General features: G+C 45.0%; 98 protein-coding genes, 1 tRNA gene and 1 pseudogene (1 of these 100 only partly in view). 48 read left to right on the top strand and 52 right to left on the bottom strand.

Going from position 1 to position 115,343, the window contains the following annotated elements; all coding sequences use genetic code 11:
* Nucleotides 1–11 precede the first annotated feature (11 nt).
* On the top strand, nucleotides 12–968 hold the full coding sequence (locus tag L5M11_RS06035; protein ID WP_263185390.1) for an AEC family transporter: 957 nt from the start codon (nucleotides 12–14) through the stop codon (nucleotides 966–968).
* A 157-nt stretch (nucleotides 969–1,125) separates the two neighbouring features.
* Here the strand turns inward: L5M11_RS06035 and L5M11_RS06030 are convergent, their stop codons facing one another.
* Nucleotides 1,126–1,878 carry a Nif3-like dinuclear metal center hexameric protein gene (locus tag L5M11_RS06030; protein WP_263185391.1) on the bottom strand — a complete coding sequence of 251 codons (753 nt, stop codon included), beginning with the start codon at nucleotides 1,876–1,878 and terminating at the stop codon, nucleotides 1,126–1,128.
* Between the two features lie 70 nt (nucleotides 1,879–1,948).
* The gene (locus L5M11_RS06025; protein WP_028759742.1) at nucleotides 1,949–2,419 is read right to left on the bottom strand and encodes a glycine zipper 2TM domain-containing protein; all 471 of its coding nucleotides are present in this window, start codon (nucleotides 2,417–2,419) and stop codon (nucleotides 1,949–1,951) included.
* Between the two features lie 54 nt (nucleotides 2,420–2,473).
* Here L5M11_RS06025 and aat point away from each other — a divergent pair, with 54 nt between their 5' ends.
* From aat to infA, 3 genes are all read left to right on the top strand, one after another.
* The gene (gene aat, locus L5M11_RS06020; protein ID WP_131523329.1) at nucleotides 2,474–3,187 is read left to right on the top strand and encodes a leucyl/phenylalanyl-tRNA--protein transferase; all 714 of its coding nucleotides are present in this window, start codon (nucleotides 2,474–2,476) and stop codon (nucleotides 3,185–3,187) included.
* A complete protein-coding gene (locus tag L5M11_RS06015) occupies nucleotides 3,174–3,884 on the top strand; it encodes an arginyltransferase (RefSeq protein WP_263191632.1) in 711 nt (236 codons plus the stop codon). The genes aat and L5M11_RS06015 overlap by 14 nt, the downstream gene beginning before the upstream one ends.
* An 82-nt stretch (nucleotides 3,885–3,966) precedes the next feature.
* Nucleotides 3,967–4,185, top strand: coding sequence for a translation initiation factor IF-1 (infA, locus tag L5M11_RS06010; protein ID WP_006081934.1), 219 nt, complete (start codon nucleotides 3,967–3,969; stop codon nucleotides 4,183–4,185).
* Nucleotides 4,186–4,301: 116 nt separating this feature from the next.
* Here the strand turns inward: infA and clpA are convergent, their stop codons facing one another.
* Together clpA and clpS are read right to left on the bottom strand one after the other, a co-directional pair.
* On the bottom strand, nucleotides 4,302–6,569 hold the full coding sequence (clpA, locus tag L5M11_RS06005; RefSeq protein ID WP_263148401.1) for an ATP-dependent Clp protease ATP-binding subunit ClpA: 2,268 nt from the start codon (nucleotides 6,567–6,569) through the stop codon (nucleotides 4,302–4,304).
* 43 nt (nucleotides 6,570–6,612) lie between these two features.
* Nucleotides 6,613–6,921, bottom strand: a complete 309-nt coding sequence (gene clpS / locus L5M11_RS06000; RefSeq protein ID WP_006081936.1) for an ATP-dependent Clp protease adapter ClpS — start codon at nucleotides 6,919–6,921, stop codon at nucleotides 6,613–6,615.
* A gap of 194 nt (nucleotides 6,922–7,115) precedes the next feature.
* Between clpS and cspD the strand changes: the two genes are divergently transcribed.
* The gene (cspD, locus tag L5M11_RS05995) at nucleotides 7,116–7,322 is read left to right on the top strand and encodes a cold shock domain-containing protein CspD (RefSeq protein WP_006081937.1); all 207 of its coding nucleotides are present in this window, start codon (nucleotides 7,116–7,118) and stop codon (nucleotides 7,320–7,322) included.
* Between the two features lie 321 nt (nucleotides 7,323–7,643).
* Here the strand turns inward: cspD and L5M11_RS05990 are convergent, their stop codons facing one another.
* A complete protein-coding gene (locus L5M11_RS05990) occupies nucleotides 7,644–9,869 on the bottom strand; it encodes an NADP-dependent isocitrate dehydrogenase (RefSeq protein WP_263191630.1) in 2,226 nt (741 codons plus the stop codon).
* A gap of 343 nt (nucleotides 9,870–10,212) precedes the next feature.
* Between L5M11_RS05990 and rluE the strand changes: the two genes are divergently transcribed.
* The 6 genes from rluE (at nucleotide 10,213) to L5M11_RS05960 (ending at nucleotide 16,293) form a co-directional block, all read left to right on the top strand.
* Entirely contained in the window at nucleotides 10,213–10,998 is a 786-nt protein-coding gene (gene rluE / locus L5M11_RS05985; protein ID WP_263191628.1) for a 23S rRNA pseudouridine(2457) synthase RluE, read from the top strand.
* A 45-nt stretch (nucleotides 10,999–11,043) separates the two neighbouring features.
* Nucleotides 11,044–11,538, top strand: a complete 495-nt coding sequence (locus L5M11_RS05980) for an NUDIX hydrolase (protein WP_212600198.1) — start codon at nucleotides 11,044–11,046, stop codon at nucleotides 11,536–11,538.
* A 324-nt stretch (nucleotides 11,539–11,862) separates the two neighbouring features.
* Entirely contained in the window at nucleotides 11,863–12,981 is a 1,119-nt protein-coding gene (gene mnmA, locus L5M11_RS05975; protein WP_263191626.1) for a tRNA 2-thiouridine(34) synthase MnmA, read from the top strand.
* Between the two features lie 3 nt (nucleotides 12,982–12,984).
* Nucleotides 12,985–13,602, top strand: a complete 618-nt coding sequence (gene hflD, locus L5M11_RS05970; RefSeq protein WP_263185394.1) for a high frequency lysogenization protein HflD — start codon at nucleotides 12,985–12,987, stop codon at nucleotides 13,600–13,602.
* Between the two features lie 29 nt (nucleotides 13,603–13,631).
* On the top strand, nucleotides 13,632–15,002 hold the full coding sequence (gene purB / locus L5M11_RS05965; RefSeq protein ID WP_263185395.1) for an adenylosuccinate lyase: 1,371 nt from the start codon (nucleotides 13,632–13,634) through the stop codon (nucleotides 15,000–15,002).
* 151 nt (nucleotides 15,003–15,153) lie between these two features.
* Nucleotides 15,154–16,293, top strand: a complete 1,140-nt coding sequence (locus tag L5M11_RS05960) for a cupin domain-containing protein (protein WP_263191625.1) — start codon at nucleotides 15,154–15,156, stop codon at nucleotides 16,291–16,293.
* 152 nt (nucleotides 16,294–16,445) lie between these two features.
* Here the strand turns inward: L5M11_RS05960 and L5M11_RS05955 are convergent, their stop codons facing one another.
* Nucleotides 16,446–16,895, bottom strand: a complete 450-nt coding sequence (locus tag L5M11_RS05955) for a DUF4826 family protein (protein ID WP_263191622.1) — start codon at nucleotides 16,893–16,895, stop codon at nucleotides 16,446–16,448.
* A 279-nt stretch (nucleotides 16,896–17,174) separates the two neighbouring features.
* Between L5M11_RS05955 and L5M11_RS05950 the strand changes: the two genes are divergently transcribed.
* Together L5M11_RS05950 and L5M11_RS05945 are read left to right on the top strand one after the other, a co-directional pair.
* A complete protein-coding gene (locus L5M11_RS05950; RefSeq protein WP_248991197.1) occupies nucleotides 17,175–18,209 on the top strand; it encodes a Glu/Leu/Phe/Val dehydrogenase dimerization domain-containing protein in 1,035 nt (344 codons plus the stop codon).
* Between the two features lie 212 nt (nucleotides 18,210–18,421).
* Nucleotides 18,422–18,766, top strand: coding sequence for a hypothetical protein (locus L5M11_RS05945; RefSeq protein WP_011789104.1), 345 nt, complete (start codon nucleotides 18,422–18,424; stop codon nucleotides 18,764–18,766).
* 136 nt (nucleotides 18,767–18,902) lie between these two features.
* On the opposite strand, the gene L5M11_RS05940 is transcribed toward L5M11_RS05945, so the two are convergent.
* The 4 genes from L5M11_RS05940 to ppsA all read right to left on the bottom strand — a co-directional run bounded on the left by L5M11_RS05940 (nucleotide 18,903) and on the right by ppsA (nucleotide 25,573).
* Complete coding sequence (locus L5M11_RS05940) at nucleotides 18,903–19,319, bottom strand: MarR family winged helix-turn-helix transcriptional regulator (RefSeq protein ID WP_219235232.1); 417 nt, start codon at nucleotides 19,317–19,319, stop codon at nucleotides 18,903–18,905.
* Nucleotides 19,320–19,463: 144 nt separating this feature from the next.
* A complete protein-coding gene (locus L5M11_RS05935; protein WP_263191610.1) occupies nucleotides 19,464–19,937 on the bottom strand; it encodes a DUF1285 domain-containing protein in 474 nt (157 codons plus the stop codon).
* Between the two features lie 126 nt (nucleotides 19,938–20,063).
* Nucleotides 20,064–23,105 carry an FAD-binding and (Fe-S)-binding domain-containing protein gene (locus tag L5M11_RS05930; protein WP_263191609.1) on the bottom strand — a complete coding sequence of 1,014 codons (3,042 nt, stop codon included), beginning with the start codon at nucleotides 23,103–23,105 and terminating at the stop codon, nucleotides 20,064–20,066.
* Nucleotides 23,106–23,203: 98 nt separating this feature from the next.
* The gene (gene ppsA / locus L5M11_RS05925; protein ID WP_028759726.1) at nucleotides 23,204–25,573 is read right to left on the bottom strand and encodes a phosphoenolpyruvate synthase; all 2,370 of its coding nucleotides are present in this window, start codon (nucleotides 25,571–25,573) and stop codon (nucleotides 23,204–23,206) included.
* 124 nt (nucleotides 25,574–25,697) lie between these two features.
* Here ppsA and L5M11_RS05920 point away from each other — a divergent pair, with 124 nt between their 5' ends.
* From L5M11_RS05920 to L5M11_RS05905, 4 genes and pseudogenes are all read left to right on the top strand, one after another.
* A complete protein-coding gene (locus L5M11_RS05920; protein WP_028759725.1) occupies nucleotides 25,698–26,510 on the top strand; it encodes a pyruvate, water dikinase regulatory protein in 813 nt (270 codons plus the stop codon).
* A 182-nt stretch (nucleotides 26,511–26,692) separates the two neighbouring features.
* The gene (locus L5M11_RS05915; RefSeq protein ID WP_028759724.1) at nucleotides 26,693–27,757 is read left to right on the top strand and encodes a 3-deoxy-7-phosphoheptulonate synthase; all 1,065 of its coding nucleotides are present in this window, start codon (nucleotides 26,693–26,695) and stop codon (nucleotides 27,755–27,757) included.
* A 180-nt stretch (nucleotides 27,758–27,937) separates the two neighbouring features.
* A pseudogene (locus tag L5M11_RS05910) lies at nucleotides 27,938–28,401 on the top strand (acyl-CoA thioesterase).
* Nucleotides 28,402–28,621: 220 nt separating this feature from the next.
* Nucleotides 28,622–29,284 carry a response regulator transcription factor gene (locus L5M11_RS05905; RefSeq protein WP_028759722.1) on the top strand — a complete coding sequence of 221 codons (663 nt, stop codon included), beginning with the start codon at nucleotides 28,622–28,624 and terminating at the stop codon, nucleotides 29,282–29,284.
* 63 nt (nucleotides 29,285–29,347) lie between these two features.
* Here L5M11_RS05905 and cysB read toward each other — a convergent pair whose 3' ends face one another.
* Nucleotides 29,348–30,331 (bottom strand): HTH-type transcriptional regulator CysB, encoded by a 984-nt coding sequence (gene cysB / locus L5M11_RS05900; protein ID WP_028759721.1) that lies wholly within the window; start codon nucleotides 30,329–30,331, stop codon nucleotides 29,348–29,350.
* Between the two features lie 228 nt (nucleotides 30,332–30,559).
* Here cysB and zomB point away from each other — a divergent pair, with 228 nt between their 5' ends.
* Complete coding sequence (gene zomB / locus L5M11_RS05895; RefSeq protein ID WP_028759720.1) at nucleotides 30,560–31,339, top strand: flagellar motor control protein ZomB; 780 nt, start codon at nucleotides 30,560–30,562, stop codon at nucleotides 31,337–31,339.
* Between the two features lie 224 nt (nucleotides 31,340–31,563).
* On the opposite strand, the gene topA is transcribed toward zomB, so the two are convergent.
* Entirely contained in the window at nucleotides 31,564–34,206 is a 2,643-nt protein-coding gene (gene topA, locus L5M11_RS05890; protein ID WP_105252683.1) for a type I DNA topoisomerase, read from the bottom strand.
* A 330-nt stretch (nucleotides 34,207–34,536) separates the two neighbouring features.
* Here topA and astB point away from each other — a divergent pair, with 330 nt between their 5' ends.
* Nucleotides 34,537–35,871, top strand: coding sequence for an N-succinylarginine dihydrolase (astB, locus tag L5M11_RS05885; RefSeq protein ID WP_131523320.1), 1,335 nt, complete (start codon nucleotides 34,537–34,539; stop codon nucleotides 35,869–35,871).
* Nucleotides 35,872–35,975: 104 nt separating this feature from the next.
* Here the strand turns inward: astB and L5M11_RS05880 are convergent, their stop codons facing one another.
* Nucleotides 35,976–38,417, bottom strand: a complete 2,442-nt coding sequence (locus L5M11_RS05880; protein ID WP_263191607.1) for a hypothetical protein — start codon at nucleotides 38,415–38,417, stop codon at nucleotides 35,976–35,978.
* Between the two features lie 222 nt (nucleotides 38,418–38,639).
* Between L5M11_RS05880 and L5M11_RS05875 the strand changes: the two genes are divergently transcribed.
* From L5M11_RS05875 to L5M11_RS05860, 4 genes are all read left to right on the top strand, one after another.
* Complete coding sequence (locus L5M11_RS05875; protein ID WP_173496825.1) at nucleotides 38,640–39,962, top strand: dicarboxylate/amino acid:cation symporter; 1,323 nt, start codon at nucleotides 38,640–38,642, stop codon at nucleotides 39,960–39,962.
* Nucleotides 39,963–40,133: 171 nt separating this feature from the next.
* A complete protein-coding gene (locus L5M11_RS05870; protein ID WP_028759715.1) occupies nucleotides 40,134–40,493 on the top strand; it encodes a hypothetical protein in 360 nt (119 codons plus the stop codon).
* 182 nt (nucleotides 40,494–40,675) lie between these two features.
* Nucleotides 40,676–41,350: a response regulator gene (locus tag L5M11_RS05865; protein WP_219252121.1), complete on the top strand. Its 675-nt coding sequence runs from the start codon at nucleotides 40,676–40,678 to the stop codon at nucleotides 41,348–41,350.
* Complete coding sequence (locus tag L5M11_RS05860; protein WP_028759713.1) at nucleotides 41,341–42,690, top strand: sensor histidine kinase; 1,350 nt, start codon at nucleotides 41,341–41,343, stop codon at nucleotides 42,688–42,690. Before L5M11_RS05865 ends, L5M11_RS05860 begins: the two co-directional genes overlap by 10 nt.
* Nucleotides 42,691–42,705: 15 nt before the next feature.
* On the opposite strand, the gene L5M11_RS05855 is transcribed toward L5M11_RS05860, so the two are convergent.
* Nucleotides 42,706–43,401, bottom strand: coding sequence for a 2OG-Fe(II) oxygenase (locus L5M11_RS05855; RefSeq protein ID WP_173244477.1), 696 nt, complete (start codon nucleotides 43,399–43,401; stop codon nucleotides 42,706–42,708).
* A 118-nt stretch (nucleotides 43,402–43,519) separates the two neighbouring features.
* Between L5M11_RS05855 and L5M11_RS05850 the strand changes: the two genes are divergently transcribed.
* Nucleotides 43,520–44,782 (top strand): HD-GYP domain-containing protein, encoded by a 1,263-nt coding sequence (locus tag L5M11_RS05850; protein WP_168825389.1) that lies wholly within the window; start codon nucleotides 43,520–43,522, stop codon nucleotides 44,780–44,782.
* A 189-nt stretch (nucleotides 44,783–44,971) separates the two neighbouring features.
* Here the strand turns inward: L5M11_RS05850 and corA are convergent, their stop codons facing one another.
* The 4 genes from corA to cobB form a co-directional block, all read right to left on the bottom strand.
* Nucleotides 44,972–45,919, bottom strand: a complete 948-nt coding sequence (corA, locus tag L5M11_RS05845) for a magnesium/cobalt transporter CorA (RefSeq protein ID WP_105252689.1) — start codon at nucleotides 45,917–45,919, stop codon at nucleotides 44,972–44,974.
* 127 nt (nucleotides 45,920–46,046) lie between these two features.
* On the bottom strand, nucleotides 46,047–46,418 hold the full coding sequence (locus tag L5M11_RS05840) for a hypothetical protein (RefSeq protein ID WP_028759709.1): 372 nt from the start codon (nucleotides 46,416–46,418) through the stop codon (nucleotides 46,047–46,049).
* A gap of 320 nt (nucleotides 46,419–46,738) precedes the next feature.
* Nucleotides 46,739–47,188, bottom strand: a complete 450-nt coding sequence (locus L5M11_RS05835; RefSeq protein WP_173496823.1) for an ATP-binding protein — start codon at nucleotides 47,186–47,188, stop codon at nucleotides 46,739–46,741.
* Complete coding sequence (gene cobB / locus L5M11_RS05830) at nucleotides 47,185–47,916, bottom strand: Sir2 family NAD+-dependent deacetylase (protein WP_028759707.1); 732 nt, start codon at nucleotides 47,914–47,916, stop codon at nucleotides 47,185–47,187. The genes L5M11_RS05835 and cobB overlap by 4 nt, the downstream gene beginning before the upstream one ends.
* 257 nt (nucleotides 47,917–48,173) lie before the next feature.
* Here cobB and fur point away from each other — a divergent pair, with 257 nt between their 5' ends.
* The gene (fur, locus tag L5M11_RS05825) at nucleotides 48,174–48,605 is read left to right on the top strand and encodes a ferric iron uptake transcriptional regulator (protein ID WP_028759706.1); all 432 of its coding nucleotides are present in this window, start codon (nucleotides 48,174–48,176) and stop codon (nucleotides 48,603–48,605) included.
* Nucleotides 48,606–48,688: 83 nt separating this feature from the next.
* Here the strand turns inward: fur and L5M11_RS05820 are convergent, their stop codons facing one another.
* The 10 genes from L5M11_RS05820 to sdhC form a co-directional block, all read right to left on the bottom strand.
* A complete protein-coding gene (locus L5M11_RS05820) occupies nucleotides 48,689–49,186 on the bottom strand; it encodes a GNAT family N-acetyltransferase (RefSeq protein WP_173244472.1) in 498 nt (165 codons plus the stop codon).
* A 95-nt stretch (nucleotides 49,187–49,281) separates the two neighbouring features.
* Nucleotides 49,282–49,689, bottom strand: coding sequence for a nucleoside diphosphate kinase regulator (gene rnk / locus L5M11_RS05815; protein WP_028759704.1), 408 nt, complete (start codon nucleotides 49,687–49,689; stop codon nucleotides 49,282–49,284).
* A gap of 401 nt (nucleotides 49,690–50,090) precedes the next feature.
* Nucleotides 50,091–50,963: a succinate--CoA ligase subunit alpha gene (sucD, locus tag L5M11_RS05810; protein ID WP_028759703.1), complete on the bottom strand. Its 873-nt coding sequence runs from the start codon at nucleotides 50,961–50,963 to the stop codon at nucleotides 50,091–50,093.
* Nucleotides 50,963–52,129 (bottom strand): ADP-forming succinate--CoA ligase subunit beta, encoded by a 1,167-nt coding sequence (sucC, locus tag L5M11_RS05805; protein WP_006081976.1) that lies wholly within the window; start codon nucleotides 52,127–52,129, stop codon nucleotides 50,963–50,965. Before sucC ends, sucD begins: the two co-directional genes overlap by 1 nt.
* 105 nt (nucleotides 52,130–52,234) lie before the next feature.
* Nucleotides 52,235–53,425, bottom strand: coding sequence for a 2-oxoglutarate dehydrogenase complex dihydrolipoyllysine-residue succinyltransferase (odhB, locus tag L5M11_RS05800; protein WP_006081977.1), 1,191 nt, complete (start codon nucleotides 53,423–53,425; stop codon nucleotides 52,235–52,237).
* Between the two features lie 31 nt (nucleotides 53,426–53,456).
* Complete coding sequence (gene sucA / locus L5M11_RS05795) at nucleotides 53,457–56,288, bottom strand: 2-oxoglutarate dehydrogenase E1 component (protein ID WP_263171970.1); 2,832 nt, start codon at nucleotides 56,286–56,288, stop codon at nucleotides 53,457–53,459.
* Nucleotides 56,289–56,502: 214 nt separating this feature from the next.
* Entirely contained in the window at nucleotides 56,503–57,210 is a 708-nt protein-coding gene (locus tag L5M11_RS05790; protein WP_028759701.1) for a succinate dehydrogenase iron-sulfur subunit, read from the bottom strand.
* Nucleotides 57,211–57,221: 11 nt separating this feature from the next.
* Nucleotides 57,222–58,988 (bottom strand): succinate dehydrogenase flavoprotein subunit, encoded by a 1,767-nt coding sequence (gene sdhA, locus L5M11_RS05785; RefSeq protein ID WP_011847025.1) that lies wholly within the window; start codon nucleotides 58,986–58,988, stop codon nucleotides 57,222–57,224.
* On the bottom strand, nucleotides 58,989–59,336 hold the full coding sequence (sdhD, locus tag L5M11_RS05780) for a succinate dehydrogenase, hydrophobic membrane anchor protein (RefSeq protein ID WP_028759700.1): 348 nt from the start codon (nucleotides 59,334–59,336) through the stop codon (nucleotides 58,989–58,991).
* Nucleotides 59,330–59,725 carry a succinate dehydrogenase, cytochrome b556 subunit gene (gene sdhC / locus L5M11_RS05775; RefSeq protein ID WP_263191605.1) on the bottom strand — a complete coding sequence of 132 codons (396 nt, stop codon included), beginning with the start codon at nucleotides 59,723–59,725 and terminating at the stop codon, nucleotides 59,330–59,332. The genes sdhD and sdhC overlap by 7 nt, the downstream gene beginning before the upstream one ends.
* A gap of 414 nt (nucleotides 59,726–60,139) precedes the next feature.
* Between sdhC and L5M11_RS05770 the strand changes: the two genes are divergently transcribed.
* From L5M11_RS05770 to L5M11_RS05755, 4 genes are all read left to right on the top strand, one after another.
* On the top strand, nucleotides 60,140–61,426 hold the full coding sequence (locus tag L5M11_RS05770) for a citrate synthase (RefSeq protein ID WP_105252697.1): 1,287 nt from the start codon (nucleotides 60,140–60,142) through the stop codon (nucleotides 61,424–61,426).
* 298 nt (nucleotides 61,427–61,724) lie between these two features.
* A complete protein-coding gene (locus L5M11_RS05765; protein WP_263191604.1) occupies nucleotides 61,725–62,789 on the top strand; it encodes an efflux RND transporter periplasmic adaptor subunit in 1,065 nt (354 codons plus the stop codon).
* A gap of 12 nt (nucleotides 62,790–62,801) precedes the next feature.
* Entirely contained in the window at nucleotides 62,802–66,053 is a 3,252-nt protein-coding gene (locus L5M11_RS05760; protein ID WP_263191603.1) for an efflux RND transporter permease subunit, read from the top strand.
* Nucleotides 66,050–69,097 carry an efflux RND transporter permease subunit gene (locus L5M11_RS05755; RefSeq protein ID WP_131523310.1) on the top strand — a complete coding sequence of 1,016 codons (3,048 nt, stop codon included), beginning with the start codon at nucleotides 66,050–66,052 and terminating at the stop codon, nucleotides 69,095–69,097. The genes L5M11_RS05760 and L5M11_RS05755 overlap by 4 nt, the downstream gene beginning before the upstream one ends.
* A gap of 124 nt (nucleotides 69,098–69,221) precedes the next feature.
* Here the strand turns inward: L5M11_RS05755 and yqfB are convergent, their stop codons facing one another.
* Nucleotides 69,222–69,539, bottom strand: coding sequence for a N(4)-acetylcytidine aminohydrolase (yqfB, locus tag L5M11_RS05750; RefSeq protein WP_113940516.1), 318 nt, complete (start codon nucleotides 69,537–69,539; stop codon nucleotides 69,222–69,224).
* Between the two features lie 338 nt (nucleotides 69,540–69,877).
* On the opposite strand from yqfB, the gene L5M11_RS05745 reads away from it, so the two are divergent.
* A complete protein-coding gene (locus L5M11_RS05745) occupies nucleotides 69,878–70,075 on the top strand; it encodes a DUF2986 domain-containing protein (RefSeq protein ID WP_131523309.1) in 198 nt (65 codons plus the stop codon).
* A 243-nt stretch (nucleotides 70,076–70,318) separates the two neighbouring features.
* On the opposite strand, the gene L5M11_RS05740 is transcribed toward L5M11_RS05745, so the two are convergent.
* Nucleotides 70,319–71,860, bottom strand: a complete 1,542-nt coding sequence (locus L5M11_RS05740) for an MATE family efflux transporter (RefSeq protein ID WP_263191601.1) — start codon at nucleotides 71,858–71,860, stop codon at nucleotides 70,319–70,321.
* Nucleotides 71,861–71,905: 45 nt separating this feature from the next.
* Nucleotides 71,906–72,763, bottom strand: coding sequence for an ion transporter (locus tag L5M11_RS05735; protein ID WP_028759691.1), 858 nt, complete (start codon nucleotides 72,761–72,763; stop codon nucleotides 71,906–71,908).
* Between the two features lie 172 nt (nucleotides 72,764–72,935).
* Here L5M11_RS05735 and L5M11_RS05730 point away from each other — a divergent pair, with 172 nt between their 5' ends.
* From L5M11_RS05730 to L5M11_RS05720, 3 genes are all read left to right on the top strand, one after another.
* Nucleotides 72,936–73,448 carry a murein L,D-transpeptidase family protein gene (locus L5M11_RS05730; protein ID WP_028759690.1) on the top strand — a complete coding sequence of 171 codons (513 nt, stop codon included), beginning with the start codon at nucleotides 72,936–72,938 and terminating at the stop codon, nucleotides 73,446–73,448.
* Between the two features lie 174 nt (nucleotides 73,449–73,622).
* Nucleotides 73,623–74,306, top strand: coding sequence for a VOC family protein (locus tag L5M11_RS05725; RefSeq protein ID WP_263185408.1), 684 nt, complete (start codon nucleotides 73,623–73,625; stop codon nucleotides 74,304–74,306).
* Between the two features lie 292 nt (nucleotides 74,307–74,598).
* Nucleotides 74,599–74,859 carry a DUF5062 family protein gene (locus L5M11_RS05720; RefSeq protein WP_006081993.1) on the top strand — a complete coding sequence of 87 codons (261 nt, stop codon included), beginning with the start codon at nucleotides 74,599–74,601 and terminating at the stop codon, nucleotides 74,857–74,859.
* Nucleotides 74,860–75,013: 154 nt separating this feature from the next.
* On the opposite strand, the gene L5M11_RS05715 is transcribed toward L5M11_RS05720, so the two are convergent.
* Complete coding sequence (locus tag L5M11_RS05715) at nucleotides 75,014–75,952, bottom strand: M23 family metallopeptidase (protein WP_411569151.1); 939 nt, start codon at nucleotides 75,950–75,952, stop codon at nucleotides 75,014–75,016.
* A gap of 299 nt (nucleotides 75,953–76,251) precedes the next feature.
* Entirely contained in the window at nucleotides 76,252–77,124 is an 873-nt protein-coding gene (locus tag L5M11_RS05710; RefSeq protein ID WP_028759687.1) for a 6-carboxytetrahydropterin synthase, read from the bottom strand.
* Between the two features lie 469 nt (nucleotides 77,125–77,593).
* Between L5M11_RS05710 and L5M11_RS05705 the strand changes: the two genes are divergently transcribed.
* Complete coding sequence (locus L5M11_RS05705) at nucleotides 77,594–78,592, top strand: cytochrome-c peroxidase (RefSeq protein WP_263185409.1); 999 nt, start codon at nucleotides 77,594–77,596, stop codon at nucleotides 78,590–78,592.
* A 156-nt stretch (nucleotides 78,593–78,748) separates the two neighbouring features.
* On the opposite strand, the gene yejK is transcribed toward L5M11_RS05705, so the two are convergent.
* Nucleotides 78,749–79,777, bottom strand: a complete 1,029-nt coding sequence (yejK, locus tag L5M11_RS05700) for a nucleoid-associated protein YejK (protein WP_263138485.1) — start codon at nucleotides 79,775–79,777, stop codon at nucleotides 78,749–78,751.
* Between the two features lie 77 nt (nucleotides 79,778–79,854).
* On the opposite strand from yejK, the gene L5M11_RS05695 reads away from it, so the two are divergent.
* Together L5M11_RS05695 and L5M11_RS05690 are read left to right on the top strand one after the other, a co-directional pair.
* Nucleotides 79,855–80,073, top strand: a complete 219-nt coding sequence (locus L5M11_RS05695) for a YejL family protein (RefSeq protein WP_011847036.1) — start codon at nucleotides 79,855–79,857, stop codon at nucleotides 80,071–80,073.
* Nucleotides 80,074–80,139: 66 nt separating this feature from the next.
* Entirely contained in the window at nucleotides 80,140–81,927 is a 1,788-nt protein-coding gene (locus L5M11_RS05690) for a DUF3413 domain-containing protein (RefSeq protein WP_263191600.1), read from the top strand.
* A gap of 255 nt (nucleotides 81,928–82,182) precedes the next feature.
* Here the strand turns inward: L5M11_RS05690 and L5M11_RS05685 are convergent, their stop codons facing one another.
* The gene (locus L5M11_RS05685) at nucleotides 82,183–83,289 is read right to left on the bottom strand and encodes an NADH:flavin oxidoreductase/NADH oxidase (RefSeq protein ID WP_263191599.1); all 1,107 of its coding nucleotides are present in this window, start codon (nucleotides 83,287–83,289) and stop codon (nucleotides 82,183–82,185) included.
* A 117-nt stretch (nucleotides 83,290–83,406) separates the two neighbouring features.
* Here L5M11_RS05685 and L5M11_RS05680 point away from each other — a divergent pair, with 117 nt between their 5' ends.
* A complete protein-coding gene (locus L5M11_RS05680) occupies nucleotides 83,407–84,273 on the top strand; it encodes a LysR family transcriptional regulator (protein ID WP_263185412.1) in 867 nt (288 codons plus the stop codon).
* Between the two features lie 84 nt (nucleotides 84,274–84,357).
* On the opposite strand, the gene trmY is transcribed toward L5M11_RS05680, so the two are convergent.
* On the bottom strand, nucleotides 84,358–84,954 hold the full coding sequence (trmY, locus tag L5M11_RS05675; RefSeq protein ID WP_028759682.1) for a tRNA (pseudouridine(54)-N(1))-methyltransferase TrmY: 597 nt from the start codon (nucleotides 84,952–84,954) through the stop codon (nucleotides 84,358–84,360).
* Nucleotides 84,955–85,609: 655 nt separating this feature from the next.
* A complete protein-coding gene (locus L5M11_RS05670) occupies nucleotides 85,610–85,870 on the bottom strand; it encodes a sensor histidine kinase (protein ID WP_263185413.1) in 261 nt (86 codons plus the stop codon).
* A gap of 116 nt (nucleotides 85,871–85,986) precedes the next feature.
* On the opposite strand from L5M11_RS05670, the gene L5M11_RS05665 reads away from it, so the two are divergent.
* Nucleotides 85,987–86,412, top strand: a complete 426-nt coding sequence (locus L5M11_RS05665) for an efflux RND transporter permease subunit (RefSeq protein ID WP_411569227.1) — start codon at nucleotides 85,987–85,989, stop codon at nucleotides 86,410–86,412.
* A gap of 466 nt (nucleotides 86,413–86,878) precedes the next feature.
* Here L5M11_RS05665 and L5M11_RS05660 read toward each other — a convergent pair whose 3' ends face one another.
* Nucleotides 86,879–88,648 (bottom strand): flavocytochrome c, encoded by a 1,770-nt coding sequence (locus L5M11_RS05660; RefSeq protein WP_263191598.1) that lies wholly within the window; start codon nucleotides 88,646–88,648, stop codon nucleotides 86,879–86,881.
* Between the two features lie 226 nt (nucleotides 88,649–88,874).
* On the opposite strand from L5M11_RS05660, the gene L5M11_RS05655 reads away from it, so the two are divergent.
* The 4 genes from L5M11_RS05655 to L5M11_RS05640 all read left to right on the top strand — a co-directional run bounded on the left by L5M11_RS05655 (nucleotide 88,875) and on the right by L5M11_RS05640 (nucleotide 92,162).
* A complete protein-coding gene (locus L5M11_RS05655) occupies nucleotides 88,875–89,444 on the top strand; it encodes a porin (protein ID WP_263191596.1) in 570 nt (189 codons plus the stop codon).
* Nucleotides 89,435–89,902, top strand: a complete 468-nt coding sequence (locus L5M11_RS05650) for a porin (protein WP_263191594.1) — start codon at nucleotides 89,435–89,437, stop codon at nucleotides 89,900–89,902. Before L5M11_RS05655 ends, L5M11_RS05650 begins: the two co-directional genes overlap by 10 nt.
* A 123-nt stretch (nucleotides 89,903–90,025) precedes the next feature.
* Nucleotides 90,026–90,907 carry a LysR family transcriptional regulator gene (locus L5M11_RS05645; RefSeq protein WP_263191593.1) on the top strand — a complete coding sequence of 294 codons (882 nt, stop codon included), beginning with the start codon at nucleotides 90,026–90,028 and terminating at the stop codon, nucleotides 90,905–90,907.
* 43 nt (nucleotides 90,908–90,950) lie between these two features.
* Nucleotides 90,951–92,162: a DUF819 domain-containing protein gene (locus L5M11_RS05640; RefSeq protein ID WP_263191592.1), complete on the top strand. Its 1,212-nt coding sequence runs from the start codon at nucleotides 90,951–90,953 to the stop codon at nucleotides 92,160–92,162.
* 365 nt (nucleotides 92,163–92,527) lie between these two features.
* Here the strand turns inward: L5M11_RS05640 and L5M11_RS05635 are convergent.
* A tRNA-Pro gene (locus L5M11_RS05635) sits at nucleotides 92,528–92,604 on the bottom strand.
* 311 nt (nucleotides 92,605–92,915) lie between these two features.
* Nucleotides 92,916–94,445 carry an alpha/beta hydrolase gene (locus L5M11_RS05630; RefSeq protein WP_263191591.1) on the bottom strand — a complete coding sequence of 510 codons (1,530 nt, stop codon included), beginning with the start codon at nucleotides 94,443–94,445 and terminating at the stop codon, nucleotides 92,916–92,918.
* 253 nt (nucleotides 94,446–94,698) lie between these two features.
* Here L5M11_RS05630 and L5M11_RS05625 point away from each other — a divergent pair, with 253 nt between their 5' ends.
* Nucleotides 94,699–95,199 (top strand): DUF6942 family protein, encoded by a 501-nt coding sequence (locus tag L5M11_RS05625; RefSeq protein ID WP_263191590.1) that lies wholly within the window; start codon nucleotides 94,699–94,701, stop codon nucleotides 95,197–95,199.
* A 117-nt stretch (nucleotides 95,200–95,316) separates the two neighbouring features.
* Here the strand turns inward: L5M11_RS05625 and nadE are convergent, their stop codons facing one another.
* The 10 genes from nadE to dapA all read right to left on the bottom strand — a co-directional run bounded on the left by nadE (nucleotide 95,317) and on the right by dapA (nucleotide 109,390).
* A complete protein-coding gene (nadE, locus tag L5M11_RS05620) occupies nucleotides 95,317–96,147 on the bottom strand; it encodes an ammonia-dependent NAD(+) synthetase (RefSeq protein ID WP_263191589.1) in 831 nt (276 codons plus the stop codon).
* Nucleotides 96,148–96,348: 201 nt separating this feature from the next.
* Nucleotides 96,349–97,653, bottom strand: a complete 1,305-nt coding sequence (locus L5M11_RS05615; RefSeq protein WP_028759658.1) for an inosine/guanosine kinase — start codon at nucleotides 97,651–97,653, stop codon at nucleotides 96,349–96,351.
* Nucleotides 97,654–97,816: 163 nt separating this feature from the next.
* Nucleotides 97,817–98,821, bottom strand: coding sequence for a ferrochelatase (hemH, locus tag L5M11_RS05610; RefSeq protein ID WP_263191587.1), 1,005 nt, complete (start codon nucleotides 98,819–98,821; stop codon nucleotides 97,817–97,819).
* A 112-nt stretch (nucleotides 98,822–98,933) separates the two neighbouring features.
* Complete coding sequence (gene adk / locus L5M11_RS05605; RefSeq protein ID WP_028759655.1) at nucleotides 98,934–99,578, bottom strand: adenylate kinase; 645 nt, start codon at nucleotides 99,576–99,578, stop codon at nucleotides 98,934–98,936.
* A 140-nt stretch (nucleotides 99,579–99,718) separates the two neighbouring features.
* Nucleotides 99,719–100,582, bottom strand: coding sequence for a co-chaperone YbbN (locus L5M11_RS05600; RefSeq protein WP_173244305.1), 864 nt, complete (start codon nucleotides 100,580–100,582; stop codon nucleotides 99,719–99,721).
* A 184-nt stretch (nucleotides 100,583–100,766) separates the two neighbouring features.
* On the bottom strand, nucleotides 100,767–102,680 hold the full coding sequence (gene htpG / locus L5M11_RS05595; RefSeq protein WP_263186703.1) for a molecular chaperone HtpG: 1,914 nt from the start codon (nucleotides 102,678–102,680) through the stop codon (nucleotides 100,767–100,769).
* 181 nt (nucleotides 102,681–102,861) lie between these two features.
* Entirely contained in the window at nucleotides 102,862–105,957 is a 3,096-nt protein-coding gene (locus L5M11_RS05590; protein WP_263191585.1) for an efflux RND transporter permease subunit, read from the bottom strand.
* On the bottom strand, nucleotides 105,954–107,036 hold the full coding sequence (locus L5M11_RS05585; RefSeq protein WP_263186705.1) for an efflux RND transporter periplasmic adaptor subunit: 1,083 nt from the start codon (nucleotides 107,034–107,036) through the stop codon (nucleotides 105,954–105,956). The genes L5M11_RS05590 and L5M11_RS05585 overlap by 4 nt, the downstream gene beginning before the upstream one ends.
* Before the next feature lie 368 nt (nucleotides 107,037–107,404).
* On the bottom strand, nucleotides 107,405–108,502 hold the full coding sequence (bamC, locus tag L5M11_RS05580) for an outer membrane protein assembly factor BamC (RefSeq protein ID WP_198572357.1): 1,098 nt from the start codon (nucleotides 108,500–108,502) through the stop codon (nucleotides 107,405–107,407).
* A 3-nt stretch (nucleotides 108,503–108,505) separates the two neighbouring features.
* Nucleotides 108,506–109,390: a 4-hydroxy-tetrahydrodipicolinate synthase gene (dapA, locus tag L5M11_RS05575; protein ID WP_028759649.1), complete on the bottom strand. Its 885-nt coding sequence runs from the start codon at nucleotides 109,388–109,390 to the stop codon at nucleotides 108,506–108,508.
* Nucleotides 109,391–109,562: 172 nt separating this feature from the next.
* Here dapA and L5M11_RS05570 point away from each other — a divergent pair, with 172 nt between their 5' ends.
* Nucleotides 109,563–110,114 carry a glycine cleavage system protein R gene (locus L5M11_RS05570; protein WP_028759648.1) on the top strand — a complete coding sequence of 184 codons (552 nt, stop codon included), beginning with the start codon at nucleotides 109,563–109,565 and terminating at the stop codon, nucleotides 110,112–110,114.
* 3 nt (nucleotides 110,115–110,117) lie between these two features.
* On the top strand, nucleotides 110,118–110,585 hold the full coding sequence (gene bcp / locus L5M11_RS05565) for a thioredoxin-dependent thiol peroxidase (protein WP_113940881.1): 468 nt from the start codon (nucleotides 110,118–110,120) through the stop codon (nucleotides 110,583–110,585).
* 244 nt (nucleotides 110,586–110,829) lie between these two features.
* Here bcp and L5M11_RS05560 read toward each other — a convergent pair whose 3' ends face one another.
* Nucleotides 110,830–111,447, bottom strand: a complete 618-nt coding sequence (locus L5M11_RS05560; RefSeq protein ID WP_028759646.1) for a LysE/ArgO family amino acid transporter — start codon at nucleotides 111,445–111,447, stop codon at nucleotides 110,830–110,832.
* 125 nt (nucleotides 111,448–111,572) lie between these two features.
* On the opposite strand from L5M11_RS05560, the gene L5M11_RS05555 reads away from it, so the two are divergent.
* Nucleotides 111,573–112,508, top strand: coding sequence for a LysR family transcriptional regulator ArgP (locus L5M11_RS05555; RefSeq protein ID WP_107947972.1), 936 nt, complete (start codon nucleotides 111,573–111,575; stop codon nucleotides 112,506–112,508).
* Between the two features lie 116 nt (nucleotides 112,509–112,624).
* Here the strand turns inward: L5M11_RS05555 and htpX are convergent, their stop codons facing one another.
* Complete coding sequence (gene htpX, locus L5M11_RS05550; protein ID WP_006082065.1) at nucleotides 112,625–113,488, bottom strand: protease HtpX; 864 nt, start codon at nucleotides 113,486–113,488, stop codon at nucleotides 112,625–112,627.
* Between the two features lie 435 nt (nucleotides 113,489–113,923).
* Here htpX and pepE point away from each other — a divergent pair, with 435 nt between their 5' ends.
* Both pepE and L5M11_RS05540 read left to right on the top strand, forming a co-directional pair.
* A complete protein-coding gene (gene pepE, locus L5M11_RS05545; RefSeq protein WP_263191582.1) occupies nucleotides 113,924–114,637 on the top strand; it encodes a dipeptidase PepE in 714 nt (237 codons plus the stop codon).
* A 452-nt stretch (nucleotides 114,638–115,089) separates the two neighbouring features.
* A protein-coding gene (locus tag L5M11_RS05540; RefSeq protein ID WP_242068355.1) for a glucan biosynthesis protein G crosses the window boundary here: on the top strand, nucleotides 115,090–115,343 show its 5' portion. The gene runs 1,330 nt beyond the window's last position; 254 of the gene's 1,584 nt are visible here — the first part of the coding sequence; it begins with the start codon at nucleotides 115,090–115,092; its stop codon lies off the right edge, out of view.

Raw genomic sequence — 115,343 nt, 5'->3', positions numbered from 1 at the left:
GAGGAGTCGTTATGGGAAATATCGTTGAGCAGTTGCTGTTTTCTGCCTCGATTACGGGTCCAATCTGTTTGATGTTAGCACTCGGTGTGATCCTAAAACGCACCCAAATCATCAATGAAAACTTTATTGATGTTGCATCAAAATTAGTCTTTAACGTGACGCTGCCAGCCTTGCTGTTCCTTAGCATTATTAGCTCCAATCACGATCTCGCCTCCAGTGCGCCCTTGATTGGCTATGGTTTAGTGGCCAATTTCCTGTTTTTTATACTCTCCACCTATGCAACTGGGCGGCTATTTCCCAAGCACAAAGACCAAGGTGTGATCATTCAAGGGGGATTTAGAGCCAATACCGCCATTATCGGCTTAGCTTACGTTTCCAACGCCTATGGGAGTTCTGGTGTTGCCTTAGCCGCGGTCTATGTTGCCTCAATGACGCTGCTGTATAACATTCAAGCGGTTATTTGCCTAAGCCCTAAAGGTGAAGAATCCAGCCAACGTGCATTTGGCGTGATCATCAAGACCATCACCAAAAACCCGTTGATCATTGCCATTATGGCAGGCATGTTGTTCTATTTGCTTGCTATTCCAATACCGAAAATGGTGCTCGATGCGGGCCAATACTTTGCCAATATGACCCTCCCACTAGCGCTACTGTGCACTGGCGGTTCGCTCGATATTGGTTCACTCAAACATGAAAAGCATTCAACTTGGTTCTCGACCGCATTGAAACTGATCTTTGCCCCGCTTTTTATCTCGATTGGGGCCTTGCTGTTGGGTTATCGAGGGATTGAGTTAGCAATGGTCTTTTTAATGAGTTCTGCGCCCACCGCAGCCGCAAGCTATGTGATGGCGCGCGCCATGGGTGGCAATGCGCCCCTTGCGGCCAATATTATTGCGCTAACCACAGTCTGCTCGCTGATCACGTGCACCTTAGGCATCTTTATACTGTCCACTTTGGGGCTGATCTAGCAGCTAAAGGCTAAGAGCTGATTGGCACAAACGCTAGAGAAACGGATTTGAGTGACTATAAGTAATAATAAACCACAATAAAAAAGGCGAGCCATGCTCGCCTTTCGTTTAGGAATAAAACAGTTAGATGGTCATCATAAGCCGCTTTATGAATGGATTAGACCGGATTAGTGATATCCACAAAATGGTGCACGAGATCAAACTCGCGGGCGAGGTGACGGCCTAAGGCTTGAATACCAAAACGTTCTGTCGCATGGTGCCCCGCCGCAAAATAATGTATGCCCTGCTCTACCGCACTGTGGAACGTTCGCTCGGACACTTCACCACTGATAAACGCATCCACACCTAAACTCGCCGCAACATCGATATAATCCTGCGCGCCACCAGTACACCAAGCTACATGTTGGATCTTAGCATCGCTATCACCAATGTGCAGTGGGGCTCTGCCTAACGCATTCTCAAGGGTGTGAGAAAATTCGCTAGCACTGACTGCAAGATCAAGTTTTCCACGCCACAGTAGCCCCTGAGCCACATCTTCGATGGCTTCTGCGTCAATGATCCCAAGCTGTCTCCCCAAAGTCGCGTTATTACCGAGCATTGGGTGGGCATCTAAGGGTAAATGATATCCAAACAAGCTAATATCATGCTTGAGCAGCGCCTTAATTCGGCGTTGTTTCATGCCTGTGATCACTTCAGGCTCATTCTTCCAAAAAAAGCCGTGATGAACCAATATCGCATCGGCGTTTAATCGAATCGCTTCATCGATCAAGGCCTGACACGCTGTCACGCCCGTGACTAAGGTGCGGATCTCATCCTTGCCTTCTACCTGCAGCCCATTGGGTGCGTAATCCTTAAAGGCCGACACATGTAAAAAATCGGCTAAATATTGGCTTAGTTCTGTCCGTGTCATTGCATTACCGTCCGTTACTCAAGATGACCATTTACTGAAGATGAGAATTTATCCAATATGAGACAATCGCTTACATCGCGATATCAACACGCACGCCACCTTGCAGGTATACCACTCGAACTCTGTCACCCGCGTTAAACGTCATGCCAGCATCGTAATCTTGGATCACCATGACCTGAGTACCATCTTCTTGATTGATCATCAGTTCCACCAGCTTAAACGATTGCACGCTAGTACCACTGCCATAACGGTTACCGATACCCCCACCAATCAAAGCACCTAAAATCGTCGCCACATCTCGACCCGAACCGCCACCAAACTGATTACCAATCACCCCACCCGCTAAGGCGCCGCCGAAGGTTTTCCAACCTTGATTACGGTCTTCAATTAACTGGGTTTCGGTGATATTACGTACCGAAGTGATATCGCCATAGAGTACTTTCTCAACTGGCACGGCTTGATTGCGATCATAGCCAGCATTAGCGGGACTGATGATAAAAGCAAAAATAAACATAAAGCTTGCTAGAGTAGGTTTCCACATATCTGAATTTCCGCTAACTTAATAATAAGGTCTATAACTAAATCATACTCAATTGTGAAGTCACTGTCTTTCCTGAATCACGAATTTGACGCTTTTCCTTCGCCCGAGCTCGCCTTAACCGATCCTAATGGTTTATTGGCTATCGGCGGCGACTTACGTCCTGAACGTTTACTCTCTGCTTACTACAACGGTATTTTTCCTTGGTTTAATTCTGACGATCCCATCCTGTGGTGGTCGCCGGATCCCCGCGCCGTGTTTATTCCAGGTGAAATTCACATCAGCACCAGCCTGCGTAAGTACTTAAAAAAGCAACCTTGGCGGATCACTATCAATCACGCTTTCACCGATGTGATGGCAGGATGCGCGCAGCCAAGAGAAAAACAGAGCGGCACTTGGATCACCCAAGAAATTCAAATGGCCTATCGCGAATTGCATCACACAGGTCATGCTCACTCCATTGAAGTGTGGGAAGGTGAACGTTTAATCGGTGGGCTTTACGGCTTAGCGATCGGCCAAGTATTTTGCGGCGAATCCATGTTTCACCGTAAAACCAATGCGTCCAAGGCCGCCGTTGCCGCACTGCAACAACATTTACTCAAGATGGGATTCAAACTCATCGACGCACAAGTGATGAATCCCCACCTAGAAAGTTTGGGAGCTAAAGCTATTAAACGCATTGATTTTATAACGTTACTGAGCGAACTGAGAAACAATCCCGTGGACCCAAATACTTGGGCCACTAAAGAGGTCATCCTTGAACTCGAGTAAAGCATCGATCGCTATCGGTATCAGTCAAATATTTCCCTGCAGCTACCTTGATGGCCAGCAGGAGCAGCTACTCGTCATCCAAGAAGATACGCTCGATCCCATTTTATTTGAGCGTTTGCTCGCGGTAGGTTTTCGCCGCAGTGGTAGCTCTATCTACAAACCACGCTGCCCTAGATGCAGTGCATGCCAACCAATCCGTGTGCCAACGCATGAATTTGTCCCATCGAAACGCCAAAAACGCACTTTAGCAAAAAACCAAGATCTGACTTGGCGAATTACATCGGAGCAAACCGCCGAGCAATATACGCTATATGAACATTACATTCGTGGGCGACATTTTGACGGCCCCATGTTTCCCCCGAGTGAAGATCAATATAATCACTTTCTTTTTTGCTATTGGTTACCGCCAACGTTTATCGAAGTCTATGATGGAAATAAATTATTGGCAGTTGCGGTCACTGATAGCTTGCCCAATAGTCTTTCGGCAATTTACAGCTATTTTGACCCCGACGAAGAACATCGCTCCCTCGGCGCACTGTTGATTTTAATTCAGTGTCGACTGGCGAAACTCATGAATAAAGAATTTGTTTATCTCGGATATCAAATAGATGAAAACCGTAAAATGTCTTACAAGCGTTTGTATCGCCCTTATCAAATTCTGACACCGACGGGCTGGGAGTATTCCCAAGTTTGCTAAGTACTTCCCCTTTACAGCGGGGGGAATTTGGGGCATGATACGCCCGTTTTTTATATTCGAAGGCTAATGGGATAATTAATTAATGGCGAAAGAAGACAACATTGAAATGCAAGGCACTATCCTTGAAACCTTGCCAAACACAATGTTTCGTGTAGAGCTTGAAAATGGTCATGTGGTGATAGCCCACATTTCAGGCAAAATGCGTAAAAACTACATCCGGATCCTCACTGGCGATAAAGTTACCGTCCAGCTGACTCCTTATGATCTGACCAAAGGTCGCATTGTCTTCCGCGCACGCTGATATAGCCTCTTAGATTTAAAAACCCGGCAAGGCCGGGTTTTTTTGTTTGCGAAAGATGAAAAAAATGGCTGCAATTGCAGCCATTTTTATGTCTAAAACTAACGGATAATCAAGCATTAAGCTTTTGTTGTAGCTTTTTCGTGACGTTCGGTACGAATGACAATCTCGCCCTCCTTCACATCCACATACGCAACACCGCCTGACTCTAAGACACCAAATAAGATCTCGTCTGCCAATGGACGTTTGATCAATTCGGTCACGACCCGAGCCATTGGACGTGCGCCCATGTTCTTATCGTAGCCTTTCTCGGCCAACAAGGTTCTGGCTTCGTCGCTGACTTCCAAAGTAACGTGTTTTGCATCCAACTGAGCCTGCAATTCCACCAAGAATTTATCGACCACTTTGGCGATAATCGTCATATCCAAATGATTGAACCAAATGATGGAATCGAGACGATTTCGAAATTCTGGCGAAAATACTCGATTAATTTCAGATAATGCATCTTGGGTGTGATCTTGCTGGGTAAAGCCAATCGACTTACGAATAGTCTCCTGTACACCCGCGTTAGTGGTCATCACCAAAGTCACATGTCTGAAGTCCGCCTTACGACCATTGTTATCGGTCAAAGTACCGTGATCCATCACCTGCAACAGCAGGTTATAGACATCACGGTGGGCCTTCTCAATTTCATCCAATAGCACGACACAGTGCGGATTTTTAATCACAGCATCCGTGAGCAAGCCACCTTGGTCATAACCCACATAACCAGGAGGCGCACCAATCAGGCGTGACACTGTATGGCTTTCCATGTACTCAGACATGTCAAAGCGCACCAGTTTCATCCCCAAGCAGTTGGCCAGTTGGTTAGTGACTTCGGTTTTACCCACACCGGTGGGACCGGCGAATAAGAAGCTCCCCACAGGTTTTCGGTCAGCACCTAAGCCACTGCGCGATAAGCGAATGGCCGAACTCAGACTCTCAATGGCCTTATCTTGGCCAAAGACCACCATCTTAAGGTTACGCTCAAGGTTACGCAGTAAGTCCTTATCAGTAGCGGATACCGACTTCTCAGGGATACGTGCCATTTTCGCCACAATCGACTCAATCTCGGCCTGGCCTATGGTCTTTTTACGTTTGCTCATAGGCAACATCACCATACGCGCACCCGCTTCATCAATCACATCGATGGCTTTATCGGGTAAATGCCTGTCGTTGATGTGCTTGGCCGACAATACTGCAGCGCTGCTGATCGCGGCCTGAGTATAACGAACACCATGATATTCTTCGTATTTAGACTTAAGCCCCATCAAAATCTTAGTGGTTTCTTCCACTGAAGGCTCATTGATATCCACCTTTTGGAAACGACGTGCAAGTGCGCGGTCTTTCTCAAAAATACTTTGATATTCTTGGAAAGTTGTCGAGCCCATGCAGCGCAAGTTACCGCTAGATAGTAAAGGTTTCAGCAGATTAGAGGCATCCATTACGCCGCCAGAGGCCGCGCCCGCACCGATAATGGTATGGATCTCATCGATGAATAGGATGGCATGCTTATCAGCCGCCAGTTCTTTTAACAGGTTCTTAAAGCGCTTTTCAAAGTCGCCGCGATACTTAGTTCCCGCCAGCAGTGAACCTAAATCCAAGGAATACACTGTGGCTTCAAGCATCACATCGGGCACTTGTTTATTGACGATACGATACGCCAACCCTTCGGCAATCGCCGTTTTACCTACACCCGCCTCACCCACTAACAGTGGATTATTTTTACGGCGACGGCACAGGGTTTGAATCGCGCGCTCAATTTCTTGGTCGCGACCAATCAGTGGGTCGATGATCCCTTGCTTTGCAAGTTGATTTAAGTTGGACGCAAATTGCGACAACATACTGCGCTCTTCGCTGCCTTCGCCCTGATCTTCAACACGTTCTTGATCTTGATGTGACTCAGCATCATCATTTTTGGCGAAACCATGGGAAATAAAATTCACTACATCGAGGCGACTAATGTCGCAGCGGCGCAGTAAATACACGGCTTGGGATTCTTGCTCACTGAAAATGGCGACTAACACGTTAGCGCCGTTCACTTCATTGCGACCCGATGACTGCACATGGAATACTGCCCGTTGCAGCACTCGCTGGAACCCAAGCGTCGGCTGAGTTTCTTTGTCATCATCAATATCGGCAATGATTGGGGTTGTTTGTTGGATAAAGCTTGCCACTTCATCTCTGAGTTTATCTAGATTCGCTCCACAGGCGATTAACGCTTCTTGAGCCGCAGGATTGTCGATCAGAGCTAATAACAGATGTTCCACTGTCATATACTCGTGACGCGCGTCTCTGGCTTGCTGAAACGCCAGATTTAAGGTGACTTCCAGATCTTTGTTCAGCATAAGCACCCCCAAAATTAACAACAGACTACAGAGTAAAGCGGTTTTATGCTTTCTCTAACGAACACAGTAACGGATGTTGGTTTTGTCTTGCAAATTGATTTACTTGTATCACCTTAGTTTCTGCAATCCCAAACGGGAAAATACCGCAAATTCCTTTTCCTTGGTGATGGATCGTCAACATGATATCGGTCGCTTCCTGCTCGTTCTTGCGAAAGAAAACCTGCAAAACTTCAATCACAAAATCCATTGGGGTGTAATCATCATTATTGAGTACCACCTTATACATCGAAGGCGGCATTAACTCTGATTCGACACGTTCTTCAACGTGTTCAATATTTCCTATCTTTGCCATTTTTTAATACTAGCCTCTCGTGTTGGCCTCTTCCAATTGATCCGTTCAAATTAATCAGTTGTTACCTCTTTGTTAATTTTAGCTTGACTTCCGCATTTACTCCTTACATTCTGTTGTGCAGACGGTGAACGAATACCCGTCTATACAGGTTTTACTATCTTACTGGTAAGTAGACAACAGAAGGAAGTGGAAGTATGGCAAGCGGAACTGTTAAATGGTTCAACAACGCCAAAGGATTCGGGTTTATTTGCCCTGATCAAGGTGGTGAGGACGTTTTTGCACACTATTCTACCATTGAAATGGAAGGCTATCGAACTCTAAAAGCAGGCCAACCCGTTCAATTTGAAGTAGAAGCCGGTCCAAAAGGGATGCACGCTTCAGCCATTTCACCAACAAAATAACGTTTGGTGAGGCCAATGATCTAAAAGGCAGGGACTTGTCCCTGCCTTTTTATTGCTGCGTGTTTCATCAATTCCCACCACTTAATGCTGCATCGCTCATCATCATTTCGCATGAATTTAATTCAAGTTCAATCGCCGCACATCATCCATTGCATCCCAGAAAAAAGTTTTTATCATCGGTCTCGACAGCAAATTTAGGGTATAAAAAAGGATCTGCAATGCAGACCCTTTTTTAAAATCAGTCTAATGACTTACAACTTTACATCAACTTAGATGGCCAACACTGACGCGCACGCCATCTAAAAGTGATAATGAGCGGGATTAAGCAATCAACAGCTTGTTCAACGTCTCGCTTGGGCGCATGGCTTTTTCAGCCTTAGCCGCATCTAAACGGTAGTAACCACCTAAATCGACTGGTGCACCTTGTGCCGTCGCTAATTCAGCCACAATCACTTGCTCATTCGCCGCGAGCGCATGCGCTAACGGAATAAAGTGTGCTTGTAACTGCTCATCGCTGGTTTGCGCTGCTAAGGCTTGTGCCCAGTACATGGCTAAGTAGAAATGGCTACCACGGTTATCCAGCTCACCGACTCTTCTTGATGGCGATTTATTGCTATCTAAGAATTGGCCAATGGCTTGATCTAAAGTATCGGCTAATACTTGGGCTTTTGGATTGCCTACGGTTTGGCTTAAATGCTCAAGAGACGCCGCCAGAGCCAAGAATTCACCGAGCGAATCCCAACGTAAGTGACCTTCTTTCTCAAGCTGTTGCACATGCTTAGGCGCACTACCACCCGCACCTGTTTCAAATAGACCGCCGCCGTTCATTAATGGAACGATTGACAGCATTTTAGCACTGGTGCCTAGCTCGAGGATAGGGAACAAGTCAGTCAGGTAGTCACGTAGAACGTTACCCGTAACTGAAATGGTATCTTTGCCTTCTTTGATGCGAGCCAAAGACAAACGCGTCGCGTCTTCTGGAGACATAATGCTGATATCTAAGCCATCAGTGTCATGTTCTGGCAGGTACTGCTGCACTTTTGCAATGATTTGCGCATCGTGGGCACGTTTACTATCTAACCAGAATACCGCAGGGGTATTGCTTAAACGGGCACGGCGCACGGCCAGTTTTACCCAATCACGGATAGGTGCGTCTTTAACTTGGCACATTCTCCAGATATCGCCCGCTTCCACGTTATGGCTCATCAATATCTTACCGCTGGCATCGACAACGTTAACCACACCGTCAGCAGGAATTTCAAAGGTCTTATCGTGGCTGCCGTACTCTTCGGCTTTTTGCGCCATCAAGCCCACGTTTGGCACGCTACCCATGGTTTTAGGATCAAAAGCGCCGTGCTCTTTACAGAAAGCAATCGTTTCTTGGTAGATACCGGCATAGCAACGATCTGGGATCATGGCTTTAGTGTCATGCAGTTGACCATCTGGTCCCCACATTTGGCCAGATGAACGAATCGCAGCAGGCATAGATGCATCGATAATGATGTCGCTTGGCACGTGTAAATTGGTGATACCTTTGTCAGAATCAACCATAGCCAATGCAGGACGTGCAGCGTAAACAGCGGCGATATCGGCTTCGACTTCGACGCGGCTATCGGCAGGTAATGTCGCAATTTTGGCATAAACATCACCAAAACCGTTGTTAACATCTACGCCTAATTCAGCGAAAAGCGCCGCATGTTTGTCAAACACTGGCTTGAAGAATACCTTCACAGCGTGACCAAACATAATAGGATCAGACACTTTCATCATAGTGGCTTTCAGATGCAGCGATAACAGCACATCTTCTGCTTTGGCGTTTTCGATTTCACGCTCATAGAAGCTCACTAAGGCTTTTTTACTCAACACCGCAGCATCGATAATTTCGCCAGCCAGCAGCTTAAGACTGGACTTGAGTACTACTTCTTGACCATCTTTTTGGGTCAGCACGATATTCACACTGCCCGCATCAGATAAAGTAACAGACTGTTCGCTGCCGTAGAAATCACCGTCAGTCATGTGGGCAACGTGTGACTTGGAATCTTTGGCCCATTTCCCCATGGAATGCGGGTTTTTCTTGGCGAAGTTTTTCACCGATAATGGGGCACGGCGATCTGAGTTACCTTCACGCAGTACTGGGTTTACCGCACTGCCTTTAATCTTGTCGTAACGTGTTTTAATTGACTTTTCAGCGTCGGTTTTTGGCTCATCCGGATAATTAGGGATGTCGTAACCTTTTTGCTGCAGTTCAAGGATACAGGCTTTTAATTGTGGGATCGAAGCACTGATATTTGGTAACTTGATGATGTTCGCTTCTGGCTGATTCGCTAACTCGCCAAGCTCTGTCAGATGGTCGCCAATCTTTTGTGCTTCAGTCAGTTGCTCAGGGAAACTGGCAATAATACGGCCCGATAACGAGATATCACGGGTTTCAACCGCAACGCCCGCGGCGTCGGTAAACGTTCTGATAATAGGTAAGAGTGAGAGGGTGGCCAGTGCTGGCGCTTCGTCTGTTTCAGTGTAAATAATTGTTGATGAGTTATCTTTCATGTTACATCCTACATTATTGTAAAATTTAATATTTTTTATAATAATTTTATAGCATGGCGAACAAATCTGAGCACAGGAAAAATATCAATCAAGGCAATCGACCACGCCCTCATCTTTCAAATTCTCAATGCCCTTCTGTCTTTGCGCGCAAGCTAAAATTTGTTACAACGACTCATTAAAACCTAATAAACATTTAGGCACAGATCACATTTTCTGGCCGACATCATAGAGCATTCGCAATAATATTCAAATTCCACTAACGGCGAATGCCAAGTACACTATGACCACATTAACGACTCAATCAAGTCAGGTAAGCGTGTCTCAACCTCCTGTTAGCAAAAGTATGAACAAAAACAAGTTTCAACCTAAAGGTGCCAATGCCAGCGCAAGTTCCCCAGCCAAGAGCCCGATTAAACCCGCTAAGCCCGCCAGCAGAGGCCCTGCCAACCGCGCTACCGCCGTAGATAGCAAAGTGGCGCCAGTACGAAATGCCAATGGCAGTTTAAAGAAAGAACCCTTTAAAAATCCTAATCGACGCGCAATTGCGGCGGCAAAACTGGTGCAGAGCCAAACCCTCGCACCGATTATTGTGCTGTTTAATAAGCCTTTTGATGTACTTTGCCAGTTTACCGATGAACAAGGTCGCAAGACCCTAAAAGACTATATCCCCATTCCTGACGTGTATGCCGCAGGCCGCTTAGACAGAGACAGTGAAGGCTTATTGCTGCTGACCAATGACGGTCAATTACAGGCAAGACTGACAGAGCCAAAAAAGAAAACCTTTAAAACCTATTGGGTACAAGTAGAAGGCGTTCCGACGGAAGATGCACTCACTAAACTGCGCCAAGGTGTTGAATTAAATGATGGTATGACGCTGCCTGCTAAAGTCAAAATCATGGATTCACCCGACATTTGGCCACGTAATCCACCGGTGAGAGAGCGCAAAAATATCCCAACAACTTGGCTAGAAATCCAAATTCATGAAGGCCGCAACCGCCAAGTCAGACGCATGACAGCGCATATCGGTTTTCCGACCTTAAGATTAATCCGTTATAAAATAGGCCAATGGAGTCTAGATAATTTGCCATCGGGTGAGCACAAATGTATCCGTCTCGGTGATGAAGTCTAAATTTCAGCCTACTTTCTTCATTCAAATCCACTCAAAGGAGGCTCCATGAGTCAAAGATATAAACCCAATGTGACCGTCGCTTGTATTGTTCATGCAACTTCACAGGACAAATATCTGATGGTAGAAGAGTGGATTGAAGGCGAGCAACGCTTTAATCAACCAGCGGGTCACTTAGAAGCGAATGAAAGCTTGATCCAAGCCTGTGAGCGCGAAGTGTTTGAAGAAACGGGATTATCACTCAAAGCCCAAGGACTCGTCGGCATTTATCAACTCAGCGCCAGTGAAGACTTAGCCTTTGTGCGCTTTACTTTTTTCGTGCAGTTAGATGATATGCCCTCACCTGCGCCGCAGGATAAAGCGATCCATAGTGCGCATTGGTTAAGTCTTGCGCAGATAGAAGCCATGCCATCTTTACTGCGCAGCCCCTTAGTACTCGATTGCTTAAAAGACTATCTCAATCAGGCACAAAATGGCCAAACTTATCCCCTTAGCTTACTCAATAGTGACCGCCTCACGATAGCCCAAGCGAGCAAGGCGTGATAGAATACCGCCCCGCATAAACGGCTGGTTAAGCTTAATGCGTGTGCTACTGCAGAGGCCTTGTACAGCAAATAAATAGTTGGCCGTAAATGCGAGGTTTACTGACAGTTTGCGGACTCATTTTATTTGATAGCGCTGGAAAAGTTTGATTTAGCAATCAGCAGCACAGCACCTAGATGTAAAGTTAGCTTGGATTTAAAGTGAGCTTGGATTTTTAGTTAGCCCATATTTTTAGTTAGGTTAGGTATTTTTGTTACGCGCTCAATGTCGCGGCTTAAATTCATCCACCTAGCCAACACACATACTCAATGGTTTTTAGGATTTATGACATCAATCGAACCCACTCATACAGGAAAAAAAGTCATTGTCGGCATGTCCGGCGGTGTAGATTCATCTGTTTCAGCCTTTTTACTTATGCAGCAAGGCTATCAGGTTGAAGGCCTTTTCATGAAGAACTGGGAAGAAGATGACAATAACGAGTACTGCGCGGCCGCAGAAGATTTAAAAGACGCCCAAGCCGTGTGCGACAAGCTTGGGATCAAGCTACATACAGTCAACTTTGCTGCCGAATATTGGGACAATGTATTTGAGTATTTCCTCGCCGAATACAAAGCCGGCCGCACGCCAAATCCCGATATCATGTGCAACAAAGAAATCAAATTTAAGGCATTTTTAGAATTTGCCGACGAAATCCTCGACGCCGATTACATCGCAATGGGCCACTATGTTCGCCGTCGCGATAACAGCGACGGCAGTACGCAAATGCTCCGTGGCGTTGATGGCAATAAAGATCAAAGTTATTTCCTCTACACCCTTAGCCATGAACAAGTAGCCCGAAGCCTGTTCCCTGTCGGTGAGCTCGAAAAACATCAAGTTCGTGAAATTGCGAAAGAAATGGGCTTAATCACCCATGACAAAAAAGACAGTACTGGCATCTGCTTTATCGGTGAGCGCAAGTTCACTGAATTTCTAGGGACTTATTTACCGGCGCAGCCTGGCAATATTGAAACCCCAGAAGGTGAAGTCATAGGCACGCACCAAGGACTCATGTACCACACCTTAGGCCAACGTAAAGGCTTAGGCATTGGCGGCATGAAAAACAGCAATGACGATCCTTGGTATGTGGTCGATAAAGATCTTGAGCGTAACGTATTGATCGTGGGTCAAGGCGGACATCATCCCCGTTTGATGTCGACCGGCATGACAGTTAACCAACTGCATTGGGTAGATAGAACTGGGCCTGTCGATGGTTGTCATATCGCAGTGAAAACCCGTTATCGCCAACAAGACGTGCCTTGCACTCTGACCTACACAGATGAGCACACCTTGCGGGTTATCTTCGATGAGCCAGTTGCGGCGGTGACGCCAGGGCAGTCTGCGGTATTTTATGAGGGTGAAGTCTGCCTAGGTGGCGGCATTATCGATCAACTGATCCGAGGGTAAAGCGTGAACGAGCAACTAGTTAATCGGACGATGGCGTTTGCAGGCATACTGCAAGCCATTGCCCAAGTTCAACATTTAGCCCGCCATGGCGAATTAGATAATACCGAGCTCGCGGCGAGCTTAAACACCATTCTTGTCACGGAACCTGACAATACCGCTGATGTCTACCCAGACAAAGTCGTATTGCAAAAAGGCTATATGCTGATCCTTAATCAGCTCGGTGACAGCAGTCAAAAAGATGTCGAAGTTACCCGTTATTTAGTTGGCGTGTTGACCTTAGAGCGAAAACTCGTACGGTCAAATAGCGGGTTAGGCATGCTAGCCGAGCGTATTAATCAAGTGAATCGCCAGCTACATCATTTTGCGATCACCGACGAGCAAGTCGTTGCCAACCTTGCCAGCATTTACAGTGACATCATCAGTAACCTTGGGCCAAAAATCCAAATATCGGGTAATCCCGTGTGTTTGCAGCGCCCTATCGTGCAACATAAAATTCGTGCTCTATTGCTTGCCGCTATACGTAGCGCAGTACTTTGGCGTCAATTGGGCGGTAAACGTCGACACTTAGTCTTCGCCCGCAAAGCCATAGTCGATACAGCCAAGAAAAGTCTTACCCTATAATAAAATTAGCGTTCATCAAGGAGCTTCACATGGATCTTTCCGCACTAACGGCTATTTCTCCGGTAGACGGTCGTTATGGTAGTAAAACCGCGCCATTGAGAGGGATTTTCAGCGAGTTCGGTCTTACCAAGTACCGTGTTCAGGTTGAAATCAATTGGCTAAAACTGTTAGCAGACTGCCCCGACATCGCCGAAGTGCCACCATTGAGCGAAGCTGCTATCGCAGTGCTTGATGGAATTAAAGATAATTTCAACGAACAAGATGCGCTGCGTGTTAAGGCTATCGAAAGCACCACTAACCACGATGTGAAAGCGGTTGAATACTTCATTAAAGAAAAAATCGCGGGCAATAGCGAATTAGCGGCTGTTGGTGAGTTTGTTCACTTTGCCTGTACTTCCGAAGATATCAACAACTTAAGCCACGGTTTAATGTTGACTGAAGCCCGTGAGCAAGTATTACTGCCGTACTGCAACGAGTTGCTGACAGCGATTAAAAAGCTGGCGATTGAATATCGCTCTGTGCCATTAATGTCACGTACCCATGGCCAACCCGCTTCACCATCAACACTTGGTAAAGAGATGGCGAACGTGGCTATGCGCCTTGAGCGCCAAATCAAACAAATCGCCAATGTTGAAATCATGGGTAAACTGAACGGCGCCGTCGGTAACTACAATGCTCACCTGTCTGCCTATCCAGAAGTCAACTGGCATGAACTGTCTGAGCGTTTTGTGACAAGCCTAGGCCTACACTGGAATGCCTACACGACGCAAATCGAGCCACACGATTACATTGCCGAATTGTTTGATGCGGTTGCCCGTTTCAACACTGTGCTGATTGACTTTGACCGTGATATTTGGGGTTACATCGCCCTAGGACACTTCAAACAACGCACTATCGCCGGTGAAATCGGTTCATCGACTATGCCGCACAAAGTTAATCCCATCGATTTTGAAAACTCTGAGGGTAACTTAGGTATCGCTAACGCACTAATGCAACATTTAGCGTCTAAGCTGCCGTTATCAAGATGGCAACGTGACTTAACCGACTCGACTGTGCTGCGTAACTTAGGTGTGGGTATTGCCCATGCGTTAATCGCGTATCAAGCGACCTTAAAAGGCATCAGCAAGTTAGAAGTCAACGAAGCGCACCTGCGTGATGAGTTAGATCACAACTGGGAAGTGTTAGCAGAACCCGTACAAACGGTAATGCGTCGTTATGGCATTGAAAAGCCATACGAAAAATTAAAAGAACTGACGCGCGGTAAACGTATCGACGCACAGCAACTGTCAGTGTTTATTGACGGACTTGAATTACCAGACTCAGTGAAAGCTGAACTGAAGAAAATGACGCCAGCCAATTACATTGGTCGCGCTGAAACGTTTGTCGACGAACTGAACTAAGTTATTAATTAAAAACGGTTATTAATTAAAATTGGTTATTAACTGACATTAGTTATTAACTGAAGTTGGCGACGGATAATACTCTTTCTTAAACAGAAATAAGGATTAAGGCGACCCACATCACCGCGATGTGGTCGCCTTTTTTAACACTATGTATACACTTAATCTCGATATCGCCCAGTTTCTTAGTGAATACTGGCAAAAGAAACCCCTGCTGATCAAAAAAGCGTTTCCGCAGTTTGAAGATCCAATCAGCGCCGATGAATTAGCAGGCCTTGCCTGCGAAGAAGAAATCTCTTCACGCATCGTCGTCACCAAAGACAATGATTGGGAAGTAGTGCAAGGTCCGTTTGAAGATTACGACAGCTATGGCGAAACCCATTGGCAATTGCTAGTGCAAGCGGTCAACCATTGGTATCCCGATTCGCAGCCGTTAGTTGAAGCGCTGCGCTTTTTACCTGACTGGCGCTTCGATGACTTGATGGCATCATTTGCAACCCCAAGTGGCGGTGTCGGCCCGCACGTCGATAACTACGATGTGTTTATCATTCAAGGCGAAGGTGAGCGTCGCTGGACTGTGGGTGACAATACCCCGCAACAACGCCGCGGTGGAAATCCAAACTCGCCGCTGGTGGAAGACTTCACCCCAATTATCGATGTGGTGCTAGAAAAAGGCGACATGCTTTATATCCCACCTGGTTTCCCACATTGCGGCGAAACCCTAACAGTGGCAATGAGTTACTCTATCGGTTTCCGTGCACCTAGCCAGCAAGAACTGGTGAGTGAAATCGCCGATTATCTGCTCGACAATAACTTAGGTCAGCAGCGTTTCACGTCGCAAACGGAACCGAGTTCAGCGGGTATTGTCAGCCAAGATCACCAAGTGGGCATAATGTCACTCTTGAGTCAGCTGAGCCAAGATCCCAATAGCTACCAAATCGTGTTAGGTAAGCTGCTCAGTCAGAACCGTTTCGAACTTGATTTGTGTGAAGGTGAAGAAGCTTACAGCATTGAAGATTTGCAAGATGCCTTCGCCCAAGGTGCTGGCGTTAGCCGTATCGGTGGTTTGAAAGTATTGCGCCTCGAAAATGACTCCACGCCGCGATTATTCATCAATGGTGATGTGCATGAACTGCCCAATACACCGGCAGACGTAATCGCACAGTTAAGCGATAAAGTCAGCTTAAGCGCCGATGAAGCAACTGAAATATGTCAGCATGAAGAAGTCCAAGCCTTACTGTTGACACTCATCAATCAAGGTTTCTACTACTTGAGCGACAGCGAAGAATAAGCCCTATCGACTTTGTTCGATAACCTTATAATTAACATAAGAAATCAACATAGAAAGTCAGTATAAAAAAGGCACTCAACGGAGTGCCTTCTTGTTATTTATGCCGTTATTTTGATAAATCAACACAAGTGACCGTATCAGCTCATTTGAGTTTAAGCATTCCACAGTTTATCGTCGTTGTGCATACGATATAAACTCTCGGCGCGCGATACCAGTAGTTGAGCAAATTTAGCCTGAGTGGCATCACGGGTAGCCCCCGAACGCACTAAGTTTTCCGCCTGCATTTGCCACATCATAGAGAAATGACGCACGGCATCACGGGCCGTTGCCGCCACTTTCACCTCGACGAAATCCGACGGTAAATCACCTGACATCACCCAATAGGTTTTGTTGCTTGGACGCTTTGATTCCATCTTCCAAATCGCCATATAAGGCGCAAGATAACGGCTTTCATCGGCCAATACTTTGCTTGGAATAACACCCTTTTCAGCGAGAAAACGATTGGCTTTTTGAAATTGAGTTCTGACCCACTCTTGACGCAGCTTTTCTATTTCTTCAGCTGATAAATTTTGTTGAGTCTGGTCGACAGCTTGTTCAGTCATACTTCCGTCCTATCTTATTGTTATAACGCGAGCCTAATTCTTGGGATCAGTGCGCGATTCATTCTATTCGTTACATTAAATTCAGTACAATCCATTTTCAACCGCAAAGCTTACGTTTACGTAAAGTGGAAAGCTAAATTGCCACAAATAATGTATTTATTCGGTTATTATGCATGGTTGAGAGTATCGCTAAATGCTATGGTTCTGCAATAAATATAACAAGCAGTCGATGGGACTCACCTCGTCGGCTTTTTCATTGTGTATAGCGGAGAAATTCACGTGGCTGTATTTAATCATGTATCCTTTGACGAACATGAACAGGTCGTATTCTGTCATGATAAAGAAAGTGGCTTAAAGGCCATTGTCGCCATCCATAACACTAACCTAGGCCCTGCCGTGGGTGGATGCCGGATGTGGAATTACCAATCGGATGATGAAGCCCTGACTGACGTATTACGCCTCTCTCGTGGCATGACTTACAAAAACGCCCTCGCAGGTTTAACCATGGGCGGTGGCAAATCAGTGATCATTGCCGATCCGAAAAGACAAGATCGCGAAGCCCTATTCCGCGCCTTTGGCCGTTTTATTAATAGCCTCGGTGGACGCTACTATTCAGCGGAAGATGTTGGCACTACCACGGCTGACATCATGATAGCCCATGAAGAAACCCCCTATATGGCAGGTCTTGAAGGTAAGAGTGGTGATCCATCGCCCTTCACCGCCCTTGGTACTTATTTAGGCATCAAGGCAGCAGTAAAACATAAATTAGGTTTAGACAGCCTAAGAGGCCTTAAAATCGCCGTTCAAGGCGTAGGTCACGTAGGCTACTATCTATGTAAACATTTACATGGCGAAGGCGCAGAGCTGATTGTTACTGACATTCATCAAGCCTCGTTAGACAGAGTTGCCACCGACTTTGGCGCAATTGTCGTCGCACCTCAAGACATCTATTCGCAGGATGTGGATGTGTACGCCCCCTGCGCCCTTGGTGCGACCTTAAACGATGCGACCTTACCGCAACTGAAAGCAAAAATTGTCGCAGGTTGTGCCAACAACCAATTAGCCGAAGTTCGTCACGGTGAACACTTGAAAGAAATGGGCATACTGTATGCACCAGACTATGTGATCAACGCAGGCGGCATCATTAACGTGTCGTTCGAAAAACATTATGACGCGGCTAAATCGACCGCCAAAGTAGAAGAAATTTACAACACGCTGCTGAAGATCTTCAGCCAAGCCGATGCACAGAACCGTACAACCGGCGCTGTTGCTGATGAAATGGCTAAAGCCATAATTGAAGCCGCTAAGCAGTAATTTTTCTACGCGTTTATTATTTTTTATGCCCGTCAAATATTGAAAAAAGCGACCTCTGGTCGCTTTTTTGTTATCTAAAATTTAATCTATCACTAAGCTCATGGTTTAACCGCGCTTTTAATTTCGACACAGAATATTCATTTAATCACGCTGGAAAACGTCATATTTGTCTGCTTGAATTAGTCTATCAGGTCCCAGCACAGGATAGCGCTATGATCCGTTTCAAATATGATCTCAACCAAGATGTCGTAGAACTGCAAGCCAGCAATTGGAGTGGTTTAGAGCGGGTCTTCGTTAATGGCCAGATGGTGTCGCACAAGCTTAACTTTAAGCCTCAAAGCGAGCATACCATTCAGCTTAAAGACGGCGCGCCTTGCAAGTTTGAACTGCTTATCGATCCCCAAACCGATGAACTCATGTGCCGAATTTATAAGCAACATAGACTCGTCGCTAGCCTAAAACAAGGCAAAGAAAATTTATTAGCCAGCCGCCGTTATTTGCAGCACTCAGTGATAGCCGTCAGTCTGCTTTGCGTCTTTGCACTTTACTTGAATTGATTGGACCAGTTTAATCCCGCAGAGTGAGGCATAGTGGGTGGGATTAAACTGGGAACATGATTTAGATAACCACATACAGATAGAAGTAAAAACGGCTAAACCACAGTTTTCCGCCATACCCATTAGATTCAAAATTTCAAGCCAAACGGTTGATTTTATTTAATAGTAAAATGAATGTCTGTTGTTCATCTTCACTTAGATTTGACAGGAATTTTTCATTGACCCGCTCAGCTTCGCAAATAAGATCTTGCTCTAATGCTTTGGCTTCATCGGTCAAAAAGATTTGGAAGGCACGCCGATTATCGACTTCTTGATGGCGAGTAATAAGACCTTGCACCTGTAACTGATCCAGTAGCCGCGTCATAGTGTAATTTGCCACATCGCAACGCTTAGAAAGTTCAGTTTGGCTTATGCCCTCTTCTTGCCACAAAGCAAACAGCACAGGCCACAGTTTTATATCGAGTTGATATCGCTTAAGTTGCAGATCAAGCTCATTTTGCAGCTCGATATTTAAGTGGGATACAAGATAGCCTAAGCTTTCATGACGATTCAAACAGCACCTCCTACAGCAAAGGTTTAACGCGTTTTCACTTACTCTGCACGCCATCATAGGAACCCAGAGTTAGTTTTAATACTACCACTTAACCCATAATAAACTAGCTTAGACCACAGCAAATTATGCGATTAACCTACGAGCTCATTCCTCATCTAGATCAGATAAATTGAATTCATTCACAAAATTATAGTAACAGGCCCGACCTAATTTGCCCCATAAACCGCGCTCAAGCGGCAAATAAACACTGTCATCGGTGAGCTTCATCTGTTTTATATCAACTTTATGGTGCTGTGTTTCAATGCTGGTTCTTACATTGAGCAGCGAATGGGGTTGCGCTCGCTCGAAATCGACAATCAGTAAGGGGGCATCTTCAACCCGCACTCGCACCTTCTCCACTGGGGTAATTAAGAAATACTCATCATCGATGCAATGCAAAATACTGGCGAACAACTTAGCAAACTTTGCTGGCAGCGATGTTCCTAGATATGTCCAATCACCCAAGGCGTTAATGTCAAACAATGGGACTTCACTACACAATGGCGCAACCGAGGTTAGCTTACTATCGGCGGCGAATTGTTTGAGCGTGTGTTGAATACTGTCAGTCATCTTTTCCATCTTCGGCCTCCACCATTCATAAAAAAACCAGCCTTGCGGCTGGCTTGAGTGTGACATTCAACACTGGGATATACCAGTGAGGATAATAACGATCTGACTAACGCAATCAAAACGACATAAACACCACTAGATATTTACTAACTCGAGTAAGGCCTCAAGTGGATGCTTTGGCTTGTAACCCGCAAAACGTTTTACCTGGCTACGGCACGAATAGCCAGACACTAACACTTGCGGCTGCTCAATTTTCGCTAGCGTTTGCTGCCAAGACATATCAAACAAGGCCTTAGAGCGCTCGAGGTTTTCCGCCTCATGACCATAAGTTCCCGCCATACCACAACAACCTAAATTGACTGCGGTTAACTTAGCGCCAAAATGGGCAAAGATTTTAGTCCACTCATTGGCAGTATTTGGCTTGGCCGTCGATTCGGTACAATGACTAAACCAAGTATATTGCTTACCTTGCGCAGCTTTTGCAGGTAAATCTTTGATGACATTCAGTAGCCATTCGTTGGCTAACTTAACCTCAAAATTACCGCGATTAGCCCCTAAAACTTCACGGTATTCATCGCGATAACATAGGACTAAAGCAGGATCGATGCCGACCATGGGCATGCCCAGTTTATGGACTTGGTTCAAAAAGTCTGCACTCGACTGCGCCGTTTTAGCAAACTTACCTAAAAATCCCTTGATATGTGTTGGCTTACCATTGGGTTTGTAGGGCAATAACACCGGCTTTAAGCCGAGTTTTTCTATCAATTGGATAAAGCGCAGCACAAGACCTGAGTCATAGAAACTGTTAAAAGGATCTTGTACCACCAACACAAACTGCGAGCGCTTCTCTTCAGGAATCGCTTGCAACGCAGCTAAGTCGTAACCACGGCTTGCATGACCATCGAGTCTTTGCTTCAAAGTCGGCACAGATAACGCAGGCGCATCCACATAACCAATCGCCTGTTTAATCACCCATTGGCTCAATGGATTTTGTGCAACAAAGTTAGTGAGACGCGGTGCCGCAGCCATCAATGGCAAGCTATCTTCAATCCCGGCAACGAGATAGTCTTTCGCGGGTCTTAAATAGCGTTGATAGTAAATATTGAAGAACTGCGCCCTAAACTTAGGCACATCCACTTTAACCGGACATTGTCCAGAGCAGGCTTTACAGGCTAAACAGCCCTTAAGCGATTCCATCACTTCGTGGGAGTAATCATAATCACGTTTGGCATTGATGGTATTTTGTATGCGCTGCAATATACCAAAAGGTTTCGCTTTTGCGAGGGCATTAACATCAACCCCTTCAGCCTCAAGCAGTCTTAGCCACTCTCTCATGAGCCCTGCACGCCCCTTAGGTGACTGCACTCTGTCACCCGTCACCTTAAACGATGGGCACATGGGCGAATAGCTACTGTAATTAAAACACAGGCCATTACCGTTACAATTCATCACATCGGGGAACGCATCACGCACATCAACGGGGATTTGTCGATCAAACTGACCGCGCTTAGCACTGTCAACATCGTAATAGAGGGCGCCAGTATGCTTAGGCGCCACCAGCTTGCCGGGGTTTAGTCGGTTATCAGGGTCGAACAAACCTTTGATATCTTGCAATACACCGAAAAGTTCATCACCAAAGACAGCTGGACCGTATTCACCGCGCACACCTTTACCGTGTTCGCCCCACATTAGGCCGCCGTATTTAAGCGTCAGTGCCGCGACTTGATCAGAAATGACTCGCAGTAATTTTTCATCTTCAACATCGCACATATCGAGCGCTGGACGAACATGCAACACGCCCGCATCCACATGGCCGAACATACCGTATTGCAGATTATGCCCGTCGAGTAACGCGCGAAACTCCATAATGTAATCGGCGAGTTTTTCGGGCGGTACCGCAGTATCTTCTGCAAAGGCGATGGGCTTACGGCGACCTTTAGTGGCGCCGAGTAAACCAACGGCTTTTTTGCGCATGCCGTAGATTTTTTCGATACTCGGCTTATCTTGCGTCACTTGGTAACCCAATACACCGCACTCGCCTTTACTGATCTGCTCAGTTAACACAGCTTCCAAACTCGCGAGCTTTTGCTCAACCTCGACCGTGTCACCTGCAAATTCGACCATATTGAGGCCATCAATAACTTTACCAGGCACTTCTTGGATAAGATCAGCCACTGAATGCCAGACAATATCTTCACGGGCTAAGTTAAGCACTTTTGAATCGACGGTTTCAACCACAGTCGCCCGCGCGGCAACTAAGGATGGCGCATGACGCAATGCCGATTGGAACGAATCGTACTTAATGTTCACCATAGCGCGCTCAGTTGGCAGCGGGGTGAGATTAAGTTTGGCTTCGGTTATCACCGCAAGCGTGCCCTCTGAGCCCGTCAGAATTCGTGATAAATCGAATTGCGTCAGGTTGTCGTTCCACACATGTTTTAAGTCATAGCCAGTGAGGAAACGATTGAGCTTAGGAAATTGGTTTTCTATCTGAGTTCGCTTTTCGCGGCATACCGCCGCCACAGCAGAAATCAGTTTCTGCCCCAGCGGATTATCACTGACATTATCTGGGTTACACAGTAGTCCCGCATCTAGGGGATGCGTATCCAGCACACTGCCATCGATCAACACGCTACGCAGCGCCAGCACGTGATCTGACGTCTTACCATAGACCAGTGAGCCCGCACCCGAGGCATCGGTATTGATCATACCACCAATAGTGGCGCGGTTTGAAGTGGATAAATCGGGACTAAAAAAGAATCCATGGGGACGCAATGCATCGTTAAGCGCATCTTTAATCACGCCAGCTTCGACTCGAACCCAACCTTGCTCAGCATTCACTTCGAGCACACGGTTCATGTAACGCGACACATCCAAAATCAAACCATGGGTCAGAGATTGTCCGTTGGTGCCCGTACCACCGCCCCGCGCACTGAAGGTCACGCTGCGAAATGCGTCTGTAGCAGCCAGCGTCAATGCAATTTGAATATCCTGCTGATTTTTAGGATAAAGCACGGCTTGAGGCAAAAATTGATATACAGAGTTGTCGGTGGCTTGCACTAAACGGGCGCTGTAACGTTTGTCTATATCACCGGAATACTCACTTTGCTCCAGTGCATCAAGGTATGCCAAATACACTGGCTCTAATGTTTGTTGATGTGATAGCAGGGGTAGCATAGATGGCTTCTGTCAATTATCGTTATGGCGCCATTATAAACAAAAAAAAGCCGCTAAAAAGCGGCTTTTTTAACAAGTTTATAAAATTACTATCTAGATCAACCGTGCGCTTCGGCTAAATACAACCAAGTATCAATCACAGTATCAGGGTTTAATGACACTGTATCTATGCCTTGTTCTACCAACCAAGCGGCAAAATCAGCGTGATCTGAAGGACCTTGACCACAAATACCTATGTAAGCGCCCTTCGCTTTAGCCGCTTTAATGGCTAATGAGAGTAGCATTTTAACGGCTTCATCACGCTCATCGAATAAATGGCTAATGATACCTGAGTCACGGTCAAGGCCGAGTGTCAGCTGAGTTAAATCGTTTGAGCCGATAGAGAAGCCATCGAAATGCTCAAGGAATTGGTCTGCTAACAGGGCGTTTGAAGGCACTTCACACATCATGATGACACGTAAACCGTCTTTACCACGTTCTAAACCTTGCTCTTTGAGCAAGCCGACCACTTGCTCAGCTTCTTTCACTGTGCGAACGAATGGGATCATGACTTCAACGTTTTTCAGACCCATGTCATTACGAACGCGTTTGATCGCTTCACACTCAAGGGCAAAACAGTCACGGAAAGATTCAGAGATATAACGGCTCGCACCGCGGAAGCCCAGCATTGGGTTCTCTTCTTCTGGCTCGTATCGGTCACCACCAACCAAGTTTGCGTATTCGTTAGACTTAAAGTCTGACATACGTACGATCACTTTCTTCGGATAGAAAGCTGAACCGATAGTCGCAATACCTTCAACCAGACGGGCAATGTAGAACTCAACAGGTGATTCGTAACCAGCAATCATTTCGTTGATTTCAGTTTGCAGCGCTGCATCCTGTTGATTGAATTCGAGCAGTGCTTTCGGATGAATACCAATCATACGGTTGATGATGAATTCTAAACGCGCTAGACCCACACCTTCGTTTGGCAAACGGGCAAAATCAAATGCACGATCAGGGTTACCCACGTTCATCATGATTTTCATTGGCAATGCAGGCAGAGAGTCAACACGGTTTGAAATCACTTCAAACTCTTGTTTACCTTCGTAGATAAAGCCAGTGTCACCTTCGGCGCAAGAAACAGTCACGATTTGACCATTCTTGATACGGTCAGTCACGTCACCACAACCCACCACCGCTGGCACACCTAATTCGCGGGCGATAATTGCCGCATGACAGGTACGACCGCCACGGTTTGTGACGATAGCACTTGCGCGCTTCATGATAGGTTCCCAATCAGGATCTGTCATGTCTGTCACTAACACATCACCAGGTTGGATTTGATCCATATCGGCGATTGAGGTTAATACTTTGGCTACACCAGTACCCACTTTATGACCGATAGCGCGACCTTCACAGATCACAGCGCCACGGCTCTTTAAGTGATAACGTTCAATCAATTGCACATCTTCACGGCTACGAACCGTTTCTGGACGCGCTTGAACGATATACAATTTGCCATCATTGCCGTCTTTTGCCCATTCGATGTCCATTGGACGACCGTAATGCTTTTCGATCACCATGGCTTGTTTGGCTAATTCTTCAACTTCAGCGTCATTGATAGAGAATTGACGACGTTTGTCAGCAGTCACGTCTTCAATTTTGACTTGTTTGCCGTGAGCAGCATCATCTGAATACACCATTTGGATGAGCTTGCTACCGATATTACGGCGCACAACAGCCTTGTGACCTAAGGCTAAAATAGGTTTATGAACATAAAATTCATCTGGGTTTACCGCGCCTTGAACAACCATTTCACCCAGACCAAAAGATGAAGTGATAAACACCACATCGTTATTGCCAGATTCAGTGTCCATAGTGAACATCACACCTGAAGCCGCTTTATCTGAACGAACCATGCGTTGTACGCCAGCAGACAAGGCAACACCGTGGTGCTCATAACCTTGATGCACACGGTAGGAAATAGCGCGATCATTAAAGAGTGAAGCGTACACATGCTTGATCGCTGTCAGTACGGATTCAAATCCTTTTACGTTTAAGAAGGTTTCTTGCTGACCCGCAAAAGAGGCATCTGGCATATCTTCAGCTGTTGCAGAAGAACGTACCGCGAATGACGCTTCGCTAGTTTCAGCGGCAAGTTTATCGTAAGCTTCACGAATCGCTTGCTCTAATGCTGGTTGAAATGGAGTGTCGATAACCCACTGTCTGATCTGTGCACCTACTTTAGCCAGCGCATTGACATCATCTACATCCAGTGTGGCTAGAATGTCATAAATCTTCTGGTTAACTCCGCTTTGTTCAAGGAACTCGTTGAACGCATGGGAAGTTGTCGCAAATCCGCCAGGTACTTGAACACCGGCATTGGCCAGATTGCTGATCATCTCGCCTAGAGAAGCATTTTTACCGCCAACCAAGTTGACGTCACCCATGCCTAATTCTTGATACCAGAGTACGTATTGCTGCACAGTTCTATCTCCGCAAGTTTATTTCAGTGGCCCCTTCACACGAGGGCAGCGGCATTTTACACTCCTGTCGAACACGCGTAAATCTATAATTTTATTTGTAATTTTATTACTACAAGAGGTCAGTATGGCACCAAAAGTATTCTATATCTCCGACGGGACAGCGATCACAGCTGAAGTTTTTGGTCATGCGGTTCTCTCGCAATTTCCATTAGAATTTGAGTCACTTACGATTCCATTTGTCGAAACATTGACGAAAGCGGAGCAAGTTAAGCGACAAATTAATGATTGTTTTATTACAACAGGTGAGCGGCCGTTAGTATTCCATTCCATCGTAAAAGCCGAGATCCGCGACATCATCTACTCGAGTGAAGGGGTTGATTATGATTTTTTGAATACTTTTGTGGCCCCACTCGAACAACATTTAGGTGTTTCTGCCTCTCCAGTTGTACATAGAACCCATGGAAAAGCGAATCACGGCTATGAAGCGCGTATTGATGCCATTAATTTCGCCATGGATAACGATGATGGCCAGACCATGAAACATATGGATCAAGCCGATCTGGTTTTACTTGGGGTCTCTCGCTGTGGCAAAACGCCATCGAGCCTGTATTTATCAATGCAGTTCGGCATAAAAGCGGCAAACTACCCTTTCACCGAAGATGATATGGATAACCTTAAGTTACCTGAAGCGCTGAAACGCAATAAGAAAAAACTGTTTGGTTTAACGATTGATCCCGTGCGTTTACATGAAATCCGTCAGAGTCGAATGGAGAATAGCCGCTACTCATCGCTCAAACAGTGCCGCTTAGAAGTCAAAGAAGTTGAAATGCTGTTTAAACGAGAACGCATTCCTTACATAGACACCACTAATCATTCCGTGGAAGAAATTGCCACTAAAATATTAGATGTCACGGGCCTAGAACGGCATATGTTCTAAGCCTAATAAGCCAAAATCAGCAAAAGAAACCGAGTGAATTTAGTCTAAAAGAAACTAACTTAAATCAAATTCATTGCACAGTTGCCGACAATTAACGCAATTGGCACTGTGCAACTCGGTTCGATTCGTTATAATCCGAGGCAATCTGGCGAAAAGCGCCGCACGCAAGCTCGGTATTTTGAATGACCATAAAAACAGACGAACTACGCACTTCCTTATTAGCAAAAGTCATCTCACCTGCGCAACTGGCATCTGAGTTCCCATTAACTCAAGATGCAGCCGATTATCTGGTTCAGCAACGTCGTGAAGTCGAAGCCATCATTATGGGTGAAGACCAACGTCTATTGGTGATCATAGGCCCATGTTCAATCCACGATACTAAAGCGGCATTAGATTATGCTCAACGCTTGGCCGCGTTACACCAAGAATTGAAAGATGACTTGTGTATCTTAATGCGCGTCTATTTTGAAAAACCCCGCACAATTGTCGGTTGGAAAGGATTAATTTCAGATCCCGATCTCGATGGCAGTTTCGAACCAAACAAAGGTTTACGCATTGCCCGCGAATTGCTGCAACAAATCACTGAATTAAAATTGCCTATCGCCACCGAATTTTTGGATATGGTGAACGGTCAGTACATAGCGGATCTCATCACTTGGGGTGCGATTGGTGCCCGCACCACGGAAAGCCAAGTCCACCGTGAAATGGCTTCAGCACTGTCTTGCCCGGTTGGCTTTAAAAATGGTACTGATGGGAACATCAATATTGCCGTTGATGCAGTGCGTGCCGCACAAGTGCCACATGTTTTCTATTCACCGGATAAAGATGGCGCTATGGCGGTCTATCGCACCCACGGCAACCCGTTTGGCCATATCATCCTACGTGGTGGCAAAAAACCTAATTATCACGCACAAGATATTGAAGAAGCACGTCAACAGCTTGCATCTGTTGGGGTAACTCAACGTATGGTTATCGATTTCAGCCACGGAAACAGTGAGAAGAACCATCTCAAACAGCTGATGGTCGCCGATGAAATTATGACTCAAATGCGTGCTGGCAGCACTGCCATCGCAGGTATTATGGCTGAAAGCTTCTTACAAGAAGGTAATCAAAAAGTCGTTGAAGGCCAGCCACTCTGTTATGGCCAAAGTATCACCGACGCCTGCTTACATTGGGACGACTCTGAAATTCTGCTACGTAAGCTCGCAGCGGCTTCCCGCGAAAGAAAAGCACTGTTAACCAAATAAATCTGAAGTAAAATAAATCGTCCAATAAAAAACCGATCTCATTTCGGTTTTTTTATTGGAAGCATGACATTATCCTCAGTCATATGCCTACTGCAGGTTAAAGCCTGTAGTTTTCTATCTTTAACCACCATAAATCTTTATAATTCGAGCTTATTTTGCTGCATTACCTTAGGTTGCTGTATGTCGCTTACCCCCATGTCCACAAACACCGAAAATACCTCACGAATCGAAGCCGCTGAAACACCTTTTCCTGACGCGATTCAAACTCGAATTGAATCCTCAGAAGCGCGTGTGATTAAAGCAGTATTTCCCTCAATCACCAACCATCACAATACGTTATTTGGTGGTGAAGCTTTAGCGTGGATGGATGAAACAGCCTTTATTGCGGCAACTCGTTTCTGCCGTAAAACCTTAGTCACAGTGATTCCGATAGAATTGATTTTAAAAAGCCTATCCCAGCTGGCACACTAGCAGAACTCATCGCTCGTGTGATCCATGTAGGTAATACGTCATTAAAAGTTGAAGTCAACATCTATGTCGAAGACATGTATCAAGACCATCGAGAGCATGCCATACGTGGTGTGTTCACCTTTGTTGCGGTTGACGAACAACGAAATCCTACAAAAGTATGGACATATGGGTAGTTTTTAGACGATTTTAAAGTATAGGTTAGCCCGTACTTTCGGGCTTTTAATTGAAACGATACTGTCCATCTTTTTCCCTGTAAAACACCGACCAAAGTCTAACAACCAGAAACATATCAAAATTTTGTCCTTATTCCTGAATAAAGCAATAGGATCCTTGATTACTTTTCTGTTACATTGAGTTCAATCTTCACGCGCACCGAACATAATCATAAAAGCCATGAAGCTAGAAAACTTAAATATTATTATCGCAGACGATCATCCATTGTTCAGAAATGCACTACGTCAAGCGCTGACCAGCGCTTTCGAACATGCACAGTGGTTTGAAGCAGACAGTGCTGACGCACTGCAATCTGTATTGGATGTTCGAAGCGTCGATTACGATCTTGTACTGTTAGATCTGCAGATGCCCGGGTCCCACGGCTATTCCACGCTTATCCACCTACGCTCACATTATCCTGAGTTACCCGTTGTGGTGATTTCAGCCCACGAGGATATCAATACCATTAGCCGTGCGATTCATTATGGCAGCAGTGGTTTTATCCCTAAATCAGCTTCAATGGAAACCCTAAAAGAGGCGCTAAGTGCGGTGTTATTCGGTGATATTTGGTTGCCTAAAGGTACTGAGATTATTGCTATCAATGACGATGCCATTGATAAAATGGCCAGCAAGTTATCCGATCTCACGCCGCAACAATATAAAGTGTTGCAGATGTTTGCCGAAGGGTTATTAAATAAACAAATAGCCTACGATCTTGGCGTGTCTGAGGCGACCATCAAGGCGCACGCGACTGCCATATTTAGAAAACTTGGCGTTCGCAACCGCACTCAAGCAGTTATTGCCCTTGCGCAACTCGAGATGGATAAAGTCGATTTATCTTAATCGCTAAACCCATAAAAATGCCGCTTTTATTAGCGGCATTTTTATGTTTGTAAATCATCCAAGTTAACGCATTGGCAGATTTTTATCGGCAAACATTTCATCTATGAGCTGTTGATCCCGTAATGCTACGGCTTTCTCCACCACATCACGGGTTAAATGCGGCGCAAAGTGCTGAATAAAATCATACATATAACTGCGCAAGAAACTGCCCTTCCTAAAACCAATTTTAGTCGTACTGTGGGCAAACAAATGACCAGCATCAATAGCGACTAAATCTTTATCAACATTTGGATCAATGGCCATAGACGCGATGACCCCCACGCCTAATCCTAAACGAACATAGGTTTTAAGCACGTCGGCACTGGTCGCACTAAAGACAACACGCGGCTCTAAATTGGCCCGATTGAACGCTTTCTCAATTTCAGAAGCACGGTCAAAACCAAAGACATAGGTCACTAAGGGGAAACGGGCTAAATCTTCGATACTAATCAAGCTGCCTTGATTGCGGGTCGCAAGAGGATGGTCTTTGGGTACAACGATAGAGCGGTTCCAGTGGTAACAAGGCAACATGATCAGATCTGAATATAAATGCATTGCTTCGGTCGCAATGGCAAAATCTGCATCACCGCGAGCAGCCTGTTCGCTGATCTGAGACGGTGTCCCTTGGTGCATATGCAAGTTCACTTTAGGATAGCGATCAATAAACTGACGAATTATCGTCGGTAATGCATAGCGTGCCTGAGTATCTGTTGTGGAAATATTTAACTCACCTTGATCTGGCTTAGTATATTCTTCAGACACTTTTTTGATACTTTCAACTTTACCTAAAATATCATTGGCAATGCTGATCACTTGCAAACCCGCAGGTGTGACATGGGTTAAATGCTTACCGCTACGACCAAATATTTGGATCCCCAACTCATCTTCAAGCATACGAACTTGTTTACTGATCCCAGGTTGAGAGGTATACAAGTTTTCAGCTGTCGCCGATACATTGAGGTTATGTTTTACGACCTCAGCAATATACCTGAGTTGTTGCAGTTTCATCTTATTTCCTTGTCTCAAACACGCAAAATGCCATTAACAACTGAGCCCTCAAAGCACTCTCAGCTATAATCAATCGTTATAGTATATAGTAAAAATTAAAGCAAATAGGAATATAGAGCACAAGTCTACAGATTCATACGACAGAAATGATAACCTAGGCTAAGATAACTATGCTAGTTTATTGATTTATTGTAGCATTAGCTCAATTGGATAAATAATGGAACATCTATGTCATTCACCTTGGTTCTGATCCTCATCGGTGCGCTTTTACTGCTTGTTATCGGAATTAACGTATTACAGCAACAAAAAGAACGTGTAGAGGCTGAGCGTCGCATTGAATTTGCCCGTCAAAGAGCAATTATCGATGAAACTGAAACTGTGTTATCAAACACAGGAATGATGCCTTGTAGCACGAATATAGTGTTGGTTTTGTATCGGCGTGTACAAGATGCCTTGCAATCTGCAACAGCGATCAGTAATGGCCAACAACAGTCAGACTACCAACGCCGCTTAGCCGATATTAATAATCAAATAACAAGCTTACAGTCTGGCCAACCTCAAACTCCTCCAATTGAGAATTTCAGACTACCCGATAATGACAAGCAAATTTTAGCGCTTGTTCAAACCTTAAAAAAATTAAAGGCGATACTCAGAGCCGAGCATAATAAAGGTAAAGTCGATCCGAGCATTTTTGCTCAAGAAGAAAGCCGCATCGACAGTTTACAACTCAGAATTAATGTCGATTCTATGCTTTCTCGTGCCCGCGCGGCCAGCTTTATGAAGCAATATGGCTCATCAAAACAAATGGTAACCAAAGCCCTATCAACATTACACGCCATTAAGGCACAAACGCCTAATGATCCCTTCATTGGGCGTAAAGTCGATGAGGCTAAACAATTACTTGATGAAATTATGGGTGCACAGAAACAATCTGAGCCCAGTGCGCCTAGACCTAAAAATGAAGAAGATGATATCGATATGCTGTTTCAACCTAAAAAGAAATGGTGATCAGTCTCTATTTGCTTACCGTTAAGTTGAATTAGCGACACATTTGCCACCATTCTATCGCGTCATTGTGAGTCAGTTTGTATCTGTACGTGTAAAGTACTCAACATGTTTGAATTATTATCTATAGCAACAAATTAATATCGAAAAAATGCAAACAAAAAGCCAAGTCATATTTGACTTGGCTTTTTGTTGTTCTCTTAGCGTTAAGCTAGCTTAACCCGCCTCTATGCGCCTTTCTTGGCCTTCTTGGTAGATTCACTCACCCACTTACCATTGACGTAATGCGCAGACCAACCCGTAGCTTTACCATCGACTTCAGTCGCAACGTATTGCTCTTTCGTCTTACGGCTAAACTTCACCGCAGCCTTATTGCCTTCATCATCAGTGACTGGCGCATCCGCTAAATACTGATACTTAGGCCATAGCAGCTCACGGTATTGAACCAGTTCCTCAACCAGAGGCGCACGGGTTTCACGTGATTTAGGGAAAGTACTGGCCGCTAAGAAGATACCCGCCGCACCATCACGTAATACGAAATGGGCATCCGATTTACTGCATTTCAGTTCGGGTAAATAAATAGGATCTTCTTTTGGCGGCGCCGCCTCACCATTTTTCAACAGTTTACGAGTATTTTTACATTCCTCGTTAGTACAACCGAAATACTTACCAAAACGACCATTTTTCAGTTCCATATCGTGACCACAGCGATCACACTCAATCAGTGGACCTTCATAGCCTTTGATCTTGAATTGGCCTTCTTCGACTTCATAGCCTTCACAGATTGGATTGTTACCGCAGACGTGTAACTTACGCTTCTCATCGATCAGGTAACTGTCCATTGCCGTGCCACAAATACTACAACGGTGCTTCGCACGCAGTGCATCTGTTTCGGCATCTTCACTGTTTTCGCTAATCGCCTCAACGCCAGGCGTGAGGTTCATCGTCGTCTTACAGCGTTCTTTAGGAGGCAATTCATAACCAGAGCAACCAAGGAAAACCCCAGTCGTTCCAGTGCGGATCCCCATAGGACGACCACAAGTTGGGCACTTGATATCCGTCATCACCATTTGGTTAAGACGCATGCCACCTTCTTCAGGATCCAGCTCCGCTTTTTCTAATTGCTTAGTAAAGTCAGCATAGAAACCATCGAGTACTTTTTTCCAGTCTAACTCGCCCCGAGCCACATCATCTAATGTTTGCTCCATGCTGGCGGTAAAGTCATAGCTCATCAAATCAGCAAAACTGCTCACCAATCGTTCGCTGACAATTTCACCCATTTTTTCGGCATAGAAACGACGATTTTCGACTTTTACATAACCACGATCTTGAATCGTTGAAATGATGGTTGCGTAGGTTGATGGGCGGCCAATACCGCGTTTTTCTAATTCTTTTACTAAAGAAGCTTCGCTGTATCGTGCTGGAGGCTTAGTAAAATGTTGTTTAGGCTGCAATTCTTTTAATGCTAATACATCGCCTTGTGCCACAAATGGCAACGTATTGTCTTCTTCGTTTTTCTTCTTGAGTGCTGTTTGCACGCGAGTCCAACCATCAAAACGTAAAGTACGTCCAGTAGCCTTGAGCTCATAGTCACCCGCTTTCACGGTCAACTTAGTGGCATCATATTGTGCAGGTGTCATTTGACATGAGACAAACTGGCGCCAAATAAGCTCATATAAGCGCTGAGCGTCACGTTCCATGTCAGATAAGGTCGCTGCTTGCACTTGAACGTTCGATGGACGAATCGCTTCGTGAGCCTCTTGTGCGCCTTCCTTAGAACCATAACGAATGGGTTCAGCGGGTAGATATTTATCACCAAACTCTTTAGCAATCATATCACGCAGGTTTTCAACGGCTTCTTGACTCAAATTGGTCGAGTCGGTACGCATATAAGTGATATGACCGGCTTCGTAAAGTCGCTGCGCCATCATCATGGTCTTCTTCACACCGAAACCTAAGCGTGTACTCGCGGCCTGTTGCAGTGTCGACGTAATAAAAGGAGCCGATGGTTTACTTTGAGTCGCTTTATCTTCGCGAGCCAGCACAGTAAAACTTGCCGCAGATAACGCTTGAACCGCAGCCATCGCTTGCTGTTCATTGATAGGATTGAAGGCAGCATCTAGATGCTTAACCACTTCCATCCGCAAAGCTTCCTGAGCGGGCGTATTGAGCTCTGCGTGTACATCCCAAAATTCTTCAGGCACAAAGGCTTTGATTTCGCTTTCGCGTTCAACCACTAAACGCACGGCAACCGACTGCACTCGCCCAGCGGATAAACCGCGAGCAACTTTTTTCCACAGCAGCGGCGACACCATAAAACCGACAACTCTATCTAAGAAGCGGCGGGCTTGTTGGGCATTAACCATGTTAGTGTCGAGTGTCGACGGTTTACTAAAAGCATCTTGAATCGCAGACTTAGTAATTTCGTTGAAAACAACACGTTGATACCGTGAAGGATCACCACCAATCACCTCTTGCAAATGCCAGGCGATAGCTTCTCCCTCACGGTCTAAGTCGGTTGCGAGATAGATTTGGTCAGCAGAATCGGCAAGTGCCTGTAACTCTTTAACGACTTTTTCTTTACCCGGCAAAATTTGGTACTTAGCCGCCCAGCCCTTTTCAGGGTTTACGCCCATACGAGACACTAGCGCTTGCTGATCTTTCACCTTTTTATATTGAGCTTTTTCTTCTGGCGACATCTTCTTTACTTCGGCAGCGGATTTAACCTTTTCATTGCCTTCTGAAGTCGATGATGTCGGCAGATCACGGATGTGACCTACGCTCGATTTAACGATGAATTCTTTGCCAAGATATTTATTAATAGTCTTAGCTTTGGCCGGTGATTCGACAATAACTAGCGATTTACCCATAGTTTAATTTGCGCCAAAAAATCTCAAGAAGGTGGAAATTGGCACCATATATAGAGGGTTGTACTGATAGTTTCAAGTTAATCCCTCTTTTATATGCACCAGCGAGTCACTTTTTAATCAAAGTTGAAAAAATGTAAAAATATAATATGCGTAATTAAAAACTAATATTTCATTATTTGCCAGCAAGCAAGAAATAGTTATGCATTTATCGTGAAAAAGTCGCTTTGAGCACAAAACCGTCCGCTTGTGCACTCGAAAAGCTTCAGTATACTGGGTTCCCTCAGGGACCATATGAACAAATAATAACTTTCCCTATCACAAGGATAAGCAATGAAGCACTTTGAAGCGAATTTTGATGGACTCGTTGGACCAACACACAATTACGCAGGGTTGTCTTTTGGCAATGTCGCCTCACTTAGCAATGCCGCCTTAGTTTCCAACCCCAAAGCTGCTGCAAAACAAGGACTCCAAAAAGCCAAAGCACTAGCCGATATGGGCATGGTTCAAGGAATATTAGCTCCTCAAGAGCGCCCAGACCTCTATACATTGCGCCGAATTGGATTTTCCGGCTCTGATGCTAATGTATTAAAACAAGCGGCAAAAGAAGCGCCCATATTACTTAATGCCTGTTGCAGTGCTTCCAGTATGTGGACAGCCAATGCCGCTACCGTCTCACCTAGTGCAGATACACGTGACGGCAAACTGCATTTTACCCCAGCAAATTTAGTCGATAAACTGCATCGCAGCATCGAGCCTTTGACAACGGGGCGCATATTAACAGCAACTTTCAGTGATCCCCACTATTTTCATCACCATAGTCACTTACCTGAGCATAATAGCTTCGGTGATGAAGGTGCCGCAAACCACACTCGTCTCTGCAATGAATACGGCCATGCTGGTGTTGAGCTGTTTGTTTATGGACAAGAAGCCACTAATCCCAATGCCCCTAAACCGCAAAAATATCCAGCAAGACAAACCTTAGAAGCGTCGATGGCCGTCGCACGCTTACATCAGCTGGAAGACGATAATTGCGTCTTCATCCAACAGAATCCTGATGTAATTGATCAAGGTGTATTCCATAACGATGTTATCGCAGTAGGTAATCAAAATGTCCTGTTCTACCACGAACAAGCCTTCTTAAATACCCAGAATAAGATCGATGAAATTAAACGTAAACTCGACACTGAGCTGTATTTCATTGAAGTGCCCACCGCGAAAGTAGCTATTAACGACGCAGTCAAAAGCTATTTATTCAATACTCAAATTATTACGTTACCATCCGGTGAAATGGCGATTATTGCCCCAACAGATTGCCAAGAAAATCCCGCGGTATTTGCCTATTTGAACGAATTACTCACATTAAACACGCCGATTAAGCAAGTGCTTTATTTCGACGTAAAACAAAGCATGCAAAACGGTGGCGGCCCTGCCTGTCTTCGTTTACGTGTCGCCATGAATGAAGTGGAGGTCGCAGCGGTAAATCAACACACTCTGATGAATGATGCTTTATTTACTCGTTTAAACCTTTGGGTAGACAAACATTACCGTGACAGATTAACCACCCAAGATCTTGCAGACCCTCAGCTAATCATCGAATCTCGAACAGCTCTAGATGAACTGACACAGATCATGAAACTAGGTAGCGTGTATCAGTTCCAGCGTTAGGAATTATTCCTAACGCTGGAACTACATCATTATAAAATTCGACAGACCTACAATAGAAAAAGAGCACCTTAGATGCTCTTTTTATTTGAATAAGGTCCTTAAAACTAGCTGATTCTAATCGGAATAGATAGAACCTGAGTCACTGACCCATTAGGGGTTTCAACCTCAACAATAAGAGTACCTGCATTAGGTTGCTCTTCACCTTTCAGTGTCACACTAAACTCACGTCCCGCGTTATAGTTACTACTTGGCCAAATATATTGAGCACTACTAGCAACAGAACCTGCGCTTGCTTTAAATCTAACAATACTACCAGCAGGCATTTGTTGGTTATGTAAGTCAGATATAGTGAAATAAACAGTAGCGGCATCTTTACCTATTAAGTCAATACGTTGGTCTTTGCTGATGCTGTAACTATCGTCGATAAGCACATCAGCAATCGGAGTCGCATAAGCAGTACTTCCTGACATGACAATCACTAAACTGCCTCTCACATATAGTGATTTTGAATCTGTAATACCATCAGCACAAGCAGCATGTGCAGGCTCAGAGCAGAGTACACCGTTATATTTACTATCTTTTATATCAAAAACACCATTAGAATTAAAATCAATTAACTCTTCTAATTCCCCACCAATTTGTCCACCCGCTTGCTGAGGATTAAAAATGCCATCTTCATTATAATCATTGAAAGCATCATCCAAATCAAATGGCTTACCACTTACATCCTTTTGAGTTAAAAATGCTGTTGCTTCAGAAGAATCAAAGCGGCCATTGCCGTTAATATCTGGGAAGGATTCTTCGCCAATCGCAGTTGCAGTAATAGTTGCTCGACCACCATATTTCTGGCCATAATAATTACCTAAATTAGGCGCAAGTATCGCAATAGGATTGCGAATTAATGCGCCTGTTGCGTCAATAAGAGACTGCCCTTCAGGCCTAGTTAACTGACTCGTCCAAACAACACTACATGTACCTTTAACAGTCTGACAAGCATCTTCAATAGAGCCACCTTCAGTGGTAAAAGATACTGTTGTGCCATCTGGAACAGGGTTATTGAATGCATCGGCTAGGCGTGCAGTAACGGTCACTTTGGTGCCATCAACGTTCCAACCTTCAGCATTGAGTACTGTTGCAGAAAGTGAAAAACTGTCTTGATCGGGTATCCCTGTCGAGATGATGAGCTGACTTGATTGACTTGAAATAACTGGCGAAGAGCCAGCAATAGTGCCTGTTACTCTTACCGAAGTAGCAACAGTCCCTGTTCTTACAACTGTCTGAACAATGCCTTGATTGTTAGTCGTTGCACTTGATGGGTCAAGCACTATGCCTCCCGTCGTAGTGTTCAAACTAAAGTTAACTAACTGGTTACTTACCGGATTACTATTTGTGTCAAGTACCTTAAATTTAACTTCAGAAGATTCTGAGCCACCTGTACCTAAAATGGCGATATTTTGCGGTGTCGCAGACATAAATATAATGCTTCCCACGTTAGCAGGAAGTACTTTAATAGTGCCCGTAGCTGAAAGATTTAATCCACCTGCGTTAGCAGTAACATTAATAGGATCATCTCCAACGCAGCCCTTTGCAAGGTAAGTCGTTGTAGCTACGCCATTCACAGAGGGTACGGGTGAACTTATTATGGCTTCTGGTGATGATTTAGTTGAACAGGCCGATGAAAACTTAACATCCACAGGTTGGGTAAAAGGCTTACCTTGATCGTCCTGGATAACGACAGAAATAGTCGCGGTGCCACCTGCAGTTAAATCACTTGAACTAACACTTGCTTTACCAGCAACAAAAGGACTTCCACTACCCATGACTACATTTGTAGCACCAACCACCACTACTGTATTACCTTTTTCACCACTAGCTAAAGAGGCAACGATAGTTCCTGCACCTAACGTATTACCAGCATAAATATCAACACTAGCCTTTCCCTGACTATTTGTTACAGCAGTTTTGATAGGAAGGTCCCCAATATCATTGTCAAAGGTCACTATCGTGGGTTTATTAATGCCGGTGATAGTAGCAGTTAACTTACCTGGATTTAAGGATGTAATAGTTTGAATAGGTAAGCCTGCAATATCAGTTAAGGCTAAATTAACTTGTGCACCTCCACCCGCTTCACCGCCATCACCTTTCATCACAAAACCAATTTTCCCAGACTCCCCAGTATCAACTTTGCCAGTGACAGTACCTGCACCCGCAATAGTTGCTGTATTTAAAATAATAGTAGCAACACCTTCGGTATTCGTTAATGCCGTTGCCGTACTAGGATCAAAAGACCCAATATTAGAATTACTCAGAGTAAAAGTAACTAATTCACCAGCCAAGGAACCGAGTTTCGAATCAACAACTTTAGCTGATACTGTGGCAGGTGCTAAAGCAGAAATATCCGTATTAGTAATACTCAGAGTGACAGTGACGACACTTGGCGTCGGCGGAGTACCGGAACCATCATCAGAGATACTGCCTCCACCACCACATGCTGATAATAAAAGCGAACACAATCCTGCGAGAAAAACCTTATACGCTGACTTCATTGTCAGGCTCCCTGTTACTCTGATGATGATACTTAAGCGAGATGCTTATTACTTATAGGCTAACACTACACAATTTTCACCAATTTTGCTCACTAGAACCTTATTTTATTTCACAAATAACACAAATATTTTAACGCTATTTGCCATTTCATCTTCGCGCTTTTCTTGCTAGTCTTGTGAGCGCCAAAAAATAGAATGTATAAAAAACACACAGGACTCTCTATGGCAATTTCTATAAAAAATAAACTCGGCCTTACAAGTAAAATTCTGATCGGTATGGGAACAGGTATTGCTTTAGGCCTCTTTCTCCGCAATGCCTTTCCAGAAAGCGATATAGTAAAAGATTATATTACCGAAGGTTTCTTGCATGTTATCGGTACTATCTTCATCTCCAGCTTAAAAATGTTAGTCGTTCCTTTAGTCTTTATTTCATTAGTTTGCGGAACTTGCTCACTGAGTGAACCTTCAAAATTAGGCCGCTTAGGGGGGAAAACCCTCGCCTTCTATTTATTCACAACCGCCATTGCCTTAGTGATTGCGATTGTCAGCGCAGTCCTTATACATCCTGGAAACGCCTCACTGGCGTCAGAAAAAATGGAGTACGTCGCAAAAGAAGCCCCAAGTCTTGCTGATGTGCTGATAAACATAGTGCCCACCAATCCAATGCAGGCATTGAGCGAAGGTAATATGCTGCAAATTATTATTTTTGCAGTGATTTTTGGCTTTGCTATTGCCCATATTGGTGAGCGCGGCAAACGTATTGCGGCGTTGTTTGAAGATTTAAATGAAGTCATCATGCGTGTCGTGACACTGATCATGCAACTCGCGCCCTATGGTGTATTTGCGCTGATGGCAAAACTTGCATTAACACTCGGTTTAGAGACCTTTGGTAGTGTGGTTAAATATTTCTTCGTGGTCTTAGGTGTATTACTGATCCATGCGTTTGTTGTTTACCCTACACTTCTAAAACTTTTCTCAGGCCTCAATCCCTTAATATTTATTCGTAAAATGCGCGATGTGCAGTTGTTTGCTTTTTCAACCGCCAGTTCAAATGCCACTTTACCCATTACCATAGAAGCGTCTGAACATAGATTAGGTGTCGATAATAAAATCGCCGCTTTTACGCTACCGTTAGGCGCTACCATTAATATGGATGGCACAGCAATCATGCAAGGCGTTGCCACTGTGTTTATTGCGCAGGTTTTTGGCATTGAGCTCTCACTAACCGATTATGCCGTTGTTGTTGTGACAGCCACGTTAGCATCAATTGGTACCGCGGGTGTTCCAGGTGTCGGACTTATCATGCTGGCCATGGTGTTAAATCAAGTTGGCTTACCAGTGGAAGGGATTGCCCTGATTATCGGTGTCGATCGCTTACTCGACATGGTACGTACTGCTGTAAATGTCACTGGTGATTGCGTAGCAACTGTAATTATTGCTAAATCAGAGGGCGAATTTAACGAGCAAGTGTTTAACAATACTCAAGCGGGTAAAGTTGCTAGAAGTTTTGATGAGCAAGTTCATCATTTAGATAAATCGAACTAAACCTCACAAAGACCAAAATGACGCCCAGCTTCAGTGTTGGGCGTTTTTGTTTGAACGCAATACAGTTAACATGTCTATTGTTAGCAAAATGTGAACGCACCAATAGTACGGAAGTTTGTTTTTAGATACATTATGTTTACTATTTTAATACGTTTAATGGGAGGGGTATAAATGTGGTGGAGAAGTCTTTGGATCCTGATTGCATGCTGGCTATTGAGTGCCCACTTCGTACGTTACGAACAAATTAACTTTGCCATTCCTTTTGCACTTGCGCCTTTGGTCTTATTTTTTAACTCAGTTTACTTACTTCGTTTATTACAAATTTTATTATTTATAAGTGTCTTTGCCGTCTGGGGCGTCACAACCATTGAAGCGGTACATCTGCGATTAGCGCAAGAAATGCCTTGGTTGAGATTGTCTTTTATCATGATGGCGGTGATGTTATTTACCTTAGGCGCGATTATGTGTGGCAACGGCATTTTGCGGATCAGAAAACAAAAATCGCCTTGGGGAAATTCCCCGATACGCTAACACTTTAACAGCAAAACCGTCTTATTCAACAATAAATTAGTACTTATTTTGACCACAAGTTCAACTCGGTCAGCAAAGGTTAAGTTCAACTAAGATATGCTGATCCTCTATTTGGTTATCAGTGTAATTTTACGTAGACTAGTTTGCTAAAGCTTAGCTCATACACTTTAAGGCATTATATTATGAGAATTTTGGTTGTTGAAGACGATCCTATTTTATCCCACCACTTAAAAGTGCAATTAAGCGATCTCGGCAATCAAGTTCAAGTGGCACTGACTGCCAAAGAAGGTTTTTATCAAGCCACTAATTATCCCATCGATGTCGCCATTGTCGATTTAGGGCTACCCGATCAAGATGGTATTAGCTTAATTCAACAACTCCGTGAAGCGGGTCTTAAAGCACCGATATTAATTCTCACGGCACGAGTTAATTGGCAGGATAAAGTTGAAGGCCTAAACGCCGGAGCCGATGACTATTTAGTGAAACCCTTTCAAAAAGAAGAGCTTGTTGCAAGGCTTGATGCCTTAGTGCGCCGTAGCGCAGGTTTTGTTAAACCTGTGATTTGCAGTGGAGAATTGAAACTCGATCTCGCCGCCAAACAAGTCACTCTGGGTGACGAAGTCATGGAGGTCACTGCCTTTGAATATTTAATCCTCGAATATTTGATGCGCCATTGTCATGAGGTTGTCGCCAAGCAACGTTTACTCGATGTGATTTATGGTGATAAGGAAGGCGATCCCAATACGATTGAAGTTATGGTCAGCCGCTTGCGTAAAAAACTGACCCGCGATGGTATCGATACCCCCATAGTGACCATCCGCGGCCAAGGATATAAATTTAACCTGCCATGCAATTAAGATTAAAATTCAAGAAACGTCTGCTGACACGGATGTTTCTCACCTCACTATCAATTATTACCTTAGTGGGTTTTGGTCTCGCATGGATGGTTAATATTCTGCATGCGCAAAATAGTTATAACGAAGAAACTGCCCAACTCATTGCCGAAATCCCCCAAGTCGCCGCCGAATTACGGGAGCACGATCTTATCCCCGATACCAGTGCTTGGTTAGAAGAAAATAATAAACAAGAGCGCTATGTAATAGCGAGTTGCGATGACAAATTTAAGCAGGTTTGGACCTCATCCCTCGCAGTAGATCGTGGCTTATTTGATACCTGTGAGCGTTTTAACGAAATCCGTAACGACTCCCCGCCCTACTACCTCACCATGGCTGACGACAGAGGTTATTTCGTCTATTTGCTCGCGGTCGAAATTGCCAGTGTGCATTACAACCTCCTCGTCATGAAAGATGCCGCCAAACTGGAGCAAGAATACAGTAAGTTCAGTAAACGTACTTATATTCGTTTAGCCATGGTATTGGCCTTAGCCTTAATTCTATTGGTCAGCGCCGCCTATTGGGGCATGCGTCCCTTGGTACGGATGCAAAATGAACTGCAATCAATTAACCAAGGGAAGAGTAAATCACTTTCTGAGGGCTATCCTGTTGAACTTGAAGGCGTAACGCAAGCACTCAACCAGATGTTGCAACAATCGAGTGCCCAACAACAGCGCTATCAAAATGCGATGAATGACTTGGCACACAGTCTTAAAACCCGCTTAGCCGCCGTGCATGCCATTACAGATGACGCCAGTTTGAGTAAACAATCGGCGAGCGAAAAGATCATGGAACAAGTCAGCCAGATGGATCAGCTGGTCAAATACCAATTAAAACGGGCTATGTTGGGTCGCCAAGGCCTGAAGCAAGAACAAACTGTTATTGCGCCCTTAGTCGATCAATTAGCACAAATGTTGTTTAAAATTTATCGAGAAAAACAAGTACAGTTCTCGGCCAACATCTCCCCTTCCTTGATGTTCCCCGGCAACAAGGGTGACTTAATGGAGCTGTGTGGCAACCTTATGGAAAATGCTTTCCGACTGTGTATCAGCCAAGTGCATGTATCGGCTAAAATTAACTCACAAGGTGAGTTTGAACTCATTGTTGAAGATGATGGCCCTGGTGTTGAAGAAAGCTTAAGACAGAAGATTATCCAACGTGGCGTGCGTGCCGATACTCAGTCTCCTGGGCAAGGGATCGGATTAGCTGTCTGTGATGAAATCGTTCACAGCTACGGTGGCAGCTTAAAAATTGAAGAAAGTCGCTTAGAAGGGGCACTCTTTAGGATCCGTATCCCAGTGTAATAAACTGGGATACTATCAGGCAATCACCGCATATAACTGTTCGGCTCGATTAAACATGATCCAAGAAGTGGCAATATATTTGTCACCACTCACAGGTTTATTTCCCCGATGTGAATGAGTAAATCCCGCAGGCGCTATCACCATAGTGCCTTTTTTAGGGGAGATTTTACGCTGTTGATAATAGAATTCGGTTTCGCCGCCCTCTTCCACATCATTTAAATAAAACATATAGAGCACGACGCGATGCAGAGCTTCATTGTGGCCATTCTGCGGGAATTGCTCCGAATGCCAATGGGGATAACCGCCTTTATTTTGCTGATACTTTTGAATATTAATACTGCCACTGCGATACAAATACTTCACTAAGCCATCGGCCCTAGGCGCACCCAGCGTCGCAAAATTAGTCGGAGTTAGCGTTACAGGTTGGCCCTGCTCATCACTCACTGACACAGCAACCGCACCCATTAATGCCATTGAATACTTTGTGAAATAATCTACTGCGCCCTTTAAGGTATAACCTAAGAGTTCGTTTCTGATAGGCTGCAGGTCGACGAAACTATCTAAGGTCAAATCGCGGCTGATCTTCTTCTCCAAATCGACGCCATTGCCCGTTTGTCCATCAACAACGCCAGCATGTTGCTCAAATGCCAGAATGAGACGGTCACACAAATCATTCGGCAACGCATTAGGGTATACTTCAATAAAGTCCATACTTCCTCAATGGAGTGGCTACTTTCTAGGCTTACTATGCTGACATGTTAGTTAAGTAATTGTAAAGCAGCATCATTGAGATAAAATAACCCACATTACGCTTCACGATAACAAGAATATGAAAAAAAGCTGTAAAGTTTCAGTCCATCAACTTCAAGTCGGCAACTTTGTGCGTTTGCCCGTGGCTTGGAAAGATCATCCCTTTTTATTCAGTAGCTTTCATATTAAACAAGCTGCGCAAATCGAGTTGATTAAAAATCTGGGCATCGAACATGTCATCGTCGATTTAGAACGCAGCGACGTCGCCCCGATACATGCTGATGCGGTCAACCCTATCAAATTGCCGCCAAGTGCTGAAATCAATGTGCTTAAAAACGACATGGATCAATACAAAGCTGAGCAAATCGAAGTACAAAAAAAATTACGCCGTGACATTAATAAAACTGAGCAAAATTTTACCCGCTCAGTAGCCATGATGCGCAGCCTCATCTCTAAGCTACGTAATCGCCCCTTAAATGCGGTCGATGACGCCAAAGATTTGGTCCACACCATAGTCGAACAGTTGCTCAACTCAGATAACTTAGTGCTGCATTTGATGAGTGATGCTAAGCAGGATGAAAGCATTTACTACCACTCCTTGAATGTTGCGATCCTCTCTATGCTGATCGCCAAAGAAATGGAATGGGATAGAAGTGAAATCGAAACGGTCGGTCTCAGTGCCCTGTTCCACGACGTGGGTAAATTAAAAATCCCACCACAAATTCTAAAAAAATCGGCACCTTGGTCAGCACCAGAGCTTAATTTTATCAAACAGCATCCATTACTTGGGATTGAACTGCTCAAATTAGCCGATAATTTTCCCCAAGCAGCCTTACCTGCAATCACCAATCACCACGAGTTTCTCGATGGCAGTGGTTATCCCAAAGGCCTAAAGGAAGAGGCTCTCGACAAGGTATCGCAGCTGATTGCGGTAGTGAACGAATATGACTCCTTGTGTTACCCAAGCCAACAGGGCAAAGCCAGAATGCCCTACGCCGCACTGGGGCATTTGTATAAGCAATACAAAACTAAGCTAAATCAAGAGTATATTGGCAAGATGATCAAGATGCTGGGCATTTATCCCCCAGGCAGTGTGGTGGAATTATCCAGCGGTCAATATGCCATGGTGATGTCGGTTAACTTAACTAAACTGCTATGCCCTAAGATATTGGTTTACGATGCGTTAGTTCCTAAAGACCAAGCACCTATCGTTGATTTAGAGATTGAAGGGATCAGCATAGTGCGCTGCTTACCACCTGCGGCGCTTCCTGAAAAAGTCCACGAGTATCTAAATCCGCGCGAGCGAGTGAGTTACTACTTTGGCGGCGATAGTCGTAAGTAGTTGATTAAGAAACTGGCTTAACGATTATGTCTAACGAGCTTCACTCATTTAAGCAAAGTCATCGAGTCTCACTCATTGAATAAAAGTCATTGAATGAACATGATTAAATAAAAGTGATAAAAATAAGGGTCGAATATTGCATTCGACCCTTATTTTTAATTCGAGAAATCAACACAGCTAGCGCCAGACTTATAACCAATGCTTACGTTTAAAGAAGAAGTAAGTACCTGCGGCACTGGCTAACATCATCACAATCGCCATAGGGTAACCGTATTGCCACTCAAGCTCAGGCATGCTGGCAAAGTTCATCCCATAACTACTGGCAATCAAGGTCGGTGGTAGAAACACCACTGCGGCAACCGAGAAGATTTTAATGATTTTGTTCTGCTGCAGACCACTGAACCCCATGGCCGCATCGAGCAGAAAGTTTAACTTATCGAAAATAAACTGACTGTGGGGCATCAGCGACTCGATATCCGACAACATTTCCCGCAAGTCCTTTAAATGTTCATCGGATAACTGGCCACGATAATAACGCTGCATATAACGCAGTGAGCGCTGAGTATCGAGCAAACTTAATCGGATTTTACCATTAGAGTCTTCTTGCAGAGTGATGAGTTTAAATACATCGTCAAGTTCGTCGTTATCAAATACTTGCTCACCGACATTTTCAAGTACAGTGTAAACGTCTTCAATTAAGTCAGATAGATAATCCACTTTCAGATTAAATAACTCGAGAAACAATTCCTGCGGTGTCGATACTTCTAACCGCCCTAAACGCAAATAGTTACGCAGCAAACGGATAAGACCTACGTCTTCTTCACGAATTGTCAGTAAAAAATTGCTACGAAGGTTGAAGGAAACGTTAACGCCGCGCACATCTTGGCCGACACGCTGTGGGAATAACGAATTAATATGCAAGCCGTCACTGTTTTGATAAAAACGTGCTGAGGCCTCAATTTCATTGATATCTTCTTCGTCAGGCACTTCTTCAACAGAAAAATGACTTAACCACTCTCGCTCCTCATCATCGGGTTTATACAGATCTAACCAAATGGTCGACGCGGGAATACTGTCCAGTATGCCGAGCTCTGTCACAGTAAGGTGACGATTATCATAGACATAAGCAGTAATCATTTGTCCTCCTGAAAAAAAACTTAAGTTAACGATTCCACTTAAGTGCAGGCTAAAAAATTGTCGCTAGTTTACCGCATAAGTTGGCAATGAAAAGGCGTGCAAGGTAATTTAGTAAAATAAATATGCCTTAATCGGTTTCGATAATTGCCAACCGTTCTTGGGTCGAAAAGCGAATATGGATGCCATCGATAGTGACCATTTTCGAGTCTGAGATATCCCCTTTTCGCACACGATACTCGCCGTTATTGTCGGCATTCGGTGACACAATTCTCACAGTGACAATTCTATGCTGATCGCGCCAATACCAAACACTGTAACTCAGCAGGCTAAATCCAATCACCACAAACACACCCGTCAACAGGTATCGGCGCCACAGCGGTTCACTAAAACGCTTTGAACTGAGATTAACAGCCTGAGGTTCAATCTGACGCTTGCGTTTCACCAGCAAAAACCAAGCGCCAGCAATAACTAAGACTGTTAGTAAAATTTTAATGAGCATGGCTCTTTCCTCTGATAAACGTCCGCTTGTGCTCAATGGTATCGATCAAGCCAGCAGCAATCTTGCATTGGCCCTTCAATGCCACACAAGTTAGCGCATTATACGCAGACTTATATGGATAAACTGTCTTTGGGATCAAGCTTAAAGTGCACAGTCAAATAGATAAGGCGAATGTATGAGCCACACACATGCACATAGACAAAGCAGAACGTTGAAACAGAGTACAACAGACTTATGACAGGGCGAAAACACTGCGGGACCCATGCTTAAAATTGATTGCTACAGATCACAATACTCAACAATTAAGTAAGTACCTGACATTAAAAATCTTCAAATCCCTTCGCCATCCGCTGAATTTGTGCCAAAGGAACGCCATGGCGATTACGTTTCGCGCATTCCTGCTGATGAGCCAGACTGCTTGGTTCACCCACAAGCACAATTCTAACTTGATAACCTAAGGCTTTTGCCGCCGCTTCATAGGCCATGTATTCCCAGTGGCACAGATTGGTATTATCACAAATCACCACAGGCTCGCTTGAAGAAAGTGCCTGAATAAACCCCGTCAAATTACATTGATGAAACTCAGGTAATTTCTTGGCATCGAAACGGTATTCATCTTCATGGTAGAAAAAACTATCGGTCGAAAATACGCCACGTTGCCGCACGCCAATGGCTTTTTCTAAAGGAAGGGAAAGAATGTAAGTTTCAACCCAGTGTGACTTACCACTGCCCGGTAAGCCACGCATTATAATCGCAACTTTTTCGCTCATGTGTTCGACTCACTGCCAATCACTCGACCCGCTAAAATGGTATCAACCAACTGAGGCACTAACTCCCCCGCTTTTCCTGTGAGGTGATATTGAAACTGACTGTGTCTATCGGGTGCCATCATATTCACTTCGACTGTTTGAGCCCCATGATGGTTAGCAGTATCCACAAAGCCCGCGGCAGGATACACAGTGCCAGAGGTGCCAATGGCAATAAACAAGTCACAGTTATCGAGCGCATCGTGAATTCGATCCATCCCTAAGGGCATTTCACCAAACCACACCACATGGGGGCGTAATCGCTGAGCCGGAATACAACAAGTACAGCAATTATCGGCACCAAAGGGCTCACGTAAAATAAAGGTCTGACGTGAGCGCGGACAACGGCCTTTGGATAATTCACCGTGCATATGCAATAGACGGCGCGAGCCCGCACGCTCATGCAGATCATCAATATTTTGTGTGATGATAAGTAATTGACCTTTAAAGTCCGCTTCCAACTTTGCCAAGGCCACATGCGCTGCATTGGGTTCAACCGTGCCACTGTGCAGTTGCAACCAACGACTATTGTAAAATCGCTCTACCAATTCAGCATCACGCTCATAACCTTCTGGTGTAGCAACGTCTTCAATATGATGCTCTTCCCACAGACCATCTTGATCGCGAAAGGTGCGTAAACCCGACTCAGCAGAGATCCCTGCGCCGGTTAACACCACAATTTGCTGGTACATGCCGATTCCTTATTATTTTATTTATTTGAATTATTCTCACTGACTTTGGCAGCCGTGAATATTATTCCTTGGTATAACCATACAAAAACTATGCTTGAATTGCCGCAAAATATTGTGATTTAACGCCTATTGACACAATTTATCTGCATATCGCCCTAGAAAGCCAGAACAAAGGTTTAAGTTTTCAACCTGAGCACCTATAATGGCAAACACTATCCACGGATGAACCTATTGGTTCTGCAATCAAGAGATTAGCAATGACAGATGGAAATCAAGCGCTAAAAAAAGCGGGTTTGAAAATTACCCTGCCACGAGTCAAGATCCTAGAACTGATGCAAGGACCTGAAAACCAACATATCAGTGCAGAAGATTTGTACAAGAAGCTGCTCGATATCGGTGAAGAAATTGGTCTAGCCACCGTCTACCGTGTGTTAAACCAATTTGATGATGCAGGTATTGTCAGTCGCCATCATTTTGAGAGCGGTAAAGCCGTTTTCGAACTATCGACTCAGCATCATCATGATCACTTAGTTTGCCTATCGTGTGGCAAAGTGATTGAGTTTTCAGATGAAGTCATCGAACGTCGTCAAGATGAAATTGCCATGAAACACAATATTAAGCTGACTAATCACAGCTTATATTTGTACGGCACTTGCACCAACGATACCTGTGAGCATAACGACGCCTAAGTCGGCCATTGTGTTTATAAAGAATTAAGCAAAAAACCAGCCTAAGGCTGGTTTTTTATTGGATGATGTTTACGGGTAAACCGCTATAACACCTTGGCGTAGATATTCACTTTATGGCCCATAAACTCATTTTGCTCACGCCAATGCATGCCCACACGCTTAGCCACACCTTCAGAACCGAGATTCCCTGCTAAGATAAGTGCAATCGTCTGGTCAATGCCAAAACGTTTAAATTCGGCTAATGCAGCAAATGCGGCCTCAGTACCAATTCCAGTTCCCCAATACTCAGGGAAATAACGATAACCCAGTTCGACTTCGCTGAATTCTGGAATAAATTTCGGACCACAAAAACCAATCACCCGCTTATCAGCTTTATGCTCTACCGCCCAACGACCAAAACCATGTTGCAGATAATCAACTTGGATCACCTTGTGAAACAACTCAACCGCCTGCTCGCGAGCTGTAAATGCCGCGGTGGGAATGTACTTTAGCATCTCGGGATTACTGTTCATCAAATAAAGCGCTTCACAATCTTGCTCAGTAAATGGTCGAATAATTAACCGTTCAGTTTGGGTTATCATCTTTGCTCCTTCAAAAATGGCACTTAAAAATCAACCAATGGTTCGCTTAAAGTGCACTGGCGTAACGTCAACGACACTACGCCAATACCTCAAGCTTAACGGTGGAAATCACCACTGCGTTCAGGCTGATACAGGATTTCCTCAATACGCACTTTTACCATAGAACCACCCGGACCTGGCCATTCAATTTCATCACCTTGAGAGAGCCCTAATAATGCGCTGCCCACCGGCGCCAAAATAGAAATCGTGCCCGCGCCGTTCACGTCTTTTGGATACACTAAACGTAAACAGAAAGTCTCATTACTGGATGAAACGCTAAACTTCACTTCTGAATTCATGGTCACCACATTCGCGGGCACCTGTGATGCAGGCACAATATCGGCTCTGTCTAATTCAGCCTCCAATGCCGCTTTGCCCGGAAACGCATTTGCCGGCAGTGACTCCAATAATCGCTCTAGTCTTTCTAAGTCAATTTCCGAAATAATGATTTTAGGTGTTTTCACAGTTTTTCCCTCGTAAAAAAATGTGATGTTTAAGCCGTTACTGTGGCTAACATCGACTCTGTTGCTTACCCTCCCCCAATGCGATAAGCCCCATAAAACAAATACGCTCGCAACGATAGACTGCAACCGTGTTAAATAAATTTGAGTTCAAGATTTTTTTGCAGAACAGCACTGAAGCCATAAGCACTTAGCTCATGGTTAATGGCTCTACTCACATTATCCTCGCCAATGACACAGACGAGCGCGTAGTAGAGAAGCATCAATCTAACCCGTAGAAGCAAAAATATCTAGTCTTCATGGTGTTAGCTCAATCCCATTCCTATGATTTACTGCGCTTAGCTGCCGAAATTACAGCCAATAAAAAAGGCGCCTTAGGCGCCTTTTTTATTCGAAAGGTTAGCTTACCAACCTGTACGAATACGCAGCGCTTTGCCGATATCAGCAAGCGAGCGGACAGTTGTCACGCCCGCTGCTTCTAATGCAGCAAATTTGTCTTCTGCAGTACCTTTACCGCCAGCGATAATCGCGCCAGCATGGCCCATACGCTTACCTGCAGGTGCAGTGACACCCGCAATATAAGACACAACAGGCTTAGTCACGTGTGCTTTAATGAAAGCCGCCGCATCTTCCTCAGCGTTACCACCGATTTCACCGATCATAACGATCGCTTCAGTCTGTGGATCGTTTTGGAACATTTCCAGTACATCAATGAAGCTAGTACCTGGAATTGGGTCACCACCAATACCTACACAAGTAGATTGGCCGAAACCTTCATCCGTCGTTTGCTTAACCGCTTCATAAGTCAGAGTACCTGAACGAGAAACGATACCCACTTTGCCTTTTAAGTGGATGTGACCAGGCATAATGCCGATCTTACATTCACCTGGGGTGATAACACCTGGGCAGTTAGGGCCGATCATGCGAACGCCAGTTTCTTCAAGCTTCACTTTAACTTGCAGCATGTCCAGTGTAGGAATGCCTTCAGTGATACAAACGATAAGCTCGATGCCACCGTCGATAGCTTCAAGAATGGCATCCTTACAGAACGGAGCCGGAACATAGATCACAGAAGCAGTCGCACCAGTCGCAGCCACAGCGTCTTTCACAGTGTTGAACACTGGCAGACCTAAGTGAGTTTGACCACCTTTACCAGGAGACACACCGCCCACCATTTGCGTACCGTAATCGATAGCTTGTTGTGAGTGGAATGTACCTTGACCGCCAGTGAAACCTTGGCAAATTACCTTGGTATCTTTATTGATTAAGACAGACATTATTTGCCCTCCGCAGCTTTAACTACTTGCTCAGCCGCGTCAGTTAGACTGGTAGCTGCAATGATATCTAGACCTGATTTAGCTAATACTTCACGGCCAAGTTCAGCGTTAGTACCTTCTAAACGAACCACAACAGGTACTTTAACGCCCACTTCTTTAACTGCGCCGATAATACCTTCTGCGATCATGTCACAACGTACGATACCGCCGAAAATGTTAACCAGAACCGCTTTCACATTGCTGTCAGACAGAATGATTTTGAATGCTTCTGCTACACGTTCTTTCGTCGCGCCGCCGCCTACGTCTAAGAAGTTCGCTGGCTTGCCACCGTGCAAGTTAACGATATCCATAGTACCCATCGCCAGACCTGCACCGTTCACCATACAGCCAACGTTACCGTCTAATGCAACGTAGTTCAGCTCGAACTTAGCAGCGTGAGCTTCGCGGGCATCATCCTGTGATGGATCGTGCATGCCTTTGATTTTTGGTTGACGGTAAAGTGCGTTACCGTCGATACCGATTTTACCGTCTAGGCAGTGTAGGTTGCCTTCAGTGGTAATAACCAGTGGGTTGATTTCAAGCAATGCGAAATCATGATCAACGAACATAGTCGCCAGACCCATGAAAATCTTAGTGAACTGCTTCATTTGAGTTGGGTTTAAACCTAACTTGAAGCCAAGATCACGTGCTTGATAACCTTGTGGGCCAGTCAAAGGATCTATGATTGCAGTGTGGATGAGTTCTGGCGTTTCTTCTGCCACTTTCTCAATTTCAACACCACCTTCAGTCGACGCCATGAACACAACGCGACGAGTCGCGCGGTCAACAACAGCACCTAAGTACAGTTCGTTAGCGATGTCGGTACAGCTTTCTACTAAAATTTTAGCAACCGGCTGGCCTTTCTCATCAGTTTGATAAGTCACCAGATTTTTGCCTAACCAGTGTTCGGCAAAGGCTCTGATTTCTTCTTTATCGCCAGTGACTTTAACGCCACCTGCTTTACCGCGGCCGCCTGCGTGTACTTGACACTTAACAACCCATAAATTTCCGCCAATATGGCCTGCCGCTTCTACAGCTTCTTGGGCTGTATCACATGCAAAACCTTCTGACACTGGTAAACCATATTCGGCAAATAAGGATTTTGCCTGATACTCATGCAAATTCATGATGATCTATCCGTATACTTCTAATCAAATCCAACTGGCCCGTTTGGGCCAGTCACGAGGGTATGTCTGGCTATTTCTTTAAGCGCAATCTCTTATCGAGTTGTGTTACAGATCAAGCAGCAGACGAGTTGGGTCTTCTAGGAAGTCTTTAATCGCAACCAAGAAACCAACAGACTCACGGCCATCAACAATACGATGGTCATATGAGAGTGCTAGGTACATCATGGGCAGGATTTCAACCTGACCATTGACTGCCATTGGGCGATCTTTAATGGCATGCATGCCTAAAATCGCACTTTGTGGCAGGTTAAGGATCGGTGTAGACATCAGTGAACCGAAAACACCACCGTTAGTCACAGTGAAGTTACCGCCAGTCATGTCAGCCACAGTCAGCTTACCGTCACGGCCTTTAAGGGCTAAGTCACGAACTGCTTTTTCGATTTCAGCTAAGTTCATGGTATCTGTGTCACGTAACACTGGTGTTACCAGACCACGTGGTGTTGATACTGCGATGCTGATGTCGAAGTAGTTGTGATAGACGATATCGTCGCCATCAATAGACGCGTTGACTTCTGGGAAACGTTTCAGCGCTTCAGTCACGGCTTTGATGTAGAAAGACATAAAGCCTAAACGGATACCGTGGCGCTTTTCAAAGATATCTTGGTATTGCTTACGGATATCCATGATGGGCTTCATGTTCACTTCGTTAAACGTCGTGAGCATAGCGGTAGAGTTTTTCGCTTCTAACAAACGGTTTGCGATTGTCTTACGCAGACGTGTCATTGGCACGCGCTTCTCGCTACGGCCAGCCGCTAACGGAGCTACAGCAGGTGCTGCTGGCGCCGCAGCTTTAGGGGCAGACTTAACGAAGGCTTCTACGTCTTCTTTCGTAATACGACCACCCACACCAGTGCCTTTTACTTTGCTGGCATCAACATTGTGCTCAGCCAGTAAACGGCGTACAGATGGGCTTAACGCATCACTGCTTTCATCGCTGGTTTCAGCTGCTGGTGTTGCCGCTTCAGCTTGCGCTTTGGTGACTTCTTTGCCAGATACAGCACCGGCGATGAATTTAGCGATCACTTGTTCACCCAGAACAGTGGCGCCTTCTTCAAACAAAAACTCGCCAATGTGGCCATCTTCTGGCGCAACCACTTCAAGAACCACTTTATCGGTTTCAATATCAACCAGGTTTTGATCACGAGAAACTTGCTCGCCCACTTTCACATGCCAAGTGGCAATCGTGGCATCGGCAACAGATTCTGGTAGTACGGGTACCTTGATTTCGATACTCATGAAAAACTATCCTTTTATAAAATGTCTATTACTACAGTGTGATTGTAAGTTTCAGGGCACTGTTCACTAAAGATTCTTGCTGATGTGTGTGCAACTCAGGGTAACCACACGCTGGTGCAGCTGACGCTTCACGACCAGCATAAGTTAACTGTGCACCTGCAGGAACCGCGGCCCAGAAATGGTGTTGACTAGAGTACCAAGCACCTTGGTTCTGTGGCTCTTCCTGACACCAAACAAAATCTTTCACATGTTGGTAATCAGCCAAAGCAACGATCATTTCATCATGTGGGAACGGATATAACTGTTCGACACGGATTAACGCTACGTTAGTGATATTTTCTTTACGACGTTTTTCCAGCAGTTCGAAGTAAACCTTACCACTGCAGAAGACAACTCGGTCAACCTTGCTTGCTTCCAACGTATCGATTTCACCGATCACATTTTGGAAACTGCCATTGGCTAATTCTTCCAAGCTTGAAACCGCTAATGGATGACGTAGTAATGACTTAGGCGACATAACGATAAGTGGTCGACGCATAGGACGCACCACTTGGCGGCGCAACATATGGTAGACCTGTGCAGGTGTTGAAGGCACACACACTTGCATATTGTGGTTAGCACACATCTGCAAGAAACGCTCTAAACGGGCGCTTGAATGCTCAGGGCCTTGACCTTCATAGCCATGGGGTAACAACATAGTCAGACCACATAAACGGCCCCACTTCTGCTCACCCGATGACAAGAACTGATCGATTACCACTTGGGCACAGTTAGCAAAGTCACCAAACTGCGCTTCCCAAATAGTCAATCCACCGGGTTCTGCTGTGGCATAACCATACTCAAACGCCAGTACTGAGGCTTCAGATAATACTGAGTCAGTAATATCAATTGGGCCTTGTTCATCAGCAATATTGCGCAGTGGCATGTAAGTCGTGCCATCGTTTTGATTGTGCAATACAGCATGACGATGGAAGAAAGTACCGCGGCCAGAATCCTGACCCGTAATACGTACACGCTTGTTGTCTTCCAGAATCGAGGCATAAGCCAGCGTTTCTGCAAAACCCCAATCGAGTGGCTTCTCGCCTTTTGCCATCGCTAAACGGTCGCTATAAATCTTAGCAACCCGTGATTGCAATGGATGACTTTCAGGTACATAGCTCAGTTTGTCAGCCAGACTTTGTAAACGCTCAGCCGACATAGAGGCTTGATACGCTTCGTCCCACTCACGACCGATATACGGTGTCCAATCAACAGAATGCAGCGTCATTGGGCGCCATTCTTTAACTACACAATCACCTTGATCTAATGCATCACGGTAATTATTGATAAGACCAGTCACATCATCAGCAGCAATCACGTTTTCAGCGATTAACTTGTCTGCATAAATCTTACGTGGCGTTGGGTGTTTCTTGATCTTGGCATACATCAGCGGCTGAGTTGCACTTGGCTCATCGGCTTCGTTATGGCCATGACGGCGATAACACACTAATTCAACCACCACATCACGTTTGAACTCGTTACGATAATCAACGGCTAACTGCGACACAAAAGCAACGGCTTCGGGATCATCAGAGTTAACGTGGAAAATCGGAGCCTGAACCATCTTAGCGATGTCAGTACAGTATTCAGTCGAACGAGTGTCCGCATGGTTAGACGTCGTGAAACCCACTTGGTTGTTCACTACGATGCGAATACTGCCGCCGACTTTAAAGCCACGGGTTTGAGACATGTTGAATGTCTCTTGTACTATCCCTTGACCTGCAATTGCAGAGTCACCGTGAATAGTAATAGGCATGACTTGTAAGCCATCCTTACAACCGCGACGGTCTTGACGGGCACGTACAGAGCCAATCACCACAGGGTTAACGATTTCAAGGTGCGATGGGTTAAAGGCCAGTGCTAAATGCACATTGCCGCCCGGCGTTTCAAAATCAGAGGAGAAACCTTGGTGGTACTTAACGTCACCAGAACCGTGGGTATCAGCATGCTTACCCGCGAACTCGTCAAACAGTTCAGCTGGACGCTTACCTAATACGTTCACTAATACGTTCAGACGACCACGGTGAGCCATACCGACGACGATTTCTTTAGTACCGGCTTCACCTGCACGATAAATAATTTCGCGCATCATAGGCACTAACGCATCACCGCCTTCTAACGAGAAACGTTTCGCACCAGGGAATTTAGCACCTAAGTATTTTTCAATACCTTCTGCGGCGTTAAGGCCTTCAAGAATGCGTGTCTTAACACTTTTATCGTAGTTAGCTTTACCTAAGGAAGGTTCGAGACGTTGTTGGATCCAGCGTTTCTCATCGGTATCGGTAATGTGCATATATTCAGCACCGATAGAACCACAGTAGGTGGCTTTCAGCGCTTTTACCAAATCCGCGAGCTTCATGGTTTCGCCACCATGAGCAAAAGAACCTGTATTAAACTCACGTTCCATGTCTTCTTTAGTCAAGCCGTGGAAGGCAGGATCTAAATCAGCTACAGGTTCACGTTTCCACAGTTCGAGGGGATCAAGATTAGCACCTTGGTGACCACGGAAACGATGGGCGTTAATTAATTGCAGGACTTTAACTTGCTTAGCATCCATTTCAGGATCCGTCACACGAGCTGAGCTCTTATGGCGACCTTCTAACGCTAAACTGCGAAAATAATCACGTACTTTTGAGTGAGCAGCTTCAGGCGCATCAACAGAGGCACCGTTCACAGGAGGGAGATTATCAAATACCGCACGCCAATCATCAGCGACTGACTGTGGGTCTTCTTGATAGGCTTCATACATCTCTTCTACGTAGGTCGAATTTGCACCACTTAAGTGAGATGATTCGAGCCAGGCTTTCATGATGCCTTGGTGCATTTCTATTCCTTTCAAACTTTATACACGTGCTTAGCCATAGTATTAAATATGCAGTCTGTAGAGATTACCTTCGACGCATAATTTCTGCCGCCCCTAGATGTCCAGATATACGGCGCGTTGTCTTCCATTACATACGCAAAAGAGTCACCTTCTGCTACCAGAAAGTGACTCTTCAAGAGCTATATTATTATTGGTTTCAGCTCGGGTTCTCGCATTACACTGCTCGCTTCAACAGCATGGACTTAATATGACCAATTGCTTTAGTCGGATTAAGACCTTTTGGACAAACGTCAACGCAGTTCATGATGCCATGGCAACGGAACACGCTATAGGCGTCGTCCAGCTCAGATAAACGTTCTTCTGTAGCTGTATCGCGACTGTCGATCAAGAAACGATATGCATGAAGCAGACCGCTTGGACCGATAAACTTATCAGGATTCCACCAGAATGATGGGCAAGCCGTAGAACAACAGGCACACATGATACATTCGTACAAACCATCTAAATGAGCACGCTCTTCAGGGGATTGTAAGTGTTCACGAGCAGGTTGTTTCTCATCATTGATGAGGTAAGGCTTGATCTTCTCATACTGCTTATAGAACTGAGTTAAATCAACAACTAAGTCACGAACAACTGGCATACCTGGTAATGGACGTATTTCTAATTTCTTACCTTTAAAGGTTGAAATTGGGGTAATACACGCCAGACCATTCTTACCATTCATGTTCACGCCGTCTGAACCACACACGCCTTCACGGCATGAGCGACGGAATGACAAAGTCGGATCTTGCTCTTTCAACTTGATCAGTGCATCGAGCACCATCATGTCAGAGCCTTCAGCCACTTCTAAGCTGTAATCCTGCATATACGGTTTAGTATCTACGTCAGGATTGTAGCGATAAACTGCAAATGTCAATTTCATCTTTGCAACTCCTAGTAGGTACGTTTCTTCGGCGGGAATGCTTCACGTAACTTAGGTGCCATGTTCACTGCACGACGATCCATCGTTTCAGTGATTGGGTCAAATAAGCTGTGGCATAACCAGTTCTCATCATCACGCTCTAAATAATCTTCACGTGAGTGAGCACCGCGACTTTCGGTACGGAAGTTAGCCGCATAAGCCGTGGCGATTGCCGTTGCCATCAAGTTATCTAACTCTAAACATTCAATACGTTGAGTATTGAATTCACGAGAGTTATCAGACAATTTAGCATTTGCAAGACGTTCACGAATCACTTTCAACTGCTCTAACCCTTCAGCCATAGCATCGCCACGGCGGAATACAGAGAAGTTTAATTGCATACACAGTTGCAGATCCTTACGGATTTGCGCTGGGTCTTCGCCATCTTTGTTGCTTTCCCAACGATTCAGACGCGCCAGAGAGGCTTGAATATCCGCATCGCTAGCGTCTTTTGGATCGTCAGTCTCATCCAAAGCTTTACCTAAATGCTGACCCGCTGCGCGGCCAAAAACCACTAAGTCAAGCAGTGAGTTACCACCTAAACGGTTTGCACCATGTACAGATACACAGGCAATCTCACCCACAGCGAACAGACCAATAACATCTTGTTCAGTGCCGTCTTCATTCTTACGAATAACTTGACCACTGACCTTAGTTGGTAGACCGCCCATCATATAGTGACACGTTGGTAGTACTGGAATTGGACCATCGGCTGGATCGATATGGGCAAAAGTACGAGACAATTCACACACGCCTGGTAAACGTGCTTCTAATGTTTCTTTACCTAAGTGATCAAGCTTCAGTAAACAGTGTGGGCCTAATGGACCGTCTAAACCACGACCTTCGCGGATTTCAGTCATCATTGAACGTGCTACCACGTCACGTGATGCCAAATCTTTCGCGTTAGGGGCATAACGCTCCATGAAACGCTCGCCGTCTTTGTTCAGCAGATAACCGCCTTCACCACGACAACCTTCAGTCACAAGTACACCCGCGCCGGCGATGCCAGTTGGGTGGAATTGCCACATTTCCATGTCTTGCATTTGCACGCCAGCACGCATTGCCATACCTACGCCGTCACCGGTGTTGATATGCGCGTTAGTCGTCGAAGCGTAAATACGCCCTGCACCACCCGTCGCAAGAATCGTTGCTTTAGCTTTGAAATAAACGATATCGCCCGTTTCAATTTCAATCGCAGTACAACCCACAACGGCGCCATCATCGTTTTTAACGAGATCTAATGCATACCATTCTGAGAAGACTTGCGTCTTATGCTTAACGTTTTGTTGATATAAACAGTGAAGCAAAGCATGACCAGTACGGTCGGCAGCTGCCGCAGTACGCGCAGCCTGCTCGCCACCAAAGTTCTTAGATTGACCACCAAATGGACGTTGGTAAATCGTACCATTTTCGAAACGAGAGAAAGGCAAACCCATTTGCTCAAGTTCAATCACGGCTTCAGGACCGGTTTTACACATGAACTCGATCGCTTCTTGGTCACCGATAAAATCGGAACCTTTCACGGTATCGTACATGTGTTGTTCCCAATGATCTTCATGGGCGTTACCTAACGCAACAGTGATACCACCCTGCGCAGATACGGTATGAGAACGGGTTGGGAATACTTTTGATAAAAGCGCGCAGCTTTTACCTTCTTTGGAAATCTGCAGCGCTGCACGCATACCAGCGCCACCGGCACCGATCACTACAGCATCAAATTCGCGTACTGGAATACTCACTTAGACACCCCACACAATAACAATGCCGGCCGCTAAATAACAAAATACGGTAACGACAAAGGTGAACTGTAAAACACCACGTAACGACGTGCACTTAACGTAATCTGTCAGCACTTGCCATACACCAATCCAAGCATGTACTAATAAGGCTACCAGCGTCAGAAGTGTAAACACTTTCATTGGCAGAGCACTAAATAGGCCATGCCAGACGTCGTAGGTGAGAGGGGAACTACATGCAATAAAGCCAACCAAGAAAATGGTGTAACAGGCGAGGATCACTGCACTAGCGCGTAGTAGAATATAGTCATGAACACCACTGCGTCCAAAACTTGCTGCATTGGTTACCATACCCAGATCCCCGCTATGATTGAAAAGGCTACCGTTAAGGCAAATACAGCTTTCGCTGATGCGGCACCCGATGACAATTCTTCCCAACGACCGGTATCCATTACTAAGTGGCGCAGGCCACCAAACAAGTGATACACCAGTGCAGTCATAATGCCCCATAGGATAAACTTCATCACGAAGTTATCGAATAGAGACTGTACGCCAGCGAAACTTTCAGCTGATGCTAAAGATGAATTTAGCAACCAAATGAGAATGCCAACTGCGAACAGCATGATGACACCGGAAACACGGTGAAGAATTGACACAATCGCTGTTGCAGGAAAGCGAATGGTCTGCAGATCTAAATGGACAGGTCTTTGCTTTTTCACGTTCTGCTCACTCAGCTCCATTGAGCATTTTTTTTGTTATGTGAACCGCTTTTGTACAAACTTTAAACAGGAGGTTGATCACTGCAAAAGTAAACACAAAAGCAAAGTTTAAACAAACAGTTAACTATCTGAGCACGCACTCATTTAACATGTAAACAAAGGGTGCTTTATAATCGTTGTTTGCGGCCCATATTGGGCGAGGCAAGTATACTCGCGGCAAATGTCAAATACAAACATCACAGAATGCAAATTATGTTTTTTTGACTATTTTTTACTGTAAGTGCCAGTTACAAATAGAAAAGTAAAGGCTTTTATACCATGGTCTAACAAATTTAAACGCTTATTTAAATTGAAATGTGATCTAGAATGGCTGTAAAGTAATGGCGGTTTGACATGCCGCACTCACAGATAAGAACTAAGTAAGGAGAACGGGGTATGGCTGATTTAAAAGCCAAATTAGAATTACCAGGGAACGACTCGATAGAATTGCCAGTAAAGCAGGGAACCGCTGGTTTTGACGTAATCGATATCAGTAAACTTGGCAGCAAAGGTTACTTTACTTTTGATCCAGGTTTTCTTGCGACTGCCTCCTGTGAATCTGCAATTACCTATATTGATGGTGATCTAGGTATATTGTTACACCGTGGCTATCCAATCGATCAACTTGCCGTTGACTCCGATTACCTAGACCTGTGTTATTTGCTGCTTTACGGTGAACTGCCGACCAAAGCGCAATATACTGAGTTTGTACATACAGTTAAAACCCACACTATGGTTCACGAGCAGCTAGCCTTCTTCTTTAGAGGTTTCCGTCGTGATGCACATCCTATGGCCATGTTATGTGGTGTGACGGGTGCATTATCTGCATTTTACCAAGACTCTCTGGATGTTAACGATCCACGTCACCGCGAAATCGCCGCTTATCGCTTAGTCTCAAAAATGCCTACGATAGCAGCCATGTGCTACAAGTATTCTTCAGGCCAGCCATTCGTGTACCCACGTAATGACTTAAGCTATGCAGGTAACTTCTTAAGCATGATGTTTGCTGTACCGTGCGAAGAATACGTCGTGAACCCTATTGTTGAACGTGCAATGGACAGGATCTTCATTTTACATGCAGATCATGAACAAAATGCATCGACTTCAACAGTACGTTTAGCCGGTTCTTCAGGTGCAAACCCATTTGCGTGTATCGCAGCGGGTATCGCATCTCTTTGGGGCCCTGCACACGGCGGCGCTAACGAAGCCTGTTTGCAAATGTTAGAAGAAATCGGTTCAGTAGACCGTATTCCTGAATTCATTGAACGCGCTAAAGATAAAAATGATCCTTTCCGTCTGATGGGCTTTGGACACCGTGTTTACAAAAACTTTGACCCACGAGCCAAAGTGATGCGTGAAACCTGTCATGAAGTGCTGAAAGAACTGAAAGTACAAGATCCACTCTTGGATGTGGCAATGGAGCTTGAGCGCATTGCACTTGAAGACGAATACTTCATTTCTAAAAAGCTGTATCCAAACGTCGACTTCTACTCTGGCATCATTATGAAAGCCATTGGTATTCCAACCAGTATGTTCACTGTGCTGTTCGCACTGGCACGTACTGTAGGCTGGATTGCTCACTGGAAAGAAATGTTAGATCAACCAGGCCACAAAATCAGCCGTCCACGTCAGTTATATACTGGTGAAACTGCGCGTGATTTCGTCGCACAAGACAAACGCTAAGTCCCACGACTTACGCATTAAAAAGCGCCTAAGGGCGCTTTTTTCATTTCAAATAATCCTCTTTTAAACTTCCTTCTCCTGACAAAATACATTGTTGCAATTGCGCACTTGTGTAATCTTAATTAACCGCGTTTAGTTATTCTCATCACTTTTTAAACCTTTTGGCTACATTTAGTAAGAATCACAAATCACACTTAGCCAAAAATACGACTAATAGACTGAAATTAAACAACTTTAAATATTGGCATGGTTTCTGCTAACAACTGACATCACAATAAAGACAACAGGTAACATTCTTATGGAAAAGTCAAAAATTGCTCAATTCACCCTGCCACTGCTAATGATTTCGATGCTAGCAGCCTGTGGTGAGGAAGAAGTGGTCAAAAAAGAAGAAAAATATGCCATTCCCGTCGAAACCACTACAGTGATGCAAGGAAACGTTTCTTCTTTTTACAGTACAACTGCCACCTTAGAAGCGCCACAGGAAGCCAATGTAGTGAGTCGTATATCAGGACTCATTGAATCTCTCGCTGTTGAAGAAGGTGACCGCGTTCAAAAGGGCCAAGTGCTCGCTGTTATTGATGCCAAGAGGCAGCAATATGATTTAGACCGCTCAGAAGCCGAAGTCAAAATCATCGAACAAGAATTAAATCGCCTGAAGAAAATGAGCAACAGAGAATTTATCAGCGCGGATTCAATGGCCAAACTTGAATATAACTTGCAAGCCGCTATCGCTAAAAAAGATCTCGCCGAACTGCAAGTAAAAGAAAGCCGCGTACTGTCCCCTATCAGCGGTGTAGTTGCTAAACGCTATGTGAAAGCTGGCAATATGGCGAAGGAATTTGGCGATTTGTTTTATATAGTCAACCAAGATGAACTTCACGGTATAGTTCATTTGCCAGAGCAACAGCTTGCGAGCTTAAAACTCGGCCAAGAAGCACAAGTGTTTAGTAATCAACATAGCAAGAATGCTATCCACGCCAAAGTGTTGCGCATAAGCCCGATTGTGGACCCACAAAGTGGCACCTTTAAGGTGACACTTGCTGTGCCGAATCAAGAGGCGCGCCTTAAAGCTGGCATGTTTACCCGGGTTGAGCTCAAATACGATACCCACGAGAACGTGATTACCGTTCCCTATAGCGCCCTGATTAACCAAGATAACAGGCAAGCTCTGTATGTTATCGATGGCACTAATGCTAACCGCCGTGAAGTCGAAATTGGCTACCGTGAAGGTGATTCGGTAGAAGTGATTACAGGTATTAACCCCGGTGAACAAGTCGTGACCCGTGGCCAGCAAAACTTGAAAGACCAATCCTTAGTCGAAGTGATCACCCCACTCGATCTTGCTTCCGCTAAGAACTGATAGGAGCCTTTCATGTCAATTATCAGCACTTCCGTTAAACGGCCAGTCACGGTATGGATGTTCATGCTGGCAGTGATTTTATTCGGTATGGTGGGATTTTCCCGCCTAGCGGTGAAGTTACTGCCAGACTTAAGCTATCCCACGTTAACCATTCGCACTATGTATGACGGTGCGGCGCCAGTAGAAGTTGAACAGCTCGTCTCTAAACCGATTGAAGAAGCCGTTGGCGTGGTCAAAGGCTTACGTAAAATCAGTTCTATTTCGCGCTCAGGCATGTCGGATGTGGTGCTTGAGTTTGAATGGGGCACAACAATGGATATGGCGAGTTTAGATGTACGTGAAAAACTCGACACTATCGCTCTGCCGCTCGATGTAAAAAAGCCCTTATTACTGCGTTTTAACCCCAACCTTGACCCTATTATGCGTCTCGCGCTGTCTGTGCCCAATGCCTCTGAAGCCGATCTCAAACAAATGCGCACCTATGCAGAGGAAGAACTTAAGCGTCGTTTAGAGGCGCTATCTGGGGTCGCCGCCGTGCGTTTATCTGGCGGCCTAGAGCAAGAAGTGCATATTCAGCTCAATCAAGAAAAACTGTCGCAGCTCAATCTCAATGCCGATGATATTAAACGTCGTATTAATGAGGAAAACATCAACCTCTCTGCGGGTAAAGTGATCCAAGGTGATCGCGAATACTTAGTACGAACGCTAAACCAATTCAACTCATTAGATGAACTCGGCCAAGTGATCGTCTATCGCGACGAGCAAGCTTTAGTCCGTTTATTCGAAGTTGCTACCATCACAGATGCTTACAAAGAGCGTAGTGATATCACCCGCATCGGCAGTCAAGAATCGATTGAACTGGCCATTTATAAAGAAGGTGATGCAAATACTGTCGCTGTCGCCAAAAAACTGCGCGATGAACTCGTCAAAATCAATCAAGACCCTAAGCAAAATAAGCTCGAAGTGATTTACGATCAGTCTGAGTTTATCGAAAGTGCGGTCAGCGAAGTCACCTCTTCTGCGCTGATGGGCAGCTTGTTATCTATGCTAGTGATTTACCTGTTCTTGCGTAATATCATCCCGACACTAATTATTTCTATCTCGATTCCCTTCTCAGTGATCGCCACCTTTAACATGATGTATTTTGCCGATATCAGCTTAAACATCATGTCATTAGGTGGTATTGCCCTTGCCATAGGTCTCTTGGTCGATAACGCCATTGTGGTATTAGAGAACATTGACCGCTGCCGTAGCGAAGGCATGAGTAAATTAGAAGCCGCAGTGACGGGAACTAAAGAAGTGGCAGGCGCGATTTTTGCCTCAACACTCACCACTCTTGCGGTGTTTGTGCCGCTAGTATTTGTGGATGGGATTGCTGGCGCCCTCTTCTCAGACCAAGCGCTAACGGTCACTTTTGCGCTGTTAGCATCGCTATTAGTCGCATTAACGTCCATTCCAATGCTGGCATCACGTGAAGGCTTTAAAACCTTACCCGCGCTGATAAAAACGACACCTAAGGATAAACCCACCACTAAAATGGGCAAGCTTAAACACTATAGTGCGACTGTGTTTTCTTTTCCTATTCTATTAATTGTTAGTTACTTACCTAGTGCACTACTGAGCTTAGTGTTGATTTTAGGCCGCTTTTTCTCATGGCTTATTGGTCTAGTGATGCGCCCGTTAAGCTCAGCATTTAACTTTGTCTACCACAGTATTGAGAAGGTTTATTACAAGCTTCTGGCCTCGGCGCTGCGCCAACAGAAAGCAACGCTGTTACTCACGATTGCAATAACAGGCGCTTGTATTAGTTTGTTACCGCGACTTGGTACGGAGCTTATTCCGCCAATGAATCAGGGCGAGTTTTACGTGGAGATCTTACTGCCGCCGGGTACGGCTGTGAGCGAAACCGACAAGATATTACAGCAACTTGCACTGTCAATTAAAGACAGAGCCGAAGTTAAACATGCTTATAGTCAAGCCGGTAGTGGCGGTTTGATGACTTCGGATACTGCCCGCGGGGGTGAAAACTGGGGCCGCTTGCAAGTGGTGCTTAACGACCACAGTGCCTATAACGCAGTCACTCAAGTATTACGTGATACTGCGCGCCGTATTCCTGAACTTGAAGCGAAAATTGAGCAACCTGAGTTATTCAGCTTTAAAACGCCACTGGAGATTGAGCTCACAGGTTACGATTTAAACTTACTCAAACGCAGCGCAGATAGTCTCGTCAAAGCATTATCCGCATCGGAGCGTTTTGCCGACGTGAACACCAGTCTACGTGATGGTCAACCTGAGCTAAGTATCCGTTTCGATCATGCAAGGTTAGCGGCTCTAGGAATGGATGCGCCAACGGTTGCAAACCGTATTGCCCAACGTGTTGGTGGTACTGTTGCCAGTCAATACACAGTGCGTGACCGTAAGATTGATATTCTGGTGCGCAGTGAACTCGCGGAACGGGATCAAATCAGTGATATCGATGCCTTAATCATCAATCCGAATAGCAGTCAGCCTATTGCATTAAGCGCAGTTGCAGAAGTTTCATTACAATTAGGCCCATCTGCGATTAACCGCATCAGCCAACAACGTGTAGCTCTCGTATCAGCTAACCTCGCCTATGGTGATTTAAGCGATGCGGTTGCACAGGCGCAGCAGATACTATCGCAACAAGTGTTACCCGCATCGGTTCAGGCCCGTTTTGGTGGTCAAAATGAGGAAATGGAGCACTCATTCCAATCACTCAAAATTGCCCTTATCTTAGCGATTTTCTTAGTGTATTTAGTCATGGCGAGTCAGTTTGAATCACTACTGCACCCCTTGCTTATCCTCTTTGCCGTACCTATGGCATTAGGTGGCAGTGTACTTGGGCTTTATATCACCCAAACTAACTTGAGTGTGGTGGTATTTATTGGCCTTATCATGTTGGCGGGGATCGTCGTGAACAACGCGATTGTGCTTGTGGATCGGATCAATCAACTGCGTAGCGAAGGTGCTCAAAAACTTGATGCCATTCGCGATGCTGCTAAATCGCGCCTACGCCCCATTATGATGACAACCCTCACCACGACCTTAGGCTTATTGCCGATGGCGCTAGGTCTAGGTGATGGCTCAGAGGTGCGCGCACCGATGGCGATTACGGTGATCTTTGGTCTGAGTTTATCAACACTACTGACCTTAATTGTGCTCCCAGTGCTCTATGCCCTGTTCGACCGTAAAGAATACGCAGTAACTGGCTCACATATAAACGTAGAGGAGGCTCGCCCATGAACCTCACCCGTTTAGCCATTAAGCGCCCCGTAACCACCAGCATGTTCTTCTTTGCTATCTTGCTGTTTGGTCTCGCCTCGAGTCGCCTATTACCGCTGGAAATGTTCCCTGGTATTGATATCCCACAGATAGTGGTGGAAGTGCCTTACAAAGGCTCGACCCCTGCTGAAGTGGAGCGCGATATTACCAAAGTGCTGGAGGAATCCCTCGCGACTATGGGGGGGATTGATGAGCTTGAATCAGAATCCTCCCAAGAAGGCGCCGAAATCGAAATCAACATGAAGTGGGGGGAAAACGTTGCCACTAAGAGCTTAGAAGCGCGGGAAAAAATCGATGCTGTGCGGCATTTACTGCCCAAGGATGTGGAGCGGGTCTTTATCCGACAATTCTCCACCGCCGACATGCCTGTGCTCACCATACGCATCTCAAGTGATCGTGAGCTTTCAGGTGCATTCGATCTACTCGATAAACAGCTCAAGCGTCCGCTTGAACGTGTTGAAGGTGTCTCTAAGGTCAGCCTGTACGGCGTTGAGCAAAAGCAAATTGAGGTACGCATCAATGCCGACCGCCTTGCCGCCAGTGGATTTTCAGCCACAGATTTGCAACAACGTCTCGGCAGAGAGAACTTTGTGTTGAGCGCAGGTACACTCAGGGCCAGTAATATCGTTTATCAAGTTTCACCTAAGGGTGAGTTTAGAAACCTTGAAGATATCAAAGCACTAGTACTGATCCCCGGATTGACCTTAGGCGATATCGCCGATGTGCAATTTGCCCTACCTGAACGTATCGAAGGTCGACATTTAGATAAGCACTATGCCGTGGGTTTGGATGTGTTTAAGGAATCTGGCGCTAACTTAGTCGAAGTGTCAGACCGTGTCATGAAGGTGATTGAACTTGCTAAGCAGGACCAACAGTTCCAAGGTATTCGCCTATTTATCATGGAAGATCAAGCCTCTGGAGTAAAATCTTCACTAATGGATTTGCTGCTTTCAGGGTTAATCGGTGCACTGCTGTCCTTTGTCGTGCTGTACTTATTCCTGCGTAATTTGAAAATGACTTTAGTGGTTGTGTCATCCGTGCCTATTTCAATTGGTATGACGCTCGCCGCTATGTATCTACTCGGTTACAGCTTGAATATTCTGTCTATGATGGGGCTCCTGCTCGCCGTCGGTATGTTGATTGATAACGCTGTGGTTGTCACTGAGAGCGTACTGCAGGAAAAACAAGGTAAACACCCTAAAGACAATGAAGAGTCAGTCATGACGGGGGTCGATAAAGTGTCTCTGGCGGTATTGGCAGGCACAATGACAACCGCCATTGTATTTTTACCTAATATTTTTGGCGTAAAAGTCGAGATCACCATTTTTCTAGAGCATGTTGCTATTGCGATTTGTATCTCACTCGCCGCGTCGCTATTGGTCGCAAAAACCTTAATCCCTTTGATGTTGACTAAGTTCCACTTCGACATCGCCCCCGAAAAGGATGCGGGTAAATTACAACGTTTTTACAATAATACCCTAGATTGGGTATTGCTCAGACCTTGGCGTTCAGGCGTGATTGCTGTAGCGATACTCGCATCCACCGCCCTGCCGCTATCTATGGTTAAACAGGATCAAGAAGACAGCGAGAGCAATGAACGAATCTACATTAACTACCAAGTAGAAGGTCGACATAATCTCAATGTCACTGAGGCGATGATCAACCAAATGGAAGAGTATCTTTATAACAATAAAGAGGAATTCCATATTGATTCGGTCTACAGCTATTATGCCTCTGACGATGGCTCATCAGTGATCCTCCTAAAGAAAGATTTGCCTATGTCAGTGGATGAGTTAAAAAAGAAAATCCGTAGCGGCTTTCCTAAGTATTCCATCGCCAAACCACAATTTGGCTGGGGCAATGACAACTCTGGCGTGCGAGTCACACTGACAGGGCGCTCAACCTCTGAGCTGATTAACTTGAGCGAGCAAGTTATTCCTTTGTTGCAAAATATCAAAGGATTGCAAGATGTTCGCTCCGAGCTTAATGGCGCTCAGCAAGAAGTGATTATCCGCATTGATAGACAAATGGCGGCGCGGTTAGATTTAAAACTCAATGAAATTGCCTCAAGTATCTCCATGGCACTGCGCGGTTCACCGCTGCGATCCTTCCGCCACGATCCTAATGGCGAGCTGCGCATCGAAATGGCCTACGAGAAAGAGTGGCAAAAGTCACTTGAGAAACTCAAGCAGTTACCCATAGTACGCCTCGACCAAAGAGTGTACACCTTAGATAATCTGGCGAAGATTGAGATCCAACCCCGCTTCGATACTATCAAACACTTCAATCGCCAAACCTCGCTGTCGATTGGGGCTAACTTAGAAAACCTCACCACAGAAGAGGCGCAAACTAAGATTAAGCAAGTGATGGAAAATATCCGTTTCCCCGATGGTTACGACTATTCACTCCGTGGTGGCTTCGAGCGCCAAGATGAAGATCAGAACGTGATGGTGACTAATATGCTCTTGGCTGTCGCGATGATTTATATTGTTATGGCGGCGTTGTTTGAATCTCTACTATTACCAACGGCGATTATTACCTCGATCCTATTTTCCATCACAGGTGTATTCTGGGCGCTGTTTATCACAGGCACCCCTATTTCTGTGATGGCAATGATAGGTATCTTGATTTTAATGGGGATTGTGGTAAACAACGGTATCGTTCTGGTGGATCAAATCAATCAGATGACACCGGATCTCGACAAATTGTCTGACACCATTCGGGAGGTGTGTATCACCCGTTTGCGGCCAGTGTTAATGACAGTAGGTACAACAGTACTGGGATTAGTCCCACTGGCGATGGGTGATACCCAAATCGGTGGCGGCGGCCCGCCATATTACCCCATGGCAATCGCCATTATCGGTGGCTTATCGTTCTCGACAGTGACTAGTTTGTACTTAGTCCCCCTGTGCTATCAAGCATTTTATCGGATGCGTCACCGCGCAGCGATTCGCTTAGGCCAAGCCGATCACTTTGCCAAAAAACTGTTACCTTGGACGGTTTAGTTGTCTTGGATAGCTGATGTTCTTGAACAGTTCAGCAATCTTCGACAACTTAATATGCCATTGAATTTGTAATAAAAAGGCTGCTGTGCGGCCTTTTTTCTTTTACGAATTACGCTCTATACTTTTACTGCGGTAAAACCCTAAACTGGATCATAAACAATTGCTCAAGACCGGGATAAATTTCTGCAATCACATCACGTAGCTGCGGCAACGTCATATTCTCTTGCTTAGCATGAATGTCTGAGAGCTCAGTTAAGGTCACTGGCACGACATCAATAATATGGATATCACAAAACCAGCGGTCGGTTTCGAAGGTTGAAACGGGAAGTGTTTGACCTGCAATCACATGGGATTCCGTTTCATCACGCAATGTAATGGTTTTAGTGCCACTTAATATATCGTGCTCAAAGCGCTCAAAAAAAGTGATTTTAGTTAATAACACACATCTTCCTCGGCTCAGGATATGAGCAATAAAATAACAGTAGAGTCAATTTTTCAAACTCATAATGCTAGGCAATATAATGGCTTTTGATCCACACTGACAGTCTACACCGCAGAATTTGCAGCATTTGTCGTGTGAAATACTAACAGCGCCGTTTAAGTCAAATAGTTATGCTAACGCCATTTAGCAAAACTAGTTCCCAAAGAGTAGCCGTTGTTTTCGACAAAATTCAGCAAAACATGGTCAGTTCGCTCAGATTGAGTTAGAATCCCGCCTCAATTGAGCCATTGGCCTCATATTCCTGCGCGTAGCGGGTGCGAAACGAAATTAGAGACGTCATGAACAAGAAACAAAAGATCATCAAGAAAATAGCTAAACGCGCTAAGGCCAGACTGAATAAAGTCGACCCAGTGACTATCGGCTCACCTGCAAAATCAGGTTACATCTCTAAGGCTGATCGCGCAAAAATGGCGGCATCAGAAGCCGCGACTAAACAAGTCGAAGGCCAACAAGACACGCCAAGTATTGAAGAATAAACAGTAACGAAGAATAAGAAGCTCAGCAGAATAGTCTTTTAGCGGCGTATTTTGGCATTGTTAGCTTAACTAAATGAAGTGCAAACGCCGTTTCAAACAAAATGCCACAAGCAATCTTGTGGCATTTTGTTTTTCAGCATTCACATCATTAGCAGCTTTCTGACTGCTCCTCGTTATTAAGAGCTCATTTTTATCTGCATTCTTGCCCACAGCTTCTACATGGCGCAGCTAAGCCACATAACGTCAATTAGGCTTTTTCCCCTCGTCTAAATAGGGTAATACGGGCTCATTCTCTTGCTCCTCCGTTAATTGCGCCATCTGCACGCAAGAGGATGAAAGTGGATTGGTCGCACTCGGTAAGTTCTGTGCAACACAATTAGCGATTTCCTCTTCCTCACTCAGTACGACATTGCAGGGGATAGCATTCGCAGCATCAAGATTAGGCGCAGCTGAAAACTGTGCCTGCGCCGCCACTTTATCCACTAAACGATAGGCAACCCACACACCTAATGTACCAAACAAAATAGACCCTAAAATTTGCCCAATCAATACACCGTAAACACCACCCCAAAGTGCACCAAAATACACAAAGGGCACTGTGCCTAAAGTGGCTTTACCTACGTTAAATAGCGTGGAATATTTGGCCTTGCCAAGGTTATTAAAGGACGCATTCGCCACAAATAAAATCCCCGAAAAGATAAAGAATACCGCAATATAACTGCAGAAAAAGTGAATAAGATCAGCACTATCGCCCTTCATATCAAACACACTGACCAAATGTGACTTAAGCATAAACAGCAGCAAAGACATTACCAGCACATACACAGTACAAAACTGAATCGCCCGCGTTAAACTCTCACGTACTCGGTCAAACTGACCTGCACCAAAGTTTTGCCCAACAATAGGTCCAATCGCGCCGGACAGTGCAAAGATCATCCCAAAAGCCACAGGGATTAAACGCCCCAATACTGCCCAGCCTGCCACATAAGCATCACCGAAATCGGCGATCGCTCGGGTCACAAAGGCATTTCCGATGGGAGTTGCCACATTGGTTAACATCGTAGGGCCTGCAATGGCAAAGATGGGCTTAAGATCGGCGACAAAATGTGCCTTATCAAAATGGCCTAACAACTTATGCTTAACCACCACACCGCGAGCGGCAATCACAAATACCGCCACCCGCGCTAAAACGGATGCCAATGCAGCGCCTTCAATCCCCATGGCGAACATGAAGATAAAAATCGGATCGAGTACCGCATTAACGCCGCCCCCCGCTAAGGTCGACATCATAGATAACTTTGCATCACCCACAGCGCGCAAAGCTCCGCCGAGCGCCATTGCAAGACAGATAAAAGGCAAGGAAGGCACGAGAATATACAAATAGCTCGCAGCAAGCTCTGCCGTATGACCATTCGCGCCCACTAAGGCAACTAGCTCAGGAATGAAGATGGTGACCACAACCGCCACCAGCACACTGATCAGTGTCGTCACAACCGCGCTATTGAGTAATAAGCGCTTTGCCAACACCACCTCTTTTGCGCCAATCGAGCGAGACACTAAAGCCCCTAATGCAATCGATAAACCAATTCCAATCGATGTGGTAAAAAACGAAATACTCCCCGCATAGCCCACAGCCGCCGCGAGTTCATGCTCTCCCAATAGGCTCAGGAAAAAGATATCCAGTAAATCCACGACAAATAAGGCAGAAATCCCTACCGCGGCGGTCGAACTCATCACTAAGATATGGCGTAATATGGGGCCTTCAACAAACTTGGCTTGCGTCATACGTGTCTTTTACCTACAAAAAATAAAAAGTGTTCGCCGAAGTCATCATGAAACGCCTTTATCAACGGGCACATCCAAGCTATCTAACTCACATCCGCAACGACTACAATACATGGCATCAATATCATGACCTGTCTTATGACATTGATTACACGAGCGTAAATCTCGATGACGCCCTACTTCTTGGGATATCTCGGCGGTTAAAATCCCCGTTGGGATTGCGATAATCGAGTAACCAATCAGCATAGTAAAAGCCGCAATCGCCTGACCTAATCCGGTTTTCGGGGTAATGTCGCCATAACCGACTGTAGTAATAGTCACAATTGTCCAGTACACAGATTTAGGGATTGAACTGAAACCATTATCAGGCCCTTCAACCACATACATTACTGAACTCAGTACCATAACGATCAAACTGACCGAGAAGAAAAACAAAAAAACCTTACGACTCGACTGCATCATCGCCCTAAGTAGAACATTTCCTTCACTCAAATAACGCAGTAATTTGAGTACGCGGAAAATCCTAAACAGCCTAAGTATCCGGATGACTAAGGTAAAGTTAGCACCAGGGATCAGCAACGCCAGATAACTTGGCAATACCGATAACAAATCCACTAAACCATAAAAGCTGCGAGCATATAAAACAGGATGAGTCGCGCAGTACAAACGTAGGCCATATTCAATCGTAAAAATAATGGTAAATACCCATTCCAACACAGAAATAAGCTGGCCGTATTCGCGATGGAATATCTCTACTGTGTCGAGGAACACTAAGCCGACACTCAACACAATACACACCATGAGGGCGATATCAAAATAGCGGCCAGCGGGAGTATCAGTGCCAAAAATAATGGTACGTAATTGACGTTTTAACGGACTTTCGGATTCGATATTCTCAGACATACAAACTTTTACTTCCTTGCAACAAACTGACTAACACAGGGATTACAGCATAAATATGCCACGAGTCTGCCATGCAATTGCACCTAGCTCAAAATTATCTACTCACAGTAGGATAAAATTGCGGTATGATGCCGAAAAAAGCCAACAACCTGTGTTTATTTTCGAGGACTTCATGCGCGCCACCCTACTTTCCACATTGACATCTCTCACTGTGACTATCGCGGCTCTCGTTTCACCCGAATTACATGCCTCTGGCATGGGTAAAGTGGATCTGGTGGTGATCACTAAATCCGAATCCAGTATGGCTTTATTGCGCGATGGCAAAGTGCTCAAACAATATCGCATCGCCATGGGTGACCTACCCGCTGGACACAAATTAAAGGAAGGCGATCAACGCACACCACAGGGGCGTTATACCCTAGATTATAAAAAGCCAGATAGTGCTTATTATAAATCGATCCATATTTCCTATCCTAATGAAGAGGATAAACTCAGAGCCAAAGCCTTAGGCATTAGACCCGGAGGCATGATCATGATCCACGGCCAAAACCCTAAGTCGTCACTGCCGCCAGAACAAGCCCAGCAATACAACTGGACTGACGGCTGTATCGCGATTACCAACGCCGAAATGGATGAAGTGTGGAAAGTGGTCGATGAAGGAACACCAATTGAGATTTGGCCTTAATCTTAGCCAATATCCAGATGGCAAAATGCTAAATAGATCATTGAACGATATCAAACACGCCCAGCTTAATGGGCGTTTTTATTTAACCTTTTAAAGCATGATGTTAGTTGTAATAGTCTCAGTCATTTACTTAAGGGATAAAACTAACGCCAATAGAAATGCCTTGGAGTATTTATGCCTAAATTCAACAAGCCTGTTGCGCCGCACAGTGCAAACCTCAGCTATGAGCAATTAATCCAAGGCTGGCCAGCCTTCGAAGCACAGATTTTAGCCTTGCTTGAAACCTTAGACTTAGCAGATAAAGCACTGGTTTGCGACCATGTCGCGCTGCGCGTCAATTCCATCGCCAGTGCCGATGCCATGCGCGACGCCTTTAGCCGCATAGGTAAAATCATTTCAGACAACATCATCAATGGCCGTACGATTCTGATCATCGAGCTAGACACGCCACTCACACTCGGTCAATTTAGCATTGCCTGCGTCGAGCTTCCCTATCCTAGTGATAAAGTTTATCCACAGGAAGGCTGGGAGCACATAGAATTAGTTATTGATTCTAAAGCCAAAGATTGCGATACCTTGAGCCAAGATTTACTGGTCTTATGTCCAACACTCCGCCCTTTACTCAACCTAGGACTGAGTCCATTGCCGCAATCTGAGCAGACAGCTGAATCAGAGCAGTCAAGATTACCAGACTTGCCATCCCTTGCTGAGATTAAGGTCAAGATGAGCTCGCCCAAAGGCGATAAAGAACGTTTAGCCAATCCAACTATCGCCTTTAAACGCGGCAATATATGCATTAAAGTGCATCCCCATGGCATAAAAGCGGTCATCGCGAGTGAACAAGTATCTGAATGTTAAGTCAGACTTAAACTCAGGCAGATAAAACTGAGCTTAGATTTTCGTCTGCACTTGCCTTAGCTAAAGCCTACGACAGTAACTAAATTAACATCTGAGTTGATGACAATTTAATCAGATTCAATATTCTCGTTATTTTTAGGTCAGTTTTTTGGTAGTTTTGTCAAAAATCGCCAAAATTAAATCTAAAAAACAGCATATTTAGCGTAACTTAGGACGTATAACTCGCAGATGCCATCAGGCACAAATTATCGTGTCCAGTAGATGGATGCTATGTGCAAACAGAGGATCGCCAATGAAGCCACACAAGAACGAAGCACAAATATTGAAGTTCGCCATGGAAATCGGCGTGGGCTATGCCAAAAAGCGCGGATATGCGGACTTTGACAAAGGCATCTCACCCAAAGACAAAGTGGAATGTATTTACCGTTTATTGGTCACTGACAACTTGATTCAGCCACTGGCCAAAGATAAAGAAGATGGGCCAAACATGAAACACAAACTGATTTTATGGATCACCCGCCAACTGCCTGCTGATCATCCACTGTTGAAGTAATCTTTTTAGGCGACTCGGTTAAAAATGATTATTGGCAAGCGGACATTTGAAGCTAGCCTAGAAAGAAGCCAACTCGCTAAGTGTTCACGATAAGGATCACCATTAAATGGCGCATCATTGCGCCATTTAAGTGAGCCAGAGCTGGATATCGAACCTAGCCCTTTTTGGCCGCTTTGTTGGCTTTCTCATTCGTCAGCACTGTTGCCATTGGCGGCACTATGGTCGTAGGGTCGAGACGCATTTGATACCAGTTCACTCGCCAATCTAAGTGTGGGCCATTCGCTCGACCTGTTGCGCCCACCTCTGCCACGGCTTGACCTTGCTTAACCACTTCACCCGCGTTGACGTAAAGCTTACTCAAGTGCAAAAAACTCGAACTCACGCCATAACCATGGTCGATCACCATAGTTCCGCCCGAATAAAACATGTCAGGCACAGAAAGACTAATAACACCATCGGCGGGGGCTACCACTACAGTGCCGGTTTTCGCCGCCACATCCACACCAAAGTGTGGATTACCGGGTACATCATTATAAATACGCTGGCTACCGTAAACGCCTGAAATACGCCCCGTCAGAGGCCAAATAAACGCCTGTAAAAATGCAGTTTGCTCGCTAAATGTTGCCCGCGCCGCTTTCACCTGCGCCGTGTCTTTCGCCGCTCTTTCCTGCGCGACAGGATCGGGCTTCATAATCTTCGAGCTAATGCCCTTTACACTTTGAATGTCGTACTCTCGCTTGGTTAAGGTTAAAGGCTTAACCTCAGTCAAACCATCGGGATAAACCAAGGTTAGCTGCTGGCTCAGTTCACCGTCGCGATCAAAACCAAAGGCAAAATGGCCGTCAGGCGTGACCTTGATGGCTTCACCATTTAAGCTAATCTGAGTGCCCGCTGGCGCTTGACCCCGCATTAATGCGCCTTGCTCTAACTTACCCTGTAAACGCACCTCAGCTTGTACCTGAGGTGCAATGAGCACTAGGCCCAAAGTGAATAATGCCGATAAGCAGCGCACTGGATTTGAACTTAGGGGGGCTCCACCGTGAGATAAAAATTGCGATACTTTATTTCCCAACATCTTATTATTTTCCAGCATCTTAGTTTCCAATATCCTAGTTTCCAATATCTTCAAAAAATCCTTATCGAGGGGCAATAGGGATCAAGACCCACTAAATACATTCATCGCGACACAAAACGCAGCCAAATTCAATCAATGCCACGTTAACCTAACGCACCATAAAAATCGATTCTGCAAACCCACATCCCTGTCGTAATCTCAGTTCAGCCTATGCTAAAAACACACAAAAAAGCCCCGATAATCTACCGAGGCCTATTAAATCCGTGATTAAAAGGGTGAATAGTTTAAGTCCATTCACTTATATCAGCTCGTAGTGCCTATCCCTTAACGACGATCGCGCCCTTGCCAACACCTTCAAACGCCACCACTTTAAACTGACTTCCTGGCACTTTAGCGACTAATGTCGTGGCAATATAATCGGCTAACAACTCAACCGTCGTGTCGTGGGGAATTAAATCACAGCATTCCTTTGGCATTGCCAATTGGAAATCCCCTTGGGGGGCTTGGTAATGAAAGCCATAGTGGCTGTCATCGGTTATCCGCGTTTGCGGCGAAAGATTAAGGGTCTTAACTGAAACCAAGTCCTCTTCACTGCCTAAATAAATATCGTGCCAACGTTTGGCCCAATACTCATCCCACTTAGGTGCTGGACTGCCATTTTCATAAACGTGAATAGGACTACGATGCCCATGGGCGATACGCTGACAATTACCATCGTGTTTACGTAAACCATGGCTGTAATGGTAATAAGGCGTATCGAGAATTTCGTGTCTCAAGGTGAGCGTGATCCCTTCGACATTCTTAGGTAAAGCTTCGCGCAATGCTTTCTGTAAAAAGGCATTCACGCTGGGAATATCAATCTCTTCGGTCGGCACTAAGGCAAAGGCTTGGGAAGGACAGGCCAAATGAATTTCACCTAACTGACTATCAAAATCCATCCATACTCTATCGCCCTGCTGTTGCCATCGCACACTGCTGCAGGCCGTAGGCACTAATAAACGATGATCGGCCACCGCATCTATGGTCTGCTTAATCGTACGTTTGACTTTAGCAAAATCGAGTACCATGTTTTGCTCGTCTAATCCGCCCTCTAGCAGAACATCAACAATCCAACTCTCCCCCACCATGCCGCGCTTTGGGCACAAATAGGAAAAATCGATCACAGTTAAATCTTTGACAAACAATTGCATTAACGCTCCTCGGCAGAAAAACAGTCCGCCTATGTAATTTTATAGCACCGCTTGGCGATGGCCGAGCATGCTAACTTGAGGCACTCAACACGAGTTAACTCAACATGAACAGAGATTCTAATCAATTCCGTCTGTTGTCGCGACAAATGAATCCACTCGGCCCAATATTTTGTATCAGATGTGTGTATCAGGTTTTTGAAAATCCAGCAATGCGACTCATTGCAACCATCAGGTACCGATAGGCAGAAAGCAACAATGCATCGACCTTGCCGATTAACAGATGCAATCTTAACAGAAATACCACTCAACCTAGCAAAATAACAACGTAAAAACAGCGAATTAGATCGCAAAAGCTTAATCCGCAACAGCGATAGACCCAATCGAAACAAAGCATTATCACTCAGCATTATTAACCGCTAGCATCCCTGTTAAACCATACAAAAACCAAGGTTATACAGGGAGAAATAAGATGACCAAACTTACATCTATCGCCATTTTCATCGCAGGTATGTTAGCCAGTACCCATGCTATCAGTGCAGAACCCATCGAAGTCATTACAGCAGCCAAGATCACTGAGCCTGAAAAAGTTGAATTAGGTAAAATGCTGTTCTTCGAACCCAGACTGTCTAAATCTGGTTTTATCTCTTGTAACTCTTGCCATAATTTATCCACTGGTGGTGTCGATGCACTGCCAACGTCCATTGGTCATCATTGGCAGGAAGGCCCAATTAACTCGCCCACAGTGCTTAATGCCGACTTTATGCTGGCTCAATTTTGGGATGGTCGCGCCAGTGATTTGAAAGAACAAGCCGCGGGCCCTATCGCCAACCCGAAAGAGATGGGCTTTACCCATGAACTCGCAACTGAAACTATCGCCTCTATGCCCACCTACCGAGCGCACTTCGCCAAGGTCTATGGCGATGAAAAAGTCACAATTGACCGTTTAACCGATGCGATTGCCACCTTTGAAAAAACCTTAGTCACCCCTAATAGCCCCTTCGATCAATATCTTCTGGGCAAGCAAGATGCCATCAGCGCGAATGCCAAAGCGGGTTACCAACTCTTCAAGGATAAAGGTTGCGTGAGTTGCCATAACGGCCCCGCTGTCGGTGGAACCATGTATATGAAAATGGGACTCATCAAACCGTTCCACACCAATAACCCAGCAGAAGGTCGTAAGGGCGTCACAGGTAAAGAAGCTGATAAACATGTATTTAAAGTACCGACACTACGCAATATTGAGCTCACCTATCCCTACTTCCATGACGGCAGCGTCTGGACCTTGGAAGAAGCGGTGAATACCATGGCAGACATTCAATTAGGGCAAAAACTCTCTGACCAAGAAGTGAAAGAAATGGTTGCCTTCCTTGAGTCCTTAACGGGCGATCAGCCGCAAATCACGCTACCTATTTTGCCACCATCGAATAAAGATACGCCACGTCCAGTGCCATTTAGTTCCAATAACTAACATAGGCAACGAGTCACTGACTAAGAAGTACTCACTTAGCTGTACTCACTTAGCATAGACACTAAGTCAGCGCGACTTAGTTAGCAAAAAGGCCGAGAGTAAAAACTCTTGGCCTTTGGTTATTCTTTCGCTTAAAAACGATGGATTAATTAAGTACTATTCGCCTTTAAGACGACGATCAAGCTGATCTTTTAAGTTTGCTGGCACACCTTTGATTAAAATCGTGTCCGAGATGGGATCGTAAATCACCCGTTGACCTAAGTGGCCGCCATCAAAACTTAACGTTACGCCGCCACCTGTACCAGAAAACTTCTTCAATTGGCGCAGGGTCGATTTATCGGCCGGAAACTCTTCATCGAGATCATAACTGCCGCCACGGGCAAAATCATAGAAGGAGTCCATGCCTTGATCGGCTAACTCATCGGCCAAGTCTTTGATCTCAATGTCAGCGCCTTCATCGAAACGCTCACTACAGTATTCAAACACTTTATTGCGGCACTGCTGACGCTCGTCTTTCGTCAACTCACTGCTGGCAACAAAATCTTCAACCGCATTCATTAAGGTTTTGTTTTGCGCCTTAGTGTTGACGCCTTCTACGCAGCCCATAAAGTCGAGGAAAAAGTCAGCGACTTTACGTCCCGCACGGCCACGGATAAAGGAGATGTACTTGCGAGAATCCTTATCGGCTTGCCACTCAGTTAAATCAATACGCGCCGCGAGTTGGATGTTATTTAAATCCAAATGGTTATTTTGCGACAGTTCCATATCATCTAATACTGTCATTGACGACTTAGCACTTAATAAAGCCACAAACAAATAATCGCTGGTGATGCTGGTATAGCAAGACATCAACAGGAAACCGCCTTGACTGAAGTCGTATTTCGACAATTCTTCTTGCAGTAATTTACTGGCTTGACCGGAAAATTCCACAAACCCTAGCTCGCCGCCACGGTATTGAGTTAGCGCATTGGCAAAGGCGGGATTCGCCTCACCGTCGTCACCATGGATACCAAAATAGCCAAAACCTTTACCGGCCTTTCCCGTATATGTCTGATGCAACTCGTCGAGCATCACCTCGACCGCCTGACCGTTCAGCAGAGGTTGAGGACGCAAACGGCAGCGTAATTGCCCCTGACTGTCCTGAGAAATCTCGTGAATAATTGCGTGTTCGATGTTAATACTCATAAGCCCTGATAGTGATACTGGGATAAATCCGCTATTATATGCCGCTAATCCATTCCAAAGTGAAACATTTTTTGATTATGGCAATCCAATCGAAATACTCAAACACCCAAGTTGAATCATTAATCGCCGAAATATTGGCTGTGTTAGAAAAGCATAAAGCACCGACTGACCTGAGCCTGATGGCATTGGGTAACTGCGTGACTAACCTGCTAGAACGTAAAGTGCCCAGCGAATCGCGCCAAGCCGTGGCCGAACAATTTGCAAAAGCACTCGCACAATCGGTTAAATCCCAGTAAGTTAACTGGGTAATAATCATCAAAAGAATATAAGATACAAGGCCTTTTAGGAATAAGCGGATCACTATGGTCGAGCGAAAAAAGCAAATGAGCCGCGATCGGGTTTCCCGGCTCATCAACTGGGGGCATTGGTTCGCCTTCTTCAATGGCTTATTAGCCATGATAGTCGGAAGCCGATACCTTGGCAGCGTGGGTTATCCAGAAACTTGGTATGGCTGGTTTTATCTGAGCGTCAGCACTATTGGTCAGTTTAGCTTCCTCGCCTTTATCGCCTATTTGATCTGCCTATTTCCACTAACCTTGATATTGCCCTATTCAAAGATATTAAGAGGTGTCGCGGCGGTGATCGCGACCCTAAGTCTTTGTATCTTATTGTACGATACCATTGTTTACGCCGATTACGGCATGCACTTGAGCCCCTTCGCCTTCGATCTAGCTTGGGCGGATCTCAATGCCCTGCTCCGTGGTACTTCTTATATCGTCACCCCGTTGGCCATCATCGCCATTGAACTGACCATGGCCAATTTTTTGTGGAAACGCATAGAGAAAATCCAAAACCTCAATTTAGGCAATAAAGTTATCACCTTAGTGTGTGTATGTTTTATCAGCAGCCACTTGATCCACATTTGGGCCGATGCTGCCGATATCACCGAAATTACCCGTTTCGACGATACTTATCCTTTATCTTATCCCGCGACTGCTCGCTCCTTTATGGAAAGTCACGGTATCGATGGTTCATACCAAGGCGATGACGTCAATCACAACACCAGTGTACTCAGTTATCCAGAGCAGCCACTCACCTGCCAGGCCGACAAGAAAATCAACGTGTTAATGATTACCATCGACAGTTTGCGGGCGGATATGGTCGATGGCAAAAGCATGCCATTCCTACACCAATACACTGAAAATAATCAATCTTTTACCCAGCATTTCAGCGGCGGCAACCAATTTAGAACAGGCATGTTTTCGCTACTCTATGGCCTGCAAGGCAGTTATGGCGATGCGCGAATTTTTAATAGCACCAGTCCTTTACTGACCAGAAGTTTTCAACAAGCAGGCTATGAATTGGGGCTTTTCCTCCCTGAAACCAATCTCAATTTGCGTTCATCACAGGCGATGTTTAATGACTTTAATCCTGTCATAGCCAAAGAAACCAATGGCAGCGCCGATGCCGATTTGCACACAGTGGCCAGTTTTAACGAGTGGCACAGCATCCAAAATAAACCTTGGTTTGCGCTCGTTAACTTAAAAGCGCCAGAAAATTTTGATACTCCCGTGGGTTTTCTGGGTATCGAAACAGTGAAAGCCAATACCGACCTTATGCCAGCGCAAAAAGTACTGTTTAATCAATATCGCCAATCTCTGTATTTTGTCGATCAACAACTCAAGGCAATGCTGGCCAATGTGTCCAATGACACCTTAGTGATTATTACTGGGGTCAATGGCAAAATGTTCACCAGCAATAGTGATGAAGCTAATCGCAACCTGTCACCACAGAGTGTCAAAGTGCCATTAGTGATCCACTGGCCGAATACGGGTGCTTCTAAGGTCAAATACCGCACCAGCCATTACGGCATTGCGCCGACTTTAATGACCCACGTGCTAGGTTGCACCAATAACACGACAGATTACAGCGCTGGTCGCAGCCTATTACAACCTGACAAAGAAACGTGGATCTATATAGGTGATAGCCGTATTTTTGCTATCTATCAAGAAGCAGAAGTGACAGTGATTGACCGCCACGGGAAATATCGTATTTACGATGAAAACTATGAACATAGGCTCAATAAGAAAATGAGCGCGCCTGAATTGATTGAAGTGATGCGTGAAGGTCGACGTTTCTATAACCACTGAGCTTCATCATCTTAGTTAAAAAAGCCCCATTCCCGCAGGATTGGGGCTTTTTTTATTCTCTGGCGACTGGGTGAATACGAAATGCACGAAGCTTGGATTTAACTGCGTGGGGGCTGCGTGGCCATTATCTTGAAGCTAGTCTCTTGTAGCTAGTCTCTTATGATGGACCTTACCTGCCACTAAAGCCAAAAGCCGCTATCTTTAGATAACGGCTTTTTAAGGCTTAGGCTTGAATCAACTCAAGTCACTCTACAATCAATCGGCTTTAACCGTAGAGTAGCGTGCTAACCAATGGGCGTAGGAAGCGGGTAATACCCAAGATGGGCGCGCAATTTTCAAGGTTTGCGCCGCTTGATATGGCCAATGTGGATTCGCTAAAAACGCTTTACCTATCATCACTAAATCCATTTGTTCATCTTCAATGGCCGCATTGGCTTGATGTGGATCATCCATACCCCAAGAAGTCGCAACGGGGAACCCCACTTCTTGACGAACCCGCGCTGCAATAGGCGCCAAAAATGCAGGACTCCATGGAATATTTGCCGTTGGGGTCGAGAAGCAAATGCTGACGTTTAACATATCGAGCCCCGCTTGCTTAAATTGCTTCACCAAGGTTATCGATTCCGTCAGTGTTTCTTCATCTTTATGGTCGAATTCAATCACGCCAAATCGCGCCGTTAAGGGTAAATGCGATGGCCAAATGTCTCTTACCGCGGCAATGGTTTCTAACAAAAAGCGCCCCCGCCCTTCGGCACTACCACCGTATTGGTCGGTGCGTTGATTGGCATAGGTTGAAAAGAAACTTTGGGCTAAATAACCGTGGGCGAAATGCAGTTCTAACCATTCAAATCCTGCCGCTAAAGCACGCTTTGCTGCCGCCACAAAGTCGGCTTTAACCCGCTCAATGTCCTCAATCGTCATAGCGGTAGGCACTTTAGGTAAATTTGCGCCAAATGCGACAGCTGATGGTGCAATCGGTTGCCAACCTCGCGCGTCATCATCGGCAATATGGTCATCCCCTTCCCACGGGATATTGGCACTCGCTTTACGGCCTGCATGACCAATCTGAATGCCTGCAACAGCACCCGCATTTTTAATCGCGCTGGCGACCTTAGCTAGGCCTTGTGCTTGTTCGTCATTCCATAACCCAAGACATTTGGGGGTGATACGGCCTTCAGGAGAAACCGCAGTGGCTTCAACCACAACAAGACCCGCTCCGCCACGGGCAAGGCCAGTGTAATGCACCTGATGCCAGTCGTTGATGAGTCCATCAGTGGCTTGGTATTGGCACATGGGTGCAACGGCAATACGGTTTTTGAGTGTGATGTCTTTAAGTTTGAAGGATGAAAATAGATCGGCCATGGTGTTTCCTGTGTCTATTAAGATCAAAAGGTATTTGAATACTGAATGACGACAGACTAGTCTTATCGTGCCATAATTAAAAGCACATACAGATTATAGATTTGATAAATTTTACTTATGATAAATCCACAGTGGTTACACACCTTTAGCGTGCTAGTCGAGAAAGGCAATTTCACCCGCACCGCCGAAGCTATAGGTATCACCCAAGCGGCCGTGAGTCAGCATATCAGTCGCTTAGAAGAAACCTACGGCACACTGTTTTTACGCCGCACCCGCCAGCTTGAAATCACTCCCATTGGGGAAAACCTGCTGACCTACGTCAAAGAAGTTGAATGTGCGCAAAAACGCCTACAACAGAAACTTATCCATGATGACGCTGAGATCGGTGATATTAGCCTTATCACTCCAGGTAGCATTGGTTTAACGCTTTTTCCATTATTAATCGAATTACAACAAGCCTTTCCGGCGTTAAGCATTCGCCACCGTTTTGCACCTGATAGTGAGATAGTGGCCTCAGTGTTGGCCAATGAACATGAAATCGGCATGGTAACCTTAAAACCTTCCGATCCTCGTATTCACAGCACACATTTTACCGAAGAGCCGCTTGAACTTGTGGTACCTGCGAGCCATAAACAAAATGAATGGGCTGATTTACAACGACTAGGGTTTATCTCCCATCCCGATGGTGAGGCCATGGCGACTCGGCTGCTTAGTCGTAAATATCCAACTCACCCCGGCATTCAAGAGATCCCCTGCAAGGGATTTACCAACCAAATCAGCCTCATTCTCGAACCTGTCGCAAAAGGGCTAGGATTTACGGTTATCCCCCAATACGCCCGCAAAGCCTTTGAACGACAAGAAGATATCTATGTTGTGGAATGTGGCAGCCAAGTTGTAGACACTATTTGGCTTATCCACCGCGCGGAATGGCCCTTATCGCGCAGAGCCCAAAAAGCGATCACATTTTTAAAGGGGAAAATATAAAACCCCATTTAAAAATGGGGTTCCGCACACAAGTTGCCGCACAGGAATAGTCAGCGTTAGCAACGGATACATAAGACTCAGAGGCTATTGATTGATATCCAATTCATTATGGATCAATACCACGCACTGAGAAGCAAACAGCATCTTTGGCCCTAAGCTGATCTTTTGCGCACCGAGTCGTTTCAAGGTATTAAAACTTTTCTTCGGCATAGGAATATGATCGGTCAGTAAAAAGCACGGATTACCCACAAATTCTTGCTCACGGATTGATGTACCCTTCTTATCCATCATAAACAATTGATAATCCACCGCGAGGTCCTGTACCAGCTTTTCAAAACTGATAGTGCTAACACTGATGCCCTCGTCAACAACACGGGTTTGCTCCTTCGTCATGCCCCGAGAAATATCTAAGGCTTTGGCAATTTTAGTGAGCAAAGCTTGCTCGTGAAAACCACCAATATGGCAAATATTTCGAGTATCGAAGCAGATAGTGCGGGAAAAATCATGGGTACTTTCTAGCACCAAATAAACGACAACATCGTTTCGATGGGACTGAGCCACAAAGATAGTGTTCATCAGGGTATGAGCTAAAATCTCGGTATGTGCCTCTTGGCCGACAGAAGCCAAAAACAACTGACTGTCAGTAGGTGCTGATCTTGCTCGTAAAACAAACGCGCGCATAGGTAAATGTCCTACTCAATAATGTCTTAAATGCTAAATGGCGGATGCATATAATTTGTGAAATTGACGATTTCACCTTGAAAATTTTTGCCTTTTGCTGTGCCAAAGCCAGCCTAATCACTCGAACTTGAACCTTAGTCGCAAGCAGCGTTAATCATATGGGCAGCGAAAAGGTATAAAAAACAAAACCCGTATAGCAATGCTAACACGGGTTTTTGTTTTACTTAACTGCTGGTTATTTTAATGATTAAAACAAACTAACAAAAAGCATCTAATTTGATCGGTCTGAGAGGATTCAAACCTCCGCCGCCTGACACTCTACAACAGTGAACCGTTTAATCATAACCTGCTAAATTTAAACACAAATTATATGATTTTTCACATTTTAATTACCTCAACAATTTATGTACACTTACACGCAAATGCGATATCAAGGCTACAAGTACAACAAATTGAGCGTATTCAAACAAAATAACATCCCATTAGTTGTAGTCAATATCGGATAACAACCAATGGGATCTAGGGAAGACCTACAATCCCTGCATTTTCCCGATTCAGCAATGTGCTTGACGCGGTGGCCATACGTGCAGGAATCACTAAGCACGTCACCGTTCATATAGATAATTCCAGTATCAGGACATAGTTAAGGGGAGCCTTAACTTGCCTTAACAGGCCAAGAAAGAACGAATATTGTTCCTCCATGGCCCGATGGCTGGCAAACCACGTGGCCGCCGTGAGCTTCAGCAATTGTTTTAACCACTGCGAGGCCGAGCCCACTGCCACCACTTTTTCGAGAGCGAGACGGATCAACTCGGCGAAATGCCTCGAATATGTAGCTTGCAGCTTCATCAGGGATACCAGGGCCTTCATCTTCCACGCTGAGATAACAGCTTGCCCCCAAGCGGTAGAGTCGCACTGTCAAAGTGCCAGGATCAGCATGCTGGCACGCATTTTGAACTCGGTCAAAGTCAGATCCAGTGCCTGCTACTGACCGTTACAGATTACGCTAGCCTCGTGACTGTCTAAGTCGATTTGGAACGGGCCGACGCGCAACATTTGGGTATTTATGGGCGTGTCTGTGCGGGCGCGTCGCAGTACCGCCTGCACCCTAGCCACCACCTCGGCCTATCGGCAAAAAATGCTATCCTCATCGTCGAGTTCGCCCGCCAATTGCACGCCGAGGGCCATACGCTGATAGACGCTGCAGTGACTGCTGCACGCTTGCGTCTACGTCCCATTCTGATGACGTCATTGGCATTTACTCTCGGAGTAGTACCCTTAATGCTGGCGAGCGGTGCCAGCGCCGAAACTCAACATACTATCGGTACTGGCGTATTCGGTGGCATGCTCAGTGGTACCTTGCTGGCAATATTCTTCGTACCGGCGTTTTTTGTCTTTGTCATCGGCACACAAGAGCGCTTGAGTGCCTGGCTTGCGCGGCATAATACAGCCAAATAGCCTCACCCGCTTTGATGCTCTGTAGGAAAGTCTAACAACACCATCCTATTGAGCATTAAAGCTGGTCAATATATGTGTAATAATTTTAAACACTGGAAATATAGGTTCAGTGATAGTAATCGTTACTGCGTATCCGGCTTATGGTTCCGACGCTCAAATCTGTAATCGGTTCTCTAAGAAGCCGTGCGATGCTGGACTCGCCGACAGTGTATTATTCGATTTATCGACAGAGTAAGTACAATTCGCCAATATTCCCGCGCTATCTAAAAAGATGAAGCCATCGAAAAGTGAGCAAAATCCTGATATCTAATGCTGCCGACAAATAAAAAAGAGAGGCTACATTAGCCTCTCAAAAAAATAGCAGGGGAGTACTTTAACTCAAGCAATAATTTTATTGCTAATTTTTACGATGAATAAAACTTGAGATGTTGTGAGAGACAATAACGAGTCTCTCACTGATTTAGCATTACTTTGTATTTAGAGCATGTTTGGCAGCATTTGTCCCTGCGATTTTACCGAAAATCACAGTATCAGCGACAGCGTTACCACCCAGTCGATTATACCCATGAACACCACCAGTCACCTCTCCCGCCGCAAATAAACCTTTGAGCGGTTGGCTTTGTATATCGAGTACTTCAGCTTTAGTGTCAATGGCAACTCCCCCCATAGTATGATGGATGCCAGGAGCAACTTTTACGGCATAATAAGGAGATTTTTCTATTGATAGCGGCATCTGCTCACGGTTAAATGCCTCATCTTTACCCTGTTTGAAATAATGGTTGTAGTTTGTGATAGTTTTGTCTAAAACACTTGGGGTCATTCCTGTTATTTTTGCAAGCTCTGCAACAGTATTGGCCTTTTCAAGCATTTCTAAATGATCATACCCCTGAACCATTTTAGCTTTTTTATATAATTCATTATCAAATACTAGCCAAGCATATTGTTCAGGTTGTTTTAGAATGGCATCGGAGGCTTTATCTCGAGTCGTTAATTCATTGATAAAGCGATTGCCTTCTTTATTAACCATTATGGCCCCGACACCTCGAACCGTTTCTGAAATTAATATACGGCTATCTTTTCCTACTGTTGGATGTGTCTGGATCCAATCAATATCAGTCATACTTGCACCGACTGCTTTAGCAAGTTCAATACCATCCCCAGTTGAAGTGATATTATTTGAACTTGTCATGCCTTTAAATGTAGGGCGATAAAAAGCAATCATTTCTTTGTTAAACCCATAACCACCGGTGGCTAAAACAACCGACTTAGCTGCAACCATATAGTGACCAGAGTGCTTACCGTGGATGACAACACCCACAATTTTTTGTTCATCATCAACAACCAGTTTAACAACTTTGGAGTTGAGTCTTGTATCAACCCCTTCTTTATCCGATGCTTTTCTTAGTACATCAATAATATGTGGACCAACACTTAAACCACCAGATGGGCGATGTGTTCTATCGACTCTAGCGCCGCCAGAGCGTTTTAAATCATCCATATTGGCGCCCAAAGATTCTAACCATTTAATGCCATCAGCCGATTGCTCCGCTAATATTTGTACCAATTTAGAGTCGTTAGCATATCGACCGCCTTTCATTGTATCTTCGACATACCATTCGATTTTATCATCGACTTTATGATCTTTTTGCTGCACTGTACCCACAGCATTATACCCGCCTGCGGCGAGCATAGAGTTACCACCACTAAATGGTGCTTTATCAAGCAATATAACGTTAGCCCCCGCCTTTTTAGCTGCAATCGCAGCATTAAACCCAGCACTACCGGCTCCAACAACAATCACATCCGTTGTTTCTTTAGGACCTGCAGCTATCGCTTTATTTATTGCTTCATTATCCCAACCTTTGTCCCACGGTTCTTTAGATTTGGCTTTATTAAAAGGCATGTCGAGCCCTTTAAATGAATGACATTCATTACAATATAATTTTGGTTGTTCATGTCCTTTATGACAAGACGTACAATTAATATCACCTAAGTGTGAAGAATGTGGGTCAATTTCTAGTTTAGGATTAGCTAGTTTTCCATAATCACCATGGCAGGATTTACATTGTTTATTTTCAAATGTCTCACTATCGCTCACTTTATTGGGTGCTGTATGGCAGGTTTTACAACCATTAACATCTTTATGGAATGATGCTAAATCATTTTTATTATCAGCAGCCCATGATGACGCCGTTAAAATCGAACAGACAATAATACTCAAGTATTTTATCTTCATGCAATTCTCCAGTTTTTATTTTGGTAAGATTTGGCGTGATGATAGTTTCTTAATTTTTTTAAATAGTGACATTGAGCAATAAATTGAAATTGTTAAATATAACTTAACACACTTTAAGTTATGCTTAACTCGATATTTTTGTTGATTAGATGTGATCTAAAGCGGAGATGTGTTTGCTTAAATCTCTAATATGGCATTGCTTTTACATTCTAAAAAGGTGATGTCGATGAAAAACACTAAATATATTGGTTTTAGTTTTATTTTAATTTGTTCAACTCCAGCTTTATCTGAGCCACTAGATTTTTATGGAAGACTGTGGCTTGGTGTGGCCAACTCAAGTAATGGTCTTTCTGGTAACGAGAAAGTTGATGGATTTTCCCTTGAAAATTATGCATCATATTTAGGCGTTAAAGGTGAGTATAGTGTATATGATAATTTTAGCTTGTTATATAAATTTGAAGCTGGGATAGAAAGCTTTGATAACGATGACTCTAATATTTTCAAACCGAGGAACTCTTACTTAGGTTTTAAAACTAACTATGGTTCGGCTGTTTTCGGAAGAAATGATACCGTTTTTAAAAGTGCTGAAGGTAAAGTAGATTTATTTAATATTACCTCAAGCGATATGAATATGATCATTGCAGGTAACGATAGATTAGGCGATTCGGTAACATTAAATAGCGCTAAGGTCGCAGGTGTTACTATGGGTATCAGTTATGTTTTGATAAGGATTTTAATCAAAAAAATCCAGAACTTTCTGATAAACAAAACAATTATGCAATTAGCTTGTCCCTAGGCGATGCAGCACTTAAAAAGAATAGTCACTATATTTCAATAGCCTATGCTGATGGATTGAACCAGTTAGAGGCAACAAGACTGGTGGGTGGTGTTACTATTTCATCCGTAAAATTGGGGGCTATGTACCAGCACTCTGAGTCAAGTATTTATGATGATATTAAAGGTAACTCCTATCTGTTAAGTATGATTGTTCCTATTAATAAATATGATATAAAATTTCAATATTTAAAAGATGATGCTGGGCTGGGTAAAGTGACAAAAAATGCCGGAGCAGATCTAAAAACACTAAAAGAGAGTGATGCAAGTCAATATTCTGTAGGCGTTGATTTTAAGGCTCAAAAGGATTTGACTTTTGGGGTAGGTATTTCCTATTTTGATGGTGATTATACTGACGCCAAAGGACATACTGAGTTTGATGATACTCTCATTTTTGTATCTACAAGATATCTATTTTAACCTCTATAGATAAAGCGGCTAAATAGCCGCTTTATAAAAATCAGATATTTATCATGTTAATTATTTATCATTTTAAACTATTATACTGCTAGTATAACTGATTTTTCCCTCGCGGAGCACAAGATGCGGATAACATTAAGACAATTGATGATCTTTAAAGCCATACATTCTGAGAGGCAGATCTCAAAAGCGGCAAAAGTGCTTCATATGTCAACGCCTGCTGTGAGTATGGCACTTAAAGAATTAGAAAGCTCTTTAGGCTGCAGATTATTTGAGCGAGTGGCGGGAGGTTTGGTTGTAAATGCGCATGGAGAAATAATATTACCTTATGCTAATGAAATGCTATCCAAGGGAAAAGAGTTAGAAAATATATTTTCATTCCCTGAACATGGCATTAAGGGGACGTTAACCATTGGGAGCAGTAAGACTACTGGTAACTATGTATTATCTAAAAAAATTCCATTATTTAAGAACCAATATCCCGATGTAAAAATAAAACTAGTCATTGACAATAGTTTAGTTATTGAAAAAATGGTTTCAGAAAAAGAACTAGACTTAGGCTTTATTGATGCTAAACCCGCGAGTAAAAATCTCATTTGTGAGCATTGGTTACAAGATAATCTTTGCATTGTGTGTGGCGTAACTCATCCTGCTGCGAATGGTTTAAATACAAAATCTTGGCTTAGTGAACAATTGTGGATATTCGACCATGAATCATCGTTCTCTCGAATTCGTGCAATTCAGTTATTAAAAAGCTTAAATATCCACGTTCGTGATGAAATCTGCATGTCAACCATTGGCTCTATTAAAAGGGCAATTGGAACAGGTATAGGTTTGAGTGTATTACCCCTATTAGCGATTGACGCTGAATTAGCAAGAAAAGACCTTATTTTATTACCTATGGATGGATGGGATTATAAACGAACTTATTGGTCAATTCAGCGTGAAGGAGAAGAATTATCTGCATTAAGCATGAGTTTCCTAGCCTTTATTAAGCTACTGTAAAATATAATAATGTATACCAGCTATTCTTACTAGGTGAATTAAATTGATATCATCAGATCTTGGAATAGGATTTTTTTTAGTCTTTTTACTATGTAGTTTATTTTATACACACACATCCTCTATTACACTTTTTAAGCAAATTTATCGTATTTTTCCACTGATGCTAATGTGCTACGCCTTACCTGCCATCTTTAGCTCGCTAAATATTATTGATGCAAGTCATAGTCAACTTAGCGAAATGGCAAAAACACACTTAATGCCCGGTTGTTTATTTTTGTTGATTTTAAGTACCGATTTCTTTGCTCTCAGTTTAGTGGGAAAAAAACTTCTCGGTATGTACGTACTAGGTGCTGTGAGCATCTGTATTGGCGGTCCATTAAGCCTATGGTTGGGCTCTATATTTTTTCCGAACGAACTCGTCTGGCAGGGAGATAATGCTGCTTGGAAAGGCATGTCAACACTGATGGCAAACTGGATTGGCGGAACCGCCAATCAATTGGCTGTAAAAGAAATCCACAGTGTCGGTGATGCCGTATTTGCGGTAATGATGGCTATTAATATTCTTTTTTCCGGTATATGGATGGTTATATTACTTTTCATTGCAGAACGCCAAGATAAAATCGATGATTTCCTGAAAGCTGATAAAAGCTATAGACCGATATTTTGCACTGACATCAAACGTAAAGTGATAGTAAAACAAACAAGCTATTATTGGATTCTGATATTGAGCTTGACTTTTTTCATTGTAATTCTCTTTAGTGAAAAATTATCATCCTTCCTTGCAACAAGAATCGCTAATAGTTTCCCACACTTATTTAAATACAATCTTACTTCTGAATTTTTTTGGTCAGTATTAATTGCAACTTTTTTAGGATTATTATTTTCTTTAACAAATGCAAGACATGTGTTAGTCAAGGAAACTCAGCAAATAGCTCTTTTTTTAATCTATATCATGATAATGTTGATGGGGTTGAACTTTGATATTAGCGCATTGAGCGCCGCGCCCTATTACGTTTGTATCGCTCTTATTTGGTTCTCTATACACATTATTATCTTATTTATTTTTACTGTATTTTTTCGATTACCTATCATGTACTTCGCGATCGCGAGTCAGTGTAATATTGGTGGTGCGGCTTCTGCACCAGTTATCGCCAGCGCTTTTCACCCAAGGCTGGCTTCCGCTGCTTTATTGATGGCAGTTTGGGGTTATACTTGGGCGTCTTTGTTGGCGTGGTATTTGGGTTTTTTAATGTAGTTTATTCAACCATAAGATGGGAACAAAAAGTGTGTCCAACTAATTTTTTGCTCCCAATAAATGCCACTCCTGAATCTTCAAAGCACTACCCAAAGCTTTCAGCAAATTTCTATTTAACTATACAACCTATCCATTACCCCCTATCAATCAAACCTCGGTGTGATTCAACACTGGGATAAAGTCGCAGCTACGCGCAGCCTGCCCATATTTGTTATGTTTTTCATGATTCAAACTGGAGACACTTTACCATACATATACCTAAGTCTTTTGGTATGCTTAAAAAGAACTTAAAAATCGCATAAAAATAAAAAAGCCTGTAAACGATTAAGTTTGCAGGCTTTTTAACTCTTATAAAAAGAGGAATTTGGTCGGTATGAGAGGATTCGAACCTCCGACCCCTGACACCCCATGACAGTGCGCTACCGGGCTGCGCTACATACCGAATTTTTAAGTATATTGCATACCTGTGCTGACTTAGCTAAATATTGTTTAGCGATAATCTTTACGGTTTTTGCTCAATTACTTATCACCTAAGATACTGTTTATGGGGTTTATCTTAAGCGAGCCAGAACTGTAGCAATTGCCTCGCAACTGCGCAAGGGCTTCATTACATCTCTTTGATCAACTGCTTAGTTTATGTTCTGAATGACACAATTTTCGTCGATAATGATTGCTCGATACTGATTACGTCCATACTCAAACAGGATTTAGCTGCAGAACAGACATAATGACACCCGTTTACTAAATCATCATTCAATGCGAGTGCATATGGGCGAGTCGATACTCATCCATGCGCTCGAGTAAATACGGGAAAAATGGATTCCATTTCTGTCGTAACATTTCAGACGCTGACACGCTATACAAGCCGCGCTCTCCCCGCGAAGCTGAGGCTCCGATTTGGATCCTATGTAAATCAGGCTGGATCACGGCGCCATAAAGCCCATCATCTATGCCAAAAGGTAGCGCAACATGGGATAAGGAATACACGCCTGCAGGCCAATATAAATCTAATATCCGCACGTTTTCACTGACCTGAGTGAGCACTTTACCCTGTGTGTCTATATCCTGTGTATCAAAATTTTGTTCATCTAAACCCAGTTCATCTAAATCAAAGTATCGCGCCTGAACCTGCGTGGTTTCATTACTGATATTTTCCACCACAGTGCCGCGATAATGTAACTCAGGGTTATTAATGTTCGCCAATAAGCCCGCAAGCGGATCATTGGACACCATTTTGGCATTCACATCGAGTCGGTTCATGTCGAACAGCACGAGTTCGTGGCCATTTTCTGGCAATGTCTGATAAAGATGATTCACCACTGCCGAGGTTGAAACGGTTGCATCCACTACCGACTGAAAGGTGAGTATCGACGGAACTTGCGCCCGTTGCTTCGGCGTTAATCCTGCCAATAAACCTTGGTTACGCAGGGCTAATTGATAAACTACATCGCCCGCATTAACCGCAAAAGAGGTATATTTAAAGGGATCGTACTCTACTTGAATACTGTTCCATTGCAGTTTATCCAGCTCCAACAATCGTCCTATCCAACTCTGCCAGCGTGCAGCCGCCGCAGATGGCGCTAGCCCTATCGCAGGAGAGATAAAAATCATTCCATCATAATCAGGGGCTTTATCATGGCTTATACGTTCTAACTCATGGTTCAGCGCGACGGCGGCACCCGTCGAAAAAGCCACCACAAATAATGGTTTATCTTTCAGAGTTTGCCGCATATGCGCTGTGGCTAAATTCACCGCTGCGGCCAGATCTTGCCAATAAAGCTCAGTCAATCCACTTGGAATCGTGCCATGTCCTGGCAATCTTAAACCGAGTACATGGGCTTTACCTTTAAAGTGCGCCGCCACATTAGATAGAGCATAGGGCGAATCCGACATACCGTGGAGCAGTAATACTCCAAATTCGGCATTAGCCACAGGCCATTCATAACTGCGATTCCAATTTTGTGGCCAATGGGCAGGATCGGATAAGCTATTTTTAACATAGCGATTCACGGGAGATAGTTCAGAGGCAGGAATCTTCTGTACAACTTTGCGCTCAACTTCGGCGAATAGGCGCTCTTCTAGCGCTAAGTACTCATTAAAATTGGCAAGTTTGGTATTGTAATGGAACTCATTTTTTAGCTCAACCGTATGCCAAAGTGACAGCTCAGGGCGCGCATTAAGAAAATAGATCCCTGTCGCGAGTAACGCCACCACTATGCCAGTACTCGCATACACTGCAGCTAAAAATAGGTGTTTTGTCGAACCTATGATGATAGCCTTCATCGCTGTTCCTACATGAAAATAAAATGTGCAACTAGATTATACGGGTAGATAAAAACATCCTTCAAACGTTTTACCGCGATAAAATCTACTAGTGTAAACAGTACAATTTAATCACTCCAATTTAGTCACTCCAATTTAGTCACTTCAATTTAGTCACCCCAATTTACTCATCTCGCAATTTTATTAGCCGCATAGGCCTTAATCGGGTTAGGATCGAAAATAGTCTTATTCCAACGAAACTTATACATTCTCGATGATAATCGGTAATCCACACGCTAGGTTCGCCTACTATCTTCCTACCGCGCCGCTGGTACCTGAGAACTGGCATTACACTCAGCCAGACGCTGTCGCGACTCTTATAGCTCTCAATGGCAATCATTGGCGTAAGATCTTCACTATTATGGCCAAAATAAGTACGGTTGGAGATGACTGGCGCAGCTATCGTGACCAAGTGTTACTCAAGCAAAATGAAATGATCTGCATAGGCGCTATAGAGCTGATGGCAAAGGCTAAGATTCATCTCATTGCGGGGCAAGTGGCCGCAAATGCTTTAGGGCTCACCATGTCCGTGAACGATTTCGGTGCGCAGCATTTAACTGCCCAAAATAAATCCATAACTGCACTTAAGCTGCCATCTTCGCTAGGACAGCATTTTTTACTCACGCCCTATTTGGATTATCGCCAATACCCAAACCAGCTGATCGCCCTGACACGGCAACACTTAGCAACGCCAGAGCCCCAACACAGTAAATAATTCCATTATGATTGTGGTAACGGCTGTCACCACAGCATTAGTCACCAAATAACAAAGGCATAAAAAAGCACTCGTGAACAGAGTTCAAACGAGTGCATATTCAAGGACGATTCAGGGTTAGTCGTAAATGGTTGGAATAGGCTGACGTTTATGCTGCGTCGCCTTATAAATACCAATTAACTTGTCTTCAACCGCCTTGCCGACGTCTTTACCCTCAAGGAAATCATCGATTTGCGCATAGGTTAAGCCAAGCGCGACTTCATCTTCGAGTAACGGTTTATTGTCTTCTAAATCCGCGGTCGGCGCTTTATAGACTAACGATTCTGGCGCGCCAAGATACGCGGCGAGTTGGCGAACTTGGCGCTTGTTAAGACCAAATAATGGCGCTAAATCGCAGGCACCATCGCCCCATTTAGTGTAAAAACCTGTGATATTTTCGGCACTGTGATCTGTCCCCACCACTAACCCACCTACGAGTCCAGCGAGTTCGTATTGAGCTATCATCCGCATACGGGCTTTGACGTTACCCTTCACAAAATCAACCTTCGCCACATCGGGCAAAGGCAATCCAGCTTCGACTAACGCAGCAACGGTAGCGCTATGCACACCATCAACGCCTTGATGCACATTCACAGTGACCAACTTAGAGGGCTGAATAAACTGACAGGCTAATTGCGCCTCATGCTCATCTTTTTGGATCTGATAGGGTAATCGCACAGCGATAAAATGGTAACCGCCTTGGCTATTTTCTTGGTTTAAACTGTCCACCGCTAACTGACACAAACGCCCAGCAGTAGAAGAATCCACCCCACCGCTGATCCCTAATACCAATGCCTTGCTACGCGCTTCTTTTAGTTTGGTTTTAATAAACGCGACACGACGTTGCACTTCGAACTCAGGCTCTATGGCCGTGAGTACCTTCATTTCTCTTAAGATTTGCGCTTTCACCGAAAATTCCACCTTAAATTATCGCTGTATTTGGACTACCTGAACCCAACTAACGTTAACATTTATTCGCAACTGCCTGTAGTTAAAATTAGCGCTTGGCTGATTGATTGCTGATAAATGCCATAAAAATAAGGGCAACAACGGTTTGCCGTTATTGCCCTAGCGTAAATCAGTTAGCTTAATACCAATACAGCTATCGACTTATCTTTCCCAGTAGGATTCTTCTAAGCTATCTTCGCGCTCAGGTAAACCACGGGATAAACGCGGGCTATGCTGGGCTAAGACTTCGTAGGCGACGCGGTTAGCGTACTTACACACTTGAGAAAACGAGGAATAACATAGTCCATCACGCTTATGTTTACTTGAGCCTGGCACGTTAGTCTTGTGGAAAGTATTGGCCGCCAGATCGTGCAATAACGCCGATAATGCGCCATCGCCAGCGCCATTAGTGTTACCGATTTTTTCAGGGCCGCCCATGTAAGGTGAAATGTGGGCAAAGACTTTGATTGGTGTTTCACAGTCACTTTTAAGCTTTGGACGGGAAAATTCATAACGATTAAATTCAGGGATAGCACCCGGCAACAGCGTGTGAGTCGTTTCGCGTTTTTCAGAATCTTCAGTATAACCCGCAGTATAAAGCCCGATTGGACCCGCTGTGGTTAATACCATGTCGCACCATTCCAAGGCTTTTTCACTGGCAAGCAGAGGATCCCGTGAACCCGTTAAGGCTTCACCTTCGTCTTCATTCATCGCCAAAATGGTGACATGTTCTTTGATGAAGTTTTGCCACCATTGTGGATCTTCTTCAATCAAGAAACGCGTGCCTAAGGTTAATACCACGGGAACTTCGGCGGCTTTTGCATATTCGATAGCGCACATGGCCGCATCGGTAATACGGTCGCCATCACTGGCGCGCATCAAATACGCGGTCAACACTAAGGCTGAACTGCCCTGCACCACGTCTTTATCGATAAATTCAGGTGTGAGTTTATCCATAGCGCCTTTGCTGATCGCAAATGTTCGCTCGCCGCACTCAGAAATCAGGGTAAAACAGCGACCGATAGGACCATCTACAGGTTGTAGAAAGTTAAGGTCGACTTTAGAAGAGGTATTACATAAATAGCGGTAAGCGTAACTGCCCACTTCAATATTCTGACTCATAACCCCAAACAGCACTGAACGGTCATCAGCCAGAATAGAATAGTTGTGCACTGTGTTACCAATAGTGCCACCAGCAAATTCATCGCTAATCAAACCATGAATTTTTAACTCAGTGTAGAGTCTGTGGGCCTGTTCATCATTGATCAAGGTAGAATTGCCTTTGGGCAAGCCATAACGGCTCAGCAATTCGTCTTCCACTTTCGCTTCGATATCCACTAAGGTTTGATCAATACCGCTGATATAAGTCGCAAACGGCTGAGGCTGTTGAGTCAGCTGTTCAAGCAGCGGATCTCGGGTTTTAACCGGAAAATAATGTTTAGATTTACGCTGACCGGGAAACTTCATAGTGGCTCTCTTTTCCTGGCATCCATGCTAATTGGCGTCTGCCGAGGCGGTCAAGCCAAGCAGCATCCTAAAAATATTGAGTCTAGGCTAGCGAGACAAAAAAACCACCCCTTAGCCGGAAGGGCGCAGATTCTATCACAAAATCAGTTCGAAGCCAGTGCTCCTATACCCAAGATACCGCTTGTTCTTGGATTAATTGCCGTAATAATTCAATGTGTAACTCATCGTCGTTCAAACAAGGGATAAACCGATAGTCGCTGCCACCCGCATGTAAAAAGGTTTCCTTAGCGCCAATGGAGATTTCTTCTAAGGTTTCGAGGCAATCGGTCGCAAACGCAGGGCAAATCACATCGACACTTTTGATCCCTTGCGCAGGTAACTCGGACAGTAATTTATCGGCGTAGGGCGTTAACCATTCTTCGCGACCAAAGCGCGATTGGAAGCACACTTGCCATTGCGACTCGCTCAGCTCAAGTTTTTGTGCCAACAATTTAGCCGTGACAAAACACTGCTCGCGGTATGGATCGCCCTCTTTCACGTAACGCAGTGGAATACCATGAAATGACAAGAGCAACTTGTCGGCCTGCCCATGGGTTTTCCAGTGGCGCGTCACACTGTGTGCCAGCGCAGCAATATAAGCGCTATGGTCAAAATAGTCTTTAATAAAGCGAACCTGCGGTATGTCACGCACGGTTTTAAGATAACGGGCAACGGCATCGAACACACTTGCCACCGTCGAGCAGGAATATTGGGGATACAAAGGCAGCACAATAATACGCTCTGCTCCTTGATCTTTCAGGCGTTCAAATCCCGCATCGATGGAGGGATTACCGTAACTCATGCCCAGTTCAACCGGAATGGTCTGGTTAAACGTAGCGCTTAAGTCTACCGCCAGTTTTTGTGTTTGGCGCTCACTTATCACCATCAAGGGCGAGCCTTCCTGCGTCCACACGCTTTGATAGAGTTTGGCGACTTTCGTCGGACGGGTGTTGAGGATAATGCCGTTTAGCAGCGGTTGCCAAATCCACGGCGATAAATCGACGACACGCGGATCACTTAAAAACTGCCTTAAAAAGCGTTTAACGGCCTTAGGACTAGGTTGATCAGGCGTGCCGAGGTTAACCAATAACACACCAAAAGCAGGGGAAGGATTCAACGTTAGGCTCATGGTTAATGAAGTTCACTTGGAGGCTAACATTGCGATACCCATAAAAAAAGCCTGCATCGGCAGGCTTTTTCTTAATATGAGAACTTGTTCTCGTAAATTAACCTTTATTCGGTTATTTCAACACCCTAGCTAACTGCTCACTCACGGCCGCAACCGATTGAGTACCGTCAAACTTGTTGTATTGAGTTTGGCCAGCGGCAGCCACTTTACCGTAGTATTCAACGAGCGGCTTAGTTTGCTCGTGATAAATCGCGAGGCGTTTACGCACTGTGCTTTCTTCGTCATCTGGACGAATAGCTAAATCTTCGCCCGTCACGTCGTCTTTACCTTCCACTTTAGGTGGATTGAAAACCACATGGTAAACACGGCCAGAACCTGGGTGAACACGGCGACCGCTCATGCGCTTAACGATTTCTTCGTCTGGCACGTCGATTTCAATCACGTGATCAATGCTAATACCGTTTGCCGCCATCGCATCCGCCTGTGGGATGGTACGTGGGAAACCGTCTAACAAGAAACCTTTAACACAGTCTTCCTGTGCGATACGCTCTTTAACCAGACCGATGATCAGATCATCAGAAACCAGTTGACCAGCATCCATCACTTTTTTCGCTTCCAAACCCAGTGGAGTACCCGCTTTTACCGCGGCACGTAACATATCACCAGTGGAAATTTGTGGGATACCATACTGTTCCATAATGAACTGGGCCTGGGTACCTTTACCGGCACCTGGGGCGCCCAATAGGATAATGCGCATCTCAAGAGTCCTCTTTTCGCATTGATATTCTTCTTAGGGCGGCGATCTTCGCACATCTGGCCGCCATTGAGAAGGGTTTTAGCTTCGACTTTAGCCTCAGAAACCGCAAATAAACTACGGTTACTAAGCGATTTTTTTCATTAATAGAGCAAAGTATAGAGCTTACGGCGGTATTGATTGGCTATGGGATTACCTTGGCCAAGTGCCGTTAATACTTCCATAAATACTTGTTTTACTGTGCCATTTTCAGCACCTAAATCTTTACTGAGCACACCGAATAACAGTTCTAATGCTTCATCATCGCGGTGAGCAGCATGCAATGCCTTACTCAGCTCGAGTAATAACACTAAATCTGTTGGATTTTGCTCAAACTTTTGCTGCAAATCGCGAATTTCAGGGGTATCCGCCGCATCTAAGGCCAGTGCGAGCTTAGCTTTTAAACTCTGGTAATAACCATCTTGGTCGGCAAGCCCTACTTTCTCAAGCATGGCTTGTGCTAGCACTAATTCGCCCTGCATCAGATACACATCGGCAAGCACTAGACTCACCTCACCCGCTTGATTTGACCCTGTATGTGCTTCTTTAAGCAACACAGCCGCAGTAGCAAGATCTTCTGCACTTACTTGACTCAAGGCGAGCAATGCTTTGGCCTGTGCTAACTGTAACTGCCACATAAGCGGCAAATGTTTATCCAGCATGGCTGTGACTTGCGCCGCATCTTGCAGGCCAGCAAAACCATCGACAGGCTGACCTTTATCCAATACTAACGTGGTCGGTAGACTTTGAATGCGAAAGTAATTGGCGATTTCTAATTCGGCTTCACAGTCGACTTTAGCGAGCACGAAACGACCCGCATTTTGCGCGGCAATTTGCTCTAAGGTGCGCAGCATAGCCACACTTTGTTCCTGTGGCTGTGCCCAAAATGCTAACACCACGATCTGTTGCATCGAGGCGTCAACCACTTGCTGAATGTTGTCTTTAGTCAGACTGAGGATATTATCCATAGTATTCCCTTAACGTTTAAGGCCTCAATCATGGGAGGCCTTATTCTTTTAAAACTAAGCGTTAGAACCAAGTCTTAAAATCGAGTCTTACCGCTAACGAATTGAGTGACAGGCTAGGCGCAAACCACTCTTCCTGCACTAGAAACAATATCGGGGCCGTTCAAAGAAGGGCCCCGATAGTCATTTACTTCATGTTAGCCAGTAACATTTGGTTCATCAGCTTGATAAAGGCCGATGGGTCCGCAAGGCTACCTTTTTCAGATAATTGCGCCTGTTGCAGCAGCAGATTTGACCAATCCGCGAAGGCGGCTTCATCTTGAAGATCATTTAAGCGCGATACTAATGGGTGCGCTGGGTTGATCTCAAATGTCGGCTTCACTTCTGGCACAGGTTGACCCGCAGCTTGCATCAGCTTAATCATCTGAGTCGACATTTCGCCTTCACCCGCCACCACACAGGCTGGAGTGTCGGTTAAGCGTGACGTGACTTTCACATCAGCAACGGTTGAGCCTAATGCCGCTTTAATGCGTTCAACTAAAGCTACCGATTCTTGCTCAAGCTTTTCTTGCGCTTCTTTTTCAGATGCATCTTCCAGCTCGCCAAGTTCTAAATCACCACGGGTCACTGAGTGCAGTTGTTTCTCTTTGTACTCAGTTAAGTGGTTGATTAGCCACTCGTCGATACGCTCTGACATCAGTAAGACTTCAATGCCTTTCTTACGTAACAACTCTAAATGTGGGCTGTTAGCTGCGGCTTCATGGCTGTCGGCAACAATGTAGTAAATCTTAGTTTGACCTTCTTTCATGCGGCTGATGTAGTCATCAAGTGACACAGTCGGCGCAGCACTGCCCGTGTGGGTCGAGGCAAAACGCAATAAGCCAGCAATACGCTCACGGTTGGCGAAATCTTCCGCAGGCCCTTCTTTCAGCACTTGCCCAAATTCAGCCCAGAACTGTTGGTATTTTTCCGCATCGTCTTTCGCCAGTTTTTCCAGCATGCCAAGCACACGTTTGGTGATACCAGTACGCATCGCTTTAGTCACGTGGTTATCCTGCAGAATTTCGCGGGATACGTTCAGCGGCAGATCGTTTGAGTCAATTAAGCCCTGCACGAAGCGCAGATAAGATGGCATAAATTGCTCGGCGTCATCCATGATGAACACACGTTGCACAAACAGTTTTAAGCCGTGTTTACGGTCGCGATTCCACATATCCCAAGGCGCTTTTGCAGGAATATACAATAGGTTAGTGTATTCTTGCTTACCTTCTACCCGATTATGACTCCACAGTAGTGCGTCGGTGTAATCGTGGGAAATGTGTTTGTAAAACTCTTGATACTCTTCATCACTGATGTCAGCTTTATTGCGCATCCACAAAGCCGTGGCTTTGTTCATGACTTTCCATTGACCTTCGGTCGCAGGAATTTTTTCGCCATCAGGACCATCACGCTCTGGCGTACCCTCTTGCCACATTTCGACTGGCACAGAGATATGATCTGAGTATTTAGTGATGATCGAACGCAGGCGCCAATCATCGGCAAATTCTTTTTCTTCGTCACGCAGGTGCAGCGTAATTTCAGTACCACGGCTCGCCTTAGTGATGGTATCAACGGTGAAGTTACCCTCGCCTTCTGATTCCCACAATACGGCTTCATCGGCCTTATGACCGGCAGCGCGAGTGCGAACAGTGACTTTTTTCGCCACGATAAAAGCCGAATAGAAACCAACACCAAACTGACCGATTAGCTGGGAATCCTTTGAGGATTCGCCCGATAGATTCTTAAAGAAATCAGCGGTGCCTGATTTTGCGATTGTGCCTAAATGCTCAATCACGCCGTCGCGGGTCATACCCACGCCGTTATCTTCGATGGTCACAGTGCCTTTTTCTTTATCGGCACTGATACGGACTCGCAGTTCACCGTCGCCTTCATAGAGTGCGTCATTGGTCAACGCCAGATAACGCAGCTTGTCCGCCGCATCCGCAGCGTTGGAGACCAGTTCACGCAAGAAAATTTCTTTGTTGGAATACAAAGAATGGATCATCAAATGCAACAGCTGTTTGACTTCTGTTTGAAAACCATGAGTTTCTTGTTGTGACATGAAATTTTCCTTTATTTGTTACGCAATTTGGTAAAAGTAACGCTTAGTGTTTACTAAATGGGGCTCCAAATTTGCTTTTCAAGGGCAAGGGCTAAAACGAGGTTCGAATGGCGAAAAATAAGGCGCTTGATGAATACCAAGCGCCTATATGTATGCTTCCAACATCAACCTGCACGAGGCGTTAGTCTTGGGCTAATTCTTTTTCTAACTGTTGGGCGATAGCTTCGGGCGATCCGCTGTTGCGGGCAAAGAGTCCATAGGCGGCTGGGATCACGAAGATAGTGAATAGGGTTGCCAGTAAAATCCCCGATAGCACAACCACACCAATCACAAAACGAGTTTCAGCACCTGCGCCTACCGCCAACACCAATGGCACGGCACCAGCGGCAGTGGTGATCCCTGTCATTAAGATAGGTCGTAACCGCTGCGCTGACGCTTGGATAATGGCCTTATCAAAATCAACGCCTTTATCCCGTAATTGGTTAGCAAACTCGACAATCAAGATGCCATTTTTCGCGGCTAACCCGACCAGCATAATAATGCCTATCTGACTGTAAATATTAAGACTCTGCCCCGTAAGCCACAAACCAATTAAGGCGCCGACGGTAGCCAGCGGCACAGTAAGCATGATCACCACAGGGTGGATATAACTCTCAAACTGCGCCGCGAGCACGAGGAATACAATCCCCAGTGCAAGGATGAATACGAAGTACATAGAGCTACCCGACTCTTGATAATCGAGGGATTGGCCCTTGTAGCTAATCACCGCTTCCGCTGGTAAATAGGTACGCGCCAATTGATTCATATAATCAAGGGCTTCACCTAGACTATAACCATCTTCCAAACTGGCTTCTATGGTGATCGCGCGCATACGGTTGTAACGGTTCAGCGAACTGGCGTCGGCAAACTCCTCCACAGTCACTAAGTTAGACAGCGGAATAAGCTCCTGACTGCGCTCGGAACGAACATAGATATTTTGCAGATCCGCCGCCGTATTTTGATTATCGCGCTCGCCTTCAACGATCACATCGTATTCTTCACCGTCACGCATAAACGTCGTCACTAAGCGTGAGCCCAGCATGGATTCCAACGTACGGCCAATGTTTGAAATCGACACTCCAAGGCTCGCGGCTCTGTCTCTGTCGATGACGACTCGAAGTTGAGGCTTAGTCTCTTTATAATCGTGATCTAATCCTAATAATTTGGGATTCTGTGCCGCCTTTTGCATCATGATATCGCGCCAGCGGGCAAGCTCTTCGTAGCTAGGACCACCAATCACAAATTGCACAGGTTTACCTACACCGCGACCAAAGGCTTGGCGCATTACAGGGAACGCTTGCACTCCGGCGAGATTGGCAAGACGCTTATTAATGTCGACGATAACTTCCTTTACTGGACGACGTTTGCCCCAGTCTTCCAGTACTATGATTGCCATACCGTTAGAGAAATCCGCCGCGCGGCCAAAGCCACGGGGGGCACGAATGAGCAGACGTTTGATATCACCCGTTTCGACCAATGGCATCAAGCGGTTTTCCACTTCATTCATATAGGATTCTATGTATTCGTAACTCGCGCCCTGTGGCCCGTTGACCATCAAGAATAACGAACCACGGTCTTCCTGTGGCGCAAATTCTTGCGGTACTTTTTGGACTAAATAGACACTAGAACCTAATGCGACTAACACCAGAATCGACACCAATATCGGGTGGGCCATGGCGGATTTTAAGGACAATTGATACCGGTTTGACACTTTTGTCATTATGCCGTCGACCTTACGCACCAACCAAGAATCCTGCGAGCTCGGCTTAAGCAACTTAGAGCACATCATGGGCGTGAGTGTGAGCGCTACTAGGCTAGAGAACAGCACAGCCGCACTCATGGTCACGGCAAACTCTTTAAATAATTTACCTAAATCACCCTCAAGGAAAGTGATTGGCATAAATACCGCGACCAACACGAGTGTGGTCGCGATAACAGCAAAAGCCACTTCACGCGCACCGAGGAAAGCAGCTTTGAGTGGGGAATCTCCTTCTTCGATACGTCTATGGATGTTTTCCAGCATCACAATCGCATCATCCACCACCATACCGATGGCGAGGATCATCGCCAATAAGGTCAAGAGGTTAATGGTATAACCTAGCGCATACAGCACAATAAAGGTGCCGAGCAAAGATACTGGCACAGTGATCGCGGGGATTAACATAGCGCGCACGCTGCCAAGGAACAGATAAATCACGATAATCACTAAAATCATCGCTGTGAACAGGGTTTGATACACTTCTTTAATCGAGGCTTCGATAAACACTGAGCTATCGTAGCTGCGTTTAATCGACATCCCCGCTGGCAAGGTCGGGTTGATTTTGTCAACCAGCGCATTCACTGCGCGCGCCACTTCTAACGTATTGGCGGTTGACTGTTTAGACACGCCTAAACCTATCATTGCCTCTTCGTTGCCACGGAACATAATCCGCTCTTCATCAGAGCCAATTTCCACCCGTGCGACATCGCTCAGTTTGACTAAATAACCGTCTTCCCCTTGGGTGATCACTAAGTTTGCGAAATCTTCGGCAGTGCGATAACCCCGCTCCAGTCGCACTGTAAAGTGCCGCTCCTTCGACTCTATCGAACCTGCAGGTAACTCGACGTTCTCAGCTCTGAGCGCGGCCTCAACATCGGCAACCGTTAAACTGCGAGAGGCCAAGGCTTGTCTGTCAAGCCAAACGCGCATGGCGTAAACCTTACCGCCACCAATACGCATCCGCGCCACACCATCGACCACCGAAAAGCGGTCCGACAAATAACGGTTGGTGTAATCGGTCAATTCTAGGGTCGTCATTTGATCCGACACGAGATTGAGCCACATGATCACTTCATCACTGCCATTGGCCTTTTGTACTTCTGGGGGATCAGCTTCATCGGGTAAATTGTCGAGTAAACCTGATATCCTGTCGCGCACATCGTTAGCTGCATCTTCAATATTACGACTAATATCAAACTCTAAGGTAACCGATGAGCGGCCATCACTGCTCGATGAACTCACGTGACGAATCCCTTCGACGCCACTGATCCTGTCTTCAATCAATTGGGTAATGCGGCTTTCCACCACAGCAGCACTGGCACCGCGGTAATTCGTGTCGATAGATACCACTGGCGGATCTATGTTTGGGTATTCGCGCAGGGGTAATTTATCAAAGGAGACAAGCCCGAAAGCAACCAGCAGCAAGCTGATCACTGAGGCAAATACGGGACGTTTGACCGAGAGATCAGTAAGGATCATACACTTGGCTCCGCGTTCGTATCGGCAAGATAACTAAACTTTTCCGCGAACTCAGTTTGCACTTTATCCCCAGGATGAACTTTCAGTAAGCCGCGGATCACCACGTTTTCGCCCAAGGCTAAACCGTCTAAGATCTCCACCCAGCCACGGGTGCGAATACCAATAGTGACTTGTTTACGTTCAATCACCTTGTCGGCATTGACGCTATAAACATAATGGCTGTTTTGGATCGGGATAATGGCAGATTCAGGCAACATCAAGGCCTCGCGGCTACGCTTGATGAGTTTGACCTTCATCAACATGCCCGGTAATAAACGCAGATCAGGATTGGGGATTTCGGCGCGAACAATCACTGTGCGCGTGGTTGGATTCACACGGCTATCAATCGATGTCACCACACCTTTGAAAGTCACATCAGGGAAAGCGACCGCTTTGGCTTCAACCTTTTTACCTGGCTCTAAATCTTGAATAAAGCGCTCTGGCACTGAAAAATCGAGCTTAATGGTAGAAATATCATCCAATGTCGTAATCACAGTGCCGGGCGACACTAAGCTGCCCACACTGATTTGACGTAAGCCTAAACGGCCATTAAAAGGCGCCAGAATACTGCGATCATTGAGTGATGATTGCGCCTGTTCGAGCTCGGCACGGGTGGTATCAATAAGGGTTTGTAATCTATCGCGTTCTAACTCGGCCACAGTGCGGCTAGTCACCAACGAACTGATCCGAGCTAACTCACGTTGATTATCACTGACTTTGACTTGCGCGGCTTTAACCTTAGCGATCTGCTCAGCATTTTGCAGTTGGACTAATAACTCGCCCTTTTTAACGATATCGCCGTCGTCAAATTTAAGCGCTATCACCATGTCGGTGACTTTAGGCGTTATCGTTACAGATTCTGTGGCTTTATTGCTACCAATAGCTTCAACTTCATCGCGAATGGGCGCCATAGCGGCAGTGGCAATCACCACATTAGGTATGAGTTTAATCTGGGCTGCAGTAATCTCTTGCGGTTGCATGGCTTGGTATCCAAACCATGCCGCGGCCAATATGGCGATTATTAGAATAATTTTTTTCATCGGGCTTCCAAGGAATGACTCGCATTAATGACTGCTAGTTTACTCACTCACATCATCGCATCAATACGTTTTACTTTTTCTTACAAATTACGCTGATAGCGCAAAATATGTATGATTAAGTGTCTTTGGCGATATCAATGGTTGAGTTGCCAGAATGCAGTACGATAACAATGTTGTTAAGTGATTAATTTTACTTATTGCCACTAAATCAACATTTATCACTAAAACCATTTGAAAAAGATTGGTATATAGATAATTTAATTCTGCAACACAGATCGCCTAGATAATCGACAATCCCCTGCTTAAAACTCAAATTGCAGCCAATAAAAAAGGGCGATAATTCGCCCTTTTCTAGTCAACTGCTGAAATTAACGTATTTGACGTTCTTCTTTCATCAGGTTTGACAGTGACTGGTACACATTGCTAACTACTTCATCGCTTAATGGCTGATCTTCGTTATCGCGAAGGAAGATTTTCGTTTCTTCTGGAGTATCACCATCTTCAAGCAGTAAACGGTAGCTACCTTCTTTCAGTGCTAACTTATCTTCGCCCCACAATGAACTCCAGAAACCAGAGTTATCGTCAAACTTGATAAAGTACAATCCTTTAGCACTATCCATATCGGCAATTTCAAAGCCCATTTCTGGTAGCACTATGCGTAGACGATCCCACACTTGCTTATAAGAGGCTTTAGCAGACCAGTAAGCTTTACCTTCTTCAGGCGTCACGAGATCAACATTAATACCTAAGGTTTGCTTCAAACGATTCGATTGGATCGCTTGATCGCGCTTAACGCTGATATACGCAATGGCGCTGTTCAGCATATCAATAGTGTATCTTTGCTTATCTTCACCGCTTAATAAAACTTGTTGCGCTTTATCGTCGTAGAACTCTTCGTGTTCAACTAAGTGAATAACGATATTGGCAGTACGACCATGTGGACGCGTTTCCACATCAAAACGATAGCGTTGGCGCAACAGATAAACTTTATCCGCACCCCACATGCTCGATTCAATCACTTCACGACTTTCAATCCAATCGGTTTCTACGTTGCCTTTGTCAAAATCACGGCTACGAACAGCAATACCTTTTTGAGCAAAGAAACCATCTAAGTTTGTGAAGATTTCTTGTTTCAAATCCACAGCATTGTCGATGGATTCAACCACGATTTTAATGTTGTCACTGCCCTCTTCCACATGAGTACCTTCCGCCATTGGCAGTACTTGCAGTGGCGGACGAATATCTAAGTTTTTGCCATACAGCGAAGCATTCACTTTAGAACCCAGTGCTGGTACATCGAATTCTTTATTGTAGGGTGGCGTTTTTAATCCCGCGGGGATCTTAAGCAAAGGCGCTTGCTCGGCCTGAACATAGTCGTCGTTACCGTTCGCTTGGCGGCGATCAAGTGGCGAACTACAGGCTGCAACAGCAGCAACTAAGATCAGTGGAGTGACTTTCTTTAACATTAATTATTTAACCTCTATCTGGGCACGAGTCATTGCTTCTATCAACAGACCATGACATTGCTCAGAAAGTTCAGTCAAAGGTAAACGAATATGGCCACATTCAATCAAACCCATACGATGGGCAGCCCATTTTACTGGGATAGGGTTGGCTTCACAAAACAGTGTGCTATACAAACCGCGTAGCGGGGTATCTATGCTCTGAGCCAGCTCGGCATTGCCCGCGAGCGCCGCATCACACATAGCTTTAAAAGCCTTTGGTACTATGTTGTTAGCCACCGAAATTACGCCATTTCCACCTAAGAGTAAAAACTCTCTGGCAGTGGCATCATCACCGCTATACAAGAGGAAATCGTCGCCGCACAGTTCGCGCAGACGTTTTACACGGGATAAGTCACCGGTCGCCTCTTTTACACCAATAATGTTGCTCACGCTAACAAGCTCGGCAACAGTTTCTGGCAGCATATCAACGGCAGTTCGGCCTGGAACATTATAAAGAATTTGTGGAATATCTGTGCTAGCGGCCACGGCTTTATAATGCGCAATCAATCCCTTAGGCGTTGGCTTATTATAATATGGCGTTACACCAAGCATAGCGGCAACACCCACCTTAGATAAGGACTTGGTGAGCTCAACGGCTTCAGATGTGGCATTGGCGCCATTGCCACCAATGACAGGAACACGTCCCGCAGCAAATTTAACGGTTTGTGAAACGACCGCTACATGCTCAGGCATAGGCAGAGTCGCTGACTCGCCAGTAGTACCAACGGCCACAATGGCATCTGTGCCTTGGTCAATATGGAATTCGACTAACCTTTCAAGACTTGCAAAATCTACTGAGCCATCACTGTTCATTGGCGTGATTAAGGCTACGATGCTTCCGTTTATCATCTGACTTTCCCCAAGATTTCAGGATTCGCTATGGTACTGATGCCAACCACTAATGACAAGCATTAACGGGGCTCTCAAATTGAATTAGTTATGGTAGCATTACATCCCGCACAAAAACTCAGCTTTAACCCTGAGTTTTCGCTCTATGATATCGAAAAAGTGAGGAAAATTCATGACCAATTTCCTGGTCGTAACAGCGATGGGTCTCGACCGTCCTGGACTTGTAAGTAAACTAGCTCGACTTGCCAGTGACTGTGACTGCGATATCGTCGACAGCCGTATGGCATTATTTGGTAACGAATTTACCCTGATCATGATGTTGTCTGGCTCGTGGGCATCAATAACGAAAATTGAAAGTATGTTCCCCAGTCTCAGCGTTGAGTTAGAACTGCTGACGGTGATGAAACGCACCTCTAAACACACACCACAAAACTACCTTTCTCGCCTCGAAGTACGCTTTACGGGTAAAGACCAACGCGGCACCATTAAACGTATTACCCAGTTCCTTGCTGACAGGTCATTAGATCTTGCCGCAGTACGTTCATTTTCTGAGGAACTCCCCGGTGGTGAACAAACGCAAAATGTGTCGCTAACCATTAATATTCCTGAAAAAGTTGAACTAGAAAAGCTCGAACAGAGTATCTATCAGCTCGCCCAAGATATGACCTTAGATTGTACTATTCGTCGTATGGAAGGCACTGCCATCTTAGAGGACAGAGGATAATAGATGAATACCTTAACGGCTGGGGCAAAAGCGCCTCACTTTACACTGCAAGATCAACATGGCAACTCAGTATCGCTGGCTGACAGCCTTAAGCAAGGCCCTGTTTTAGTGTATTTTTACCCGAAAGCATCAACGCCGGGTTGCACAGTTCAAGCCTGCGGTCTACGTGACAGTAAAGCCGAGCTCGATAGTCATAATGTCACTGTATTTGGCATTAGCCCAGATCCTGTGGCTAAACTGGCTAAATTTGCAGAGAAACAAGCACTCAACTTCACTTTGCTGAGCGATGAAGACCACAGTGTCGCCGACGCTTTTGGGGTCTGGGGTGAAAAGAAATTCATGGGAAAAACCTATGATGGCATCCACAGATTAAGCTTCCTTATCAATACCGACGGCACCATCGCCCACGTATTCGATAAGTTTAAAACCAAAGATCACCATGAAGTCGTACTCGCGCAAATCGCGGGTTAATGACTAATATGACGACGAATACAAGGCTTCAAGCTGCTGCTTTAATCGGCACAAAAGTGTAAACGTTGTCAGTTGATTTTGGTAGCCTGAATAAATAATCGGCAATCGATAACGAAAAGGTCCTGAAATCAGGACCTTTTTCATGAAAAATTTTCACTTTCATATCACAAGATACGGTCTAACCGAGCAAAAAACCGCAAAAGCATTCAGCTATGCCCGTATTCTATGGCATCACAACGTCGGTTTATCCTGCCACATAGGGCCAAATAATCGCAGCGGCAATGCTCCACATGGTTAACCAAATAAAACGGTCAAGGTAACGCCATGCCGCTGGGCGAGTAAAAATGGGCGCTAACAAACGCGCACCAAAACTTAAGCCAAAAAACCAAATAAATGATGCCAGTACAGCACCCGCGCCAAACCAAGGCCGATCGAAATCATCAAATTGAGTGCTAATGCTGCCGAGCAACACCACAGTATCAAGATACAAATGCGGATTAAGCAAACTGATCCCAAGCGTCGTCAGTACGGCTTTCTTAAATGTGTCCGCATTATCGGCCTGATCCATCTCAATGCCCTTAGCCACAAACGACGCCTTTAGCGCATTCGCACCATACCAAAGTAGAAACGCGGCGCCACCGAAACTCGCCACATGCTTAATAGTGGGAAACGACTCAATAATATGTCCTAGCCCCGCTACACCCGCAGTGATCATCAGCGCATCAATGATAGAGCAGAGCAAGGCAATCGGTAACGGGTATGAGCGCTTGATGCCTTGCTTGAGCACAAAGGCATTTTGCGCGCCCACAGCAATAATCAAACTCCCACCAATCCCCATACCCTGTATAAATGCCGCTTGCATAACCACCTCTCATGTTCAAAGAAGGCGCTAGCATAGTCAAAACAACAAAATTAATATAACTAATGTTTTTTATGTATCATAAGTAAAATTAATAACCATCAAACACAGATCGATTAAGGATGACTATGCTGGAATACGCCAATCTCAAAGCGCTCGCCGTTGTAGTCTCAGAAGGCGGCTTCGACCGCGCCGCTAAAGTGCTGCACATTACTCAGTCGGCTGTATCACAGCGTATTCGACAACTTGAAGAAAAAGTCGGTCAGTCACTGCTTATTCGCTCCAATCCTGTGGTCGCAACGCCCACAGGTAAGCGCCTGCTGCGTCACTATTCACAGGTACAATTGCTCGAGAGTGAATTAAGAGCCGAGATGGACGCCGACGATCCCAACCATCCAACCACAGTGCGCATCGCTGTGAATGCCGACAGTTTGGCCACGTGGTTTTTACCTGCGCTAGCAGGCATGTTCAGTCGCCACGCTTGGTTATTGGAATTAATTGTCGATGATGAGTCTTACACCCATCATCTATTGAAAAATGGTGAAGCGGTCGGATGTGTCACCACAACCGAAGTGCCGATGGCGGGTTGCAGCAGTGAGTTTTTAGGCACCATGGAATACCTTTGTGTGGCCACGCCCGAATTTGCCGCGCGCTATTTTAGCGATCTGAGCGACACTCCATCATTTAGTGACACCTCGTCATTCAACACCATCAACCAAGCTCAGTTAGCAAAGGCGCCAGCGGTAGTGTTCTCCACCAAAGATAAGTTGCATGAGAAGTTTCTCGCCCAGTATTTCAATATGACGCCAGGGCAATGGTGGCAACATACTATCCCCTCTTCCGAGAGCTTTTTAGAAGCGATTAACTTGAGTTTAGGTTATGGGCTCGTTGGGCATTTACAAGCTAAACCATTAATCGATAAAGGGATACTGATTGAGATCACCCCAGAACGGCGCATGCGCGTGCCGCTGTTTTGGCAGCATTGGAATATCAAAGCAAAACAAACGACACTGGTTTACCGTGCCCTTGCGGCAACCGCGCAGCATAATTTGCTGCAGGCATAAAAAATCGGGCTCAAACCAAAGTTTGAGCCCGATGTTAAAAGCCTTCAATCTAATATCAAGTGAGTCTTAAAGACTCAGATTTAACATTTAAGAGTTAAGAGTTAACTCACTCTTTATTAGCTCGCTCTTAACGCAGCAATACGTTTCTCTAATGGAGGATGACTCATCATCATTTCCGCCATTGAACGTTTGCCGTTAATACCGAAGGCTGACATTTGTGCAGGCATTGCCGTACTTTCAGGACCTTGGCGTAAACGCTCAAGCGCAGCAATCATCTTACCTTTACCCGCTAAACGTGCCGCACCTTCATCGGCTTTATACTCACGAATACGTGAGAAGTAAGCGACGATAATTGAAGCCAAGATACCGAATAACATATCCAGTACAAAAACAACGGCCATGTAAGCAAACATGCCTAAACCTTCGCCTTCTTCATCATTGCTCGATACAAAGTTGTTGATAATGCCAGCAACTACGCGGGCCGCGAAGATCACAAAGGTATTTACCACACCTTGGATCAGTGTCAAGGTCACCATATCACCGTTAGCAACGTGGCTAACTTCGTGGGCTAATACGCCTTCAATTTCATCTTGGCTCATGCCATATAATAGACCCGTACTGACAGCCACTAATGAATTGTCTTTACTTGGGCCTGTAGCGAACGCATTCATGTCAGGCGATTGATAAATCGCCACTTCTGGCATTTTAATCCCCGCTTGCTTAGCTTGACGGGCAACCGTCTCCACTAACCAACGTTCGGTACTGTCACGTGGGGTGGTGATGACTTCACAACCCATGGTCTTTTTCGCCATCCATTTTGAAATGGCTAAGCTGATAAAGGCCCCACCGAATCCAAAAATGGCAGCGAACACCAGCAGTCCACCCATAGTAGACGTGTTCACGCCTAGAATAGACATCACAATTGAGGCTACTAGCAACACAGCTAGGTTAGTCGCAATCAATAGAAATATACGCTTCATTTCAGCTCCTTTAGGGCAAGAATAGGCCATTTAACTTTGTTCAAAGACATAATATGTCCAAATCATCGAAATTCAAGTGGTAAAAGAAAAGAGTTTTTAAAATAGGTTATCTTTCTCGTATATAGACACTGCCTTTCATGGCCGAGAGTCTAGGGACAGTATATTAATCGAAACTTAAACTTATGCCCAAGCAACCTCAAGAGACGAGTTTCATCGCGTTCTGAGAGCTTTAATTCAAGGCGCATCAACCACTGACTTTTGCATTGATGCCACACAGAAGTAGAATGCCCCGAACGCTCCATCTTGGTGGGGATAACTATCTTGAAAAACACCGCTGCTAGCCGTGCTAGAGCGCAATTCTGCTTTAACTCTCTATGTTTATCGGAATTAATCTTTGTTAACATACCAATACACTCCGAGATTTCAGGATACAAAATGACAATCAACGCCCTACTACTGAGCAGCTCTCGTGTCGGTGATACGCCTTATCTTGCCCACGCGATCCCTTTTATTAAACCGCTCACCGCCAACGCACAAAAATGGATTTTTATCCCCTATGCAGGGGTTAGCATGAGTTATGACACTTATTTAGCGTCTGTCGTGACTGGGTTAGCTGAGCTTGAACTCGATATCAGTGGTATTCATCAGCATCCAGATCCTAAACAAGCAATAAAAGATGCCGATGGAATTTTAATCGGTGGGGGTAACACCTTTCACCTGTTACACCAACTATATCATTATGATCTGGTCGCGCTTATTCGTGAGCAAGTCGCCCTTGGTAAACCTTATATCGGCTGGAGTGCGGGTTCAAACGTATCGGGACTGAGTATTCGCACCACTAATGATATGCCGATCATCGAACCGCCTTCGTTCAACGCATTAAACTTAGTGCCGTTCCAGCTCAATCCACACTATTCCAATTACCAAGCACCGGGCCACAATGGTGAAACCCGTGCCCAGCGATTATTAGAATTCACTAAAGTCGACCCATTAACCCCAGTGATCGGCATAGTTGAAGGCTCAGCTTTGTGGCGACAAGGAGACACACTATCACTCTTAGGTGACAAACCTGCGTATTTATTCAGTGGTGAGCAGCAAGAGATCCTAATTCCTGTGGGCAGTGACCTATCGCACTTACTCAAGTCCTAATATCCACGTTAACATATCTAAATGGGCTCATAGTTAAAACCGTGAGCCTGAATCACTCATTAGCAATAGTTAAGATTAACCATTTGATATTATAAAATTTTAATTAACACTCTCGATTCAACTGCGCCAATTTTGTGTAAAAACGCCACTGAATTCAATGAGAACAGTGTTAGCTCAGCCAAGACAGTTTTTACTGCAGTACCAATTGCGATTACTTATCGTAAAATCACACCGCAAAGTATTGAGAACGGCACCTAAAGTAGCGCCAAGCATAATTTATGTTACAAATCTCTAGCTACGCAGGTAAAATTATCCCTCACCTCAGCTACTCGAATCCCACGACTGAGGATTTTATAGCAGACAAGTTATTAATATTTAGGGATTAGATAGACTGAAGCATACATTGTGCCTATGAATCAGCGTCATTTTAGTAAGGAGTTTCCATTTTGCGAATGAATCTTATGATGAATTACCCTACCGGTTATCCGGCATTACTCAAAAAACTACCTTTTGTCATCTTGACCGCCATCGTCTATGTCGTCGGCATAAACAACGTCAATGCCGCAGCGGCAGAGACAACACCAACGCCTGCACCAGAGAAGAAATCTAAAAAATTCTCCCAAGACACAGTTATTGAACTCGCTCAACAACTGTCGCAAAAACCATTTAAAGAAGCGAAAAAAGCACCTAAAGAACTGGTTGATCT

Source organism: Shewanella sp. SM87 (assembly GCF_025653705.1).
In the GTDB taxonomy this organism is placed as follows: domain Bacteria; phylum Pseudomonadota; class Gammaproteobacteria; order Enterobacterales; family Shewanellaceae; genus Shewanella; species Shewanella oncorhynchi.
This window is presented reverse-complemented; position numbering and strand designations above follow the sequence as displayed.

Excerpts from the sequence above, each read along its gene's own strand:
- yejK (WP_263138485.1), bottom strand. The coding sequence starts at position 79,777 with ATGAGTATTAACATCGAACACGCAATTATTCACGAGATTTCTCAGGAC.
- cysB (WP_028759721.1), bottom strand. The coding sequence starts at position 30,331 with ATGAAACTGCAACAACTCAGGTATATTGCTGAGGTCGTAAAACATAAC.
- L5M11_RS05765 (WP_263191604.1), top strand. The coding sequence starts at position 61,725 with ATGGAAAAGTCAAAAATTGCTCAATTCACCCTGCCACTGCTAATGATT.
- cspD (WP_006081937.1), top strand. The coding sequence starts at position 7,116 with ATGGCAAGCGGAACTGTTAAATGGTTCAACAACGCCAAAGGATTCGGG.
- L5M11_RS05680 (WP_263185412.1), top strand. The coding sequence starts at position 83,407 with ATGATAAATCCACAGTGGTTACACACCTTTAGCGTGCTAGTCGAGAAA.
- adk (WP_028759655.1), bottom strand. The coding sequence starts at position 99,578 with ATGCGCATTATCCTATTGGGCGCCCCAGGTGCCGGTAAAGGTACCCAG.
- L5M11_RS05960 (WP_263191625.1), top strand. The coding sequence starts at position 15,154 with ATGTATACACTTAATCTCGATATCGCCCAGTTTCTTAGTGAATACTGG.
- astB (WP_131523320.1), top strand. The coding sequence starts at position 34,537 with ATGAAGCACTTTGAAGCGAATTTTGATGGACTCGTTGGACCAACACAC.
- L5M11_RS06025 (WP_028759742.1), bottom strand. The coding sequence starts at position 2,419 with ATGTGGAAACCTACTCTAGCAAGCTTTATGTTTATTTTTGCTTTTATC.
- bamC (WP_198572357.1), bottom strand. The coding sequence starts at position 108,502 with ATGTTAAAGAAAGTCACTCCACTGATCTTAGTTGCTGCTGTTGCAGCC.
- L5M11_RS05820 (WP_173244472.1), bottom strand. The coding sequence starts at position 49,186 with ATGATAACCCAAACTGAACGGTTAATTATTCGACCATTTACTGAGCAA.
- trmY (WP_028759682.1), bottom strand. The coding sequence starts at position 84,954 with ATGCGCGCGTTTGTTTTACGAGCAAGATCAGCACCTACTGACAGTCAG.
- sdhD (WP_028759700.1), bottom strand. The coding sequence starts at position 59,336 with ATGGTAACCAATGCAGCAAGTTTTGGACGCAGTGGTGTTCATGACTAT.
- L5M11_RS05645 (WP_263191593.1), top strand. The coding sequence starts at position 90,026 with ATGCGGATAACATTAAGACAATTGATGATCTTTAAAGCCATACATTCT.
- L5M11_RS05690 (WP_263191600.1), top strand. The coding sequence starts at position 80,140 with ATGGTCGAGCGAAAAAAGCAAATGAGCCGCGATCGGGTTTCCCGGCTC.
- L5M11_RS05585 (WP_263186705.1), bottom strand. The coding sequence starts at position 107,036 with ATGAAAAAAATTATTCTAATAATCGCCATATTGGCCGCGGCATGGTTT.
- topA (WP_105252683.1), bottom strand. The coding sequence starts at position 34,206 with ATGGGTAAATCGCTAGTTATTGTCGAATCACCGGCCAAAGCTAAGACT.
- L5M11_RS05840 (WP_028759709.1), bottom strand. The coding sequence starts at position 46,418 with ATGCTCATTAAAATTTTACTAACAGTCTTAGTTATTGCTGGCGCTTGG.
- rluE (WP_263191628.1), top strand. The coding sequence starts at position 10,213 with ATGAACAAAAACAAGTTTCAACCTAAAGGTGCCAATGCCAGCGCAAGT.
- L5M11_RS05920 (WP_028759725.1), top strand. The coding sequence starts at position 25,698 with ATGGCACCAAAAGTATTCTATATCTCCGACGGGACAGCGATCACAGCT.
- clpA (WP_263148401.1), bottom strand. The coding sequence starts at position 6,569 with ATGCTGAACAAAGATCTGGAAGTCACCTTAAATCTGGCGTTTCAGCAA.
- L5M11_RS05555 (WP_107947972.1), top strand. The coding sequence starts at position 111,573 with ATGCTGGAATACGCCAATCTCAAAGCGCTCGCCGTTGTAGTCTCAGAA.
- odhB (WP_006081977.1), bottom strand. The coding sequence starts at position 53,425 with ATGAGTATCGAAATCAAGGTACCCGTACTACCAGAATCTGTTGCCGAT.
- L5M11_RS05935 (WP_263191610.1), bottom strand. The coding sequence starts at position 19,937 with ATGGAAAAGATGACTGACAGTATTCAACACACGCTCAAACAATTCGCC.
- L5M11_RS06030 (WP_263185391.1), bottom strand. The coding sequence starts at position 1,878 with ATGACACGGACAGAACTAAGCCAATATTTAGCCGATTTTTTACATGTG.
- fur (WP_028759706.1), top strand. The coding sequence starts at position 48,174 with ATGACAGATGGAAATCAAGCGCTAAAAAAAGCGGGTTTGAAAATTACC.
- L5M11_RS05560 (WP_028759646.1), bottom strand. The coding sequence starts at position 111,447 with ATGCAAGCGGCATTTATACAGGGTATGGGGATTGGTGGGAGTTTGATT.
- L5M11_RS05615 (WP_028759658.1), bottom strand. The coding sequence starts at position 97,653 with ATGAAGTTTCCCGGTCAGCGTAAATCTAAACATTATTTTCCGGTTAAA.
- L5M11_RS05850 (WP_168825389.1), top strand. The coding sequence starts at position 43,520 with ATGAAAAAAAGCTGTAAAGTTTCAGTCCATCAACTTCAAGTCGGCAAC.
- L5M11_RS05720 (WP_006081993.1), top strand. The coding sequence starts at position 74,599 with ATGAAGCCACACAAGAACGAAGCACAAATATTGAAGTTCGCCATGGAA.
- L5M11_RS05755 (WP_131523310.1), top strand. The coding sequence starts at position 66,050 with ATGAACCTCACCCGTTTAGCCATTAAGCGCCCCGTAACCACCAGCATG.
- dapA (WP_028759649.1), bottom strand. The coding sequence starts at position 109,390 with ATGATAAACGGAAGCATCGTAGCCTTAATCACGCCAATGAACAGTGAT.
- L5M11_RS05990 (WP_263191630.1), bottom strand. The coding sequence starts at position 9,869 with ATGAAAGATAACTCATCAACAATTATTTACACTGAAACAGACGAAGCG.
- L5M11_RS05835 (WP_173496823.1), bottom strand. The coding sequence starts at position 47,188 with ATGAGCGAAAAAGTTGCGATTATAATGCGTGGCTTACCGGGCAGTGGT.
- L5M11_RS05790 (WP_028759701.1), bottom strand. The coding sequence starts at position 57,210 with ATGAAATTGACATTTGCAGTTTATCGCTACAATCCTGACGTAGATACT.
- L5M11_RS05945 (WP_011789104.1), top strand. The coding sequence starts at position 18,422 with ATGATCCGTTTCAAATATGATCTCAACCAAGATGTCGTAGAACTGCAA.
- L5M11_RS05860 (WP_028759713.1), top strand. The coding sequence starts at position 41,341 with ATGCAATTAAGATTAAAATTCAAGAAACGTCTGCTGACACGGATGTTT.
- L5M11_RS05660 (WP_263191598.1), bottom strand. The coding sequence starts at position 88,648 with ATGAAGATAAAATACTTGAGTATTATTGTCTGTTCGATTTTAACGGCG.
- L5M11_RS05725 (WP_263185408.1), top strand. The coding sequence starts at position 73,623 with ATGCCTAAATTCAACAAGCCTGTTGCGCCGCACAGTGCAAACCTCAGC.
- L5M11_RS05600 (WP_173244305.1), bottom strand. The coding sequence starts at position 100,582 with ATGGATAATATCCTCAGTCTGACTAAAGACAACATTCAGCAAGTGGTT.
- bcp (WP_113940881.1), top strand. The coding sequence starts at position 110,118 with ATGAATACCTTAACGGCTGGGGCAAAAGCGCCTCACTTTACACTGCAA.
- L5M11_RS05760 (WP_263191603.1), top strand. The coding sequence starts at position 62,802 with ATGTCAATTATCAGCACTTCCGTTAAACGGCCAGTCACGGTATGGATG.
- pepE (WP_263191582.1), top strand. The coding sequence starts at position 113,924 with ATGACAATCAACGCCCTACTACTGAGCAGCTCTCGTGTCGGTGATACG.
- L5M11_RS05905 (WP_028759722.1), top strand. The coding sequence starts at position 28,622 with ATGAAGCTAGAAAACTTAAATATTATTATCGCAGACGATCATCCATTG.
- infA (WP_006081934.1), top strand. The coding sequence starts at position 3,967 with ATGGCGAAAGAAGACAACATTGAAATGCAAGGCACTATCCTTGAAACC.
- htpG (WP_263186703.1), bottom strand. The coding sequence starts at position 102,680 with ATGTCACAACAAGAAACTCATGGTTTTCAAACAGAAGTCAAACAGCTG.
- L5M11_RS05740 (WP_263191601.1), bottom strand. The coding sequence starts at position 71,860 with ATGACGCAAGCCAAGTTTGTTGAAGGCCCCATATTACGCCATATCTTA.
- L5M11_RS05875 (WP_173496825.1), top strand. The coding sequence starts at position 38,640 with ATGGCAATTTCTATAAAAAATAAACTCGGCCTTACAAGTAAAATTCTG.
- L5M11_RS05705 (WP_263185409.1), top strand. The coding sequence starts at position 77,594 with ATGACCAAACTTACATCTATCGCCATTTTCATCGCAGGTATGTTAGCC.
- purB (WP_263185395.1), top strand. The coding sequence starts at position 13,632 with ATGGATCTTTCCGCACTAACGGCTATTTCTCCGGTAGACGGTCGTTAT.
- L5M11_RS05880 (WP_263191607.1), bottom strand. The coding sequence starts at position 38,417 with ATGAAGTCAGCGTATAAGGTTTTTCTCGCAGGATTGTGTTCGCTTTTA.
- L5M11_RS05715 (WP_411569151.1), bottom strand. The coding sequence starts at position 75,952 with ATGCTGGAAAATAATAAGATGTTGGGAAATAAAGTATCGCAATTTTTA.
- L5M11_RS05625 (WP_263191590.1), top strand. The coding sequence starts at position 94,699 with ATGATAATCGGTAATCCACACGCTAGGTTCGCCTACTATCTTCCTACC.
- sucD (WP_028759703.1), bottom strand. The coding sequence starts at position 50,963 with ATGTCTGTCTTAATCAATAAAGATACCAAGGTAATTTGCCAAGGTTTC.
- L5M11_RS05590 (WP_263191585.1), bottom strand. The coding sequence starts at position 105,957 with ATGATCCTTACTGATCTCTCGGTCAAACGTCCCGTATTTGCCTCAGTG.
- L5M11_RS05870 (WP_028759715.1), top strand. The coding sequence starts at position 40,134 with ATGTGGTGGAGAAGTCTTTGGATCCTGATTGCATGCTGGCTATTGAGT.
- htpX (WP_006082065.1), bottom strand. The coding sequence starts at position 113,488 with ATGAAGCGTATATTTCTATTGATTGCGACTAACCTAGCTGTGTTGCTA.
- L5M11_RS05865 (WP_219252121.1), top strand. The coding sequence starts at position 40,676 with ATGAGAATTTTGGTTGTTGAAGACGATCCTATTTTATCCCACCACTTA.
- mnmA (WP_263191626.1), top strand. The coding sequence starts at position 11,863 with ATGACATCAATCGAACCCACTCATACAGGAAAAAAAGTCATTGTCGGC.
- hemH (WP_263191587.1), bottom strand. The coding sequence starts at position 98,821 with ATGAGCCTAACGTTGAATCCTTCCCCTGCTTTTGGTGTGTTATTGGTT.
- L5M11_RS05570 (WP_028759648.1), top strand. The coding sequence starts at position 109,563 with ATGACCAATTTCCTGGTCGTAACAGCGATGGGTCTCGACCGTCCTGGA.
- L5M11_RS05855 (WP_173244477.1), bottom strand. The coding sequence starts at position 43,401 with ATGGACTTTATTGAAGTATACCCTAATGCGTTGCCGAATGATTTGTGT.
- L5M11_RS05730 (WP_028759690.1), top strand. The coding sequence starts at position 72,936 with ATGCGCGCCACCCTACTTTCCACATTGACATCTCTCACTGTGACTATC.
- L5M11_RS05745 (WP_131523309.1), top strand. The coding sequence starts at position 69,878 with ATGAACAAGAAACAAAAGATCATCAAGAAAATAGCTAAACGCGCTAAG.
- L5M11_RS05915 (WP_028759724.1), top strand. The coding sequence starts at position 26,693 with ATGACCATAAAAACAGACGAACTACGCACTTCCTTATTAGCAAAAGTC.
- L5M11_RS05930 (WP_263191609.1), bottom strand. The coding sequence starts at position 23,105 with ATGCTACCCCTGCTATCACATCAACAAACATTAGAGCCAGTGTATTTG.
- L5M11_RS05685 (WP_263191599.1), bottom strand. The coding sequence starts at position 83,289 with ATGGCCGATCTATTTTCATCCTTCAAACTTAAAGACATCACACTCAAA.
- L5M11_RS05735 (WP_028759691.1), bottom strand. The coding sequence starts at position 72,763 with ATGTCTGAGAATATCGAATCCGAAAGTCCGTTAAAACGTCAATTACGT.
- L5M11_RS05955 (WP_263191622.1), bottom strand. The coding sequence starts at position 16,895 with ATGACTGAACAAGCTGTCGACCAGACTCAACAAAATTTATCAGCTGAA.
- L5M11_RS05980 (WP_212600198.1), top strand. The coding sequence starts at position 11,044 with ATGAGTCAAAGATATAAACCCAATGTGACCGTCGCTTGTATTGTTCAT.
- L5M11_RS05695 (WP_011847036.1), top strand. The coding sequence starts at position 79,855 with ATGGCAATCCAATCGAAATACTCAAACACCCAAGTTGAATCATTAATC.
- corA (WP_105252689.1), bottom strand. The coding sequence starts at position 45,919 with ATGATTACTGCTTATGTCTATGATAATCGTCACCTTACTGTGACAGAG.
- L5M11_RS05630 (WP_263191591.1), bottom strand. The coding sequence starts at position 94,445 with ATGAAGGCTATCATCATAGGTTCGACAAAACACCTATTTTTAGCTGCA.
- clpS (WP_006081936.1), bottom strand. The coding sequence starts at position 6,921 with ATGGCAAAGATAGGAAATATTGAACACGTTGAAGAACGTGTCGAATCA.
- sucA (WP_263171970.1), bottom strand. The coding sequence starts at position 56,288 with ATGCACCAAGGCATCATGAAAGCCTGGCTCGAATCATCTCACTTAAGT.
- L5M11_RS05770 (WP_105252697.1), top strand. The coding sequence starts at position 60,140 with ATGGCTGATTTAAAAGCCAAATTAGAATTACCAGGGAACGACTCGATA.
- sdhC (WP_263191605.1), bottom strand. The coding sequence starts at position 59,725 with ATGGAGCTGAGTGAGCAGAACGTGAAAAAGCAAAGACCTGTCCATTTA.
- L5M11_RS05655 (WP_263191596.1), top strand. The coding sequence starts at position 88,875 with ATGAAAAACACTAAATATATTGGTTTTAGTTTTATTTTAATTTGTTCA.
- zomB (WP_028759720.1), top strand. The coding sequence starts at position 30,560 with ATGTCATTCACCTTGGTTCTGATCCTCATCGGTGCGCTTTTACTGCTT.
- sucC (WP_006081976.1), bottom strand. The coding sequence starts at position 52,129 with ATGAATTTGCATGAGTATCAGGCAAAATCCTTATTTGCCGAATATGGT.
- L5M11_RS06035 (WP_263185390.1), top strand. The coding sequence starts at position 12 with ATGGGAAATATCGTTGAGCAGTTGCTGTTTTCTGCCTCGATTACGGGT.
- L5M11_RS05710 (WP_028759687.1), bottom strand. The coding sequence starts at position 77,124 with ATGCAATTGTTTGTCAAAGATTTAACTGTGATCGATTTTTCCTATTTG.
- cobB (WP_028759707.1), bottom strand. The coding sequence starts at position 47,916 with ATGTACCAGCAAATTGTGGTGTTAACCGGCGCAGGGATCTCTGCTGAG.